A 115,343-nucleotide genomic window follows, 5' to 3' on the forward strand; every position below is an offset into this window, starting at 1 on the left:
TCATCTCAGCAGAAAGGATAATAGAGCCTGGGTTAACTTTATCTTGGCCTGCATATTTTGGTGCAGTACCGTGAGTTGCTTCGAATAATGCGCACTCAGAACCAATATTTGCACCAGGAGCGATACCAATACCACCGACCTGCGCTGCTAATGCATCAGAAATGTAGTCACCATTTAGGTTCATACAAGCGATAACATCGTATTCTGCTGGGCGTAGCAGGATTTGTTGTAAGAAAGCATCTGCGATAACATCTTTAACGATAATATCTTTACCTGTTTTAGGGTTTTTAATTTTAACCCATGGGCCGCCATCTAATAATTCGCCGCCAAATTCCTCTTGTGCTAATTGGTATCCCCAATCTTTAAATGCACCTTCAGTGAATTTCATAATGTTACCTTTATGAACTAAAGTCACTGAATCACGGCCGTTATCAATAGCATATTCAATAGCAGCACGAACTAAACGTTTTGTGCCCTCTTCTGAACAAGGCTTAATACCAATACCACAGTCTTGTGGGAAACGGATTTTAGTCACACCCATTTCATCTTTCAGGAATTTAATAACTTTATCTGCTTCTGCACTACCCGCTTTCCACTCGATACCCGCATAGATATCTTCAGAGTTTTCACGGAAAATAACCATATCAGTCAGTTCAGGTTGTTTAACTGGGCTTGGAGTGCCTTTGTAGTAGCGAACAGGACGTAAACAGATATACAGGTCAAGTTGTTGACGCAATGCAACGTTCAGAGAACGAATACCACCACCAACAGGAGTTGTTAAAGGGCCTTTAATTGAAACACGGTAATCACGGATTAAATCGAGAGTTTCTTCTGGTAACCAAACATCTTTACCATAAATTTGTGTAGATTTTTCACCGGTGTAAACTTCCATCCAAGAAATTTTGCGCTCACCGTTGTAGGCTTTTTTCACTGCCGCATCAACCACTTTCAACATTGCTGGTGTGACATCGATACCAATGCCGTCACCTTCGATAAAAGGGATAATTGGGTTGTTCGGAACGTTTAGTTTGCCTTTTGCATCAATGGTAATTTTAGCGCCTTCTGCCGGAACTACTACTTTGCTTTCCATTAACCTCTCCTTTCACTTGCGTATTTTGCTTGTTAATTTTTTGTAAGAGACGTGTCAATACTACTTCAATCTGCGTCGAACGCCAATGATTACTCATCTAAGCTTCAATGCCGATCGCATTTAACGTACTGTTTTACCTTGTAAGTTAATCGAATATCTATTTATAAACACTGTTAAATCAATAAATTAATTTAAGCATTCCATTATTAGAAATAAATCAAACCGCGATGAAAAGTTGTCAATAACCCATTTGAGGGAACGACACAACTTTTGTTAAAATACTTCCCTCACAAAAAATAATATTAGCAAGTTAACTCAAATTAAAAATACGTTTTGCTCACACTATCACCATCCAAACAAATCCATATGTACTTATTTTTAAATGGAAAATTGTTTTTATTGATTTAAATGTTTTTAAAGTTGTTAATTAAATATTACATCGCCATGAAAAATACGTTCTAGGATCAAACCGTTAAATCTCCTACACTAGATGAAATAAGTCGCCGCAAATTAAAACCAATAAATTCTCATTGAATGACCATGAACAGACCGAACAAAAAATCAGTTCCGAAGAAAAATCGTTACTCGCCACCCTCGACTGCTTTAAAGCATAACGCTAAGCGTGTTTCGGTAAGACAGCAAATATCAACTAAAATCATTTTATTTAACAAACCCTTTGATGTTCTTCCTCAATTTACTGATGAACAAGGTCGCGAAACACTAAAAAAATATATTCCAATCAACGATGTATACGCCGCAGGACGTCTTGATAGGGACAGTGAAGGGCTATTAATTTTAACCAATGATGGAAAACTACAGGCACGTTTAACTCAACCACAGAAAAAAACAGGGAAAATATACTATGCTCAGGTAGAAGGTATTCCCGATGAAGATGCACTACTAAAATTTCGGCAAGGGGTAATATTAAATGATGGTCCAACACTCCCTGCGGGAATCGAGTTAGTTGGCGAACCTGAATGGCTATGGCAAAGAACTCCGCCAATACGGGAACGCAAAAATATCCCGACTAGCTGGTTAAAAATTACATTATATGAAGGACGTAATCGGCAAGTCCGTCGTATGACGGCAAATATAGGTTTTCCAACGCTTAGGCTAATTCGTTATCAAATTGGTGAATTTAATTTGGGAAATCTTTCAGTTGGCGAATGGAAGGAGGTAACTGTTGTTTAAACCTAATGTGACTGTAGCAACTGTTGTGCATGCTCAAGGCAAATTTTTAGTCGTGGAAGAGTGGATAAATGATAAACCCACTTGGAATCAACCAGCTGGGCATTTAGAAGCTGATGAAACTATTTTGCAAGCCGCCGAACGTGAATTACTAGAAGAAACTGGAATCAAAGCCACACCAACACAATTAATTAAAATTCATCAATGGATTGCCCCAGATAAAACTCAGTTTATCCGTTTTTTATTTGCCGTAGAACTTGAATCCATTTGTGAGACACAGCCACAAGACAGTGATATTAGCAAATGCCATTGGCTGACTGCCCAAGAAATTCTAAATAGCAACTGCCTGCGTTCACCATTAGTGGCGGAAAGTTTGCGCTGTTTTCTCACAGGAAAGCATTATCCTCTCGATATTTTAACCGCTTACGGCGACTATTATCTTTAAGTACTTAACTTCTGCTTGGTGAAGATTTCACCAAGCAATAATATTCCCTGCTAACTCTGGTGTAATGCGGGAACAACATGCTAAAGTATGGGGCTTGATTTTTCCGCAGTGAGATATTTCCATGTCAAATAATAGTACCATGTCAGATAACAGCCAAAAAAAAGTCATCGTCGGGATGTCCGGTGGTGTTGACTCCTCTGTATCCGCTTACTTGCTACAGCAACAAGGGTATCAGGTTGCTGGTCTGTTTATGAAGAACTGGGAAGAAGATGACGACACAGAATATTGTTCAGCTGCTACTGACCTTGCCGATGCACAAGCTGTGTGTGACAAACTGGGTATTGAACTTCATACCATTAATTTCGCTGCTGAATATTGGGACAATGTTTTCGAACATTTCTTAACTGAATACAAAGCAGGCCGCACACCGAACCCAGATATTCTCTGCAACAAAGAAATCAAGTTTAAAGCTTTCTTAGAATTTGCGGCTGAAGATTTAGGCGCAGATTACATTGCTACTGGTCACTATGTGCGCCGCCGTGATGTCAATGGTAAAAGCCAATTATTACGTGGTTTAGATAACAACAAAGACCAAAGCTATTTTTTATATACTCTGAGCCACGAACAAGTAGCTAAAAGCCTTTTCCCAGTTGGTGAACTCGAAAAGCCGGAAGTACGCCGTATTGCAGAAGAAATTGGCTTAGTTACTGCAAAGAAAAAAGACTCCACGGGGATCTGTTTCATTGGTGAGCGTAAGTTTCGCGACTTTTTAGGCCGCTACTTACCCGCTCAGCCTGGCCCTATCGTCACTGTTGATGGCGAAACAATTGGTCAACATGAAGGTTTGATGTACCACACTTTAGGGCAACGAAAAGGTCTCGGTATCGGTGGTACAAAAGAAGGCTCCGAAGAACCTTGGTATGTTGTCGATAAAGACGTCGAAAACAACATTCTTATCGTAGCTCAAGGCCATGAACACCCTCGTTTGATGTCTGTTGGGTTAATTGCTCAGCAATTACATTGGGTTGACCGGAAAACCATGACTGAGCCGCTACGTTGCGTAGTAAAAACACGTTATCGTCAAGCGGATATCCCTTGTACGATCACCCCATTAAGTGATGATCGCATTGAAGTGGCTTTTGACTACCCTGTCGCGGCTGTCACTCCAGGTCAATCCGCTGTATTTTATATCGATGAAGTTTGTCTCGGTGGCGGTATTATTGAAACCCGTATTCAGGAGTAAATGTGGCAAAAAACTATTATGACATTACGCTTGCTTTAGCGGGTATCTGCCAAGCAAGCGCGATGGTTCAAAAACTCGCACATGAAGGTGTTTGTCTTGAGAAAGACACTGAAACCATGGTCAATAGCCTCACCAATATGAATCCAAAATCCACTTTGGATGTATTTGGTAATGATGCCGAAAATTTAAAGACGGGCCTCAGTGCCATGTTAGGTATGCTGACTGGCGGTAACAGTGGTTTATCGGCTGAAATGACGCGATATATGTTAAGCATTATGACGCTTGAACGTCGCCTCAATAAAAACCAAGAAGCGATGAACCAGCTGGGCCAACGTATTGAGCAATTTGAACGCCAAGCGGGTTATTTTGAACCACTTTCTGAAGGCGTGTTTAACGCACTTGCGGGTATTTATGTAGATGTAGTCAGCCCAGCTGGACCGCGAATTCAGGTCACTGGTTCCCCTGATATCCTAAAAAACACACTCGTTCAAGCAAAAGTTAGAGCCACCTTGCTCGCTGGCATTCGTTGCGCAGTGCTTTGGCAACAAGTTGGTGGAAGTCGCATTCAACTCATGTTCTCTCGCAATCGTCTGGCTAATCAGGCGAAAGATATTTTGTCTCACCTTTAAATCTGGAGTTGCTACCAATGGAATTATCCTCACTGACCGCTGTATCCCCGATTGACGGCCGTTACGGTGATAAAGTCAGCACGTTACGCACTATTTTTAGTGAGTTTGGTTTACTGAAATTTCGCGTACAAGTTGAAGTTCGCTGGCTACAAAAACTGGCTGCAACCGCTCAAATCAAAGAAGTTCCTGCATTTGACGCTGACGCAATCGCTTACTTGGATGAAATTGTCGCGAACTTCTGTGAAAAAGACGCAATGCGTATCAAAGAAATTGAACGCACAACTAACCATGATGTGAAAGCTGTAGAATACTTTCTAAAAGAAAAGGTAGCGGACATCCCTGCTCTTCATGCAGTTTCTGAATTTATTCACTTTGCTTGTACTTCAGAAGATATCAATAACCTCTCTCACGCATTAATGCTGAAAACCGCTCGTGAAGAAGTCTTGCTGCCACAATGGCGTCAAATCATTGATAAAATCAAAACAATGGCTCATGAGTACCGCAATTTACCGTTACTTTCACGTACTCACGGTCAACCTGCAACCCCGTCCACCATTGGTAAAGAGTTTGCGAACGTTGCTTATCGTTTAGAGCGCCAATTCCGCCAGCTACAACAAGTTGAAATTCTAGGTAAAATCAATGGCGCAGTCGGTAACTATAATGCACATATGGTCGCTTATCCTGAAGTTAACTGGCACGAATTCAGCGAAACCTTTGTTACCTCTTTAGGCATTCAATGGAACCCATTCACTACGCAAATTGAACCTCATGACTATATTGCTGAGTTATTTGATTGCGTCGCTCGCTTTAACACTATCGTGTTAGACTTCGACCGTGATATTTGGGGCTACATCGCATTAAATCACTTCAAACAAAAAACAATCGCAGGTGAAATTGGTTCCTCTACCATGCCACACAAAGTCAACCCGATTGATTTCGAAAACTCTGAAGGTAATTTAGGCTTAGCCAATGCCGTCTTAGGTCATTTAGCTAGCAAACTCCCTGTTTCTCGCTGGCAGCGCGACTTAACTGACTCGACAGTATTACGTAATCTCGGTGTCGGCTTAGGTTATGCATTGATTGCTTATCAATCAACCATGAAAGGTTTGAACAAATTAGAAGTGAATGAGCAACATTTACTGGATGAATTAGACCAAAACTGGGAAGTATTGGCCGAGCCAATTCAAACAGTAATGCGCCGTTATGGTATTGAAAAGCCATATGAAAAGCTCAAAGAATTGACCCGTGGTAAACGTGTTACCGCTGAAGGTATGAAACAATTTATTGATAGTTTAGACCTGCCAGAGCACGAAAAAGCACGTTTGAAAGAAATGACGCCAGCTAACTACATTGGTTACGCTGTCACTTTTATCGACGAACTAAAATAGCTTTTATGTTTTCAAATTAGGCGGCTTATAAGTCGCCTTTTTTAATTATCATTTTGAATTCCCTGCTCTATCTATCATACTAAGCTATTCAAAGCTAAATATAGATAAATTATATTTCCGCTTCGTTTGATTTATATTTACTTAATCCCTTGTCGTTATTCAGAACTCTTTTTACCATAGCGTATCTAGTGCTACTATCTGATAAGTTGTAGCTATCTCTTTTCAATATGAGGGTTTCCGATGCGTATTCTTATTGTCGAAGACAATGCGTTACTTCGTCACCATTTAACCGTCCAGCTTAAAGAGCTTGGCCATCAGGTTGATTCAGCTGAAGACGCAAAAGAAGCTGATTACTTTTTGCACGAAAGCTGTCCAGATATCGCAGTTGTCGATTTGGGCTTACCTGATGAAGACGGGCTTTCTATGATCAAACGCTGGCGTAGCGAGCACGTCAATATTCCACTATTAGTATTAACTGCTCGGGAAAGTTGGCAAGAAAAAGTACAAGCGCTAAACAGTGGTGCTGATGACTACGTGACTAAACCTTTCCAGTTAGAAGAACTGGTCGCCCGTATGCAAGCTTTGATGCGCAGAAATAGTGGTCTTGCTTCACAAGTACTCGAATTAGGCAATTTCGTGATTGACCTATCACGCAAAGAATTTACCGTTAATGGCGAAACCGTCAAATTAACCGCTTTTGAATACACTATCATTGAAACGCTACTACGCAACAATGGGAAAGTGGTTAGCAAAGACTCGTTAATGCGCCAGCTTTACCCAGATGCTGAGCTCAGAGAAAGTCATACCATTGATGTTTTAATGGGCCGTTTACGAAAAAAAATCCAACAATTTCATAGTGATGATGTAATTGTCACAGTGCGTGGTCAAGGCTACCGTTTTGATGTGAATGGCTAACATGAAGCTACGTAAATTTAAGTTCAAACCCCTTTCGCTACGAGCACGTTTTCTCTGTGCAACATCCGCGGTGATCTTGGCACTCACCTTATCCTACGGCATCGTCGCGATTTTGGGGTATTTGATTAGTTTCGATAAAACCACTTACACCCTATTACGTAGCCAAAGTAATTTAATTTATAGCCTAGCCCAATGGCAAAACCATAAAATTGACATTCGCGTCCCCCCAAATTTCACGTTAAACAACCCGACTTTGGTCATTATTTATGATGAACAAGGGCTCGTGTTATGGCGCCAACGTGATGTACCTAGCGTTGAACGGCTGATCCGTAATGACTGGCTTAAAAAAGAAGGCTTATATGAAATTGATACAGACATTCGCGAAACTCGCCAACTTCTAGATGACAACCCCGAATTCAATACAAAATTAGATGACATGGATAACGACGATGAACCGCTTACTCACTCCGTGTCCGTCAACCAATATGCAGCTAGTGAAAACCTGCCTCCGCTCACCATTGTCGTTGTTGATACACTACCACAAGACTTACAAAATACGGGTTTAGTTTGGGAATGGTTCGGTTATGTGTTACTAGCTAACTTAATCTTAGTTATCCCACTATTATGGTTAGCGGCCTATTGGAGCCTACGGCCAATTAAATCATTAGTATCACAACTAAGTAGCTTAGAAAAAGGTGAACGAGATACACTGGATGAGAACCCTCCGTATGAGCTTCGTGGGCTAGTACGTAATCTTAATATTTTATTAACGAATGAACGTAAGCGTTACAGCAAATACCGCACGACACTTTCTGATTTAACACACAGTTTAAAGACGCCTTTAGCCGTTTTACAGTCAACACTGCGGCTTCTTCGTTCAGGTAAGCAAATGAATATTGAGCAGGCTGAACCCATCATGCTCGAACAAATTGGCCGTATATCTCAACAGGTGGGTTATTATTTGCACCGCGCATCAACGCAAGGTGATGAAAATATGATGCTGCGCGAAATTTCATCTGTTCCATCAATATTAGACAGCCTTGCGAGTGCCCTCCATAAAGTTTACCAACACAAAGGTGTTTCTATTACGGTTAATGTTTCTCCTGAAACAACTTGGCTGGGTCAACCAAATGACTTTATGGAAGTGATGGGTAATATCATGGAAAACGCGTGTAAATATTGCCTTGAATTCGTCGAAGTTAGTGCTATTGCCGGAACTGATAGCTTAACATTGGTTGTTGATGATGATGGCCCAGGCGTGCCCGAAAGCAAACGTAGTTTGATTTTCCTTCGTGGGCAACGTGCAGACACCCTTCGTCCAGGTCAAGGTTTAGGTTTGTCCATTGCAGTGGATATTATCGACCAATACGAGGGAGATATCACAATTAGTGACAGCCCGCTTGGTGGTGCTCGTTTATCCGTCACATTTAGGCAGCAATCTATGATTGAAGATAGTTAATCTGTGATATGCGTCCACTTGTCCCCTATTTTACAAACCATTTCCGGTATACTATTTATGAAGTGTTTTATAAATAGTAATTTAGGGTAATGTACTTGGTTCACTCTCAAGATAAACCTTTAATACCCGTTTCTCAGAAAGTTTATTTAACAGCATACCATTACACACATATAGGTCATTTTGCAGTATTGGAACCGGGTATATTGTAATAAACTGATTAGCAATACTTAGCAGCTCCAAGGGACAATAAGATGGATTACAAACTAAATCTCGACTGGCAGAGTTTCCTCGACAGTCACTGGCAGAAGCGCCCACTGCTTATCAAAAAAGGGTTTGCAAATTTTATTGATCCTATCTCGCCTGATGAACTTGCAGGTTTGGCGATGGAAGATGAGGTTGATAGCCGTTTGGTTAGCCATAAAGAAGGAATTTGGCAGGTTGGTCACGGACCATTTGAAAGCTATGACCACCTTGGCGAAGAGAATTGGTCTATTTTAGTTCAAGCAGTTGACCACTGGCATCATCCAAGCTCTGCATTAATGAAACCATTTCGCGTCCTTTCGGACTGGCGGATGGACGACTTAATGATTTCCTACTCAGTCCCCGGCGGTGGTGTAGGTCCTCACCTAGACCAATACGATGTGTTTATTATTCAAGGTGAAGGCCGTCGTCATTGGCGAGTGGGTGAAAAAATCCCAATGAAACAACATTGCCCGCACCCTGACTTACTACAAGTTCAACCTTTTGACGCCATCATCGACGAAGAAATGGAACCCGGCGATATTTTATATATTCCACCAGGGTTTCCACATGAAGGTTACGCCATTGAGCCTTCATTAAATTACTCAGTTGGTTTCCGTGCCCCAAATACTCGTGAGCTGCTCAGTAGTTTTGCCGATCACCTAATTTCTAATGACTTAGGCAGTTATCGTTATAGCGATCCTGATTTATCATTCCGTGATAACCCTGCTGAGATCTTGCAAGGTGAACAAATTAAACTGCGCGAAATGATGGAATCACTGATTAATGACCCTGAGCTATTTCGTAAATGGCTAGGTGAGTTTATCTCACAATCACGTCATGAATTAGACATTGCTCCACCTGAACCACCTTATGAGCAAGAAGAAATTTATGATTTACTGAAAACTCAGCAAGAAACCTTATACAAATTAAATGGTCTCAGAGCATTGCGCGTTGGCGACCAATTTTTTGTTAATGGAGAATGCTTAGAAACCGAGTGTTATGAGGCTGCTGATAGCTTATGTCGTTATGATGCCGTTAATAGCCAAATTTTAGCTGATGCCATTGATGACGTTAATTTTATCGCACTGCTTACCGCACTCGTCAATAATGGTTATTGGTATTTTGATGATTAATCAATACCTTTAATATTAAATTTGTATTTTGTGTAAGGGCTCATTAATTATGGGCCTTTTATTAAAAATAATATTCTCAGTATAATATGACAAGGCTCTCCTCCCTATTGATGAAAACCGCTAATTGCCAATTACCCCCCCTTATTAATAACTAACTTATTTATTTTTTTATATATTTTATTTCCCAATTACATACTCATATTATGATCCTTACGTGCCCGTAAGCACGCAAAGATAAAGCGCATTCTTTAATTCAACCCTAAACTGTTTTTACTTCACTATTATCATTCTCACGCAGCATTAATTATCCATTTTAAAGATGATAACAATATGAACTTAGAAACACTTTTAGCTTTATCATTGTTTTCCTTTGTAACATCCATAACGCCAGGTCCAAATAATATTATGTTACTTGCTTCAGGCATTAATTTTGGATTTAGCAAGACATTACCGCATTCATTTGGGGTATCAATTGGTTTTCTTATTATGCTGTTTGCTGTCGGGCTAGGAGTCGGGGCATTGATCCAATCATCCCCTATAACTTATTCAGTATTAAAATATTTTGGAATTATTTATTTGTTCTGGCTTGCATGGAAAACGACTATTAGCTATTCAGTTGCACAATCAAATAACCAGGAAATTAAGCCGCTAACTTTCTTAGAAGCAGCATTATTTCAATGGATAAACCCTAAAGCATGGATGATGGCTATTTCAGGAATGGCGATGTATACCAATATAAACGCCCCCTATTTATCAATGGTACAGGTTGCCGTTATATTTGCGGCCATCAACTGGCCATGTGTTGCTATTTGGGCGATGTTTGGCAGTAAATTAAGAGAAAAGCTAAAACAACCTAAGACATTAAAACGCTTTAATTTAGTCATGGGTGTTTTACTGGCGCTTAGTGGCGTTTCTGTATTATTTCAATAGCAAATTTACGCGTGCTTATTGTTATAAGCACGCTTGTTTATCATGAAATATCATGATTGCCTTGCGTGAATAGCCGTTAATTCCGCAATACGCATGATCACACTAACTGCCTGCTCCATACCCTCTTGTGTTATAAATTCATGTTTACTATGGAAGTTATAGCCACCTGTGAAAATATTTGGGCACGGTAAACCACGATGTGAAAGCTGCGCACCGTCAGTACCACCCCGGACGGGTTGGATAATTGGCTCAATACCACAATCAAGCATTGCTTGCTTTGCTAATTCAATAACATGTGGGTACTTCATGACCTCTTTATGCATATTATAATAGGTATCATCAAGTGTCAGTTCGATATAGCAGCTTGGATGTAACCCTTCACCAACTTTTTCAGCAATTCGAATGATATTTTTCTTCCTAGCTTCAAAGCCCGCTAAGTCAAAATCACGAATAATATAATTCAATTCTGCCTTTTCTACTGTCCCTTTTAACGATGTTAAATGATAAAAGCCTTCATAACCTTCGGTGTTTTCAGGTGTTTCATCAGGTGGTAACATCGAATGAATACGGTTCGCTAGCCCTAATGCATTCACCATTACGCCTTTAGCTGTACCGGGATGCGTGTTATTGCCAACAATTTTAATAGAAACGTTAGCTGCATTAAAATTTTCATACTCTAACTCACCAACACCACCACCATCGACGGTATAGGCCCACAATGCATCAAATTGTTTAAAATCGATATGACGAGCCCCACGCCCTATCTCTTCATCAGGGGTAAATGCAAGACAGATTTTACCATGAGGAATGTTCTTACCCTTTAAACGTACTAGAGCTGTAATTATTTCTGCGATACCCGCTTTATCATCGGCACCGAGTAAGGTTTTGCCATCGGTCATGATGAGGGTTTTGCCAATCATTTCATGCAGCACTGGAAACATCACTGGGGATAACACTTCATCACCTATACCTAACGCGATATCTCCCCCTCGATAATTTTCGAGTACTTGTGGACTCACATTTTTACCTGAAAAATCAGGTGCTGTGTCTAAATGTGAAATAAACCCAATAGTAGGAACATCCCAATCAACGTTTGACGGTAAATAAGCCATCACACAACCTTGATCGCTAAGCGTTATTTTTTCAAAACCTAATTCATTCAGCTCGTTAACTAATGCACGAGCAAACTTTAGCTGTCCTGCGCTGCTAGGCACTGTTTTGGCATTTAGTTTTGATTGTGTATCGAAAGCGGTATATTCAAAAAACCGCTCTAAGAGTTTGTCCATACCCTTCCCCCTAAAATATCAATGTCCATATTATGGGAAAGATCACAGATTCAATTATTGTTTCAAATCAGCTTTCCTGTTAATGCTCTCTATTTTTTGCAGGAAATCGTTAGTGAAATTTATTTTTTAGCGTAATTTTTGTAAGCTACCTATTACACTGGCAATCAATACCTATAATAAATAAGGGTAATAATCAAATTGTATTAATTAGTAGGTTATTATTTATTTGTTACCTAATTGCCTCTTATTTGGTTAAATATCACTCACCCACTACACGAATCATCAATCATTAAATTGAAATAGTATGCTATATATGAAGTCTTATTATTTTATTTATTAGCTAATTAATAAACAAAACGAAATTTTACTCGTTAACAGGAAAATTCATGTCAAAAACATGTTTAATTTATGGTGTTAGTAAAGGCTTAGGTAAAGCATTGGTCGAAGGATTTCCTGAAAAAGCAGACCATATTTATGGAGTGTCTCGCTCAAAGCCTCCTTTTGAACACATTAACTTTACGTGGATCCCTGCTGATTTAAATGATATTCATAGCGCGAATGCCATTAAGCAGATTATTCAGGATCAACCTATTCATACCTTAATTTATAATGTGGGTATTTGGGAGAAACTGGCTTTTAGTGAAGAATACCAATTTGAATCGACTGATGACATTGAGCTGCTCAATATGATTCAAACCAATATCAGTGCTTGTTTATTAAATTTAAAAGCACTATTACCCAATTTACGTTTAGCGAAAAATAGCAAGATTATATTGATCGGTTCCACATGGGGCCTAGATAACCATAATGGCAAAGAAGTCGCCTTTTCCGCCACGAAATATGCCCTCAGAGGCATAGCACAGTCATTAAGAGAAACACTGCGTGAAGATAAAATAGCAATATCAGTCATAAACTTAGGTTATCTAGCAACTGAATACCCATTAACGGTTCCTGCCGACGAAGTCATTGAAAAAAGTAATGGACAGCTAATCCCATTACAAGATGTTGTCAATGCCGTACGCTTTATCACCAGTACGAGCAATGCAACCTGCGTCAAAGAGATTACGATGCCGGCCATGATGGATACAAATGTCTAACCTATAAGAGAAAACAATACGTTTCCCCTTATATTATTATGTATTGAAAGCTTATTGCGCTGTATTTTTAACCTGTAACCCTGTAATAAGCTTATTGATATATTCAACAACGACTTTGCTGGCTAAACCATAGTGTTTCTCATCAAACTCACTTTCCACTTGGCTAGGCTCTAAATTAAGTTCGACCGTATGTGCCCCATGTAATTTAGCCTCATGAACAAAACCTGCCGCAGGGTATACATGACCAGATGTCCCAATTGAAATAAAAATAGTCGCAGATTCAAGGGATTGATAAATATAATCCATTCCAATTGGCATTTCACCAAACCAAACAATGTGGGGTCTGAGCGGCTGAGGAAACTGGCAACAATGACAGCGGTCATCGGCAGATAAATCCCCTTTCCATTCCAATACTTGATTTGACCAGTTGCAGCGAACTTTTAATAGTTCACCATGCATATGGATAACTCGCTGACTTCCCGCTCTTTCATGCAAGTTGTCTATATTTTGCGTAATTAACAAAAAGCGGTCACCAAAAAGCTCTTCAAGCTGAGCAAGTGCATAGTGAGCGGCGTTAGGCTTAATATTTTCTTGCTGTAACTGCCGACGCCGTTCATTATAAAAACGTTGTACTAATTCAGGGTTACGTTCGAAACCTTCAGGTGTTGCCACATCTTCAACGCGATGCTCTTCCCATAATCCATCCGCAGAACGGAATGTTTGGATCCCAGATTCGGCTGAAATACCCGCTCCTGTTAAAACGACAATATTGACCTTTTTCATGTTATCCAATCTATTATCTATATAAAAAGACCGATTGCGAAGTCGCTGGCGGCGTATACATTTATTCTTGCGAGCTTTTTTTAACCTATAACGAAATCGCAACATCAAAGCTTCCTTTCATCCATATAACCAATAAATTTATATCATATTAAATATTAACTGCTTTTTACCATGTCATTATGACATGAATTTAGAAATGCTGATTGTGTGAAATTATTAAAATAATCAAGCTCCAAGTACTTATTTTATTGGCAGACTAACTATTTCCTTACCATAACTGATGACATTATCTAAATGTTAACATACTAAAACGCATCATCTTGCTGAATGCAAATAAAAATATCGAAGGTATCGATTTTGTCACTTTTTATTCATAAAAATGACATCTTTATTTCATAAATACGCCATAAAACTTCCACAATGATAAAACAATAAAAAAACCTTTCTTCTTCACTCGCGCTACCGCTAAAATATGCCTCGCAGATTTTACTGTGTTATTAACTCACCACTACAAGGGATTTCATGGAAAAGTTTTTTGAAAGAGCAATGTATGCTTCACGTTGGATTTTAGCGCCTATCTATTTTGGGCTTTCACTGACACTATTGGCTTTAACCATTAAGTTCTTTCAAGAGCTATACCATATTTTGCCAAATATCCTTTCAATTCCTGAAGCAGACTTAATTTTGACGCTATTATCATTGATTGATATGGCATTAGTCGGTGGTTTATTGGTGATGGTAATGTTTTCAGGTTATGAGAACTTTGTCTCCCAAATGGATATCCCTGACAGCAGTGAAAAACTAGGCTGGCTAGGTAAAATGGACGCATCATCATTAAAAAATAAAGTCGCGGCCTCCATTGTGGCAATTTCCTCTATTCACCTATTAAAAATCTTCATGGACTTAAAAAGCGTCTCAAATGACAAACTGATGTGGTATGTCATCATCCATTTAACCTTTGTATTATCTGCATTTGTGATGGGCTATCTAGATAAAATGACCAAGAAATAAACGGTAAAATTTACACTCAAAGTGCCTAATTTAAACATCTAGGCACTTATCTATTCACTAATTTCATCTTTATCTCCCTCGTCGATTTCTGCTTTGTGTTACCATCAATAGTCTAAAAGACTAGTACCAAGGAACTCTACATGAGCCAACATTTTGTCGGTAAATATGAAGCTGAAATTAAATTTCAATTATCGGATCCCGACACCTTCTTACGCAAAATAAGAGCCGATTTAGCTGAGCCATTTACGGAAAATAATACAGAGACAGATTATTTCTATGAAAACCTACATTCACCACTGGCTGACAAGAACGTCAGTATGTGCGTACGTGAAATGGTGCCATCAGGCATAAAGTTGTGGATAGTCAAAGGCCCTGGAGCTTCTGAATGCAAAGCCATTAATATTGATGACTGCAACCATGTGCAAAACATGTTAACGACATTGGGATATCATTGCTACTTAACCACAACTAAAATAAGAAGCATTTATTTTCTGAATGATATCCACATCACAATTGATCACTTGAGTGGGATCGGCTGGTTTGCTGAGTTTGCCATTATGACTGATGAGCAGGACTTACTGGATAGTTTATATCAAACGTTGATGGCGACCGCCAAACAGTATGGTTTTACAGAAGCGATGCTAGAAACTCGTAGTTATAAACAAATGTTTTTAACAGCACAGTGATTATATAAAGAGCCAATAAATTTTTGGATTTATACCCTAAAAATCATTGGCTCTCTAACCCTAATAACTATTGCCCACTGAGAATACGTGCAGGGTCTAACTTACTCGCTCGGCGAGCAGGATACCAACTGGCTAGTAAGCTTAATACAATGGTTGTAATTAAAACATAAACCACATCCATGACATGCAATTCAGAAGGTAAAAAGTCAATAAAATAGACATCACCCGATAAAATTGGATGACCAACAATAGCCTCTATAACCTTAATCATTGGTGTTAAATTTAAAGATATGACGACCCCAAGTACAGCACCAATCAGAGAACCAACCAGCCCACCCAACAAACCATACCATAAGAAAATAGCACGAATCTGCCTATCTTTTGCCCCTAAGGTGCGCAATACCGCGATATCACTACTTTTATCTTTAACCGCCATAACAAGAGTAGAAACAATATTAAAACACGCAACGCCAATCACCAATATCATAGCTAAGTACATGATACTTCTAACCATTTGGATATCATTGTACATATAACCATAATCACCTATCCAACTTTTTACAATAACATGATGCATAGTTTTCAAGCCTGCATCATAAACGACTTGATCGGCAATAAATGGGTCTGTGGCTTTGATTTCAAATCCCGTCACACCATCACCATAGTCGAGATATTCTTGTGCATCAGCGAGAGGAACGAGTGCTAGCTGGTGATCAAGCAAGCCACTAAGCTTAAAAATACCCGTCACTTGTACACGAATACGCTTAGGCTGCTGAATCTTTAAGCTGGCATCGGTATTTGGGATCATGATTGTCACCCAATCCCCAACTTTCACATTTAATGCATCAGCCACACCTTGGCCTAAAATAATCGATTGTTTGCCCGCTTCAAAATGCTGCCAAGCATCATTAAGAATGAATTGTGGTAATGCACTGACTTGTGGCTGAGTTTCTCGTGAAACCCCCATCACTTGGATTGCTTTTAAATTTGCACCACGCTCAAGTAACCCTGTAAAGTTAATGTAAGGGCTAACGCCTTCAACCCCTGGCGTTTTCCGGATAACTTGTTCAGCAAACTCCAAATCCTTATAGGGTGGTTTAACAGCATAAATTTGCCCATGGGGAACAACAGATAACACACGGTTATTTAATTCGCGTTCAAAGCCATTCATCGCGCTCAAACCAATAATTAACACCGCAACCCCAAGAACAATACCCAACGTTGAAACTATCGAAACTAACGAAACCATCCCTGTTCGGCGGCGACCACGGCTGAAACGCAGCGCTGTGAGTAGTGAAAGAGGCAACTTAGACATTACCGCGCCCCCAAGGTAATATCCTGCTGCAAATGCCCATCACGCATTTCCAATTGGCGAGATAACCGGCGAGCCAGTGTCATATCATGGGTGACCACTAAAAATGCAGTCCGCTGTGTTCGGTTTAATTCCCCCAACAATTCAAAAATGGCATCTGCATTACGTAAATCAAGGTTACCTGTAGGCTCATCCGCTAAAACCAGTGCAGGCTCATTCACTAACGCCCTTGCAATAGCAACACGCTGGCGCTCCCCTCCTGATAATTCAGAAGGACGATGCCCCGCCCGATGCGCTAGTCCAACTGCTTCTAGCATTTCAGTGGCTTTCGAAAATGCAGTTTCTTTCGCAATACCACCAATTAATAAAGGCATCGCCACATTTTCAAGGGCGGTAAAATCCGGTAAAAGGTGATGAAATTGATAAATAAAACCTAAATCTTTATTACGAATAGCAGCTCGCTCATCTGAAGATAATTGATTAATATGCTGGCCACGAAAGATAACATTCCCTTCTGAAGGAGTATCTAACCCACCCAGTAAATGTAATAAGGTACTTTTACCCGAACCAGAACTTCCCACGATGGCCATCATTTCCCCCAGCCCCATGGAAAAACTGACATTTTTCAACACTTGCGTCGACAATGTCCCTTCCTGATATGTTTTACTTAAATTTTCACAGACCAGAAGTGGTTGTTTATTCATAACGTAACGCCTCAGCAGGTTGAACCGCTGCTGCACGCCAAGAAGGATAAAGCGTTGCCAGCAGAGAAATCAGCATTGCACTAAGTGCAATAATTAAAATACCAGAGTAATCAAGCACAATCGGTAAAGAGACACCTTTTGGTAATAAACCAATCAGCGGCATAATGACATTCAGTTGGCTAGAAAGTATCGTACCTAATATTGTGCCAATGAGTGAACCAATCACCCCCGCTCCAGCGCCTTGGATCATAAAAATCATTAAAATTCGCCAACGTTTGAGGCCAAGGGTTTTTAAAATAGCGACTTCACCTTGTTTTTCCATCACTAACAATGATAGTGAAGTAATAATGTTGAATGCCGCCACCGCAATAATTAAACTGAGCAATAAGCCCATCATATTTTTTTCCATGCGAACGGCTTGGAAAAACTCCCCTTTACGCTCTCGCCAATCTTTCCATACTAAGCCATTCGGCAACGCTTGCTGACTTAGAACATCAACCTTTAGGGGCTCATCCAAATATAAACGCCACCCAGTAATATGCCCTGTAGGATAACGTAACATGCGTGCGGCATCTTGTTGTGCTACGACAAGTTCACTTGTATCCGCTTCCCCATTTGTTTGGAAAATACCCGCCACAGTAAATAGGCGCTGGCTAGGAATGCGCCCCATTGGTGTTAGTTGACTCACCCCAGGTATAATTAAGCGAACTTCATCACCACGTTTTACCCCGAGCGTTTCTGCAAGTTTATTCCCCAGAAAAACATTATAACTGCCTTCTTTAAGGTCACTGCGTTGCCCAACAACCAGTTTATCCAATAACAGAGAAGGTTCTTCAGGTTCAATCCCCCCCATGACGCCAACGCCAACATTGGTTCGGCTTTGTAATACCACGTCAGATTGCACAATAGGTGCGATATGGCTGACACCGTTTAAATGTTGTAGACCAGTTATTGGATACTTTGCTGGGTCTATATTTCCAGAGGCAGATGTTAAAATTGCCTGCGGCATATAAGCAAGTATGCTATCTTGTAAAGATCGCTCGAACCCATTCATCACTGAAGTGACGGTTATCAATGCCGCCACCCCCAGTGTGATACCAATAGCAGATAAACTGGAAACGAAACGCCCAAATTTATCCGCAGCACGCCCACGTAAATAACGTAGGCCTATAAATAATGAGACAGATTGGTGCATGAAATCTATGATGCCCCTGTTGCCAAAGCGAAGTGTTCAGCGATAATAAAGGGTACGATTGATGAATGGAACCACTCGATGGTTTTTTTTCTGTTTTGAATGCCTTTTTGTCTGACTTTCAGACGAATTACGAGTTAAAACTGATTGTTTTGTTACGAATTTTGTAGTTTAACTATCCATTAATTAACTTAACTATTTTTCGTACAAAAATTGGCTATATTTGTGCTAACTCTTGTTTAACTGCTTACTAACCGCTGTGAGATACCGAAGATTTCTATGTTGTCAAAATTTCGTTATGAACTCCCTAGTCGTAGTGGCGATGTTCGCCATTTAGGTTGCCTTATCGGGGCGGCTGGTGCACTTGAATGTGGAGAAATAATACAACGTCATCAAGGGCCTGTTATCATCGTGACACGTGATATGCAAAATGCATTACGTTTAAGAGATGAAATTCAACAGTTTACAAAACACCCTATAGAGACACTTTCTGACTGGGAAACATTGCCATATGACAATTTCTCTCCCCATCAGGAAATTATTTCTCATCGTTTATCGACACTGTACCGCTTATCCAGTTTACAAAAAGGCGCGTTAATTCTTCCCGTCAATACACTGATGCAAAAAGTCTGTCCTGCTGACTTTTTAACCAGCCATGCCTTAGTGATGGCAAAAGGTGACAAACTTTCCCGAGATAACTTACGTAATGAACTCGATAACGCTGGTTATCGCCATGTAGAACAAGTTTTAGAACATGGTGAATATGCCACACGTGGCGCTTTACTCGATTTATTTCCTATGGGAAGTTCATTGCCATTTCGTATTGATTTCTTCGATGATGAAATTGATAGCTTGCGAACTTTTGACGTTGACTCGCAAAGAACACTCGAAGAAGTAGAACAAATTAATTTACTGCCAGCTCATGAATTTCCGACCGATAAAGACGCTATTGAACGTTTTCGCAGCCAATGGCGCGAGCGCTTTGAAGTTCGCCGTGATCCAGAACATATTTACCAGCAGGTCAGTAAGAATACCTTACCAACAGGTATAGAGTATTGGCAGCCTTTATTCTTCGCGCAGCCACTGCCATCGTTATTTGAGTATTTACCACCATCAAGTTTAATTGTTTCGCAGAGCTTACAAGAAGCGGCTGAACGCTTTCAGGTTGATACTCAGCAGCGGTATGAAAGCCGTGGTGTCGACCCAATGCGCCCATTGCTCGCACCTTCAGAGCTATGGCTAACTGTTGAACAACTGAATCAATCGTTAAAAAAATGGCCTCGTATTCAATTATCACCCGAGTCTCTGCCCAAAAAAGCGGCAAATACCAATTTAGATTACCTGCCATTACCGGATATCAGCACACAGGGGCAAAGTAAAACACCGCTCGAAAAATTGCGGCAGTTTACTGAACAGTTTGATGGAACTATCGTCTTTTCTGTGGAAAGTGAAGGCCGGCGTGAAACTGTTACCGAGCTCTTAGCACGTTTAAAAATTCGGCCTGATATTATTCAAAGCTATACTCACCCTACTGACAGCCGATTTGCCATCACGATTGGGGCCGCTGAGCATGGCTTTATTCAATCCGATATCCATAGGGCATTAATTTGCGAAAGTGATTTACTTGGGGAGCGAATTGTTCGCCGCCGAACAGATAATCGCCGCACCATTAATACAGATACCCTCATTCGCAATTTAGCTGAATTGCGCCCTGGGCAACCCGTTGTTCATATTGAACACGGTGTAGGTCGTTACCAAGGTTTGATTACCTTAGAAGCGGGTGGTATTAAAGCTGAATATTTAATTTTAACCTATGCAGGCAATGATAAACTGTATGTTCCAGTTTCTTCACTCCATTTAATTAGCCGTTATGCGGGTGGCGCTGATGAAAACGCCCCATTGCATAAATTAGGTAGTGATAGCTGGGGGCGAGCCCGTCAAAAAGCCGCAGAAAAAGTGCGCGATGTTGCGGCTGAACTTCTTGATATCTATGCACAACGTGCAGCTAAAGCGGGCTTTGCTTTCAAGCATGATAAACAACAATACCAAGAATTTTGCCAAGGCTTTCCTTTCGAAACGACACCTGACCAAGAAGTCGCTATCAATGCCGTTCTCAGCGATATGTGCCAACCCTTAGCTATGGACCGATTGGTTTGTGGCGATGTAGGCTTTGGTAAAACCGAAGTGGCAATGCGAGCCGCATTCTTGGCTATTAATAATAACAAGCAAGTTGCCGTTTTAGTGCCCACGACACTACTTGCCCAACAGCATTACGATAATTTTAAAGATAGGTTTGCTAACTGGCCTGTCCGCATCGAAATGTTATCACGCTTTAAAACAGCGAAAGAGCAACAACAAATTATTGCACAAACTGCTGAAGGTAAAGTTGATATTCTAATTGGTACCCATAAGTTACTGCAAAGTGACTTAGTATGGAAAGATCTAGGCTTACTCGTCGTCGATGAAGAGCACCGCTTTGGTGTCCGCCATAAAGAACGTATCAAAGCTATGCGTGCAGACGTTGATATCCTAACACTGACAGCCACACCGATCCCTCGTACTCTTAACATGGCCATGAGTGGCATGCGTGATTTATCGATTATCGCCACACCACCAGCTCGCCGTTTGGCTGTGAAAACCTTTGTTCGCCAATATGATGACTTAGTTGTCCGTGAAGCAATTTTACGAGAAACTTTACGTGGCGGCCAAGTTTATTACCTTTACAATGATGTTGAAAACATTGAAAAGGCAAAGGCACGCCTTGAAGAGTTAGTTCCTGAGGCACGCTTTGTTGTTGGCCATGGTCAAATGCGTGAACGTGAATTAGAGCGCGTTATGACGGATTTCCACCATCAACGTTTTAATGTATTGATATGCACTACAATTATTGAAACGGGTATTGATATACCAACAGCGAATACTATTATTATTGAGCGTGCTGACCATTTCGGGTTAGCTCAACTCCATCAACTGCGTGGCCGAGTAGGACGTTCTCACCACCAAGCTTATGCATACTTGCTCACACCACATCCAAAAGCGATGACCACTGATGCTCATAAACGCCTTGAAGCCCTTTCTTCACTGGAGGATTTAGGTGCGGGGTTTGCTCTAGCAACTCACGATTTAGAAATTCGCGGTGCAGGTGAATTACTTGGTGAAGATCAAAGTGGCCAAATGACCACGATTGGTTTTACCCTCTATATGGAACTGCTAGAAAGTGCTGTTGATGCGCTAAAAGAGGGGCGCGAGCCTTCATTAGAAGATTTAACTAGCCAACAAACCGAAGTTGAATTACGCATGCCTGTTCTGCTGCCAGACGACTATATTCACGATGTGAACATTCGCTTATCTTTCTATAAACGAATAGCCAGTGCTAAAAATAGTCAGGAGCTCGACGAATTGCGTACAGAGCTAATCGACCGCTTTGGCAGCTTACCTGACGCAGGTAAATTCCTGTTAGCTAACGCAGCTATTCGATTACAAGCGCAATCCCTTGGTATTAAACGTATTGAAGCCCATGAAAAAGGTGGTTTTATTGAATTTGGTGATAAAAATAAAGTCGATCCAAGTTTCTTAATCAGCTTATTACAAAACCAGCCACAAACTTATCGGTTAGATGGCCCTGTTCGACTAAAATTTTTCCACGATTTAACAGAACGAGCCTCTCGACTAGAATTTATTAAGCAGTTACTTATCGGATTTGAAGAACACCAAATTATCTAGGTTTAAAGCTATAAAATGATAAAAGGCTACTTTCGTGTAGCCTTTTATCTCTATAATTTTTATATAATTATTATTCCATAAAGCCAAATGTATTTTTGTTCGGTTGCAGTTCTAAGATTGTTGATGAGTTTCTGGTGATTGACAATTCATTTTGTTGCAAACAATAAAATGGTAATAATTCTTTTATATCACTGCGCATGGTTTCACACACTGAATTAGATGATGTTAGCACTAAGCGCCCTTTGTCATCCAAAGGAATAAACATTGATGGTTCATAGGATGTTCTAACTTTCCCAATGCTTTTATCAATTTGGTAAACGACGTCATATCCAACAATAACTAATTCCATTTTTTGTGTGTTAACACAGGTTTGATTTTGCATATCAAACAGAGATGGAAAGCCTTTCCCTTGTAATGCTTCAATCATGAAAATCATTTTGCATTCGCTTTGTGCAGGATGAAACCGAGAAAGGGATTGTTGGTTAAACGTGCCTAAGACTCCTGTTACTGTACAATTTTGGTACTCAACAAGGCGATTAGCTTTGATCGGCTCGACAGATAACACTGTCGCCAATTTCGTTTCAGGTTCTTGGTTGAATAAAGTCACGAGCAATACAATAACGAATACCACTACAGTTGCTAATAACAACTTAAATTTTAGCTTCATTGTATTAACCCTTATTAAAATATGCCGCATCTATTGTAACCACAATCTAAAATAATTCGATAATTACGTACTATTTGTATTGTTTTTTGGAATTATCTTAATTTATCATCAAAACAAATATTTATTATAACTGTATTAGAAACCATAAGTTTCACCATTAGTGCAACTTCACATATCACCTCAATTGAATGCGTTATTTTATAATTAATAATCAATAAGATAGATGGAGTGATTTCCATGATAACTTTTCGTTATATAAATACATTTATACTTAAATTATTTTAAACTTAAGGTAAGCTAAATTATATTGACTCAATATATATTAATTTGTAGGTTTTAATTTCATTTAAATAGAATATATAAGTAATAGTGGCAATATAATCGATATTCAATCTCTTAAATTTGATCTAAATAGTTTTTCCAAGTAATATTTAACATAAATAAACCTTGACAGATTCAGTTAATATACTTTATTAGCATACCTATTTATCATTATAAAATACAAAAAAACATGCACCTGTTATATAAATACACAGGTGCATGGCGATCATCAAACCAAATTAAACCAGTAACTACTCGTAGATTAATGCAGTTTTAACTTTGGTCGAATAATTCTGTTAATACTGCCAACAAGCATCATTAGCCCTGTCTTAATGTAACCATGTAATGCAATTTGGTGCATACGATATAAAGAAATGTATACAAAACGCGCAATTCGCCCTTCTACCATCATATCCCCACGCATTAAATTCCCCATTAAGCTACCAACTGTACTAAATCGAGATAGTGAAACTAATGAGCCATGGTCTTTATATACATACTCTTTTAAAGGTTTGCCTTTCATTAAAGCAACAATATTGTCATAACAAAGGCTGGCCATTTGGTGGGCTGACTGTGCTCTTGGAGGAACAAAGCCCCCTTCTGGCTTAGCACAAGATGCGCAATCGCCAATAGCAAAAATCATATCATCACGAGACGTTTGCAATGTCGGCTTTACTACCAATTGGTTAATACGGTTTGTTTCTAATCCAGCGATATCTTTCATGAAATCAGGTGCTTTAATCCCCGCTGCCCAAACCATTAGGTCTGCATGAATTTTACCATCTTCTTTCGTATTCAAACCATCTGCATCAGCACTGGTTACCATAGTTTTCGTCAATACATTTACACCTAGCTTATTAAGTTCTTGGTGCGCAGCACTTGAAATTCGCGGAGGTAAAGCGGGTAGGATACGCTCGCCTGCTTCAACTAATGTGACATTCAGTGCATCTGTGTCTAACCCTTTAAAACCATAACTGGTTAATTGCTCAACCGCATTATAGAGTTCAGCAGATAACTCAACCCCCGTAGCTCCCCCCCCAACAATGGCAATATTAACGCTCTCTTCTGCGTTATCGCGTACTGAATAACGTAAAAATAGATTTAACATTTCATCGTGAAAACGATGCGCTTGGTGTGGGTTATCTAGGAAAATACAATGTTCTTTAACACCCGGTGTACCAAAATCATTCGAAGTACTGCCTAATGCCATGACTAAAATATCGTACTCAAGCTCACGCAAAGGAACTAATAATTCACCATGCTTATCATAAAGTTCACCGAGAACGACTGTTTTATTTTCACGGTCAATATTCGTTAGTGAACCCAGTTGGAAATTGAACGCATTATGGCGAGCATGAGCCAGATAGCTTATCGCATCGACGCCATCATCTAAAGAACCTGTCGCAACTTCATGCAATAGCGGTTTCCATAAATGACTCGGGTTGCGGTCAACCAACGTAATTTGTGCACGTTTCTTACGGCCCAACTTACGGCCTAAACGTGTTGCCAGTTCTAATCCACCAGCACCGCCGCCTACAACGATGATTTTGGGTTGAGATAAGGTCATAAATCCCTCGAAACAAAATATATTAATGTTATTTAAGGCTTCACATCTAGAAAAGCCTTATATAACAATAATTAGCCACAGCTCCTTCCATACCAACTAGAATATCATGAGTGGTCTATTGGTAATACCAAATATTGATTCACATCAATTTAGTTGATTATTATGACTACGATCACATTCGTCAAATCATTTTTTCCACCAAATGAATCGAGTCAGCTTTTTGGTATTTATATCAATCAATTGTTTAATTCCACAGATAGAATGGTGATAATGAGAATCATTATTCTATCATTTTTTATTTGTTGCGCATAATCAATTACCCTCTTCTCATTTTCAACATACCTCTAAATAAAGCACAAAAAAAACTCCAAGGATGATAAACACCCTCAGAGTTTTTCATGAAATATTAAATTTTATTATTTAATTTTCTTGATACGCACATCAGTTGGAACTGAAACTGGCGAGTTATCTTTAAAGTATTGCATTAATGCTTCGTTGTCTGGAAGGCTATAAACACGGTCTTTACCTTGATTAAAGGCAGAGAAACGGCTACCACCAGTTGCTAAGAATTCATTTGCAGCAACACGATAGCTTTTATTCATGTCTAACGGCTTACCGTTTAATTTCATTGATTTTTGAATAACTTTGTCACCCACTGGGCGGCTGTCATCCCACTCGTAGTAAAAACCTTTAGAAACAGGCATAACTTGCGGACGAGCACGATCCCATTGTTGCTCAAGTGCTTGCTTGATTTGAGCACCTGTCAGTGACTGTGTGACAACCACATTAGAGAACGGTTGCACCGTGAAAATGTCACCATAAGTCAATTCCCCTGCTTTCATGTCAGCGCGAATACCGCCACTGTTCATAAATGCAATTTGTGCACCGCCTGCTTCTTTACTGGAGGCTGCATATAATTGACCATCTGCAATAATCTTACCTAAGGTAGAATCCCCTGCTGGCAATAATTTTTTATCCACATTAGCCGTCAAAGACCCCATCACTTGCTGTGAAATAGGTAAGGCAATTTTTTCGTATTTTTGTACGAAGGTGGTTAACTCAGGGTTTTTCTCATAACGGCTGGTTTCAACGGGGATATTTTTTGCATTGATGCTAACAATATCTTTCGTATTTCTATCAATCTCAATATTTAATTGAGACAATAAAGTCCCATTAGATTGAGCAGAAATTACTGTCATTCCATTGATTTCACAATTATATGCTTGGTGCGTATGGCCACTAACAACAAAGTCTACATTAGTATCTAACTGTTTAACGATATCAACAATTGGGCCTTTGATATTATCACAACGGTTAATATCTTTAACTTTAGTGTCAACTTGTTGTGTTGCGCCTTCATGGATCAAAACACCGATACTATTAATACCCTGTGCTTTTAATAACTTAACTTGGTTATTGATAGTTTCAACTTCATTTTTGAATTCTAACCCTGCCGTTCCACTTGGCGTTACGATAGCAGGTGTACCTTCTAACGTTAAACCAATAAATGCCATTGGAATGCCATCAAACTCTTTAATAAAGTAAGATGGGAACAGAGTTTCACCTGTTTCTTTAACAATAACGTTAGCTGCTAAGTAGTTAAAATCAGCACCCGCAAAGGAATCTTTACCCACGCAACCTGCGGTTGGGTGACAGCCACCGTTTTGTTTTCTCAGCAGCTCTTCTTTACCTTTATCAAACTCATGGTTACCAACTGCGCTGGTTTCCATACCAATCGCGCTTAGCGCTTCAATTGTGGGTTCGTCATAGAACATTGATGACAGTAATGGGCTAGCCCCTACTAAGTCACCAGCGCCAACCACGATAGTTTTATCGTTTTGTGCTCTTAATTGATTAACCAGTGTTGCAATTGACTCAATTCCGCCTAATTTACCATCACCCGGAGCTTGTAAAGCACCATGGAAATCATTAATACCTATGACTTGTACTTTTACAGTATCTGCATTTTTGGGAGCACAACCCGCCAAGAGTGCACCAGAGATAAGCAGTGTGAGTAATCCAATTTTATGTTTCATTTATCCTACCTTTTTTAATCTTTTTCAATTATCGACTACATTTTAAAACGGTAAGTCGTTGTCATTGATCCAGATAACGAATGTGCACGACGTGAGTGCCCATCATATAATTTTGGCGTTGTGTAGTCGTTTTCTTGCTGGTGGTGCCAACCCAAACCACCACTTAATGACACAGATAGATTCTCAGTTGGTTTCCAATAGCTAAACAGACCAAATTGGCCTTGCTTTAATCTTTCACCTTCATATTTAAATTCTGAATAGTTGGTACGGGCACCAACAGACAGTTCTTTGCTGATACGATATTCAGCCGCCATTGCAATCATGGTTTCGCCATCACGTACGTAGTCGATATCTGCATAAGCTGGAGAGTTAAAACGGCCACGCGTGTTACCAATTGGGTTACGCGCAAATTGTCCGACACCGTTCGCTTTTTTCGCTTGGGTGTAAGTTAAGCCTGTGCTTAGCGTCCAAGGCGATTCAGGGATGCGCCATTCTGCCGTTCCTGCATAGTGCCAAGCACGCTTGTCAAAATTACGCTTACCTTTTTGTTTATCGGTCTCAGTACGCTTACCGTCACTACCATATTCATGGTTATAGATCTGCGTACCTAAAGTGACATCTGAAGTTAGTTTATATTTCGCTTCTAAACCTTGCTGACGGAATAAATCATCGGCTTGACCATAGAAATAGTAAACTTTCAATGGTTTAGTATTGTAGTTAATTCCACCCGTGATGACATGATTAACATTGTGTCGAACGCCGTTAGCATCAGTAAAATACATGGCATCAATATTTGGGCTATCACGACGCATAACTTTTTTATCGAGATATAATAAATCCAAACTCCAATCACTGATCGCAGTATTCGTGTAGTAACCGCTATAGCTGTTCAATGATAAACGTTGTGAATTCGTGAAAATACCCGTATTTTTCAGTGTAAACCAACCTGCTTTGGCATTAAATTTCACTGGCTCAAGGTCTAGTTTCACTTTTGCATAACGTTGACCAATTTTGTTGTACCCTTTCGCATGGCCATCATCATTATATAAAATTGCACGGGAGGCGAAGTCTTTACTTGCGCCTAACTTGATACCACCATAGTAGGAAGCGTCAAAACCAATGATGTCAGCGAAATAACCTGATTTGAAATCCGCTTGAAAGTTTTGACCCCAAGCATTCGCTACTTGTTTTCTATAACGGTTTTCGTCTTTATCAAAACGGTTTTCTGTTTTTAAGTATTTCCACATGTTACGGGTTGACAGCTCTAGCTCCGAATCCGCAATGAATGAATTTTCCTTGATAGAATCTTCCCAGTTACTGGCATTTGCCATTGCTACAGCTAAATAGCAAGGAGAAAGCATTAATAACGCAATATTTTTAACTTTCATTGGAATTAACCTAGTTAATGATTATTTGAATTAATTTTATGCTGTGCCATGTTTCCATGAACAACAAAACACCATTTTTATTTTTAGCTTAATAAAATAATTTCACTTAAAGACAAACAGATACATCCATTTCAAACACATAAGTCATTTTTTAAAAAATTTAATACAGTATTCGTCTGCATTTGTGTTTACTTATCTCTATGAATAGAGGTATCCCTTATAGGGATTACATAAATATATTATTTAATCGATAATGACACACTACTCACATTACGCGTTTATTTAACTTAAAATTCAAGCAATGACGCTACACTTACCCATTAAAAAATAATTACCACTCTATTCCTTATCTATTTTTTATGACAAAAGATGCCCCTGAGAAATAATCACCTCAAATCAATTTAAATATTTAACTTAAAATACAACTTCTAAATTGCTGTTTTTTTTAATTGATTACTTATCACTCTAAATTGTCATAAATCTTTCATAATACGAATGCTATCGTAATTTTATGTCAATTAAAACGATCGCTGTCACAACACGTTACATCGGTTGCATTAAACTACCCATTAATAGTGATATTGGTCACGTTTTATCTTAAGGGGTTCTTAATGTATAAATCTTTCATTTGGATAGGATTTAATAAATAATTCATTTATATCTGGTTAAAACACAGATTTAAATGGATATTTGTAATCAGCTTGATACATATAAAGACTTATGAATAAAATATAACCTAATAAAATTTCACATATAAATGCATATTGCTGATAGGTGTATAACCAATCTATGAATGTTTTATTTAATTCCTCATAGAAGAAAGCATTATTCCCTAGCGTTCAATTTCAATTAAGTAACATTTGAGTAAATGATAAGCATGACTTAGTGATTCCCTCCCCCCTTTAACTCATCTTATGTTTCATTTATTTAAAATTATCTTAACTTTTGAAGATAATCGATTTCATGATTAAAAGTATCATAATCATATTTAATAATTCCAACTAAATGAAAAAACAGACCATAATCCAAATTTCCAGTTATTTATTTTAAGTAAACTCAAAATACAATTAACAATAAATATAATTATTAATATTTTCATTTTTTTATTTCAATAAAAAATCATCTAATTATTTTTAATAGTGAAATAAGTATTGATTCATTTTATCTAAAGCAATTTCAAATAACATTGAGATTAACTGTGCAATTATTAATGAAGTTACGGGTAACTTTTACTGTGGGCAATAATTTTATTATTTTATTTATGCATAATCATGGGCTTTATGATGTGTATTGATACAAAAAAGGCCAGTAAATAAAATACTGGCCCTTTAGATATCATTGAAATTATTAGCGATATTCTTGCCAACGTGAATGCAAGTCAACCAGTTGACGATGACTTTCTTTCCAACGCCCAACGGCTTGTAATTCTGTTAAGCTATATTGTCGACCACTATGATATAGCTTAGAAGCTTGGCTATCATGTTGTTTTGGTAAATTATCTAAAACACTGACAGCACCTTCACGATTATTACAGACTAAAATCATGTCACACCCAGCATTCAATGAAGCCTGTGCTCTCTCGGGATAACTTCCCATAACCGCCGCACCTTCCATCGATAAATCATCAGAGAAGATAACCCCCTGAAACCCAAGTTGTTCTCTCAATACTGATTTTAACCAAAATGGCGATCCACTCGCCGGACGGTCATCAGCTTGAGTATAAATAACATGGGCAGGCATAACCGCATCGAGTAGCTCTCGTTGAATAAAATCTTTAAATATCAACATATCTTTACCACGGATCTTCTCTAAAGTGCGGTCATCGCGTGGTGTTTCTTTGTGTGAGTCAGCTTTCACAGCGCCATGACCAGGAAAGTGTTTTCCTGTTGTTTTCATTCCCGCACTGCGCATGCCTTTAATAAAACGCTCCGCCATAACCATGGCAATTTCAGGATCTTCGTGGAATGAGCGTTCGCCTATCGCAATACTTTGATGGCCAAGGTCCAGAACAGGTGCGAAACTAATATCAATATCCATGGCTATCATCTCTGATGCCATTAACCAGCCCGCCTCTTCAGCAAGCTTGGCGCCATCCATTTCACTATTGAGCGCGGCAAATGCCTGAGCAGAAGGCAATGCGGTGAAACCTTCACGAAAACGCTGTACTCGACCACCTTCTTGGTCAACGGCTATCAACAACCGGTGTCTTGATGCGTCACGAATTTGGCGAACAAGCTCTCGTAATTGCGCTGCATCATGAAAGTTACGGGTAAATAATATTAAGCCGCCCACGGATGGGTGTGCTAATATTTCGCGCTCTTCATTGTCCAATTCATAACCCTGAACATCTAGCATTATAGGACCCATAACATGCCTCACTTATTAAACAAATTATCTCAATTCGATACTGTTTTCTGATAGCTTTCAGCCATCAACCTAATAAACCAAAATATTGTCTTAATGACTGTGAGTGTAACAAAAAGTCAGATGACTGGCTTTCATTCCACTGCACTTCATACCACATTAATGTCATATATTTTACCCAAGGTGCCCATGATTGACAGCTTTTCGCCAATTGCTGTTTGTCACGATAAGCACCGTGAATATCACAATATTGCGTTAAGAAAAAATCTCGCTGAATGTCAGTCAGACCATTAAATTGAAAATAGGTTTCTAAAGAAAAAGCGATATCTGTATTGGCTGCATATTCCCAATCCAATAGCATTAACTGCCCTGTTGATGTACGAACAATATTTTTTGCATGAATATCCATATGGGCAGGAGCCAGTTTCAGCGTTTTGGGAAATGCATCAGAGGTAAAATGACGATGTAATTTTTTCCAGCGAGGCGAAAACCTTTTTTTATCAATTAAATAGCCATAATGTGATATTTCATCGCGTAGTTGTAAATGATACCCCAGCAGTGGAGCGCGATGTAATTGTGTGACTATATTTGCAAGCTCGCACTGAAAACTAGGTAACAGAAAAGTATTATTATCAGGGTGTTGTCCTTCACACCACCCTAATAATAACCATTGCACATTTCGGCCAATCACTTTAGGTGTAAATGAATAAGCGCGTAATTGCTGCAATATCCGCGCTTCTTTCTTTCGGTCAACATACAAAGCAGTTTGTGCATTTCCATCAGCGCGCGCGATAAGCTTTATTTCACTACCAGATAAGGAACATTGCAACAAAAAGCTTCCACCTGATAGCCCTGTTAGCGAAGATATTTTCCAATCATGGACAGAGATTGTTGGAAAACACAACGCTAACAGCCGAAAAAGCGACTGCGGGTTACTCAATATTGTGCTTTCCAGTCCAAATAATTTCACCTGTTTGCACTTCCATCAATTGCATTTCAAGGCTTCTTTCTTTGTTGGAGCCTGACATCACGCTGTAGATCACATACTCTGCTTGAACATAGCGGCCTAACCCTATCGCTTTGCTACGGGTTACTAAGCTGTCTTCTTGTGATAAACCGAGTGTTTTACGTGCAGAACTCACCACACTGGCAGGAACAACTTTAAAGCGATTCGTATTTTCAACCGCGGTTGTCATAACTGATGTCACAGCCTGCACAGGCAGTGAGCCATTCGTATTATTTTTCACTGAGTCAACTAACAATACTTTGCCACTTTCTACCCCATCCGCACTCACCATTTGATTAACTAAAGGCGTAATGGAAGCTGACCAATCTATAGTTTGTTGTTTTGGTGGAGTTGGCACAACATCAACGGGTGGCGGAGTCACTTCCGGTTGTTTTTCAGGCTCGACGGGCACTATCGGGGGTTGTGTACCTGGTTGTTGAGGTGGATATGAAGGGCAGCCAGCCAAAATTAATGTCGCGGCAGCAACCATTAAAATGCGTTTCATTATTATTCTCCGGCCTTTGGCGATAAAAATACATGAACACGTACATTTGTTGCACGTGGAGAGGAAGTCACGGCACGAACTTTCGCAACAGAATTCGCCGCAATTTGCTGATGCATAATATTTGAAGTGTCTACTTTTAACCCTTGCTTATCATACCAATATAAACGATAAGCAATATTGACCACTTCAGATTGCGAATTACTCATATTGATCGTGGCGATAGTTTGGTGATTTTCATTACCTATCACTGGGTTTTCGACAATGACCCCTTGTGCAAGTACTGCTGGCTCCATAATGATGCGCTGTTGCTCATTAAAAACCAGTCCTTGTGTCTTTTTAAATACGCAACCACTTAGCAACACGGTTACCAAAGCAAGTAATGCAATACGGTTCATCGTCGACCCCTATACCTTATTATTTCGCCAATAGAGGGCCTAATGGGCGACCACCCACTAGATGCATGTGGATATGAAACACTTCTTGGCCTGAATGTTCATTACAGTTCATGATTAAACGGTAACCATTCTCTGCAATACCTTCTTCTTTGGCAATTTTAGCCGCTACAGTAAACAAACGGCCTAACGCTAGTTCGTCATCCGCAGTAACATCATTTACAGTCGGAATTAATTTATTAGGGATGATAAGAATATGTGATGGTGCTTGTGGTGAAATGTCACGAAATGCCGTGACAAGTTCGTCTTGGTAAACCACATCTGCCGGGATCTCGCGACGGATAATTTTACTGAAAATCGTTTCTTCTGCCATTTCAATTTCCTTAGTCATTTAATCGTTCTTGTGAACTAATTTATACGTTATTTGTACCAACATTTAAATGAAACAAACGATTGAAGTTTTGCGTCGTAATTTCAGCAAGCTGCTCAACACTAACGCCCTTCAGCACGGCCATGTACTCAATAACATCCCGAACGTACGCAGGTTGGTTTTCCCTACCACGATGAGGAACAGGAGCCAAGTATGGAGAGTCGGTTTCGACTAAAATGCGATCTAAAGGAACAACTCGGGCGGCTTCTCTAATTTGTTCCGCATTGCGAAATGTGACGATCCCTGAAAATGAGATATACATGCCCAAATCGAGTAGTTCCACTGCCGTATCTTTATCTTCAGTAAAGCAGTGTAATACCCCACCACAATCCATCACGTTTTCTTCGCGTAAAATAGATAACGTATCTTCTCGTGCCGCACGAGTATGTACAATAACCGGTTTATTCACTTCACGACCGATACGAATGTGCTGACGAAAAGACTCTTGTTGTAGTGCAGCATTTTCTTGCTGGTAATAGTAATCCAGCCCAGTTTCTCCTAGCGCAACGACTTCGTTTCCTGCCGCTAATTGCGCTAGTCGTGCAAAATCATATCCCTCGTCTAAATTAAGGGGATGAATACCACATGAAAAAGCGATATTGTCACGCAGACCAATCATTTTCTTCATGCTTTCAAAACCGTGCAACGTCGTTGCAACCGCTAACATGAAGCGAACATCACGAGCCGAGGCCTTTGCGATAACATCATCGACATTCGTGTGTAACTTTTCATAATCTAAACAGTCGAGATGACAGTGTGAATCAACAACAAACATATTTAACTCTTTTTAAAATGTAGGGACAGCCAATGAAGCTTCCCATTGTAATAATTGATTTGTCAGAATCAGTTCCTGATTCAATGCAGGAACTGTCAGTAATTGATGACGGCAATATAACCACTTATCATACATATTTATTAACTGAGTACGATTCATAGCACCGGCTAATTGTAGGACTTGAGACTGCTGATCTTGGTTGATGCAAAAAGCCCCCGCACCTTGTTGAATTTTAATGGCATCCGTAAATAAGCTGAGTAGCCAATTTAAGGCATCAGGCACCTCATCGATATTCAAACTAGGCAGCAAACTCAACATATCACCCGTTTGCAATGCATGGCTTAAACTATGACATAGTGCATTACGTTTTTGCCAACGTTGTTCGTCCAATAAAGCTAGCGCAGAAACCGGTGCACCTTGGCATATTTTTAATGCCGTTATCGCATTTTCAGTAGCAATACCTGGTTTTTGCTTTTGCAGCCAATAGAGTGCTATTTGTAAATCGGGTGCAGGTAAGAAATGACTTAGACAACGGCTGCGAATAGTTGCAAGCAAATCCTCTTGTTTATCACTTCCTAATAAAAAATAAGTGTCTTTTGCTGGCTCTTCCAATGTTTTCAATAACGCATTAGCTGCCGCATCTGTCAATGCCTCAACTTGTGGAATATACACCACTTTATTACCACTTTGTTGGGCATGGCGACTCAAGGTTTCAATTAATTTCCTAACCGCATCGACACTAACAGTCGACTTTCCTTTCTCTACCTCAAGAATATGATAATCAGGATGATTGCCTGCAAGCATCAAACGGCAACTGTGGCATTGTCCACAGCTTTTTAGCCCGTCTCTTTCTTGGCAAATAAGCCAACGACTAATTCCATAGCATAGCGCTTGCGCACCATTTCCCGGCATTGAATGAAGCAGTAACGCGTGGTGGCCTCGACCGCTTTGGTACGCAGTAATGATTTGTCGGTAAGGTTCATTTAACCAAGGATACCAATTCATGGGATTAATACCTTATGTGGTTTATCAAGCACGCGCTAACCATTCGGTCAGCATTTGGCGAATATCATGCTGTACTTGCTCAATGTTTTGGCTTGCATCAATAGTGAGTATCGTTTCATCACCCACGGCCAACTCAAGATAACGGCGGCGTGTTCTTTCGAAAAATGCTAACGACTCTTTTTCAATTCTATCTAATTCACCTCTAGACCTTGCTCGCTGCAAACCTAATTCAGGTGGTAAATCAAGGTATAACGTTAATGAAGGTTTGAAATCCCCCAACACTAAGTCACGTAATGATTGCATCAAATGACGGTCAATTTCACGTCCACCACCCTGATACGCTTGGGAAGATAAATCATGACGGTCACCGACCACCCATTTGCCCGCCGCTAATGCAGGACGAATCACTGTTTCAACCAGTTGTACACGGGCAGCATAAAGCATGAGCAACTCAGCCTTATCAGTGACCTTATCACCCGCAATGCCTTGCTTTACTAGCTCGCGTAATTTTTCTGCCAGTGGGGTACCCCCAGGCTCACGAGTGAATACAATATCTGTGATCCCGGCTTGGTTCAACGTATCGACAACCGTGTTGATTGCTGTCGTTTTACCAGCGCCTTCAAGACCTTCAATAACAATAAATTGGTTTTTCATTTTTATCAGTTTTGCTGTTCAAATTGGCGGTAAACTTTAACGGCACGATTGTGGTCGTTTAAATTACGACTAAAAGTATGCCCACCTTTACCATCTGCGACAAAGAATATGTAATCCGTTTTAGCTGGATGTGCTGCAGCTTTTAACGATGCAAGGCTTGGCATTGCAATCGGTGTGGGTGGCAAACCATCAATCTTATAAGTATTGTACGGAGTATAATTATCTAAATCACTACGATAAATTTTACCGCGATACTTGTCGCCTAACCCATAGATGACGGTTGGGTCGGTTTGCAAACGCATATTTTTCTTTAGGCGGTTAACAAACACGGAAGCAACTTGGGCCCTTTCACTATCAACACCGGTTTCTTTTTCAATAATCGAAGCCATAATAAGCATTTCATAGGCATTTTTATAGGGTAAATCCCTATCTCGCCCTTTCCACTCTTCATCAAGGCTGTTTTGCATACGTTTATAAGCACGTTTCAGGATTTCAGCATCTGTTGTTCCCGCTGTGTATAAATAGGTATCAGGATACAACCATCCTTCTAAAGTACCTTCCTCGTTAAACCCAATAAGCGCATGCAGTTCTGTCGGGGTTAAGTTGGTGGTTTTATGCTCTAAATAAGGCGCATCTCGTAAAATATTACCCCAATCACTCAAGCGATTACCTTCAATAAAACGGATTGAAAACTGTGCTTCTTTACCACTCACAATTAATTGTAGGAGCTGTTCAATGTTCATTCCCGGTTGCAGGCGGTAAGTTCCCGCTTTTAGCTGAGCCAGTTCAGGACGTAGTTTGAGCAACCATTGGAATTCATTCCCTTTTTCAAGAATTTTATCTTCAATAAGTAACCCTTCAAATGCAACACGCCCAGTTCCTGCAGGAACTGTGAAGATTTTTTCTTGTGTGATACTGATAGGCGTTTTGGCATAGTTCAATACCTGACGGTATTGCCAATAGACAGCGACTGCAACAATAGCAGCCAAGGTAACGGCGATGAGAAGGATTTTTTTGGCTAATTTCATTTATTGACCATTTCAATGCGTGTGTTGGTAATAATTAATTCATTTATAAAAACTAAATTTTGCAACGCAAAAATAAATACTCAAACAACTCACGAGACGCAAATTGCAATGGCGGACACTGTTGACTCATTTGAATGCTTTGTACTGGTAAAACTGGCATCAACGTATTACAAATAATTACTTCATCACAATGAGTTAACACGTTAGCAAAGCGTTCGACCTGCTGAAGATGGTACTGGCTATCCTCTAGTAGTGATATGATCTTTTGTCTCATTAATCCATTTACCCCACTATGAGATAAAACTGGGGTGTATACTGCTTGCCCAACTCGCCAGAAAACATTCGCACTACAACATTCAACAATAATACCGTCGGTGTCTAGCACAATCGCTTCATCTGCATCAAGTTCATCAACCTCTTGTTTGATAAGAACTTGCTCCAGACGGTTGAGGTGTTTCATTCCTGCTAGTAATGGGTTACGAGCTAACGGAATTTGGCTGAGAACGAGGCGTGCCCCTTTACACTGTAGCTGAACATAATTATTTGGGAAGGGAGAAACACTGACTATCACCGTCGGCGAGGTAAAACCTTTCGCGCTATATCCTCTACCACCTACACCACGGCTTAGGATGACTTTAATCACAAACTCGTCTTGAGTTTGTTCTGCACAAATCTGCTTTAGATGCTCTACCAAGCTTTCCCAATCTGGCTGTGCAATTTTTAATCTTTGGCTATCATGCTGTAACCGGGCGATGTGCTCATTTAACATTTTAGCTTGCTGATTAACGCCATGTATGGTCGTAAAGCAGCCGTCCCCAAAAGAGACTGCGCGATCGGTAACACTTATTTGCTGGCAAAGTTGCCCATTAACCCAATATGACATTGATAATACTTATAATAAAAGCTGATAAATCAGACATTAATCAAGTGGGATTATCATAAACTAAAGCGAAGAACTGTGCAAAGAACTGGACAAAATAAAGCCCCAGCCACATTAAGTGACTAGGGCTAATTAATAACGGTAATAGATTAATTATTCGCCGTGATAACGACGGAAAATTAATGAACCGTTGGTGCCACCAAAACCAAATGAGTTACATAGAGCGAACTCCATATTCTCAACTTTACGTGCTTCACCTGGAACAAAGTCCAGTTTGCACGCTTCATCTGGGTTATCCAGATTAATGGTTGGCGGAACAATTTGATCGCACAATGACAAAACGGTAAAAATTGACTCAATAGCGCCCGCAGCACCAAGTAAGTGCCCAGTCATTGATTTGGTTGAGCTGACTAATACCTCTGTGCCTTCACCAAATACATTAACAACCGCTTGTGCTTCTGCCAAATCACCGGCAGGAGTTGAAGTACCGTGAGCATTGATGTACCCCACGTCACTGGCTTTAATACCTGCATCTTTCAGTGCATTTTCCATCGCAAGTGCAGCACCCGCACCATTTTCAGGTGGTGATGTCATATGATAAGCATCACTGCTCATCCCAAACCCTGCGATTTCAGCATAAATTTTTGCACCGCGCGCTTTCGCATGTTCATATTCTTCAAGAATAATGATACCTGCGCCATCTCCCAGAACAAAACCATCACGGTCTTTATCCCATGGGCGACTTGCCGCTTGCGGGTCATCGTTGCGAGTCGATAATGCACGCGCTGCACCAAAACCGGCCACACCGAGTGGTGTTGTCGCTTTTTCAGCACCGCCTGCAACCATTACATCGGCGTCACCGTAAGCAATCATACGTGCTGCATGGCCAATATTATGCACACCTGATGTACAGGCTGTTGCAATTGAAATACTTGGGCCACGGAAACCATACATAATGCTTAAATGACCAGCCACCATATTAATGATGGTCGATGGTACGAAGAATGGGCTTACCTTGCGAGGTCCACCGTGCAGTAATGACTCACAGTTGTCCTGAATTAAGCCTAACCCACCAATACCAGAACCAATCGCTGCACCAATTCGAGTAGCATTGGCTTCTGTTACTTCCAATCCAGCATCTTTAAAGGCTTGAAAGCCCGCGGCGATACCATATTGGATAAATGGGTCCATTTTCTTAGCATCTTTGCGGGAGATGCCAAATTCTTCGTAATTGAAATCTTTTACTAAGCCAGCAAATTTAGTTGCGTGGTTAGTAGTATCAAAATGATCGATTAGGCTGATACCACTCTGTCCGTCACAAACAGCTTTCCATGATGACTCAACTGTGTTGCCGACAGGAGATAACATGCCCAGTCCGGTTACGACTACACGACGCTTAGACACGTATTTCCTCCAAGGAGGGAAAAGTTACAAAAGGAACATAGGCGATCGAGTGATCGCCTAGATAAGTTTTTCGTACAATTATTTAGATGCGTTCTCGACGTAGTCAATCGCAGCCTGTACTGTTGTGATCTTTTCAGCTTCTTCGTCAGGGATTTCGCAATCGAACTCTTCTTCCAGAGCCATAACCAGCTCAACTGTGTCAAGAGAATCAGCGCCCAAGTCATCAACAAATGAAGCTGTATTTACAACTTCTTCCTCTTTAACACCCAGTTGTTCAACGATGATTTTCTTAACGCGTTCTTCGATAGTGCTCATACTATTAAAATTCCTATCAAAACTCGCTTTCGCGATGGTTTTCGTAGTTTATGAAATACAGGAAAAGATACAACCCAATCCCGGCTGTTGGAACTATTATTTTGCATTATTTAGCGTTAGATAACACTAATAATGCAAATAGTTCCATCATTTCTTTAGATCATGTACATGCCACCATTGACATGCAATGTTTCACCTGTGATGTAAGCAGCTTCATCAGAAGCTAAAAACGCTACAGCACTGGCAATTTCTTGTGCATCACCCAGTCTATCCGCAGGAACCTGAGATAAAATGCCTGCACGCTGTTCATCTGTCAATGCTTTAGTCATATCAGTTTCGATAAAACCAGGTGCAACGACGTTGACAGTGATACCACGAGAAGCGACTTCACGAGCCAATGATTTACTAAAACCAATTAACCCTGCTTTCGCTGCTGCATAGTTAGTTTGCCCCGCATTTCCCATCACACCGACAACGGATGCAATTGAAATAATACGTCCACAACGTTTTTTCATCATGGCACGCAAAACGGATTTAGACAAACGGTAAACGGATGAAAGATTGGTGTCAATAATATCTTGCCATTCATCTTCTTTCATACGCATCAATAGGTTATCACGAGTGATACCTGCATTATTAATCAAAATATCAATTTCACCAAATTCTTCACGGATTTTGGTCAAAGTTTCTTCGATTGATGCTGCATCAGTCACGTTTAACGCTAAACCTTTACCTTTACCATCAAGATAAGCGGTAATGGCTTCTGCGCCTTTTTCGCTGGTTGCTGTTCCGATAACGGTAGCACCACGAGCAATTAATGTTAAAGCAATAGCTTTACCAATTCCACGACTCGCGCCTGTTACCAGTGCAATTTTTCCTTCAAAGCTCATGTCGTCCTCAGCTATTTTCTAAAGCAGTGCTTAATGATACAGGATCATTGACTGCGACGGCAGTTAAATTAGAGACAATTCGCTTGGTAAGACCAGTCAATACTTTTCCTGGACCTACTTCAATAAGATGTTCAACACCTTGATCTGCCATTAATTCTACTGTTTCCGTCCAGCGTACTGGATTATACAGTTGACGGACTAAAGCATCACGAATATTTTGTGCCAATTTCTCAATTTTAACATCAACATTGTTAATAACTGGATAGTCTGGCTCACAAAAATCAATTTTTTCTAACGCTTCGGCTAATTTATCAGCAGCTGGCTTCATTAATGCACAATGAGACGGGACGCTAACAGATAATGGCAACGCACGTTTAGCCCCCGCTTCTTTACATGCGATACCCGCACGTTCAACTGCTGCTTTTTCACCCGCAATCACGACTTGGCCCGGTGAGTTAAAATTAACCGGTGAAACAACTTGGCCTTGAGAAGCTTCTTGGCAAGCTTTTTCAATTGATTCGTTATCCAAACCAATAATGGCATACATCGCACCAGTGCCTTCAGGAACGGCTTCTTGCATGAGTTTTCCGCGCAATTCAACCAGTTTAATCGCTTGTTTAAAGTCGATAACACCCGCGCAAACTAAAGCAGAATATTCACCAAGGCTGTGACCCGCCATGATCGCAGGCATCGCGCCATTTTTGACTTTCCAAACACGGAAAATAGCCACAGAAGCTGCCAATAAAGCAGGCTGTGTTTGCCATGTTTTGTTTAATTCTTCTTCTGGCCCATTTTGTACTAACGCCCAGAGATCGTAACCCAATGCTTCCGATGCTTCAGCGAATGTTTGCTCAACAAGCTGATTTTCTTCAGCCAATGCTGCTAACATCCCTAAAGACTGAGAACCCTGTCCGGGAAATACCATAGCAAATTGTGTCATGTCTATTTTCTCAGTTAATTAAAAACGAACCAATGCAGAGCCCCAAGTGAAACCGCCACCGAAGGCTTCTAAAAGCACAAGTTGACCACGCTGAATACGACCATCACGCACCGCTTCATCCAACGCTGTAGGAACTGATGCTGCTGAAGTATTACCGTGACGGTCTAATGTGACAACGACTTTATCCATTGTCATATCTAATTTTTTCGCCGTCGCAGAGATAATTCTTAAATTTGCTTGATGTGGGACCAACCAATCAAGTTCTTCTTTGGCTATACCGCTTTGTGCCAGTGTCTCATCAACAATATGTGCTAATTCGCGCACTGCAACTTTAAAGACTTCATTACCTGTCATGGTCAAATAGGCAGGGTCTTCAGAGCAACGGCTACGATTAGGTAATGTGAGTAAATCCCCATAACGGCCATCGGCATGTAAATGCGTCGAAATAATACCCGGCTCTTCAGATTCGCCGATAACAACAGCCCCTGCCGCATCACCAAATAAAATAATCGTGCCACGATCTGCTGGGTCTAATGTTTTAGATAAAGCATCAGCACCAATAACTAATGCTTTTTTGGTCATACCTGTTTTGACGAATTGATCAGCAATACTAATCGCATAGGTAAAACCTGCACATGCTGCTGCGACATCAAATGCCGCACAATCTTGAATACCTAGCATCTGTTGAATTTGGCAAGCAGCGCTAGGAAAAGCGTGAGTTGCTGATGTGGTTGCAACGATAATCAAACCAATGTCAGTTGCATCGACTTGCGCCATGTCTAACGCATTTTTGGCAGCTTGAAAACCCATCACTGAGACACTTTCATCTTCGTTGGCAATTCTTCTTTCATGTATGCCAGTGCGTGTCACAATCCACTCATCAGAAGTATCAACCATTTTTTCCAGATCAGCATTGGTACGTACTTGTGCTGGTAAGTAGCTGCCTGTTCCTAAGATTTTACTGTACATAGCCATAGGTTATTGATCACTCCTGGGTAAAACAATATTTAGTCGCGCTGTTATTCTTTCTGGGACTTGTTTTTCAACAGCTTGTACTGCGCGGTCAATAGCCGCTTTGAAAGCGCCTTCATTCGCTGCACCATGACTCTTGATGACAATACCTTTTAATCCTAACAGAGTCGCACCGTTATACTGGTCGGGGTTCATGTCCCCAAAACGTTTCATTAAACGTTTTTTTAACCATTTTTTCGCCAGTTGCATAAACCAACTGCTTTTTTTATGTTGATCACCGGTCGATTTTATCAATGAAAGGATGACGCGTATTACGCCTTCCATCGTCTTCAATGAGACATTACCTGCGAAGCCGTCACACACTAACACATCGGTTTTACCTGTCAGTAATTCGTTACCTTCTACATAACCAATGTAATTAATTGATGATGTTTCTTTTAATACTGAGGCGGCTTCGCGGATATTATCCAGACCTTTACTCTCTTCTTCGCCAATATTCAGTAACGCGACTCTCGGTTTAGAAATGTTAACCACTTCTTCTGCCATCACGGAACCCATTACGGCAAATTGGACTAGCATATCACTACTACAGTTAACATTAGCGCCTAAATCTAGCACAACTGTTTGGCTTTTTTGCTGATTAGGTAAGATGGTCATTAGCGCTGGGCGCTCAATCCCCTCTATAGACTTTAGCATTAATTTTGCTAGCCCCATCAGCGCACCCGTATTCCCCGCACTCACGCACGCTTGTGCCTGCCCTGTCTTCACTAACTCTAAGGCCACTCGCATCGAGGTTCCTTTGCTTTGTCTTATCGCATTTGATGGTTTTGCATCGTTTGCGATAATACCGTCCGCAGGAATAATTTCGACACGCGAGATTTGCTCAGCACTTTGGTGTGCAAGCAAAGGTTGAATGGCTTCGGGTTGACCGACAAGCAGTAATTTGAGTGCTGGATTAGATGCCAGTGCCTGCAATGCAGCAGGCACCGTGACGCGGGGACCAACATCCCCGCCCATAGCATCTAACGCAATGGTTAGATTAGCCAAGGTAACAACAAATTACTTGTTGATAACCTTACGGCCACGGTAGTAACCATCTGCAGTCACATGGTGACGCAGGTGAGTTTCACCGGAAGTTTTATCTACAGAAACTAGGGTAGCAGTCAGTGCATCATGTGAACGACGCATACCGCGTTTTGAACGAGTTGGTTTATTCTGTTGTACGGCCATTGACCTTACTCCTTAAGTACTTTTCTTTAAACTGGCTAATACGGCAAATGGGTTTGGTTTTTCTGCCTCGGGAGGCAGTTCACCATACACCATGTCCGCTTCGGACACTTCACAGTGTTCAGAATCATGAACCGGAACAACTGGTAAGGATAGAATTATTTCATCTTCTATCATTCCCAGCAAATCTATTTCACCAAATTCATCAATTTGAATCGGTTCGTAGAGCTCCGGTAATGCTTCGGCCTTTTCGTCATTGACGACAGGACTAAAACAATACGATACGTAGGCATGATGCTTGAAATTTTTTCCGCAACGTTGGCATTGGAGGGTGAGATCCACATCGGATTTCCCTTCGATAACCGTGAGACGTTGTTTATCAATATTAAATGATAATTCGGTTTCTACATCACTGTCTACACTGACTACTGATTCTGCAAGACGTGCAACTTGCTCAGGTGTATAACTCCCGACATAGTCGAGGTTTTTCTGAGCTGCACGCTGCGCATCGATAGTCAGGGGTAATTTTACCTTTTGCATAAGGCGCGCATATTAACTTTGTAATGAGCTATAGTCAAAGAAAAAGGCGGGGTAAACTCGCCTTTTCACCAAAAAACCGTAGGTTTTACGTTTTATAGTTTAAAATGAGTTAACCCTTTTGGCTACGAGTTTCGAGAAAAATCATGAAATCGATTATTTTGGCGTCAACTTCAACCTACCGACAAGCCCTACTAAAAAAACTGGGATTACCTTTTTTAGCAGTGGCCCCCAATATTGATGAGTCCCCCATTTTGAATGAGTCGGCTCAGGCTTTAGTTATGCGTTTATCTCATGCAAAGGCTAACGCACTCTCAGCTCAATACTCTCAGCACTTGATTATTGGCTCTGATCAAGTTTGTGTTATTGATAATAAAATTATGGGGAAACCGCATAATTTTGAAAACGCTTTTCAGCAGCTTAAATCCGCGTCAGGTAATAAGGTCACTTTTTATACTGGACTATGCCTGCTTGATACTGAAACAGATAAATTTAATGTGCAGTGTGAATTGTTTCACGTTCATTTCAGGCAACTATCTGATGCAGAAATAACGAATTACCTACTTAAAGATGAACCTTATCAATGCGCAGGGAGCTTTAAATCAGAAGGACTAGGAATTAGTTTATTTGAGCGTTTAGAAGGGCGTGACCCCAATACGTTAGTTGGGCTTCCGCTTATTTTATTACTCGAAATGTTACGTCCACACCAAGTTAGCCCATTATTTGATAATTAATCCTTTATACTGGCAGGGAAAACCTGCCAGTTAATCAAATGACTTACTTTTCTGCTTTACGGCTACGTAATATTTTTAGGCAGTGATTCAATTGGTTATCTAAAGGGGCTTGCAAACGCATCTCTTCACCCGTTTTAGGGTGCGTAAATTTCAATGCACTCGCATGCAAAAATAAGCGATTTAAACCTGTCCCTGCCAGTTGGCTATCAAATTGCTTGTCACCGTACCGGTCATCAAATGCAATAGGATGCCCTGCATAAAGTGTATGAACACGTATTTGATGTGTCCGCCCCGTGACAGGGCTCGCTTTTACCAAAGTTGCATTATCAAACCGTTCTTCCACTTTAAAACGCGTCTCTGACGGTTTTCCTTCACTGCTCACTTTAACGACTCGCTCGCCACTTTGTAGAATGTTTTTAAGTAAAGGGGCTTGAATAACTTTCATGTGCGACTGCCAGTTGCCTCTTACGAGTGCTAAATAATCCTTTTGCATTTGTTTTAAACGCAATTGTTCGTGTAACGCTCGAAGTGCTGAACGCTTTTTAGCCACCAATAAAATACCTGAGGTGTCTCTATCAAGACGATGAACTAACTCAAGGAAACGCGCTTCTGGACGTAACGCTCTTAAACCTTCAATAACACCAAAGCTTAAACCACTCCCACCATGAACAGCAGTTCCCGATGGTTTATTCAGCACTAAGAGAACGTCATCTTCAAATAAAATGCAATTCGCTAATGCAGCGACTTTATCCAGTTTGGCCGAAACCGGTGCGGTTTCACGCTCAGCAACCCTAACGGGAGGAACGCGCACTTGGTCCCCTTCGACTAATTTATATTCAGGCTTTATCCGCCCCTTGTTAACACGCACTTCCCCTTTGCGGATAATGCGATAAATCATACTCTTTGGCACACCTTTAAGTTTAGTGAGCAAAAAGTTATCGATACGTTGCCCAGCTTCGTCATCGCTGATGTCAATAAATTGAACTTGATTTTGTGTATTCATTCGGGAATGCGTTAACTCTAATTGATGAAAATATGCGCTTATTTGCTTTCCCTATCATACCGACTCCACAAAATTTTTTATGTTTTTTTTTAATTTGGTTATTTTCTGCATGATTTATCCTATTTCTAAATAAAATTTCCATATAACTTCCGTATCGACTTGCTATAATGGCTATGGCAATGGAATAATATGAAGTTGCTGAGATGTTTAAAAAACGAAAGTTAACGTTTTATAGGATTTCTTATTTGATGGCGTAACAATGCAGCAATGGCGTAAGACATTTAGCAACATCAAATAAATTAGCGAGCAACGAATTTTGGCTTATTGGGTTAGGAACTTCCGTTTTCTTTAATAACTTACGGCATCCTGATTAAGAACGCTGAATTTTTAATCTAAAAATCAGGTTCACCGAATACTGCGCGTCTCTATACGAACGACTGCCGCGAGGCAGACGGTTTTGTAAAAATCACGAGGCCATCGGTTTACAGTAGCTCTTTCTTTCGCTGCTCTTTATTTAAAAGAAAATAATGAGTAAGTAATAACATGAAAAGAATGCTAATAAACGCAACTCAACAGGAAGAGTTGCGTGTTGCCCTTGTTGACGGGCAACGTCTCTATGATTTGGATATTGAAAGTCCCGGTCATGAGCAAAAAAAGGCCAATATCTATAAAGGTAAAATCACTCGTATCGAACCTAGTCTTGAAGCTGCTTTTGTTGACTACGGCGCTGAAAGACACGGTTTCCTTCCTATCAAAGAAATCGCTCGTGAATATTTCCCAAGCAACTATCACTCTCAAGGTCGTCCTAACATCAAAGATGTGTTAAAAGAAGGCCAAGAAGTTATCGTTCAAGTGGATAAAGAAGAGCGTGGCAATAAAGGTGCGGCACTAACTACCTTCATTAGCTTGGCAGGAAGTTACCTCGTTTTAATGCCAAATAACCCACGTGCGGGGGGCATTTCACGTCGCATCGAAGGTGAAGATCGAACTGAACTAAAAGAAGCACTGTCTTCTTTACAAATTCCAGACGGCATGGGCTTAATCGTTCGTACCGCAGGTGTAGGTAAATCGGCAGAATCGCTGCAACAAGATTTACTCTACCGTTTACGTCACTGGGAAGCGATTCAAAAAGCCGCTGAAAATCGCCCTGCACCGTTCTTGATTCACCAAGAAAGTAACGTTATTGTCCGCGCATTCCGTGATTATCTGCGCCCAGATATCGGCGAAATTCTGATCGACAACCCAAAAGTTGTTGAAATGGCACGCAACCATATCGAAGCTATCGGTCGTGGTGATTTTGCAAGCAAAATCAAACACTACAGTGGTGATGTTCCTCTGTTTAGCCATTACCAAATTGAATCACAAATCGAATCTGCGTTCCAGCGTGAAGTTCGCTTGCCATCAGGCGGTGCATTAGTTATTGATACCACTGAAGCATTGACCGCTATCGATATCAACTCTTCACGTTCAACACGTGGTGGAGATATCGAAGAAACTGCATTCAACACTAACTTAGAAGCGGCTGATGAAATTGCACGTCAATTGCGTCTACGCGACTTGGGTGGTTTGATTGTTATCGACTTTATCGATATGACCCCCGTTAGGCATCAACGAGAAGTTGAAAACCGCCTACGTGAAGCGGTACGTCAAGACCGTGCACGCATTCAAATTGCACGCATCTCGCGCTTTGGGTTATTGGAGATGTCACGTCAACGTTTGAGCCCTTCTTTAGGTGAGTCAAGCCACCATGTGTGCCCTCGCTGTACAGGGACGGGAACCATTCGTGACAACGAATCACTTTCTCTGTCTGTTCTTCGTCTTATTGAAGAAGAAGCACTGAAAGAAAATACCCATGAAGTGCATGCCATTGTCCCCGTACAAATCGCCTCTTACCTGCTGAACGAAAAACGCAAAGCGGTCAGTGATATCGAACAACGCCAAAGCCATGTCCGTGTTGTTGTTGTTCCTAATGACCAAATGCAAACTCCGCATTTCCACGTGATCCGTATTCGTAAGGGTGAAGAAGTTAACACTCTGAGCTACAACTTAGCGCAATATCACGAAACAGAAACTTTAACGCAAAGTGATGAAACTACCGCTGAGCGTAAAGTCCCTGAACAACCTGCAATTTCAGCTTTTGCACTGCAAGAACCTGTTGATGTATCTACGGCCGTTAAACCGAAAGAAACAGCAACAAAAGCACCTGTTAAATCAGCGGTGGCTGAACCTGCATCCCCTAGTCTGTTCAGCAAAATTGCGGCATTCTTTAAAGGCCTGTTTGGCGAAGAAGAAAAAGTGGTTGAGAAACCAGCGCCGAAAAGCCGCAATAATAATGAGCGCCGTCGTAATAATGATCGTCGCAACAATAACCGTCGTAATAATAATCGTCGTGACCGCGATGAAAATGAAACACGCGATAACCGTGATAATCGCAATAACCGTAATGCGCCATCGGATGATGCGAACACTCGCAATAAAGGCCGTAATAACAAAAATACGAGCCAACAAGATGAGCAAACTACTGACAATGCGAATCGTGATAATCAGCAACAACGTCGTGAACAACGCGCTGAACGTCGCCGTCGTCAAGATGAAAAACGTCAACAGCAAGTTGCTAAATCACAACAAGATGTTCAGCAAGACAATGTAGAGAATGCGGCTGAAAAGGAAGAAGAACAACGTCCTGTTACGCCACGTCGCCAACGTCGTCAATTGACACAAAAAATCCGTGTAACAGACAACGAACAAGTGGCTGAAGTGACTGAAGTCGCGGAGGCAATGCCTGTTGCTGCATTACCAGCACTCGTTGCCCCTACTACCCCAGTTGAAAGTGACGCACAAACTGACGACCTGCAAGAGTTAAACACTCAAGCAGAAGGCGAAGAAAAGCAAGACACCATCATTCCACGACGCTCACGTCGTTCACCACGTCACTTACGTGTCAGTGGGCAACGTCGCCGTCGTTATCGTGATGAACGCCATCTAACTAAATCACCAATGCCATTAATCGCTGCCGTTGCCTCACCTGAGCTGGCGTCTGGCAAAGTATTTATTCATTACCCAATTGCCCAGCCTCAACAAGAAAGCATGGCAATCATCACTAATGAAGAAATGCTTGAACAACAAAGTATTAATGATGCTCCTGTAGCAGAAACGACAAATGTTACCCCGTCACAAAGTAGCGTGATAGTCACTCCTGTCGTGGCTGAGGAAGTTAAACAAGAGTCGCATGACACTCCAGTGGAAACTGTTAATACTGAAGAAACGTCTTTAGTTAACGAAGCAACTACTGTCGAACACATTATTGAATCAACACCGATTGCCACCGATGAAACTAACGTTACGCAGGAAGTTGAAACCGTCGAAGTAGTAAAAGAGGCTGTAGAAATAGTGGCTGAGGTTATTGAGCCACAAGTTGAAATTGTTCAAACAGAAACGGTTGAAAACGTTACTATCGTGGACGAACAAACGGCACCTGTTATTGCCAATGACGTGGTTAATGAAGTCGTTGAAGAAGCGCAGCTTTCTCAAGTTACTGTCACGGCTTCAACCGAGGCAGTCATCGACCCTGTTGCTTCTGTAGCTGAACCCGCGACGGTAGCAAGCAGCCCAGCAGTCAGCTTACATAAACGTCATGCTTATTCTCCAATGACAAAAGCACCAGCCCCTACAGTTGCTGCTGCGCCATTTGAGATAACAGAATTCCAGCGTGAAGCCTCTACCTTTGAAGGTAAAGGTGGCGCAGGTGGCCACGTTGCTTCAAACGTCGCAACCTCTGAAATGGCAAAACCCGCCAGCTTCTAACACGCGACAACATTAAATATCTAAGCCTTGCTGGGAAACTAGCAAGGCTTTTTTTATTTTCAATGATGGGATAAATAATTAATTTACTCATTAAAAAATTTCATCGTTCAACGAACATTTGATATTGCATTCTCAATTTACATAAGGTTATATGACTGTTGTTATATACAGTGCACTTACAAGCCAACTGGAGCTGTTTATGTTGAAAGTCATTGCGGAAGATTTTATTCAAAACGAAGCGATTGAGATTGTTATGCCGTTATACCATGAATTGGTCGCTGCGACTAAACAAGAACCATTGTGTATCAGTTATGACCTTTACGTTGACCAAAAAGATCCTGGGCATTTTATTTTTATTGAGGAATGGCCGAATCAAGAAGCGCTCGATATTCACTGTGCCAGCGAACATTTCAAACGCCTGGTTCCGCTCATTAACCAGTATCAAAAAGCCGCACCAACATTTAAGTTTATGAATAGTGCTTTTGAATAAACACATTAGATAAATAAAACTCTAGAAACATACATAAGTATATCGCTAAGGCGAGTGTGCGACACCAACACTGCTTATAGCCCTAAATAAAATACAATGATATTAATCCTCTAAATAGTTCGGCCTGTCGCTAGGCGGCGAGCTAAACAAGACCCTAGGAGCATACACAAGTATGTGACTAGGGCGAGTGTGCGACGCCAACAACGCGACAGGCCGAAATATGACGAGGATTTTTAGAACCAAGGTGCTTGGGTCATCACCGAACCATAAAACAAGGCTCTGCCAGCTAACTCTCCGCTAAACATCGCCAACATTATCAATACAAGTAAGACTACGGATGGTCGCTCCTTGTATACTTTTATCGCCATAATGCAAGGCAATATCATACTCATCACTACCTGCCACCACAGCAAGTAGCTCCCGCCTTGGCTTGCAGGTAATTGTAAGCGAATAATCTGTGCAATTAATACCAATGCAACACCTATCAGTACGCCGACTTTAATTGTCGATAGTAATGGCTTGCCTTGCCCAATAACAAATAAGGCCACTAGACTAAAACCAAGGACAATTGCACTGCCTATAAACGCGAGTTGTGTTGCCGGTGTATGCCATAATGGATGAGCAACCATTTGATAATAGACTTGCGCCGTGACAAGTATAGCGGCTAATCCACCAATCCCACTGATCCAGCCTAATATCGTGTTACGCGTGTTTACTGTGGGTTGCAACCAGCAAGATAGAGCCCACAAAGTGATAACACCATTTAATAATACAAATGTCACTGCCTCGCGACTTAGCCATGAATGACTTAACCCCAGAACGGAACGGTATGCTTCGAGAGGTACACCTAAATGCCCCATTGACATCGATGAACCAATAACTTCAATCAGCCATATCAATAGCACTGCGCGACGTAATACAGAACCTGATAATAGAGATTCTTGACTGGCTTTCATTTGATAAATGGTTAATGCGAGAACAGCACCAATCCCCCACTGGCTCATCACTGTAAAAAATACTAGAGGGAGTTCCATATGTTTAATATCCATGATTAGTCCTCCATCCCAATGATCACAATATTTGGACGACTAATTGTGTGATCGGGCATGTTGTAACGCTGTTCCAGAACCGTCCAGTTTGTCGTGTGTTTTTTACGTAGTTCAGTGATATCACCAAACTCAATGGCACCTGTAGGGCAAGACTCCACACACCTTGGCAATAGGCCTTCATCTAACCGTTCCGCACACATATTACACTTGCTGGTTTTCCCTTCTGCAGGGTCAAAAACCGGGGCATGATATGGACAAGCCATAATACACATCTGGCAACCAATACATTTCTCATGATCTTGCACGACAATACCGTCTGCCCGTTTGGTATAGGTGTCTGCTGGGCAAACTTTTAAACATTGTGGGTCATCACAATGGTTACAAGACATCGTAATAAATGCTTGAGTATTCGGTGAGTCATCATTGAATTCGCGAACTCGACGCCACAAGACGCCCGGCGGAGTCACATTCTCAGATTTACAAGCCATTGAACAAGTGCGGCAACCATAGCAATCTTTTGTATTTATTAAGAAACCATATTGCTTGACCATGATTAAGCCTCCCTTCTTACATCAACTAACGTACTATTACAGCAGTGTCCCGTTCCCAAATGTTCAACTTGGTCATTCGTGACATGACTGCTGCTCCCCCCCTGTTGTTCCCACCAGCCGTTATCCAGTGAAATTACGCCTTTTTTAATATGCGTTGTCACGACAGCAATGGCTCGGTGTTCTCCTCGGTCATTAAAGGTGATCGCCCATTCTCCATCTTTAATGCCTCGTGATTTAGCATCTTCTGGGTGAATCAAGACATTCGGCTGGTTTCGTTGTACTTCAAGGATCCATTCATTCATTCCATGACTTGAATGCACACTACGCGCTAACTTGCGCTGAACCGCCATCAAAGGATACTTTTTGGCTAATTCAGGTGAACCTTTAACAGACTCGGTCACTTGGTAGTAAGCGACGACAGGTGAAAAATTTTTCTTTTGCCAATCTTCAACAAACAAGTGTGCTTTTTTGGTTGATGTTCTAAAAATACCGTCTTTGAATGGGATCCAATCCCCTTCTACCGGGCGCACAGGGCCTTTTTCTAACATTTGGCGAGTAATACCAGAACCGACTAAACAGGCATCAATATAGTGCTCTATTGGCTTATTAAATACGTCGCCAAAACCGAAACGTTCTGCTAATCGGGCAAAAATCCAATAGTCGGGTTTTGCTTCACCAACGGGTTCAACGGCTTGTTCCATTAATTGAACATATTGGCTACGTACTCCCGCCATCAAACTGGTATCTTCAAAAATAGTGGTCACTGGTAAAACTAAATCAGCATATAAGGCTGTTGAGCTCATGAGATTATCTGCTACTACAACAAATGGAACTTTTTTTAGTGCTTCGCGAACCTTGTTGGTATTCGGCAATTGGGTCATAACCCCCATCGTCATAATCCACCAGAAATTAATCGGATGAGGCTTGTCATTGACGATAAAATCGCCAACTTTCGCAACAGGAATGGGAGGAATATTTTTCACATTCGGTGCCGGTGGCACTATTGGGCTGAAGTTAGCCATTTGCCGAGCTCCACCAGCATCACAAACACCCGCCCCTCGTTTACCTATATTCCCAGTCAATAAAGCGAGATAGAACTGGCTTCCTGCGACATAAGCGCCATGTTCGGTTCGTTGTGCTCCTGACATATTTTGCACAATCATTGAAGGAGTTATTGATGAGTAATCCCGAGCAAGACGTACAATAGTTTCCGCTGGAACATCCGTTTCTTCACTGACCCGAGCAATATCCCAATCTTTTGCTTGTTGGTAAATTTGTTCAAAAACAGTGGTATAACTCAAATTTTCAGGAAGTTCATGTTGAAAAAGTGCCGGTTTAATACCCGGTGAATCATGGCGAACTAATTGTTTGCTTAATGTATCGAAAACTAAATAGCTGTCCTTATCATCTTTGTTTTGCCTAACTTGTTTTTGGTCCGCATCAACCAAATAAACCGCGCCAGTATGAGCCCTCAAGAAATGTTCATCTATCCGGTTTTCTTCAATAATGATTTTAATCATACCTAAAGCAAGCGCGGTATCTGTCCCTGGAATAATCGGTATCCACTCGTCTGCTTTTGCAGCTGTTTCACTAAAACGCGGGTCAATCACTACTAATCGAGCGCCATTTCTTCTCGCTTGGTTATAATTTTTAAAATAGGCTTGCATCGTAACAGCTGGGTTATTGCCCCAACACAGGATATAACGGCTATCCGCTATCGTATCGCGGGTATCTGCATACCTCAGGCCGAGCATCGGGATCATCGCAGCTGTTACAGCAGAGCAACAAAGTGAACCCGCTTGTTTCGTTGAGCCGCCTAAATAATCAAAGAAAGCCTTCCCCATATCATTTTTAATCGAGTCCATATTTCCGGCATGAGTGGAAATAAACAACCCTTCATTACCATATTTATCAATGGTCTCTCTGATATTTTTTTCAATAAGATCCAGCGCCTCATCCCAACTTATCGGTTTGAATTCAGCTTTACCTTTTTCGCCTACTCGTAGTAATGGTGTTTTGATGCGTTGATCATGATAGACCCATTTAGTTCGACTCATACCTCGCAAGCAACATTTGACATTAAACCCTTCCGTCGCCTGAATTTTCATCAGCTTACCTTGGTAGGTATATGCGGTTAGGTTGCAATGCAAACACTCCATTGCACAAGTTGACCGAAATGTTTTGTAGTCCGACAGTTTGAGCCGCACTTTAGGTAAGGGTTGATTGCTGTTTCCTTGTGCATAAGAACAGGGTGCGATACTCGCCAACCCTACAACGCCAAGCCCTTTGAGTAGAGTTCGGCGTTTCAAACGTAGTGAATTTATCGTTTTCATTATAGTAAACCTCGACATTGCCTTCATAAGTACACTATATATATACTCCATTCACTAAAGATGAACTTGAGTGGCGTCAATAATTCTATCTATTTATAGGTAATATCGTACTACCGCTTTCGGATTACTTTTTTGCTTTGTCGGGTCGTTAGCAGCACAAGGCAACTCATGGTAAAATTTCAGAACTTGTTAAACTGAGGTTTATGTATGTCTACTCTGCAAGGTGTTAATTCTGTTGATATAGCCGTAAGCATTTTAAATTATATTGCTCAAAATGGGGGCATTGCACGCGCAGCGGATATTTCAAAAGGTTGTGAGATATCAAAAAGCCGTTTACATAAATATCTGGTTTCACTGTGCCGTACACAAATGCTGTACCAAGATTCTCAAACTAGCCGTTATGGTTTAGGCCGCAATTTAACCTTCTTAGCTAATTTTGTTAAACCTGAAGACTCTTACATCGAAACCATTAACAATAGTTTGATTCAATTTCGCGATGAACAGAACGTCTCAACAGGTATAGCCACGCGTTTAGGGAAAGCGCTTTCTTTAGTGAAATATAATCGTAGCTTCAAAAACATTGAAATTGACTTTTTACCTAACACGCCATTGCCTGTCGTAAAAAGTGCTGCTGGGCTGATTTATTCTGCATTTGATAACCAATTTGGTTCGAATTCCTATTCGCAGGACGAAATTAATAAAGTTATCCAACAAGGCTATGCCATCCGTTACCAACCAACTGAAGGAATTCCCGGAGCGCAATCTATTGCTTGTCCTGTATTTAATGGCGAAGGCCAGCTTGTCGCAGCAGCAGTGACGATGGGATTTATTGCAGAAAATGAAATGGAAAGGTTAGCAACCGCATTAATCAAACAAGTTAATAGGTTAAATTTATAATCACTACGTGCGGTCAATGCTATCTATCAACTCAAGTCAAAAACAATAAAGCCGAGATGACCTCGGCTTTACGTGGTAATTATTTCACATCAATACGCGGTAATTCACCCATCTCTTTGAGCTTTTTCGATATTTCACGACGTTCTTTGGAGAGCTCAGCGTTCTTGATAATATAATCATCAACACGATCATCATAATCACTACGCATATTCGCAATAATTGCCTGAATATCTTCAATCGACATACCTGGTTTTATATATTCACTCAAGTTATCCAGCAGCAAAACACGCTTCTGGTTATCACGAATTTTTTTCTCATTGTCGGTGATTTCACGACGAATTTTATTTTTGCGACGAAACATACGCACAAATTCCAGAACATTTTGGAAAGACGGCTTGTTAGCGTTGTCCATGTTTAAAACCCTCTAGTCAATATTCAAAACGCATTATCTATTAACACAATACAATCTAATCCTATTGAGTTACAAGCCCGTTTCGCATATTTATCAAATTATTCCGCTGAAAATTGATTTCACTTTATACTTTAACGACCAAATTTTCGGAGTGATCTTGATTACATTTATTTGTTTGATCTTTTTCTCTGATTTCTTGATGGCCTGCCCCATCACCTCTGAGACAAAATGCAGATAATATCGTCGTAATAATAACAAATATCCCCATGACCAGATAGGTATCAGCAAAACCAATTTTATCATACCCCCAACCCGCTAATGGCGATAAAATACTTGCAACGACAGAGCTCATGCAACTAAAGCCAACCAAATAAAGTGTCGATGACAAACGTTTATCGAAATGAAGGCTGTTATATTTAAAAATCGCGACTAACAGAATCGGGAGCTCAACGGCATGCAGTAATTTCATTATCGATATCATAATCGCGCCATCAACTAGGCCTGAACCAATAATGCGTAGAGCCATGACAGAACTCGCAAACAGCAATCCATTTTTAGCACCAATTCGGTTGACGATAAATGGCGCTAAAAACATTCCTCCTGCCTCCAAGAAAACCTGCAATGAATTTAGATAACCGTACATCTCATTACCTAATTGCTCACTTTGAAACTGATGGGCAAAATACACCATAAATTGCTGGTCATACACACTGTATATACAGGTACCTAATACAAACAATATCAAAGCCCAAAAATGGGGCTGTACAAACAATTGCAAAGCATCTTTCACAGTGATGGCTGAAGGTTTACCATGTTCAAGGCTATTATAGGCATCTGCGTTTGCCGTTTTTAAATTCAATAAAATAACTAAAAATAATAAGCCTGAAACGGTTGCCATGATAAAATTGTAATCAGGGTTCAGGTTAATATTACGCCCAGCAAAAAACGTTGCAGTCGCCCAACCCAATGAGCCCCACATCCTCGCTTTTCCATATTCAAAATTACGTAATCGGCTAACTCGCTCTGTATAAGATTCAAGTACACCAATGCCCGCATGAAAAGTCATGCCAATAAACAAACCACCAATAACACTACCCAAAAACACATTCCATCTTAGCAACGTACCGAAAACCATAAAAAATGGCCCAGATGAAATCAGTAGAACTGCAATAAATAACAGTAAATTTTTTCGTAATCCTAATTTATCTTGCATAAACCCATAGAGTGGCTGTGCGCAAAGTGCCACAATCGAAATACAAGAGAAAATAAATCCTGTATCCGCCCCATCCAAGCCAACATATTTACGCAGCCAGATTGCGACGACAGAAAACGTTGATGACCACGTGAAAAAGAAAAAAAACAATAATGCACTCAAAGAGGCATAATACTTTCTTGAGCCACGATTCATATTTCATCACCTATCAAAAATTATCTTGATGAAATGTTAAGGTTAACATTAATTTCAAACCACAAAATAGCCTGTTAATTGTGATGTTAATCACTAATGTTAACGTTAACAATTGATATATGTGATATCAATCACGATATACTCTCGCAAATTAATGACGAATGTCTGCTGGGTAAAAGATTTCATCAAATCATCCAAGTTATGCGGCTCTCAATCTCACCCACTCAATATCAGATAGCCTTAGTTTAGCTTTTACGGTAGATAAGGTATCATTAATCAACAAGGTATAGTGAATAGCAATAAATTAACCACTATCAATCTACTATATAATCATCAAAATGGTGAAAACGTTGCAAGATAATAAAAAACAACCGACCTTTTTTATTCATGACTATGAAACCTTTGGTAAGCGCCCTGCTCTCGATAGGCCTGCGCAGTTTGCAGGCGTTCGCACTGACCTTGATTTTAATATCATTGAAGAACCCGAAGTTTTTTATTGTGCTCCGGCTGATGACTATTTACCGCAACCTGAAGCCGTCATGATCACTGGGATCACCCCGCAAGTCGCATTATCTCAAGGCATAAATGAAGCCGAGTTTGCTAAACGAATTCATGCGGCTTTTAGTGTCCCTAATACCTGTATTATGGGCTACAACAATATTCGTTTCGATGATGAAGTTACGCGTAATATTTTTTACCGAAATTTTTACGACCCATATGCATATAGTTGGCAACAAGGAAATTCGCGTTGGGATTTACTCGACACTTTGCGTGCCTGTTTTGCGCTTCGCCCTGAAGGTATTCAATGGCCAGAAAATGAAGATGGTTTACCGAGTATGCGTTTAGAACATTTGACCAAAGCAAATGGGGTTGCTCATGAAAATGCACATGATGCAATGTCTGACGTTTTAGCGACTATAAATATGGCAAAACTGTTGAAAGCCGCTCAACCGCGAATGTTCGATTACTTTTATCAGTTAAGAAATAAAAATAAAATAAGTCAACTTATTGATATTGTAGAAATAACACCATTAGTTCATGTCTCTGGTATGTTTGGCGCATTGCGCTCTTATGTCAGTTTAGTCGCTCCACTTGCTTGGCATCCCGATAACAAAAATGCCGTTATTATGTGCGATTTATCTGCCGATATCTCACCATTAATTGAGTTAGACGTTCAACAATTACGTACCCGATTATATACGCCTAAAGCTGAATTGGCGGGCGCTTCTCCCGTTCCTGTAAAATTAGTTCATATTAATAAATGCCCAATTTTAGCGCCAGAAAAGACACTGCGCCCAGAAGATGCACAGCGAACAGGTGTTGACCGTGACTTATGTATGCGCAATCTGGAAACCTTACGCAAGCACCCTGAAATTCGTAATAAACTAATTGAGTTATTTAGCGAGCCTCAAATATTTGCAGAGTCAGATGATGTCGATACACAAATTTATAATGGTTTTTTCAGTCCTTCTGACCGCTCAACGATGGATATTATTCGTGAAACTTCCCCACAGAACTTACCTGCATTGGAATTAAGTTTTGAAGATAAGCGCATGAAAGAACTTTTCTTTCGCTATAAAGCACGTAATTACCCTGCAACCTTATCTTATGATGAGCAGCAGCGCTGGTTACAGCACCGTAGAGACTACTTTAATGAAGAGCGTTTAACAGAATATATGCAACAAATACAGCTATTACTTGTAGAGCATCAACATGATGAAAAGCGTTGCCAGCAATTAAAAGCATTGATTAATTATGCGAGAGACCTCGCCAGCTAATTTAGTCATAAAAAAGCAGATATTGAAATGCTTACCAATACCTGCTTTTTTTCATTTATATGACACGTGCCTTAATGGTCATGAGAATGACCGCAACCACAATCCCCTTCCCAATTTTTGCGTTTAGTTGTTTTACCTAAACCGGGGTTCATTGTATTTGTTGGGTCAGATTGCTTATAGAACGATTTCAACTGTTCAGGGGCTTTATATAAATGACCTACGTTATGCTCTGCAGGATATTGAGCGCCTCGTTCATCTAACAAAGCTAACATTTTTTCTTTTAGCTCTTTCGGGTCTACGCCTTTTTTCAATACATAATCCTGATGCATAACATGGCACATAAAGTGGCCACAGTATAATTTATGCACCAATAACTTTTCAATTTCTGGTGGTAACGTTTCAAACCAATTTCTATCATTGCGGCGTAATGCGATATCAAGAGGTAAAACATCTTCCACATCTTTGTTGTGGACAGCATGATAACGAACCGCAGAACCCGCAGCAGCAAAACGATGTAAAAATGCTTTTGCTCCCTCCTCGGGTGTACATTCAAAATAGCCGCCATCTGCGCTTGAAAAATAAGATTTTAGCCAAACTTTAGCTTCATCAATGCCGTCTCCAGCCATTTTTAACATTAAGTGGTGTTCGTAACGATCACGGAACTCTTTCATACGAGGCGGCAAATGGGAGGGCCATAATTTACTGAGAGCCTGCATAGTACGGTCAATCAGATTTGATGGCAGGAATGGGACTTTATTTAATACCGCATCAATTCGCCCTTTAATGGTGAAAAACATTGGCATTTTGTCAGTGCCGAATTTATCAATCATTAAAAAGGTATCTTTGCCATAAACTTCTGCAATATCGAAGCAACCGCGATGCATATATTCACCTGCTACTGGCAGGTTTTTAAATTCACTCAAAATATAACGACGGATATCTTCCAAAACATTTGGATTATTAGAACCGATATAAAATACCTGTGTTTTTTTATCTGCAGGGAAAGTATCTAAGCGAACAGCAAATACGGCTAATTTTCCAGCGCACCCTGATGCTTCAAATAGACGGCGTTCATCAGCATTAAAGCGTGATGGTGTATCGGCATCAACATCACGAACGCGTTCTGCATATTCGTGATCAGAGGCTAATTTATCGCTAACTTGTACGTCTTCACTGCTATAACCGCGATTTTGCAGATTTGTCAGAATTTCTTCTGGGGTGTCCCCTAAATCGATACCAAGATGATTTACCAATTCTACTTTGCCATCATCATTGACTCGACCATAGAGAGCCAGCTCCGTATAAGCAGGACCTCGGCGTACTAGCGACCCACCAGAACTATTACAAATCCCCCCAACTACAGAAGCACCAATACACGAAGACCCAATCAAAGAGTGCGGTTCGCGCCCTAATGGTTTTAAGATTTTTTCCAGATCGTACAAAGTGCTTCCCGGCATCGCAACCACTTGGTTAAATTCTGGTAAAACTTGAATTTGGTTTAATTTCAATGTACTAATGATGACGATATCGCGATCATAATCATAACCGCTCGGTGTTGACCCTTCGGTTAACCCTGTATTCGCTGCTTGCATCAGGACAATTTTGTCCGCTTCAACACACGCCTTGAAAACATACCATTGTTCGAGCAATGTTGTTGGAAATACAACCGCGATTGCATCCCCCATACCAGAGCGAAAGCCTTTGCGATAACGTTCTGTTTTATGCGGCTCTGTTAAAATATTTTTTTTGCCAACAATATTCCTAAGCGTCAGTAATAACCGTTGATTCTCAGGTTTCTTTGCATCATTCATTTGTGTGCCTTATTAATCGAATTCGTAATTATCATAGTTATGCATTATGTGTTGTAACAACAATATCACATAATATTATGATGTTAATAGGCTACACGCTTTATCTTAAATAATTCTTAACGGGTAAAAAAATAGCGCCTCAAGGACGCTATTTGAACAATTCTAATTCTGAGTATATTCAAAATAGTTCGTGTTGTAGCAAGGCGCCGAGCAAAACGAGCATGGGGAGCATACATAAGTATGTGACCCATGTCGTTTTGAGAACGCAACGCAGCTACAGCGCGAAATATGAAGAATATATTAGATGTCGCTCATTTGCGGCATAGGACGCTTAAACATACGCGTTAAAACAGCCATATAAACTAAACCAACCGCAGTCCAGACTAAACCATATACCATTGAATCTTCTTCAATATTTAGCCATAACACACAGACTGTTAATGTCCCTATGACAGGCAAAATCAAATAGTTAATGATATTTTTAGCCCCAGTCATACGGCGTTCACGAATAAAGAATTGGCTGATAACCGAGATATTAACGAAGGTAAACGCGATTAGTGCACCAAAGTTAATTAATGCAGTCGCAAAATCCATTTCAAACCAGATAGCGCCTAGTGCTAAGAAACCAACCATTAATACGTTGTATGCAGGAGTGCGCCACGTTGGGCTAACATAACCAAATACTTTTTCTGGGAATACCCCATCACGCCCCATTACATACATCAAACGCGCACTACCCGCATGAGCCGCCATACCTGACGCTAATACCGTAACACATGAGAACACCAGAATGATTGACTGGAAGAATGTTCCAGCAACAAAACGCATAATATCTGGTTGTGTTTCATTGATATTCTTAAAGCGTGATACATCAGGGAAGTATTGCTGTAAGAAGAAAGAAACGGTAATAAAGATAACCCCACCAATTAACGCAGTTAAGAAAATAGCACGCGGGATAACTTTACCCGCATTTGGCGTTTCTTCTGACAATGAGCTTAATCCATCAAAACCTAAGAATGAGAAACAAAGAATTGTCGCCCCAGCTATCAGCGGGATCACTTCGGTTTTTTCATTAGCAAATGGGTTAAAGGTCCAAATTTCTCCTGTACCTTCACCGTTAGTGACACCGTGGATAACAAGCCCAGTAAACACAGCCATGACACCAACTTGGATAATCGCAATCACGGTACTTAAGTTCGCTATTACGTTGATACCGCGTAAGTTTGCTGCCGTCATTAATATGACTAGACCCACAACAAAAATCGCTGGTTCAACATTAGGGAAAATATCTTGTAAATAAATTTTAGCCAATAAGATGTTGATCATTGGCATAAAAATATAGGACAGCAAGGATGTCCAACCCACCAAGAAGCCAATATGAGGGCTCATTGATTTTTGGGCATAAGTGTACGCTGAACCGGCTGATGGGAAACGTTTCACCAATTTACCGTAGCTCAGAGCAGTAAACAGTATCGCAGCAAGTGCAATAATGTATGAAGTTGGAACATGTCCACCGGTTTTATCTGACACCATTCCGAAGGTATCAAATATCGTCATTGGCTGGATATACGCAATACCGATCATCACTACTTGCACCAATGTTAAGGTTTTTGCAAGTTGTACGCGGTTATTCGCACCCGTTTGATTGTGACCGATGTCTAATGGAATTGGAGTATTATTTTGCACGTCTAAGCCCTCCCATAACTTTCGATTGCATACTACTTCGGCTTAATCGACAGTTACTGGGAAGACTTTGCATCTGCCTATAGGCAGAGAAAAACGAAGAAAGGGAGAAAGGCGTGTGAGCGAAGCCACCGAGAGCCCCGTAGTCATCGATACGGCAGCCACCAGCGCCTGGCCCTGCTGCGAATGCGAAAAAGTAAGCCATAAAAGCATTCCTCAAATCGGTAGCGAAAAATGTTTGCTACACGTAAATATTAAAATTATCTCTCCGGCTCTATGTCCGGCCCCGCTAGAATGAACGTTCCTAAAAACAAAAAAACCGATGCTTCATTTGATTAAGCATCAGTTATTTTTTAGTTCGCGCATTTTGCACGCCATAACTCGAAATAGCAAGTTAAATTGTTAACAAATCACCCTATTTTCCATGAGAAATTTTGATTATTTCTGACTTTTTGCCATATCTGCTTATAACCTCTTTTTCTTATGATTTTTATCAGGTTTTAATCAACAAAAAACCCTTTGGTAGAAGCCAAAGGGTTTGGATTAATCGAAATTATTTTTTCGATTAGAAGTTGTAGTTGATACCGATATTGTAGCGACGGCCTTCTAATTCAGCACCATAAGTCGCATTATCGATTCGGCGATCTAAGACGTTATATACGCCACCAACAATGTTCGCATTCTTGTTAAGCTGATAACTTGCACCTAAATCAAACAAAGCATAAGATGCTGTACCACTTGACATTTTTTGTCCACGACCTTGGTATTCAGAGGTTTTTCCACGGAAATTCATACGCGTCCATGTTTCTAAATCTTCAGTTGTTTGCCATGTCAGTGTGGAGTTAGCCATATGTTTAGGCTGCTTATTTAATGGCTTACCTTTATTTACACCACTTTTTTGTTCAGTATCAGTATAGGTGTAGTTAGCTGCAAAACTTAAGTCATCCACAATACGCCAGTTGAAAGTTAGTTCAACACCGCGCATTCTTGCTTTATCAACGTTCGCTTTATCGCTAATGAAACGATACGGTTGGTTAGGTTTGTCACCTTCACCATCTTGAGCTACTGTACATGCTCTTACTGTGCTACTATTTTCTTCACAACGCCTAACTTCAGTAATTTTATCTTTAAAGTCAGTGTTATAGATAGTTATCCCCGCAGTAATATTATCTTGATTGTTCCAGATAACACCAATTTCTTCGGTCACACTTTTCTCTGGTTTTAAGTCAGGATTACCATAAATAACGGCATTACCTGCATTACCACCTGTTGCTTGTCCCCAGTTTGCAGACGATTCACGCAAGCTTGGTGCTTTGTAACCTGTAGTTACCCCACCTTTAATTGTCCATTGTTCATCAGCATGCCATACACCATACAAACGTGGAGTCCAGTGTGAACCGTAGTTTTCGTCTTTATCCATACGAATACCACCCGTTACCGCAAAGTCATTGGTCATTAACCATTCATCTTCTGCGAATAACGCCCAGCTATATCGTTCAAGCTGATTATACTGTTTAAATTTATTACCTTCGTCTTTCAATTTCTCTTTACGATATTGACCACCAATACTTAAACTATGATCCCCCAGTAAAAAGACACTTTGATTACGGAAAACAAGGTCTTCTGCCGTCATTTTACGACCTGGGTTTTTTGTCTCATCGTATTGAACATAGGTATCTGTTGATGCAATATCATAGATACCCGTATGGGTTAATGCCATATGAGTCAACTCATATTTGCTAAAACCGCTACCGTCGCCTCTTTTGCTGGTATAACCCTCACGGTCATCACGGTGTTGGTTATCACGTTTAAATTCTGCATCGAAGGTATTTTTGTCATCTGGGGTCAACGATACCGTTGCTCCACCACTCGCCATGATTTGGCGGTTAAAACCATTAATGATTTTATCTTCACCACGATGTGAATATTGGCCTTGCAGTTTTACACCTAATAACCCATCAATTAATGGGCCTGAGGTGTAAAAGCTGCCTTGCCCTGTATTCCCTGAATTTTTACGTTCAGTGAGTGTAGTGTCTGCACGTAAACTGGTCGTCCACTCTTGTTGTACGCGACGAGTGATAATATTAATTACCCCTCCCATCGCATCTGAACCGTACAGCGATGACATTGGGCCACGTACCACTTCAATACGTTCAATAGCTGGTAATGGTGGTAACCAACCTTGTTCAATACCAGAGCCATCACTATTTGGGCGAGTTGTACGTGTGTCAACACGTTTACCATCGATTAAAATCATGGTGTATTTAGCATCCATACCACGGATGCTGATGTCTGAGCTACTGCCGCCACCGGTCACTAAAACACCCGGTACATCTTTTAATGCGTCAGTCACATCACGGTAAGCTTTAGTTTCGAGTTGTTCGCGCGTCACAACAGAAATAGACGCAGGTGCATCTTCAATTTTCTGTTGGTAGCCTGATGCTGTTGTTACATAGATTTTATCATTACTATCATCAGCAAATGCAGGCGCCGCAGCAATAGCCGCAATAATGCTAATTGCCACTTTTCTTTTATTAAAAACAACCATTCCCAACTCTCCAAGAGATATTTTGTTTTATATATGAATTGATTTGCTCACATTGATTTCATTGAATCAAAAAATATTTTTATTATTTAGGCATTTAAATACCCATAGGAAATTCATGGTAAAAAACCATTTTATAATTTAATTAAATTTCCTGTGGGTAATTACTATTAATTAAGATTTGATTTTTTAATATTGCGCCCTCTATATTTTATTTAATGTGCTTGCCAAGTGCTGCAAGCACACTATTCTATTACTATATTAACTTGCTAATTTATCAACCAGCCCATCTATTAGGACTTGTGGCACACCTTGCGAACAACGTTCAATACGACCCCGCACGCCATAAACCTCAGCAAGGCTTTCAGGGGTAATAACCTCAGCGGGTTCGCCTTGAGCAATTAAATTGCCTTGTTTCAACATTAATACATGTTCCGCATGTTTGAGCGCAATATTAATATCATGAACCACCACTACCGTTATTATATTTCGACGTTTCGTCTCTTTCGCAACTAAATCCATCACATGATATTGGTAATTTAAATCCAGCGCACTTAACGGTTCATCTAATAACAATAAGTTGGGTTGACGAATTAAAGATTGTGCCAAACCCACTAATTGTTTTTGACCACCTGAGAGTTGGTCTAAATAACTTAACGCCAAATGCTCAATACCCAATTGACGTAATAACCCCATCACTTCGTCTTTACTATTCTCATTGCTCAAACCGCCTGAAGCACGTTGAGCAACAATCACTGACTCTAAAACATACAGGTGCACACCAGCAGGTAATGTTTGCGGTAAATACACCACATTTTGTGCTCGCTGGGCAAAACTCTGTTGGGTTAAGTCTTGACCATCCAGTAATAACTGCCCTGTTGCCTTATTTAACCCCGCCAACGAACGCAATAATGTGGATTTGCCACTACCATTTGGCCCAAGTAATACCGTGATCTTGCCGCGAGGCAAGATATCCGTCGATAGGTTCTCAATTACGGGACGTTTAGGGTAACCTGCATTAAATTGGTTAATAATCAGGCCACTCATGATACGTTCCCTCTATGACGCAAAATAATACTTAGGAAGAACGGTACACCAACCAACGAGGTCACGATCCCAACAGGGATAATCACACCCGGAATAATATTCTTCGACGCTATTGAGGCCATGGATAAAATTAACGCCCCAATTAATGCACTTGCAGGCAGATAAAAACGGTGATCTTCACCAAAAATCAACCTTGCTATATGTGGCGCAACTAAACCAATAAAGGCAATAGGACCGACAAATGCCACTGCTAGCGCCGATAAAATACTAATGCGTAATAACGTTGTTAACCTTAAACGGCGCACATCAATACCGAAACTGATCGCCCTATCCTCACCCAATCTTAAAGCCGTTAGCTTCCATGAACTCATCATGGCAATTGGGAAAATAAGTGCGAAAACTAATGCCATCACCCCAAGTTTCACCCAAGTCGCTTTTGATAAACTGCCCATCGTCCAAAAGACTAAACCCTGCAAGGTATCTTCTGTTGCGATGAATTGCATCATGGAAACCAATGCATTAAAGGTGAACACAAGCGCAATACCAAACAGTACGACACCTGAAGTTGCTACACGCGTCCAACGAGTGACTGCGTCTAACATCAGTGCGGCTAACAGGGCAAAAATAAAGGCATTGGCTGATATCACCCATTGGTCAGGCACGCCTGGAATTGCAATACCAGAAACAATCGCTAATGCGGCACCGAATGCTGCTGCATTAGATACCCCTAATGTAAATGGGCTCGCTAACGGGTTATTGAGGATTGTCTGCATCTCAGCACCCGCAAGCCCTAATGACATGCCAATCACCACGGCCATCAATGCGTAAGGCAAGCGAATGTCCCAGACAATGACACGCGTTCCTGCATCAACCGACTCTGGGGTCATCAACGTTTGCCATAAGCGCTCAAGAGATAACCCTGAAGGCCCCAAGGTAAAATCTATAACCAGTGATAATAAAATTGCCGCGATGATAACAACTATCCATGTCAATCGACGGCGTAACATAGTTTGATAATGCTGTTTTACATTATCGTCAGCCTGAATAGCCGCTTTTTCAGCCGTAATCATTGGCTCGCTCGTAATACTCATCAACTCTTACCCGTTTTCATTACTTTTCGCTGACCCAATATACACCGGTTGGTTCGATGGCGAGAAACTCTCGATGCAATTCTTCTAGTGTTTTTTGCGGTTCTAGATCGGCAAATTGTTCTGGGTAGAACCATTTGGCGAAAACTTGCGTCGCAATCACATTGTATGGAGAGTTATAGTAATTGTGCCAGATAGCATAATCTTGCTTATCTTTTACGGCTGATAACGAGCTAATCCCTTTACGTTCAGTAATTTTTTTCAGGCTTTTTTGTACATCTGTTAATGTGCTTTGTGCGCCTAATTGAACGCCGGCATCTTTACTACCCGGTGCTTTTGCACCAGATGCAATGTAAACATTTGGGTCTGCTGCAATAATTTTCTCTAAGTTCATCGTACCAAGCGCGCCCGGCAAAACACCTTTAGCAATATTTTTACCACCAGCTAAATCAATAAAATTCCCCATATTTCCATCGCCAGCGGTACCACAGCAATCTTCAAAAGCACCAGCGCGTAATTCAATAAAAACACTTGGTTTTTTATCTTCTGGTATTTTCGAAGTAATATCAGTGACTAATTTTTGGTTTCTTTCGTAAAAATCGACATATTTATTTGCCGCCTGTTCGCGGTTCAATGCTTTACCAAGTAAACGCATGCTTGGTAAAGTGTTTTCCAGTGGTTTATCACGGAAATCCACAAATACGACAGGTACACCAGCTTTTTCGAGCTGGTTAACTAATTCACTATTTTTACCCGGCCCATGGCCTGACAAACCAAAAATCGCAATATCTGGATTTAGAGTTAATACTTTTTCTGAACTGACGCTATCTGCACTGGTATTACCAATTAATGGAATGTTATCAATTTCAGGAAATTTCGCTTTATAAACAGCATAGGTTTGCGGGTCTAGTTTTCGAAGGTCACCTTGCCAACCTACAATTCGCTCAATGGGTTTATCACCTTCTAGCAGAGCTATTGCACTAAATAGGCGCCCTTCGCCTAATAAAATGCGATTAACATTATCAGGAACCTCAACGGTACGACCTGCAATATCAGTCACTGTTACAGCCCAAGCGCTCATACTGGCACTTGCTAATAACGCTAAACTTATTCCTTTTACTACCGACCTAGCTACAGACTTCTTGGCTACCGACGACATAGTATTAAGCTCCACTCTTAACCTCATTGACTTACTTTTTTTATGCGGTAACAATAAAGCAAATAAGAATACTTATCAATACGATTATTAGTTTAATCATGGCTTTCATCAATAGAATTCTGTGACCATCATCGTAAACCTAAACATTCAGCCTATTTTACCGCCAAAATGCAGGTTTATTGCGCTATATATAAAAAAACAGCACCCTATTAAGAGTGCTGTTATTGATGATAGATATTTAAAAAAACTATTTATCTAAATTTTCGCGGTAACTTGGAAAGCTCATGTCTTTATAACGGATAAACGTCGTTTTCTTCGCTATCTTATAACCAAACCAAATTGCTAAAAATAACGGAATTCCAATATAAGTTGCGGTAACCCCTACCCAATCAATTTTATCTTCTAAAAAAGCTTGGTAGTTTTGACCCAACGTGATTGTTAAGCACAAAATAAAGGCAAAAATAGGACCGATTGGGAAAAAGCCTGAACGATAAGGTAAGTCATTAAGATCTCTCCCTTGTGCAATATAGCCCCTACGGAAACGATAATGGCTAATGGCAATACCTAACCAAGCAATAAACCCTGTCATCCCCGATGTATTTAACAACCACAAGTACACCGTTTGGTTGCCAAACATGGAACTTAGGAAACATAACCCTGCAACAACCGTCGTTGCTAACAATGCATAACGAGGTACGCCACCTTTAGATAAACGGGCGAAAATACGCGGAGCCTTACCTTCTCGGGCTAAGGTATACAACATACGCGTTGATGCGTACATACCGGAGTTACCTGCAGATAATACCGCTGTTAAAATAACCGCATTCATTACTGCTGCCGCAGATAATAAGCCTGCATTTTCAAATACTAAAGTGAATGGGCTTACACTAATATCTTTGACATCATTACGCAGTAAGTTTGGATCAGTGTAAGGAATGATCAAACTAATAATTAAGATTGCAAAGATATAGAATAACAAGATACGCCAAAATACTTTGCGCACGGCTTTTGGAATATTTTTAGCGGGGTCTTTCGATTCACCCGCAGCAATACCGATTAATTCAGTTCCTTGGAATGAGAACCCAACTATCATTGCCACACCAATCATGGCTGAAAAACCACCAGCAAAAGGCGCATCACCAATTTCCCAATTATGCCACCCGGCATTTTCCGCACCGCTCATGATGCCAAAAATCATTAATACGCCGACAACAATAAAAATGACGACCGTGGTGACTTTTATTAATGAGAACCAGTATTCAGCCTCACCAAACCCTTTAACCGAGATGAAATTCAGTAAGAAAATAATGGCAAGGAAAATGGCGCTCCAAATCCAACCGGGGGTATCTGGGAACCAGTAAGTCATCACTAATTGAGCGGCAACTAAGTCAACTGCAATGGTCACAGCCCAGTTGTACCAATAGTTCCACCCAAGCGCAAAGCCAAAGCCTTCATCGACATATTTTGCACCATAGGTTGCAAATGAGCCTGAAACGGGCATATATGCGGCTAACTCACCTAGACTGGTCATCAAAAAGTAGACCATTAAACCAATGATAGCATAAGAAAGGAGTGCTCCACCGGGGCCTGCTTGTGCAACCGTTGCCCCAGAGGCAACAAATAAACCTGTACCGATGGACCCACCGATAGCAATCATCGCAAGATGGCGTGCCTTTAACTCACGGCGTAGTCTTTGTGGGCCGCCCTGCGAGATAGTATTGGTATGTTGTTCTGACATTTGTTCCCTGCATTTTATTATTCAGCTAATATCGCAGGGATTCTAGCAAAATAGACTGTGAGAACTAAGCAACTCTTCACTGTTATAAGATACCTTCATAATTCACACAAAATTATAAGTAAAATGCGTTATCTCAAAAAATTCAGTATACCCTCTTAATAAGAGGACGACGTCTTATTTTCTTTATCGTGTCAGTAGCGGCAAATGTGACTGTTCAAGGCACATAAAAAGTGCAGCCAACAACGCGATAGCCTATCACAAGTGCAACACATTCACTGCAATCCTCTATAGCTTTTAGCGTGTCGCTAGGCGGCAATTGAGACTATCCAAGGAGCATACATTAGTATGTGACTTGGGTCGTCGATTGCAGCCAACAACGCGACAGGTTAAAAGATGACGAGGATTTTTAATTACAGTAAGACAGAAGGTTAGTAATCGCATTCGAAAGATGCTTTTGCCGATGATAAATCAAATATAGCGTTCTTTCTAAATGAAGTTCATCTATTTTTAGTTCAACTAGAGAGCCATTTTCTAATTGCTCTTCGATCACCCGACGAGATAAACAACTTATACCTATTCCATAACGAACTGCATGTTTGATAGCTTCTGAATTCCCTAGCTCCATTAAAATATGAAAGCCAGGAAGATGTGCAAATAATAATTGGTCGAGCACGTCCCGCGTACCTGAACCTCTTTCACGCAAAATCCAAGGCGCATCACGCAAATCTTTTAAAGAAACTTTTTTATTCGCCAGTGGGTTTTGGGGTGAAACAAAAATAACGAGTTCATCTTTTAGCCATGCTTTTGAAATTAACTCAGGGCTATGACAAACGCCTTCGATTAACCCAACATCGGCTCTAAATTCCATGACTGCTTTAATAATTTCTTCTGTGTTACTGATAAAAAGCTCTAAAGGAATATCCGGATGGTCATGACGGTAACCCGCTAAGACTTCTGGTAAAATATAATTACCAATCGTTGTACTTGCTGCAAGACGCACTGCGCCCATCTCTTTTTTAAATAGTTGCTCGACTTCTAACCCTTGCTCTAATAATGCTAAAGCTTTGGGATATAGCAGCCTTCCGTGCTCATTCGTAACAAGTCGTTTACCCACACGGTCAAATAATTGAACGCCTAATTGACCTTCTAAATCCGTTAGCGACGCGCTGACAGCCGATTGTGAAAGCGCTAATAACTGAGATGCCTGCGTCGTGGAGCCACTTTTTAATACTTCCGTAAAAACCTCAAGTTGCCTAAGTGTAATTCGCATAAAGGTAAGCCCCAACGTGATTTTTAGTATTTGTAATAATAATGTTAATATTAACGATTTATTCGCAATATTCCAGAAGAAACTTATAATCTATTTTGGTGGTAGATTATATAAAGATAATCAATTTAAATTATTATTGATTTTGTTATATCCTTATTACTAAATCTTATAAGCGGTAATAAAGAGTATTATCATGAATAAAAGTGACACCAACACCCTTGAGCAGAATAGCCTAAACCCTATATTTAAACTCATACCAGGTGTTATTCTAGCGGGTATTCTAACTGCTATTGCAATTTACCTCGGTGACCAACCCTGGTTTATGGATATTGGTTTAGGTGCATTAACTCTCGCAATATTATTAGGAATTATTGTCGGGAATACTTTTTACCCCGTAGCCAGTCAATCTTGTGATGCTGGCATTAAATTTGCCAAACACTATTTTTTACGTGCCGGGATTATTTTGTATGGCTTTCGCCTTACTTTTCAACAGATCACTGACGTAGGCGCTACTGGTGTAATTATTGATGCTTTAACATTAACATCGACATTTTTATTAGCGTATTGGCTAGGCAAAAAAGTGTTCGGTCTTGATGAAGAAACAACATTATTAATTGGTGCTGGCAGTAGTATCTGTGGCGCAGCCGCGGTCATGGCAACTGAGCCTGTCGTTAAAGCTTCTGCGAGTAAAGTCGCTGTTGCCGTTTCAACTGTTGTTATCTTTGGTACAATTTGTATCTTTGTTTACCCTTGGATTTACCAATTAAACGCGCACTTTGGTTGGTTTCCGGCAACAGAAGAAACCTTTGGAATTTACATTGGTTCAACAGTACATGAAGTTGCACAGGTTGTTGCAGCAGGCCATACAATTGGTACAGACGCAGAAAATGCCTCTGTTATTGCCAAAATGATCCGTGTCATGATGCTTGCGCCATTTTTAATTATTTTATCTGCGTTTTTAAGCCGTAAAACGGCTGCAAACCAAACAACAAAGACCCAAAAAAGTAAAATTACTATTCCTTGGTTTGCTGTATTTTTTATTGTTGTCGCAGGTTTTAACTCACTCAATTTACTGCCTCAGGCATTAGTACAGCAAGTTATTGCTTTGGATACCATTTTACTTGCTATGGCAATGGTTGCTTTAGGGTTGACTACCCATGTTAGCGCTATTCGCCAAGCGGGCATTAAACCATTGCTAATGGCGTTGATACTGTTTGTTTGGTTGATAGTTGGCGGACTCTTAATTAACTTACTGATTCAAAACATTTTTTGATCTACATTCTCCTCGTTTTTAGCCACCTTAACCGGTGGCTTTTTTGTTGATTTCATTTATTCGCTTATTAATGGCATACTCCAATAAAAAGGAGTCAAAAATGAAATATATTGGAGCACATGTCAGCGCCTCTGGTGGTGTTGACCAAGCCGTTATTCGCGCACATGAAATCAACGCAACCGCTTTTGCATTGTTCACAAAAAATCAGCGTCAGTGGAAAGCTGCACCACTTAACGAAGAAGTGATTAAAAAATTTAAAGATAACTGCAAAAAATATGGATACGGTAAACACCAGATCCTGCCCCATGACAGCTATTTAATCAATTTAGGTCATCCTGAATTTGAAGCTCTAGAAAAATCTCGGGTCGCTTTTATCGATGAAATGCAGCGCTGTGAGCAATTAGGTATTGATTTACTTAATTTCCACCCAGGTAGTCATTTAAACAAAATTGAAATTGACGACTGTTTAGCGCGGATTGCTGAATCTATTAATATCGCGCTTGCTGAAACCGAGGGAGTGACTGCTGTCATTGAAAATACGGCAGGGCAAGGTACTAACTTAGGTTTTGACTTTACACATCTCGCAAAAATTATTGATGGGGTAAAAGATAAAAGCCGTGTAGGTGTGTGTATCGATACTTGTCATGCTTTTGCCGCAGGTTATGACCTACGCACTGCCGAAGATTGTGACAAAACATTTGGCCAATTTGCTGAGATTGTCGGGTTTGAATTTCTAAAAGGAATGCACCTTAATGATGCGAAAAGTGAATTTTCCAGCCGTGTCGACCGCCACCATAGTTTAGGTGAAGGAAATATTGGTTTTGCACCATTTACTTACATTATGCAAGATAACCGCTTCGATGGTATCCCTTTGATTTTAGAAACCGTAAACCCCGATATTTGGCCACAAGAAATTGCGTGGTTAAAAGCACAACAAAATAATTAGCGATTTAGCCTACTTTCTAATAACAAAAACCCCCGCATTTATCATATGGGGGTTTTATTTGAACTGAATGACCTATAACGATTTCATTTCAATTTTTGCCATCATATCCGCTAATTTATTTCTATTTTTTAAGCCGACATCTGGCTGGGAAACTGAGAGTGCAGAAATTGCAGTCGCCATACGTAAGGTATGCTCACTGGACTCACCATTGAGTAGCCCGTAAGCTAGCCCTGCCACCATCGAGTCACCAGCCCCAACCGTGCTTATCACTTCACAATATGGTGGTTTAGCTAGCCAAGAACCCGAAGCATTAACCCACAGAGCCCCTTCTTCCCCTAGCGATATGACAACATGGGAAATGCCTTTATCTCTTAATTCATGGGCTGCAGCTACGACATCTTGTAAGTCTGGTAGTTTTCGACCAACCCAACTTTCTAGCTCATGACGATTAGGTTTTACTAGCCATGGTGACGCTTTTAAACCCGCCTTTAAGGCTTCTCGACTGCTATCAAAAATAATACATGGGCATAATTGGCGAAGGCGAGTCATCCACCGAGTAAATTCTTCTGGATCAATACCACTTGGCAAACTTCCGCTAACCACAACCATATCAAAATGGCCAAGCCAATTGAGTGATTCTGTCGAGAAACGGTTCCAGTCTTCTTTGCTGACCTCAAAACCTGAAAAGTTGAAATCAGTCGATTCCCCATTGTTTTCCGTGAGTTTTACGTTAATTCGTGTTCGTCCTGGCACCATACTAAAGCGGTTAGCCATGCCATTTTCACTGAAAAAATGTTGGAATTCTTCTTGGTTATCCTTTCCCATAAAACCACTAACAGTGATATCAATACCTAAGTCACGGAGTACTTTTGCGACATTGACTCCTTTACCACCCGCATTGAGGCTAGCGGTTTTGACTAAATTGACTTCACCAACTTCGATTGTAGAGCATAAGCCCACAAGGTCGTAAGCAGGATTTAATGTAATTGTAGCAACCCGGCGAGTCATAACCACTAATCTCCCTTATCATGATTATCGTGTCTTTAAATTTAAGTATAGTTATAACATTAAAGCATATTGTTTTCAGTGATATTTGTACTTTTTCCTGCTTGTTTTTCTACAAGATTATGTCAGGATCAGCGCGCTGAAAAATAAAATAATAAGGAGAATATATGTCTGAGCCTGCTTACGTCGTCGTTGGTGTCGGTGTGCTAATCACTAACAAGTATGGGCAAATTTTGATAGGTAAACGCAGTAGTAAACATGCGCCCTATTGGTCCATTTTCGGCGGACATGTCGACCTCGGTGAATCTTTTGAAACCTGTGCAATTCGCGAAATAAAAGAAGAGATAGGTATTGATATCCAAGCCCCCACTGTTTTTGGCATCAGCAATAATTTACAAACTCACCAACAAGAAGGTAAACACACCGTTTCTGTTTGCATGCATGTTGAATATGACGGTGATGTTGAGCCTCAAATTATGGAACCAGATAAATGTGAAAGCTTAATGTGGGTTTCACCAGACAAACTCCCAGAACCGCATTTTGAGGCTAGTCGCAACGCGGTTGACCTCTGGCTAACACAACGTTTCTATCGCCAAAACGCCTAATTAATTGTAAGCGTACAAACATTCTCGCGTTGTACGTTTATTATCCATCCCTTTCTAATTACTCATTTTTCCCTGTTTTATTCTATTTACTATATTTACAATACTTCATGCTTGCCGTATCATTTAGCTAGTACAGTGAAACAATATATTTAGGAGCCACCATGGCTATTGATGGAACAACACAACAAAAAAATCCTTCTATATTAGGAGGTGCTATGATCATTGCCGGTACCGCAGTGGGTGCTGGTATGTTTTCTATTCCTATGGTGACTTCTGGCGTATGGTTCACAGGCTCCGTCATACTGTTGATTTATACCTTTATTTGCATGTTACTTTCTGGGTTAATGATTTTAGAAGCCAATATGAATTACCCTGCGGGCGCTAGTTTCCATACGATGGTTAAAGATTTGTTGGGTTCGACATGGAATTCAATTAATAGTTTATCCGTCACCTTTGTGCTTTACATACTTACTTATGCCTATATTTCTGCGGGTAGCTCTATCATCGCAGCGAATTTGTCAGAAAAAATACAGATACCTCAAGCAGGTGCTGGCTTTATTTTTGCCTTCATAGTGGCTTTTTTTGTATGGCTTTCTACGCGTGCTGTCGATAGGTTAAGCACTATTTTAATTGGTGGAATGGTAATCACCTTTATTATGTCAATCGGTGGAATGGTTTCAACTGCATCTCCAGCTATCTTATTTAACCAAACTGAACAAGGTGAAAGCCAGTATCTTCCATATGCCTTAGCCGCATTACCTTATTTATTAACTTCATTTGGTTATCACGGTAATGTGCCAGGATTAGTAAAATATTATAATAAAGATAGCCGCAGTGTTGTTAAGAGCCTCGTCTATGGCGCAACCATTACCGTGGTTATCTATATTTTGTGGCAGTATGCGATTCAAGGAAATATTCCAAGAACTTCATTTATTGAAATCAGAGAAAATGGTAATAATATTGATGCATTACTGACCCAAATGAATATTTCCACCCAAAGCAGTTTTATTTCTCAGTTTTTGAACCTGTTCTCCTATATGGCTTTAGCGAGTTCTTTCTTAGGTGTGTCTTTAGGGTTATTTGATTTTATCGCTGATTTTTTCAAATTTGAAGATAACAAATTTGGCCGCCTTAAATCCATTTTAGTCACCTTTTTACCACCAACGATACTCGCTTTAATTTTTCCTAATGGGTTTATTTATGCGATTGGTTTTGCAGGGTTAGCAGCGACTATTTGGGCTGTCATTGTCCCTGCCCTGATGGCGAAAGCAAGCCGTAAACGCTACCCTAACAACAGTTATAAAGCACCAGGAGGGACCTTTATCATTGGCTTCGTGATCCTCTTTGGGTTAATTAATGCGGTTGCTCATTTATTGTCGCTATCTGGTTTACTTCCTATCTATTAACCATTCGAGTATGAATATAACCTACAGGTTATATTCATACTGATATTTATCTAAAAATTTTTCACTGAAAATTGACTTCAGCATCTTGCCTAATTCCTTATCTGCGAGTAATTTTGTCGCACTCTTTTTGACAACCCTAAAGAAGGTTATTTATGGCCAAGGCCAACGAAATTAAACGTGGTTTAGCAATTAACTACAATGGCAAACTATTACTTGTAAAAGACATTGATATTCAAGCACCTAGCGCTCGTGGTGCAAGTACGCTATATAAAATGCGCTTTACTGATATCAAAACTGGCCAGAAAGTTGAAGAGCGTTTCAAAGGCGATGATATTTTAGAAACCATTTCGCTAACACGCCGTGGAGTGAGTTTTTCTTATATTGATGGTGATGAATATGTCTTCATGGACAATGAAGATTACACTCCTTACATTTTCAAAAAAGCGGATATTGAAGAAGAATTACTTTTTATTCCTGAAGAAGGGTTACCAGGAATGCAAGTATTAACAATGGATGGACAAGTTCTTGCATTAGAGCTACCACAAACGGTTGATATGGTGATTGTTGAAACAACACCTGCAATTAAAGGCGCATCAGCAAGCGCACGGACTAAACCCGCAACCATGGCTACAGGACTAACAGTCCAAGTCCCTGAATATTTAACCAGCGGAGAAAAAATTCGTATTCATATCGCCGAGCGTCGTTATATGGGCCGTTGTGACTAATTTTTGTTTTTAATTTGATAGAAACAATTTTTTATATGCCTATGAAGTTACTGTTCATAGGCATATGTCATTAAAATTAAACATTGCATACCCTTCTCATATTAGTTTGCTACATTCAATTCTTATTCAACTCAAGATTAATCGTATTTTATTGTATAAATACCTAAGGTTTTATCTTTATTAATCCAATTAAATTGTTGAGTACCTTTTTGATTCGGAAGCAACATTTCTTTATTTTTTAATTTACGAATATCTGCAGATGCAGTTTCCAATTTACCATTATCATTCCAGCATTTAGTTTCAACTTTATTAGCATTCGCTTCGACAACACAAGGTGATGCAACTATGGCACCAGTAAATCGAATAACGCCTGTACTACTGCGTTTCGTCTCACTATTTTCTGACGCAACGATTGAAAAACTTGTGCTTAATGCTGTTACTGCCAGAAAAGTCATGACCATTTTTTTTACTGAGCTATTCATAATGAAATCCCCTTTTAAAATTATGTTATCGTCACTTTCTGTAATTTATTTACAGTTAAAGTATTTAATTTGGCTGAATTGCCTGAGGACGACATACTAATTCCAAAGGGATATTAATAATTTCATTTATGGTCGTAGTTTTTTATTTTTTGTTTTAATTATTTATCAAAACAAAATAAAGGACTTACATCACACTTAATTAACCACACAAAATGCAACACTTTATAAATAATATCTATTAGCATTAGCCCTATAATTTATGAAAATCGTCGCAACGCCACTTAAGGCTCATCTATACATCAAAAACTTTAGAATCGTTAAAGATAGTGTTAATCATCATGCATAAGAATTTAAATAAAAAAATCGCATTACCCTCTATCAATTTGATCGCATCAGGCCGACAGCGTGCTTGTTATCAGCATCCTGAATATGATGACCTATGTGTAAAAGTTCATTTAAGTGGAAGAGATGATAAAGAAACATTAAGAGAGGTTCGCTATTATAAGCGTCTATATAAAAAAAACTTCACAATAAAAACAATTTCTCATTACTATGGAACCCAGCAAACTGATCGCGGATTAGGATATGTATTCCAATTAATCAAAGATAAAACTGGAAATGTTTCACATACTTTAGATTACTACCTAAAAAACAAACAACTTTTTTTAAAACATAAAAAAAATATGAAAATTGCTTATGAGCAATTTAAAAAGAATATTTATAAAGAGGCTATCGCCACGATGGCACTTAAGACTTACAACATTGTTTACCAATTAGGTTATAAACCTCACGGCCAATTTCTGATTATTGATAACCTTGGGTCATCTAACTTCATTCCCATGGATTATTTTTCAGCTAGAATTGCTCGTGCTACCCTCAATCGCCGGTTTAATGATTTCGAGCAACGGCTTTATCGTGACTACAATATCAAGATATAGCACATACACTGATGGTTTACCTACATTATTACCGTTTGGTGGTCGACATAAATTACCTCTCACTCGCCAGTATCTATTTCATAAAGAAAATCCGAACAACAAAACCCCCTGATAAACATACAGTGAATTGACTTTCTTCATTATTCTTTGTTTGTCTTTTATTCTAACCATCCTTTTTAAAGTCTACTAAGCTATTCGTTTTACTCACAAATAAGCCGTCATTAGATATAAATTTAAACTTCTTTACATTTCAAACTTAAAAAGCACATATTTATGTAATTACACTGAGATAATAACCAAGAAAATGTGATTTAGATCATATTTCATTGACTGCAATTACCTGTGTTATAAGTAAAGATCCTTCATTGTAGACAGTTATCACATAAACCAATGGCAAATAGGCACTTTTATCTAATGTTTTGTAAATTTCACCTCTATTAACTCGCCATTTTGCTTTTGTTTATGTATGCTCTTAAAGGTTTGATTTGGGATTATTGCGATACCAAATCTTTTATGTAAAAAATGTAAAGAATGTCTTAGTAAATTTAGTCGATATTGATATATATCCTATACTCAATAAGTCATTAAATATGACTAGTACATTCGAAATTTAGTAGTGCTGCGATAAACACTTTCTGCGAAAAACACAGTTTTGGCATCTATAATGCGTTTTTCACAGGGATAAGTTTAGTTTTTTGTGTCTTTTTACACAATAAAGTACTAAAAAAATGGTAAGGGATATATATAAGAATGCTAACTCCTGAAAAACTTAAGCGCTATGCTTGGCGCATTGTTCCGGCAATTGCAATCGCCGTAACTCTCACAGCATGTACCAACCCAAAGTCTGCTAAAAACACACAATATACTGCCAAATCAGATGCACGTATGCTAAATGGTTCTGCTGGTGACTCGCTGACGATGGCATCTCAAGATGAATTCGAAGAATTAGTACAAAGTGTTGATACTAAATCTAAAATAATGGATCAATACGCAAGCTGGAAAGGCGTGGCTTATCGTCTTGGCGGTACAACAAAGAAAGGTGTTGATTGTTCAAGTTTCGTACAACGCACATTCTTTGAACAATTTGGTGTTGAACTCCCTCGTACCACTTCTGAACAAGAATCCTCAGGCAAAAGCGTAAAACGTAATAACCTAAAAGTCGGTGATATTGTTTTATTTAAAACAGGCCGAACTATGAAGCATGTTGGTATCTATATTGGCGACCAAAAATTTGTTCATGCGTCAACCAGTAGTGGTGTTATCGTTTCTGAAATGACTAACTCCTACTGGAGCAAAAGATACTATGCCGGTAGACGTATTATTAATGGCTCATAAGTTTTTTTAACATTCTATATCCCCCTTCCAATAAAAAAGCTTCCATACAATGGAAGCTTTTTTATTGGAAATCTTTATTAACTAAATTTAGTATAGCTATTTGATTCTTTTTGATAAAAATAGCTTAAATACCAAACCCACCTCACGATAACGCTCATTCAAAAACAAGTTATAAAACATAGCTGAACTAAACTTGTAACTAAAATAATAATGAATCATCGAGCCAATATAACCAAGCAAATATACTCAAAACTAAGCACTATAAAAGCCAGAAGACAGTTCTGCAATCGCGACGCCAGAAGCTTTTAAGCGACACATAGCAGCTAGCTCATCATTAGCATGAATGAATAGGCAAATTTCTTTTTGCCACTCTAAGATTGCGTTAGCGATCTGCATATCTGACAATGATTCAGACAATTGCTGCATTGCAATACAATCTGTCGCACAGTCATGGCTAAGTAGCTTCAGCCCCACAAGCTTATCGCTATCGGCATCATTCATAGGCACGACTTCAACATCCGTACCTATTTTGCCTGATAACCAGCGGTAGCTTTGCGGTAGCCTGTGCACCACCGAAAGACCTAATTTTTCCACAAAGATATCCTATTGAAACATTTTAGTATTTTGCCAAGTACTGATACTTACATTATTACTTGACCTAACACGGGCTTAAGCCAATCATTCATCGTTCAAACCGAGCTTTTAGTCATCCAAAAAGTAACATGAATGTTAAATGTCGAACTTTAAATATAACATTAAAAAAACAAAATGTCGTTAAATTTTTGTGACACAAATCATTGCACATTCATTTTAGTAGTAAATATATTAAAATTTAAACTAATTTTGATCTTTAAGCTCAACATCTCACTCAAAACACTTAACTTTTTTTTACATTTATGAAATGAAAATAGTAAAAAACAGTTTGTTTTTGAAGTTAAACCAAATTTTTATTAATGAATAATGTTGCAATAAGCATTAATTCATAAAACATAAATTTAACAAATTTAGCTCGAATGATAATTGATTTAGATCATTTTTCATTAAGGATTTTAATACCCCTATATTACTACTCGCTTTTATCGAGCAATGTTACTTTATCTCTAATAGATAAAATGAATGATCTAGGGAAGTAACTAGAAAATATTCTATTTTAAAGAAAGGGGAATTGTGTGTTCTCAGTTTCATCCATGAAACTTGAAAACATATGGTTTACTTTACTTTTTTCGCTAATAGAACAAATAACATTGATAATGCTACACAAGCAACCATAGAACCAACCATTGGCCATGCGCTCTGAGCGGGTATGAGTGATAATAAAGTCCCAACGAGTGCGCCAATTGAAAACCTTATTGTTCCTGCCAATGAAGAGACGGTTCCGGCAATATGTGGATAATTATCCAAGATCACTGCCATTGCATTAGAAGTAATCATCGCTATGCCACTAACATAGATTGCAACACCGATAACCAATGTCCAAAAATCTAATGCAAATGCCGTTGTAACAAGCAACCACACGCCCATCACAAATTGGATAATGATGCCAAAGTAAAGCATTTTTTCTGCGCCAAAATGCCTTACATAGCGGCTATTTATTGTCGTCATAATAAACAGGAAGATAATGTTGATACCAAAATAGTAGCCAAAATTCTGTGGAGACACCCCATTCAAATCGATATAGACAAAAGCACCTGCATTTAAGAACGAAAACATCCCGGCAAAAGAGAATGAACTCGCTAATATGTAGAACAGAACCTGTCTTGCTCTAAATAAAGTCGCAAATTGCCTTAATGTTGTACCAATATGAAACTTTTGCCTTTTAGCAACGGGCAATGTTTCCCGCACAAAACAGCTCACTAAAATAACGGCAACAACCGCTGCAATGGCGATACTCCAGAAAATGGCATGCCATGAAAACCAACGCATTAGCTCTCCCCCTAAAATAGGGGCTAATAACGGTGCCACCGTCATCACTAATACAACAAAAGACATACTTCTTGAGAATTCATCACGAGTAAACATATCTCGCATAAGTGCGTTAATCACAACACTTGCAGCTGCTGCGGCAAAACCATGTAAAAAACGTAACCAAATCAGTGAATCAATCGATTCAGTGATAGCGCAAGCCGCTGAAGCGATGGCAAAAACGACGACGCCACCCAAAATAACAGGTTTACGCCCAATGCTATCAGCCATAGGACCATAAAATAATTGCCCTATAGCAAAACCAAAAATGTAGCTATTGAGCGTCATTTGAATGCGCCCTTCATCTACATTAAAATAATGCATCATCGTCGGAAAGCTTGGTAGGTACATGTCGATAGCCAATGGCATTAGCATCGATAATAAACCTAGAATTAATATCAGCCCCAAATAGGATGAACGCTGCTGTTGCACTCTTTAAACTCCTGCTGTTTTTTTACGTGGTACATTAATGCTGTTGATCTCTTCTTCCGTCAGTGGGCGGTATTCTCCTGGCTCAAGAGCATCATCGAGCCAAATTTCCCCAACACGTTCACGGTGTAACCCACAAACGTGGTTTCCTACCGCTGCAAACATACGTTTTACTTGATGATAACGCCCTTCGCTAATCGTCAGCCTAACATCTCTAGGGCTAATAATTTCCAGTTTCGCTGGTTTAGTTGGATGTTTTTCCCCATTGAGCATAACGCCCTGAGCAAACTTCTCAGCAACATCTTGAGCAATATCATCACTCAATTGAACTCGGTACGTTTTTTCACAATGATGCTTGGGTGAAGTAATGCGATGTGACCATTGGCCATCGTCCGTCAATAATACAAGGCCGGTTGTATCGATATCTAAACGCCCTGCTGAATGCAGTTTTTGTGCAAGAGGCTCATCAATAAAAAAAAGAATTGTTGGATGTGTTGGGTCATCTGTTGAGCAAATATAGCCTTGTGGTTTATGTAACATAAAATAACGCGGCCCAGTAACTTGTACGAGGACATTGCCATCATAAGCGACTTCATGGTCAATCGTAACTTGAAAAGCCCCTGATTTAACGATTTCTTCATCAACCGTTACAAGCCCTGCGCGCAGTTCTCGCGCTACCAAACTTCGGCTTATCCCTAATTGCTGGGACAAAAATTTATCCAGTCGCATAGATTCTCTTAACTTGATGGAATGCCAGTGCAGCGTACAATAACGCTCAACTGTCAGAATATAGAGTGAAAGGTTGTTGTGATTGTTATCACATAATTCATTATAACAATAACCCTTGTGAAGTGATAGTTTCACCGAAACAACTCACATCTTTAGACAGAGTCATCGTTTTAAATTAAATTTAACGTCATTCACCTGATTTAATTACATAATGCTGAATAATATGCCTTTTGTTTTACGCCCATACCAACAAGAAGCTGTCGATGCGACGGTTGATTATTTTCGTAAACAGACTCACCCTGCCGTAATTGTCTTGCCAACTGGCGCAGGTAAAAGCTTAGTGATCGCTGAATTGGCGCGGCTTGCTCGTGGCCGAGTGCTGGTATTAGCACATGTAAAAGAATTAGTTGAGCAGAATCATGCTAAGTACCTCGCATATGGCCTACAAGCCGATATATTTGCCGCAGGTCTAAATCGAAAAGAATCTCAAAGCAAAGTCGTGTTTGGTAGCGTGCAATCTGTTGCTCGAAACCTTAAAGCCTTTGATGCACATTTTTCGTTAGTGATTATTGATGAGTGTCACCGTATAAGTTTGAATGATAAAAGCCAATACCAACAAATCATCCAGGCTTTACAGTCCAATAACCCTTCATTACGTATTTTAGGATTAACCGCCACGCCCTACCGTCTCAACAGTGGCTGGATTTACCAATACCATTACCATGGTATGGTACGTGGCGATGAAAATTGTTTTTTCCGTGAGTGTATTTATGAACTTCCTCTACACTATATGATTAAAAACAAATTCTTAGTACCACCTGAACGCTTAGATATGCCTGTTCTCCAATATGATTTTAGCCAAGTTTCACTGACATCATCAGGTATTTTTAATGAACAAGAGCTTAATTTGTCATTAAAAAAGCAGCAACGCATTACCCCTAAAATTATTGAGCAAGTTATTGAATATGCAGCACCATTACAAGGCTGTATGATTTTTGCAGCAACGGTTGAGCATGCAAAAGAAATTTTGGGCTATTTACCCCAAAACAGTGCGGCATTAGTGACAGCTGAAACCCCTGCTGCTGATAGGCAAGCAATTATTAACCAATTTAAAAACAAAGAATTACACTATCTCGTTAACGTTTCAGTATTAACAACTGGGTTTGATGCGCCTCATGTTGATGTGATTGCGATTTTACGACCCACAGAGTCAGTCAGCTTATACCAACAAATTGTTGGCCGAGGATTACGCCTCTCCGAAGGAAAAACCCGCTGTTTAATCTTAGATTATGCCGGTAATCCACATGATTTGTTTCGGCCTGAAGTGGGTTCTAGTAGACCCAATTCAACCAGTGTTCCCGTGCAAGTTTTCTGTCCATTGTGCCAATTTGCGAATATTTTTTGGGGTAAATGTACCTCTGATGGGCAAATTATTGAACATTACGGCCGGCGCTGCCAAGGCTGGGAAGAGGATGAAAATAGGCAGAAAAAACAATGTGCATTTCGTTTTCGCTTCAAGCAATGTCCACATTGCGGTGCAGAAAATGATATTGCTGCTCGTCGCTGCCAAAAATGCCAAGAGGTGCTTACCGACCCTGACGATATGCTAAAAGCCGCATTAAAACTTAAAGATGCATTAATCATTCGTTGCGGTGGTATGCAATTCATTACTGGAAGTGATTCCAAAGGTGAATGGATTAAAATAAATTATTTTGATGAAGACGGAACTAGCGTTTCTGAACGTTTTCGCTTAGCGACGCCCGCACAAAAACGCGTATTCGAATATCGTTTTTTACGAGAGCATCAGCGTGCTCCGGGTGTTCCATTTAAATGGAATAGTGCAAATGATATATTATTGCAGCAATCTTTATTACGTTATCCTCAATTTATTGTTGCACGCAAAAAAGAGCGTTTTTGGGAAATTAGAGAGAAAATCTTCGATTATCAAGGGCGTTTTCGCGTTGCAGATTCTCTATCATAAAGCGAAAACGATCATAATGATTGCTGGATGACGGATTTTTCGTTAAAATGCCGCCCGCCTTCCGATATCTTGTTCGCTGAATGAAGTATCCATAGGCCAAATCTCGAACCTGCTGCTGGGTCGCCTGTAGCAGGAATTTATATTTTCTTTTTATAGAGAAATAGTAATGTTAACTATCAATGCAATTGAACGTAAAGAGCAGGGTAAGGGTGCGAGCCGCCGCCTGCGCAGAGATAACCAGCTTCCAGCTATCGTTTACGGTGGCAACCAAGAAGCTATCTCTGTAACTCTTAACCACGATGAAATCATCAACCAAGAAAGCAAAGCAGAATTTTACGAAGTTCTGAACCTGGTTATCGATGGTAAAGAAACAAAAGTAAAAGTTCAGGCTGTTCAACGTCACCCATTTAAGCCAAAAGTGACGCACATTGACTTCCTGCGCGCTTAATTAAAGCCCACAGCCGAGCTTTAGAATTTTCGGGACGCCGAGTAAATAACGCCGCAATTGCGGCGTTATTTATTTCTACCGATTCAACGCCACAGCCTATTTAGCCCCCCGCCGTTGTAACTGGTCACGCAAATTAGGTGGTGTACCGCGAATGGTCAACGTATCAGTGACAGGGTCCCAAAAGATACGCTCTCCCATAAGCATCGCATCAAAGCTAATCGTGATCCCTCCGCCACTCCCTGAGAACTTCGTTAATTGCTTCAACGTTCCTCTATCGGCAGGGAAACTTTCTTCGAGTTGATAATCATTTTGGCGAGCGAAATCATCGAAGCTTTGTTCTTCAACCATTGGCAGCTCTTTTGCCAGCGCCTGTAACTCAATTTCCTCTCCAGACTGTAATTGTTCTGTACAATAACTATGCACTTGCTGGCGATAAGCTTGACGTGTGTTTTTGTCCATTTGTGCATTATCACAAAAATCGTCAAGTGCCTGTACCAAGCCTTTATTCTGAACTTTTGCATTTAGTCCCTCTGATGCAGCCAAAAAGTCCATAAAGAAATCAGATACTTTTCGCCCTACTCTACCTTTTAAGAAAGTTAAATAGCGTTTTGATTCAGGATTGGTCTCCCATTCCGTTAAATCAATACGAGCGACAATATCTGCATGAGGAATATCTAAATAATGTGTGGTGCCTAAATCCAATGATTCCGTGACAAACATGCTGTCACAACTATTGAGCACCGCAATTAATAAATATTCGACCGCGAGGTAACGGTATTGACAAAAGAGAACCACGCCCCCTTCAGCAAAAGGATATTTGGCTAATTCATCTTTCAAGCGAACGGTCATCGCACGGCTGAACCCTAAAAACTCTTCCTCGCCTTTACGCAATAACTTTAACGCATCGGCAAGTTCACTTTCTTCGTTAAATTCGCCAAATGCTTTACTTTTTGCACTATAGACGCGGTGTAACTCTGCCATCATGTCTTGTACGACACCATCTGCTGTCAATAAAGAATCCCGCAACATCACCTCTAGGGTTTGCTCATCTCTTTTAATTAACTGGTGTAAAGCTATCTGGTTAATTTCCAGACTCATTGTTGGCTCCTTCGTTATAGCGAAAATAATGTTGCGCGTATTCAAACATTGATATTATTCCTCTGCAACAGAAACCATCATTTGTTCTATTTTCAGCCTAATTACGCTGAACTAATACGCACTTTACGAATCTGAATTAGCATTATTATCACTTAAACAAAAATTTGTTGCGAAGAAAGAAGAAAAACCAGCTGTGATACGCTATGATATGTAGCTTTCATTAATTTAGGATGTCTCAATTTATGCCACAATCATCTCGCTATAGTGATGAAAAAGTTGAAGGTTTACTTTCTGACCTCGTGAGCGTGTTAGAAAAAAACCACACCCCTGTTGACCTTTCCCTCATGGTGTTAGGTAATATGGTAACGAATCTGCTGAATACGTCGGTTGCGCCTGCGCAACGTAAAATGATTGCAGAATCATTCGCAAATGCATTACTTTCTTCTGTTAAAGAAGATCAATCACACTAATTGATTAATGAAATAAACAGTATGGTCACCCACCTGCGCTACCGTGACAAAGTCTCTAACATGATTGGTTGGGGGCACTGGTTTGCACTATTCAATATACTGCTTAGCCTCGTGTTAAGTAGTAGCTATCTGTTTATTTTTGATTGGCCAGATACCCTAACTGGCCGAATTTATGCTTTCGTCAGTTGGATTGGTCACTTTAGTTTTGTGGTCTTTGCGACTTACTTACTAATTGTTTTTCCACTGACCTTTATTGTTATGTCTCAGCGGCTGCTGAGGGTACTTTGTGTTGCCCTTGCAACGGCTGGTACAACGCTATTAATTTTTGATATCCGTGTTTTTAGCCAATTTGGTTTGCATTTAACACCACAAGTTTGGGACTTGGTCATCAACCCAACTAAGGGTGAGATGGCTCGTGAATGGCAACTGATGTTTATCAGCATTCCGATTATCTTTCTTGTTGAAATGTTATTTGCGACTTGGAGTTGGCAAAAATTACGTAGTTTAAATCGCCAAACATTTGGCAAACCGCTTGCGGGTATTTTTATTGTGACCTTTATTATGTCACACCTGATGTATGCATGGGCCGATGCTAATTTTTATCGCCCTATCACCATGCAACGCTACAATTATCCATTGTCACAACCCATGACAGCCCGCAAGCTGCTTGATAGGTATGGTCTGTTAGACTTAACTGAACATCAAAACCGTGTATTCCAGCAAGGTAGCCCAACAGCACTTAAATTAAACTACCCATTGAAACCTTTAAGTTATTATGACCAAGGCGCCGATTACAACTTATTATTGTTGGTCATTGATGATCTTGGAGACAAATCTCAACAAGATTCTATGGGTGCGTTAAACGAATTTAAAGAAATCAGTACACAGTTTACGAATCACTACACTGCCGGTCTACGTAACGATACCGCGCTATTTGGCTTATTCTATGGTATTTCATCAACTTATTTCGATAATATTCTCAATGGTCGCCATCCATCAGCGCTAATCGAAGCCTTACAGCATCAAGGATATCAGTTTGGTTTATTCTCAACAGATGGCTTTAATTCTCCATTATTCAGGCAAGCTATTTTAGCGGATTACTCATTACCTGCAAAAACTGCAGATAATGACAACTTAACAGTGACACAATGGAGTAACTGGCTAGATAGCCTTAAGAATGACTCTCCTTGGTTCTCTTTCCTCAATATTAAAGGAACACCTGGAAGCGCGAAAACCAATGAACAAATCAATCGCGTGATGTCTGTATTACAGCGTGATAATCGCTTGCAAAACACCATTGTTGTTGTGACCGCAAATTACAATAACCAAGGAAAAGCAGAAAACGAGTGGTTAGATGGCAAACGCTTCAATCGTAATAATATGCAAGTGCCACTATTCATTTATTGGCCAAACACACCAGCTCAGCAAATAGATAAGCTAACTAGTCATCAAGATGTCATGACAACATTGATGCAGCGTTTACTACATGTCAGTAATCCACCCGATGATTACAGCCAAGGTGAGGATTTATTTAGTGTTAAACGTACTTACCCATGGGTGATCACCGGTGATAACGACGATGTTGTCATTACCACAGATAATGCCACCCTCTACATGGATCAAAATGGTCAGTTTAATATCTATGATAAACAAGGTGCTATAGAACGAAATGAAAAACCTGACTTGGCTGAGTTGTTGAAGATCTTTACTGAGTTAAAACGCTTTAATGAAAATTAGTGTTTAAATATCAACCAGTCGCATCTTCAGTCTATTGCTTTTAGAAGCAAAATGAGTAGTATTAATCAAAGTTCGGCATGTAGCGCAGCTTGGTAGCGCACCGTCATGGGGTGTCGGGGGTCGTAGGTTCAAATCCTATCATGCCGACCAAAATTCCCTAAGAAAACCAACCTATTACGGTTGGTTTTTTTGTGTGTGTGATTTTAAAAAGGTAAAATGGCGGTAAAACTGGTGTAAAACCCCGACATGGTTATACTAGCTTTAACCAACTGCTTATACAGTCCAAAATACTCTCAATTCAATTGATAGATAGGTATACATGCCTATTTAAGCGCTACTTATTCATATTAATCTTTTACCTAAACCAATCCTATGCTGTAATATTTTCAAATTAATACATTTAGCATTGATAAACAACTGATTGATAATGAAAACTAACTTTAGAGTCGCAACACTAATTGATATAAATGCTATATTTTCCATAGATACCATTGCGACGACAGAACGCTATGAAGACATTACCCAATGGCTCGAACAAGAAATATGTTATGTACTGGAAGCCAACAACGAAATATTGGCGTATGGTGTTCTACATTATTATTTCTATTCCCATGCTTTTATAGAGTTATTAATGGTAAATAAAAACCATCGTCGGCAAGGCCTTGGACTCACCTTAATTAATAAACTAAAAATGCAGAGTAAAACCCCAAAAATTTTTACATCTACAAACCAATCGAATACAGCCACTCAACAACTCTTAATAAAAGCTGGCTTTATTCCTAGTGGCTACATTGAAAATTTAGATGATAATGATCCCGAACTTATCTATTGCTATATATCTGATTAAAACCACCTACATGGTGAACTATAATAGCGCTTTATTCATCACAACCGTTTGCAAGGTGTGATTAAATTGCTGATACACCTCTTGAGCTATCACTTCTGGATAGCTTAATACCCTAAGCTCATGCGGCTTATTTTCTGGGTAATAACTTGGATGTGCGTGAGCGTATTCAGTTTGTTGAAAACCACAATGTTGATAAAAAGACCAACGTTTTTGGCTAACTTCATCAATAATGGGGTCTATTTCTAGAATCACTTTACCAACATCATGACAAAACAGTTTTAATACCTTTTGCCCATAACCTTGCCCTCTTAATATGGGGGAAATAGCAAGATGCTCAATGTAATAATAATCTTCGATTTTCCAACAACCAATGAAACCAATAAAAGTGCCATTCTCTTTGAAATTGAGCAAATAATAATCGCTATGATTTAATATTGCCTCTCTTCCTTGGTAGCTTCTTTGTTCATATAATGGAAAAGCTGTGTCATACAACTGGTTAATCATTGCTATCGCTTCGCTATCTTCACTTGAAACTCTTAAAGCATGTAACATTTAATCAAAACTCACCTTATAAAAAATATTTTCTAGCATACCTATTTTAAATTTTCTGACAATTAGTTATCGAGCACTCATAATATTAACTTGTTGTTTTATCTTGCTATTATTTTTTTCACTCCATTCGCTGATAAAAATATTTGTAGCTCTATATTGACTTTTTTACCTAATAGTTCTAAAAATACTGTATATTAACACAGTCTTTACTAGAGGCTATCATGTTACGTATCGAAGTATTATTTGATAAGAACGCTCCACAAAAACCGAGTTCAATTGTTTTGCAAGCACTTGAAACTGAGATTTTACGCAAACTTCAAAACCAATATCCAGATATGATAACGCGGGTTGGGTTTAGCTCACAACAATGCGTTAACATCTCTGGAACTAAAATAACGGAAGATAAAATTCGTATTGAAGAGATACTGGAAGAAATATGGATGGATGATGGTTGGATCCCAGAAGAAACAACGGTGGATTAACCTAATACTTAAAGGAATGTTTACCCATTGTGTAACATTCCTTTTTCTTTTACTAAAAGTCGTAATTAAACCCAGCCTCATCAACAAAAACACTTCTACTTGCAGGAGAATAAAAGCAAGACAATACGTTGATTATTAAAGAAACTACTTATTTAATAATTTCTCATATCTAAATTTTACTCGTTGTTAATTAATAGATTTTATGCCTAAGAAATGCTTTAATTTCTTTCACTGGATTTAATTTTTTATTTCCTTCACGAGTTATTCTAACTTGTGAAATACAGCTATCAACATTCACGCAAGTAGAAACTTCATTTAGCGTTAGAGTTGATAAGCTTACTGAGGGTGAATTATTGAAATCTTTCCCCATAAAGATTAAAGCAAATACGATTGCTACTATAAATAATGGCACCTCATAAAATACTTGTTTCATTATCAATGCTCTTATTGTTTGAGTGATGAAATGATAATAAACAATCTATTTCTTTGTACCTTAAAAATGAGTTAAACCAACCTTAAGATATGCTTAAATCTGATTCAAACTTGAACTATGCATATTGTCTGACACTCACTGCCTGCTTATACTTGTTCGTAGAGGTGATAATATGAATATCCTATTAGTCGAAGATGATCTTCAGTTGGGAAAGGCACTATGTCGAGGGCTGGAATTGGCAGGCTTTAGTCCTTGTTGGGTAAGGCTACTTGCAGACGCAAAATTACAACTTGCATCCCGTAATTTTGACTTAATGCTCTTAGATTTAGGCTTGCCTGATGGCGATGGCCATGAAGAACTCATTACTTGGCGTAATATGGGGGAAACTATCCCAATAATTATTCTTACAGCAAGAAACCAAATGGATAACCTAGTCTCTAGTTTAGACTCAGGTGCAGATGACTTTTTAACAAAGCCATTCGCTATGCCTGAGCTTATTTCTCGAGTAAAAGCGGTTAGCCGCCGTATGGCTGGTTTTTCATCTGAAATATGGCAACTAGGTAACCTGCAATTAAATCCTCTTAATCACCAAGTGACCCTTAATGAACAATTGCTATTGCTCTCCGGGAAAGAATATTTATTACTCTATGAATTAATAAGAAATGCGGATAATGTTGTCAGAAAAACAGATTTAGAGCAGCGTCTATTCGGGTTAGACGATGTGGAAAGTAACTCTTTAGAGGTTCATATTCATAATTTACGCCGAAAAATAGGTAAAGAGCGTATAATTACTATCCGTGGTATTGGTTATTTATTAAAAAAAGAAGCACCACTAAGTGAAAGTTAAATCATTTTTTATTTATACATTCGGACTACAAATTAGTTCAGTTATTTTTCTTTGGCTGTTATTAGTTGGTTGGCTACAATTTTTTTATTGGCCTTCAATTCATGATGAATTAAATGAACAACAGAACGTCATCACTCAAGGGTTTGCTAAAACACTTGATGTGGTTGCTGATAAGCCAGAATATTTCAATAAAATTGCTGATAATCTACAAGAACTTTATTCTACGGCGATGGAAAGTGGCGACGATATTAGTTATCGACCGTTTATGATTGTTAGAGATAAAGAAGGAAATGTCTATTATCGAAACAGTGACAAGCTACACGTTCCATCGCTGAAATCCGTTTCTGAGCTCGCTGTATTACATAAAGACTGGCACTTTACGTCTGCATGGAATGACAAAAATACCTTTGAAGTTGTGATTGCCGAATCTTATAGTGACCGTAAATCTTTATTAGGTAGCCCAGCCGAAGGCACCGCCATCCCCCTCGCTTTTATTTTGGCTATTATGCTGTTAGCGATTTTAATTACTGCTTACTTTAGCCTACGGCCTTTAAGGCAATCTGCAAAACTAATTTCTAGCCGCCAGCCGGGTAATTTAACGCCAATAGAAACGAAAGAACAATATAAAGAAATTAGGCCTATCATTGCGGCAATCAATAACCTTATGTCTCGTGTTGATGCTGCAAATCAACGCGAAAAGCGTTTCATGGCAGATGCCGCACATGAATTACGAACACCGATTGCAGCTGTCATAGCTCAATTACATTTATTAATGCAAATTGATAATCCCAAAGAAAAAGAAGAAATTATTAATGATATGCAAGAGACTTTAAATCGAGCTGCTTCTCTATCACATCAATTAATTGACTTAGCACGCTTAGAAACTGAAGATTTTTTATTAAATAAAGAGCAAATTGACCTTCCTGTATTAATCAGTCACTTAATATCCTCACATATACCTTACGCCATTAACAAAGACATTGATGTCGAACTACAAAGCCCAAAATCTTTTTATATCCTCACTGATAAACTTGCACTGAGTAATATTTTTACCAATTTGATAGAAAACGCGATTAAATACTGCCCAGAAAAAGGGAAAATAAAAGTTATTTTAAAAGACCTGACTCCATTTGGTGGAACTATTTCTGTTCAAGATAATGGCCGAGGAATTCCAGAAGAAAGCCGTCAACTTATATTTTCTCGTTTTTATCGAGTTCCTGGAACAATGGAAACCGGAAGCGGTTTAGGTTTATCTATCGCTCATAATTTAGCCCATAAAATCGGTGCTGTAATTAGAGTTACTGATGGATTAGACAATCGAGGCATTGGTTTTATTATTGACTTACCCTAAATCTAATTATGTTATTGAGTTAACAGCATTCACTATTTTTTCTAGCTAGAATACACCTTTTATAAGTTAATATACGTACACTTAAAAGAGGCAATAATGTCCAAGGCATTAGTTATTATTGATCTCATTGAAGAGATAATTGGTAAAAATGGCTTATCTAATTCAAGCTATCAACAGACTTGCTCTCGCAAAATCGTTGAAAAAGCCAATCAAGCAGCACAATATGCAAGAAGTCATCATATCCCAGTTATTTGGGTTAAAGTTGGGTTTTCAGACAATTACCACGATGTTCCTGCTGGCTCCCCAATGTTTCAGCAAGCCAAAAGCCTTGGTGCCTTAAAATTAAGTGGTAATGGGTGTAATTGGGCTCATGACCTTGAAGTGGCATTTCGTGACCCTGTTATGATTAAAAAAGGGGTTTCTGCATTTGCAGGAAACCATTTCCATAAATGGCTTACCGAAAATGGCATTACAGAATTGTTTATTGGCGGAGTTAGTACCGTAAAAGCCATTGAAAGTACGGCTCGGCAGGCTCATGACTTAGGGTATTATGTCACTGTACTTGAAGATTTATGTGCCGCTCCAACGCCAGAACTCCACCAGCAAAGTATTCAGGCATTGGATGGAATGGTAACGGTTTCTTCCGTTAAAGAATTTATGCAATTAAAATAACACTTAGGTATCTCATGAGATTATTTTAATTTTTGCAAGTATATCTCCCGCAGCCGGGTAGCAAGTTTCCCCGGCTTACCTTCCCCAATTAATTGGTTATTCACCATAATAACTGACCAAACTAATGTCGTTGCAGAAGTAATAAAGACTTCTTTTGCTTCTAACATTTCATCAATGCTAAATGACTTTTCAACAATGTCTATTTCTTGCTCCCGAGCAAGCTGTAAAATTGCTTGGCGAGTAATACCTGGCAATATCTTATTACTTAGCCCTCGTGTTTGTATTTGGTTCTGAGGGTTAATAATAAAACAATTACTGGAACTTCCTTCCGTAACATAGCCATTTTTAACAAAAATAGCGTCATCTGCACCTTGTTGCTTAGCGTATTCTTTCGCCATAGAAGCCGCTAATAAGGCGACTGTTTTAATATCACAACGTTGCCAACGAATATCATCGACAGTGATGACTTTTATTCCATATTTAGACTTTTCATTTTCAACAATCTTCGTCTTTTGTGTAAATAAGACCAATGTTGGCTTCGTTTTATTATCAGGATATAAAAAATTGCGTTGTTTTGCATTACCACGAGTCAATTGTAAATATACAAGCCCTTCCTCTATATTATTTTGTAGAACTAATTGAAGATGAATTTGCTTTAATTCTGCTAAATCGTAAGGTAATGATAGCTGTAATTCAGTACAAGAACGCTGCAAGCGGGCCATATGATGTTCAAAGTCAACTAGCTTACCGTTAATTATTGCTGTCACTTCATATACTGCATCAGCAAATAAAAACCCACGGTCAAAAACAGATACTGATGCTTCTTCTTCAGGTAAAAACTGGCCGTTCACATAAGCGATCATGCGCTGTATTCCTTTATCAATCAAATAATTACCTAACCTCTATTTAACCATACACCATATTGTAAAAATTACCTTTCAATTCTTCACATTTTTGTAATCATTTATAGATTTTCATCCGTCTTATCGGAGTATCTTTCAACCAAAACGAATGTCAGCAAAGAGATTAAAATATAGTTTAATATTTAAAATTATTTTTAATATTAACTTGACATTAACATGCTAATGGCTAAAATGCTCTCACGTGATCTGAATCACATTTTAATTTGGAGTTACCGATGAACAGCATCAAAGAATTTATCAGCAGTGTGCAAGAAGTTATTGAATTACTCTCTAAACGTTTTATGTAAGCAAGTTAATCATTTTGTAGTCAATCAAACCTTTTAGTTACCTAATCATTAGCGTTAATTGCATTTATTTTGCACAACGACCTTGCAATCAAGGTCGTTTTTTTTATTCAAAAACATTTTCAATAATTTCAGCGACAACCATTGTCCCTATCGCAACTAAAATAAGATCCTGACCACTTACTTTCCATTCATAGCCGACATAAACAGGTAATTGTGCCAAAAATGGTGAAGGTAACGTTTTTTTTGCAATACCTGGAGGAAGCGGTTTTCCCCTACTCACTTGCTTTGCAATACCTGGCGGCAAGCCTCGATATCCCGTCAAACCATATTCAATAGCCAAAGGCCTTACATGACCAAAACTCACATTAAAACTCACATTCGAACCCCGTTGTTTATCGTAATACTTGTTCGATTTGGCATGTTTTAGCTGTTGATTGCCATTCTCTTTATTTGGTTTATCTTTGTTCTGATTCCCTTTATTTCCATGAATTTTTTGATTCCCCTTACCATTTTCTTGACCTTGATTGCCATTAGAAGATGAATTTGCAAATAATGGCGTACAAGCAATAACAGGCAATAAGATATACTGCAAAAGAACTGAACAAATCGGTTTTTTAAATATGTTCATAATAAATTCCTGCAAAGTTAATATAATATTAGGAGTATTTTTAAGAACATTATGCTTAGTTATAGAGACTCACAATCAGAAAATACTTATCACACGTAATGTTATGTAAATGTTACTTAACCCATCAAATTAACGAATGTCCTCCTTTATAATAACCTTTATTATCATTAGTATTGCTTTCATATACTAAGCAATACTTAGAACTAACAATAAGAATTAGGACGGAGTTTAATATTGTTCGCCATGAATTTTCATTACTAATATGATAAGGTCGTTTGACTATCTAATATTTTTATAAGTAATCGTTCCTAACCCCTAAAGAAGGAGAAACCATGCAGCAGCAACTGCTAGACTGGGTACGTCAGTTCAACCAAGATTACGCTAACCTTGCCTCTTTACTGATAGTGCTCGGTTTAATTCTGATCGTCGCCTGCGTATTACATTTAATTCTACATAAAATATTACTTCCACAACTCGAAAAGCGCGGGCAAAAAAGTGCAGGAACTTGGGTTCATTTAATCACTCAACATAATCTTTTTAATCGCTTTGCTTTTGTTATTCAAGGTGTTGTTGTCAATATCCAAGCAACGCTATGGTTGCATTCAGGTTCGACAGCACAAGCCGTTCTAAAGGTCGGTTCACAAGCATGGTGCCTATTATTTGGCTTACTCACCCTCTATTCTGTTCTTGATATTATACTCGGTGTGCTCCAGCGTGCCGCCAAAACTGCGCATTTACCGCTTAGAGGAATATTCCAAAGCCTTAAGCTGATTGCCACAATTTTAATTGGCATCATGATAATTGCGCTATTAATTGGTAAATCCCCACTAATTATTCTCAGCGGTCTTGGCGCAATGACCGCCGTCATGATGTTAGTTTTTAAAGACCCCATTATGGGCTTAGTTGCAGGAATTCAACTTTCAGCCAATAACATGGTTAATATTGGTGATTGGTTAGAAATGCCTAAATACGGCGCTGATGGCGCTGTTGTAGATATTGGTTTAACCACAGTAAAAGTGCGTAACTGGGATAACACAGTTACAACCATTCCTACTTATGCCCTTATTTCTGATTCCTTCAAAAATTGGAAAGGAATGACTGAATCAGGTGGCCGCAGAATTAAGCGTAGTGTCCGCTTAGATGCCAGCAGTGTACATTTTTTAACACCTGAAGAAATAGAGCAATGCATTAAAGCAAATTTACTTGAACCCTATATCGAACAAAAAATATCGGAGATTCAAGTCTTTAATTCTAGTCTACCTGATGATAAAGCGGTTCCTTTAAATCAACGCCGTTTGACGAATATAGGGACTTTCCGAGCTTATATTGAAGCTTATTTAAAATCACACCCTAATATTCACAAAAATATGACGATCATGGTCAGGCAGCTAGAATCTGACACAAATGGTATCCCAATCGAAATATATGCATTTACCAATACAACTGTATGGGTGGAATATGAAAGAATACAGTCAGACATTTTTGACCATATTTTTTCCATCCTTCCGCAATTTAATCTGATGGTACATCAATCACCTACCGGAAATGATGTTAGAATGATAGGCAATTCCCCAGAAAAATAATTAATACTAAGTGATTAGTTAAATTTTCTTATTCATCTACATCTAAAGTGGTATTTAAAAGAGGGATATATCCCTCTTTTTCCTTAGTTCTTGCCCCATCGCTATATAAAAATTAATATTTCGATAGTTAATAAAAATAAAACTAATTTATGTTCCGATGAATAAAAAACCCTTATAAATTAAATAAATACATTCACCTTATCAGGGATAACATTGATGTAAGTCATGTAACTCAACAGAAACTTTTTTTAACATATAAAACAAGAAAGTAATGTTGTTATTTACATATAGGCAATGTCAATGCATAAAAATAAAATAAATACTCAATTTGGAGAACTGAGCAGGAGGGAGTTTATACAAACCTCTGCAACCGTTGCGGGTGTCGCTGCTGTTGCTGGCTCAATCACTCTTCCTTTTGCTGTTCAAGCAAAAACACCAGCAATCATGCCTGACGAAGTCAGTGAAAAAATTAGCTATAGCGCATGCTTAGTAAACTGTGGTAGCCGTTGTCCGTTAAAAGTTCATGTGAAAGATGGTGTTATCAGCCGTATTTCCAATGAAACGATGTATGACGACTCAACATTAGGTGAACACCAAATCCGTCCATGTTTACGTGGTCGTTCAGTGCGTTGGAAAACCTACAACCCAGATCGTTTAAAATACCCAATGGTTCGCGTTGGTAAACGTGGTGAAGGTAAATTTAAAAAGATTTCATGGGATGAGGCGACAACCATTATCGCCGAAAAACTGAAGTATACTATTGATAAATATGGAAGTGATGCCATTTATTACCAATATGGCTCGGGTTCAACAGGCGCAAACTTACACGGCCGTGCCGCTTGTAAACGTTTATTAAGCTTAACCGGTGGTTTCTTGGGTGATTATGGCACATATTCATATGCTCAATTAATGGAAATCACGCCTTACGTATATGGTAGCGTAGAAGAATCCTATTTATCTGAAATCCAAAATTCTGACTTAGTTGTCATGTTTGGCCACAACCTTGCTGAAACACGTATGTCTGGTGGCGGTCAATTTTACGAAACTCTCAATGCGTTAGATAAAAGCAAAGCAAAAGTTATTATCATTGACCCGCGCCGCACCGATAGCGTCACAACCCTTGGTGCAGAATGGATCCCAATTTATCCAGGCACTGATGCAGCATTAGTTGCGGCTCTCGGCTATGTCATGATCGAAGAACAGCTGACTGATGAAGAATTTCTGAAAAATTATTGTGTCGGCTGGGATGAATCGACCTTACCTGCTTCTGCACCGCGCAATGCATCATATAAAGATTATATTTTAGGAAATGGCCCTGATGGTATCGCTAAAACACCGGAGTGGGCAAGCAAATTAACGGGTATCTCAGTCGCACGTATTAAGCAACTTGCACGTGAAATCGGCAATGCAAATAGAGCATGGATCTCACAAGGCTGGGGCTTACAACGCACAGAAAATGGCGAGCAAGCTTGTCGCTCCATTATGATGTTACCTCTGATGTCCGGCAACATTGGTCGTGCTGGAACAAATACTGGGCTGTGGGGGAATAGCTATGCTTACCCTGTTGCAGGTTTTGCTTTACCTAACCCAGTAAAAGCCTTGATTCCGACTTATATGTGGTCAGAAGCGATTGTTCGCGGAAAAGAATTAACTGCAGAAAATGGTGGCATTAAAGGTGTTGATAAACTAAACAACGACATCAAGTTTATGTGGTGTTACTCCAGTAATGTCATTGGTAACCAACATGGCGATTTAAATAAAACGCATGAAATACTGGCGGATGAATCAAAATGTGAATTTATTTTAGTATGGGATAACCATGATACCCCATCCGCAAAATATGCAGATTTATTATTACCGGATGTCACAACGGTTGAAACCAACGATTTAATCAATAACTCCTATGCAAGTGGTGCGTATCACTATTTAGTTCGCCTACAAAATGCGATTGAGCCACTGTGGGAAAACCGCCCTAACTATGATGTTTTAGCCGAAATTGCTGAAAAAATGGGTGTAAAAGAGCAATTTACCGAAGGCCGTACCTACGCTGAATGGATTGAGTTCTGTTATAACAAAACACGTGAAAAAATGCCTCATTTACCTGAGTTCAGCGAAACCGACGGAGCGGGTATTATCGATCGTAAGTTCCTGAACAGCTCAGAAAATATTGCATTGAAGAAATTCCGTGATGACCCAATCAATAACCCATTAAAGACGCCGTCAGGTAAAGTGGAAATCTATTCAGAACAACTGGCTGAGCGTGTCAAAAATTGGGAGTTACCCGAAGGCCAGCGTATTCCTGCAATTCCTGAGTATTGCGTCAATAAAGAAGGCGTTGAAGCCCAAGCAAGCCAGCAAAAACATCCGCTATTAATGACGGGCTTTCATGATAAAGGCCATGTGCATTCATCATATTATAATGTTGCGATGCTCCGTGAAGCCATTCCACATCAGTTTTGGCTCAACCCAATCGATGCTCAGCAACGCGGCTTGAACAATGGTGATATGGCGGAAATATTTAATGACCGTGGGCGTATTCAAATTAAAGTGAAAGTAACAGAGCGTGTATTACCTGGTGTTATCGCCGTTCCACAAGGTGCATGGCGTACTCTCAATGATGATGGGCTAGATGTCGGTGGTTGTATCAATACACTAACCTCACATGTCCCTTCGCCATTGGCTAAAGGTACCCCACAACATACTAACCTTGTTGAAGTTAAACGCGCTTAAGGAGTTGAATGATGAAACAATATGGCTTTTACTTTGACTCCACAAAATGCACTGGCTGTAAAACGTGTCAAGTCAGTTGTAAGGATGAAAAAGATTTAGATTTAGGTCCAAAATTCCGTCGCGTCTACGAATTTGGCGGCGGTAGTTGGCAAAAGCAAGATGGTATCTGGCAACAAAACGTCTTTAATTACTATCTTTCTATTTCATGTAACCATTGCTCAAACCCGACTTGTGTCGCGGGTTGCCCAACTGGTGCAATGCATAAACGTGAAGAAGATGGGTTAGTCGTGGTTGACCAATCCATTTGTGTTGGTTGTCGTTATTGTGAGTTGCGCTGCCCGTATGGCGCACCACAATTTGATGAGAAGAAAAAACTAATGAGTAAATGCGACGGCTGTTATGAGCGTGTCGCAAAAGGGATGAAACCTGTTTGCGTTGAATCTTGCCCGCAGCGTGCTTTAGATTTTGATGATATTAATGTTCTTCGTGAATTACACGGCACGGAGTGTGGTATTGCGCCAATGCCAGACCCAAGCCTGACGAACCCGAATATTGTTATCAAACCACATAAAGATGCGAAGCCATTTGGCGATAAAAGTGGCGAATTAAAGAACCCTGCGGAGGTATAAGATGCATGAATTACCACTCGTTTTTTTCACCGTCTTAGGACAGTCAGCTGCTGGGCTTTTCTTACTCGCTTATATCAGCCGTAGAATGGGTTCTATTGACGATAAACAGTTAAAAACTGCCAATATCGTGGCCTTTATTATTATGATAATAGGCTTAGGTATCGGTGGGTTACACGTTGGCCAACCACTACGCTTCTTTAATATGCTGCTGGGTGTAGGCCGTTCACCAATGAGTAATGAAGCGTTCTTGAGTGGCGTATTTGTTGGATGCGCTGCTGCAACGTTGTTTTTTACTTTGTTTTTCAAACATACGTTATTACGTGAACTGGCTAATATTGCTGCGGTAGTGTCAGGACTTGCATTTGTTTGGTCAATACCTCAGGTATACAACATCGCCACTATTGCTAACTGGAATACCGGTTACACCACACTACAAATGTGGATGACGATGTTAGTCGGAGGCGGTGCACTCGCCATTGCAATCGGTGCTCGTGGCCTAGGTATTGCTTCATTCTTAATAGGTACTTTCGCTATTTTTGCTAGCCGTGCTGGTTACCAAGCTTTCTTAACCGAAACTGGTCCAGCTCTTAGCAACGAACAAACTGGCTTCTGGGGTTTCCAAGTCGTTGTCTTAGCCATTGCTTTAGCCGCATTCGTTGGTATGGCGTTAAAGCACCGCGCACCAAAAGCGACATTAGCGACTTGTGCTACTGCAGTATTATTAGCTGAACTTGCTGGCCGCATCGCATTCTATAACTTGTGGCAAATAACTATGTAAGACGTTGTTATTACTATGTTATAGTGTTTCATAAAAGAACCCCACTTGGGGTTCTTTGTTTAGAAATCCAACACCATCCTGCATCAATATAACTGCAGGAAATCAGATAATGATGTCAGCCTTTAGCACGAAATAAGACGGATAAAATAATATGATTGACACGACAATGATCCGCATCCTTGGTGCGTTTTTCTACTACCCTCCGCAATCGGACACTTTACGCAATGTCTACCCTGTCTTGGGTGAAATACCACAATTACATTCTTGGGAAAACCCTGAGCAAATTCAGGCTATTTGTACTTTGTTGTCACAAATACAACCTGATGATATTGCGTATGATTATTCAATTTTATTCGAAGGACAAGGTAGTATGCCCGCTCCGCCTTGGGGCTCAGTGTATTTAGAACATGATAATACGGTTATGGGAGAGTCAACAACGGCTTATCGCGACTTCTTGCAAACGAAAGGTCTAGTCACTGATACAGGGCTACGAGAACCAGAAGACCAATTTGGCTTAATGATGATGGCCGTTTCTGCTTTAGCGGAACAAGAGGACGACAGCGCCATTATTACTTTATTTGAGCAATATTTATTGCCTTGGGCATATCGCTATTTAAAGTTAGTGCAGCAAAGCAAAACAGAGACTGCTTTTTACCCTACCCTTGCACAACTCACTGAAATTTACCTTAAATCACTACAATTGGAATTAGGGTTATCTCCAGTCAATACTGAATTATTCCGCTAAATAAAATACTAAACCAAATGAGCTTATTAAACAAAACATGGGCTCATTTGGTTGCAACCTAAAAAGAAGAGTTTGGCTCTTGTAAAAATGCAATTTCTTCTTGTGTTGATGCACGGCCTAAAATTTCATTACGGTGCGGATAACGGCCAAATTTATCAATAATCGCTTTATGTCGCATTTCAAAATCTAATGTGCCGTCGTCACCCAGCATGCGAAATAGCTCAACTGCCTGTAAATGAATAAAACTCGATTCAGAATGCATAAATGGCATTAGAACAAACTTGCGCTGTGATAATGTCAGGAGATTATAATCATGTTGCTTAATCGCCTCTTGCGCTAATGCTAAAGCCATTGCGTCTTGAGCAAAAGACCTTGGCGTATCACGCCATAAATTACGAGAAAACTGGTCTAGAACAATAATTTCCGCTAAGCGCCCACGAATAGATGCCCGCCAATAAGCTAATTCTCCCTTAGCTGCACGTTCGCAAATATGCGCAAACCGTTGTGCTATCGTCAAATCAAATTTAGCGCTTTTTTCAAACCATTGTTTTGGTGTCGATTCCTCAAACCAAAATGAAAGCACTTCTTCCATGGCATTCATGATTTATTCCTATCTATTTTCTTATTAGTGGTTGTCATAATCCTAGTTAAAAAGAGCCTTAATTGACAGGCTTGAGCTCTAATATCGGTTAATTGCAGATAATTATTTTGTTTTTTGCGATCTAACACAAAAAAACACTCATTATCAACAAGGTAATTTTAACAATATTCCGCGTTATTTATTATTAAATCATTTATTTTCTATTTATAATAATTCGCAACTTTTTAATTTATAAAGATTTGCTTTTTAGTGTGCATAAGAGAATTCATCATGCCTAAATACATACATTTGGTTAACTCAATGTTAGAATTTAACCTATAATGCGTATGTGAATTAGATAGTTACTTACAGTCATTACTTTCAGCGGTTCATATTGGTTCTTATTAAGGAAGGCAATGTAAATGGCAGGACATATGGTACTCATTGGTTGGGCGTTATGGGTTAGCCCTTGTGGCACAGATTCATGTGATGCGTTACCGGTGACTGAAACTATTTTTACACAAGAACAATGTATTAGCCGAAAAAATTACCTAGAATCTAAGCGACCGAACCTCTATTTTCTCTGTGGTGAGGTCTATCGTGATAGCAATGAAATGACCGCTGAAGAGAAACATACCATACCCGCACCGCATCTCCCTCTCAGAACATTGCCAGAACGGCTTTCCCGTTAGTTTGAGCTAACTCCTTTAGCTCAAACTAAACAGGCACCAAATTAAATAATTTCAGCTATTGGGCTCTCTGCTTCAACAAAATCCCCTTTAATAGCCCCGTGTTTCAATGTTCCGGCTCGGTGTGCAACAATTTGCACTTCCATTTTCATTGCTTCCATTACACCGATTACATCCCCTTTTGAAACATTATTTCCCTGAGGGATCAGCCAATTAAACAATATCCCAGAGATGGGGGCATTGACCGCATCAGGATTGTGGACCTTCTGAGGCGCAGAATGGGCTGCTACGGAGTTATTACCTGAAAAACGAGAAAACAATTGAGTGGGTAAACCTAACTCGCAACGCTTTCCATCGATTTCAATGAAAGTACGTGTTATCTCAGGGTCCGATAATGGAATTTGCCGTTTTGCCGGTGGAATTTCCACATTAAATTCGGTCTCTATCCAACGCGTATGTACACTAAAATTATCACAAAAATCAGTTTGTTCCATTACTGCACGGTGGAATGGTAAAACTGATGCAACACCTTCAATAGTAAATTCAGCCAATGCACGGCGTGCACGCGAAATAGCTTGCTCTCGAGTACGACCCACTACAATTAATTTCGCCATTAACGAATCAAAGGTGCCCGGTATTGTAGTTCCAGCCATTACGCCACTGTCAACACGCACTCCAGGCCCCGATGGTGCATCAAAAACGGTAATGGTGCCAGGGGTCGGTAAAAACCCGTTTCCAGCATCTTCAGCATTAATACGAAATTCAAAAGCATGCCCTCGTGGGATCGGCATCTCCTTAATACTTAAAGGTAAGCCTTCTGCAATTCGTAACTGCTCAATCACTAAGTCAATACCTGCGGTTTCCTCTGTGACTGGGTGCTCAACTTGTAATCGCGTATTCACTTCTAGAAATGACAGCGTTCCATCTTGGCTTAACAAAAATTCAACGGTTCCTGCTCCAACATAACCTGCTTTACGGCAAATATCGGTAGAGGCTTGAATAATTTGTTGTTGTTGACTTTCGGATAAAAAAGGTGCTGGCGACTCTTCAACCAGTTTCTGATTACGACGCTGCAGTGAACAGTCACGGGTTCCCACCACCAGCACGTTGCCATGCGTATCCGCAATAACTTGTGCTTCAATGTGCCGAGGGTTATGCAAAAACTGTTCAATAAAGCATTCACCACGACCAAATGCCGCAGTCGCTTCACGTACAGCCGAATGATAAAGTTCTTCAACTTCATGGAGTTGCCAAGCGACTTTGAGCCCTCTACCTCCACCACCAAACGCAGCCTTAATGGCAATAGGCAAACCATGTTGATGGGCAAATTCGAGGACTTCTTGTGCGCTATTCACCGGGTCTTTTGTGCCAACCACTAGCGGTGCGCCGACCTGCATTGCAATATGACGAGCCTGAACCTTATCGCCTAATATATCAATACTGTTTGCGCTAGGCCCAATCCAGATTAACCCTGCGGCTTCAACTGCACGCGCAAACTCAGCCCGTTCAGATAAAAAACCATATCCTGGATGCACCATCGTCGCACCTGATTGCTGAGCGAGACTAATCAGCTTTTCAATATTCAAATAACTCTCTGTGGGGGAATTTCCTCCAAGCCCGTAGGCTTCATCCGCCATTTTGACGTGGAGTGCATCAATATCGCTATCCGCATAAACGGCAACAGACTGAAAACCATAATCACGACATGCACGGATAATACGAACTGCGATTTCGCCTCGATTAGCAATCAATACTTTATGGTTTTTGTTATTATTCATGTTCATAAGCACAATGGCTCCCTTACAATGCTTTAAATTCACCGAGTGGATTAAAACGTATTTTGGCATTCACCGGGATTTGTCCTGCTAAATCCAAATGGTATTCACATACCGCGCCAATAACGGGATAACCGCCAGTTAAAGGGTGGTCGTTGAGAAACAAAACGGGCTGGCCATTTGCTGGCACTTGAATAGCCCCAATGCAAGTCCCTTCACTCGGTAGCTCCTGTAATTGTTCGCGTTCTAACGGTTTTTCACTCAATAAGCGCAGGCCTATACGGTTTGATGACGCAGTGACTTGCCATAATTGATTCGTTAGTTGCTCAACGGCTTGTTTTGTAAACCAATCCGTTCGAGGTCCCAATACCACATCCAAAACCACTATGTCGCTTTCAGCGGGATAATCAAAAATAGGTGTTTCATACAATGAAACGGCTAATGAAGACGAATTGGTGTTAACCGTTAATGTTTGGCCTGCTGTAATTGGGGCTGGACCAACTTGCGCTAACGTATCAAACGAACAACTCGATAAAATAGGTTCTATGTTAAAACCACCCCGCACAGCAAAATAGCTACGTACACCTTTGTTCGGCCGGCTTAGTTTAATGGTGTCGCCTTTTGCTAAATGAATTGGTTGATAAGTATTAACTTGATATTGTTCGTGTTCTGCCGTGATAACGTCAATAATACAAGGCGCTCCAGTCACTGCAACAATAAGGTCTTTGTGTACCTGAGCCTTAAACCCACCTTGTGTTATCTCTAAAGCGGGTGAGTCTGATTCATTCCCCACAATACGGTTTGCACTACGCAATGCCGATTTATCCATACTGCCTGATTCTGAAATACCTAATGCCGATTGGCCAATACGCCCTAAATCTTGAAATAAAACCTGTAACCCCGTCGTTAAAACGGTTAAATCAGCAGTGGTACTCTCAGGTTTAGTTTCACTTTCTACTTTAGTTGGCAAGCTATAGCTAATCTGACTTTTCGTTGCATCAACAAAGTTGACCCGCGTTCCTGCCTGAACTAACGCAGGTTCAGGTCGATTGATATCCCACATTAATAGCTCAGTCACACCAATCAACTGCCATCCGCCAGGGCTAGCTTGTGGATAGACACTGCTAAACTCTCCCGCTAATGCAACAGAACCCGCAGGAATGCGCACCCTTGGTGATTGACGCCTTGGAACATTCAAATTAGCGCCTTTCGAAACCATGTAACCAAAACCTGGGGCAAAACCGCTAAATGCAACCTGAAATTCATTTTCTGTATGACGACGTATAACTTCAGCGGTGGATATACCTAAATGCAATGCAACATCGGATAAATCCTCCCCATTATAATGAACAGGGATAGTGACCAATTTGCTGGCCTTGCCGACGACACTTGACACATCCCTAAGCGAAATCTTTTCAACCAAATCATTTACATCAATCTTGATCGGGTTATAGCGAATTAAAATCGTCCTTGCTGCTGGCGTAATTTCGTCAATCCCATAAATTGGCATTTCTGTTAATGAATCAGTCAATGCCATTGTTTGTTCAAGACTTTCTAACTCCACCATAAAGGCACTTAAATTGACGGGTAAAAATCTCAATTGGCACCTCTATATATGATATGCGGCATCGGGTACATCCGTAATAAACATGTAACCAGGTGCATGGCTTAATGCGAAAGGAACCCCTGATTTCATCACTGCCGCTTGAGGCGTTACGCCGCAAGCCCAAAAAACGGGGATTTCCCCCTCTTCGATACGAACCGCATCACCGAAGTCAGGTTGCATAATGTCAACAATACCTAATTGTTCTGGCGCACCAATATGAACAGGTGTGCCATGTACTGCGGGAAACCTGCCAGTAATACTCACAGCATCCGCTACTCGATTTGCAGGTATTGGTCGCATTGAAACCACTAGCTCCCCTTGTAAACGCCCAGCTGGGCGACAAAGGTGATTAGTTTTATACATCGGAACATTGGATTTATCGGTGATATGCCGTACATCAATACCGGCTTCAATCATTGGTGTTTCGAAAGTAAAACTGCAACCAATTAAAAAAGTCACTAAATCAGGATATTGTTGGTAAATCGATGTCGCATCCGTAATTTCAGCGGTTAACTGACCATTTTCCCACACACGGTAACGTGGAATATCAGTACGTAAATCAGCACCTTCAGCTAAAACAGTTTGCCAACTCCCTGCTTCGCATACGTCCAAAACAGGGCAGCTCTTTGGATTACGCTGAGCATATAATAAAAAATCAAATGCCCAATCGCGTGGCAATGCAATCATGTTGGCTTGAGTCATGCCCGGAGCAAGGCCAGCTGTTGGTTTGTCATATCCTTCGCGGATAGCAAGGCGTGCAAGACGAGCGGCTTCAATGGCCTGCTGTGATGCCTTCATTAGCGGTGTCATTCGCGGTCTCCTTTATGAGCAAAACCATAAATTTCAATACCTTGTTTCTCTAGAATAGCGCGTACCTGTTTTGCCATTTCAAGAGCGCCAGGACTATCGCCATGAACACAAATTGACCCCGCGTCAACCGGTGTAAATTTTCCATCAATTGACATCACACCGTCCTCCATGACCAATTGCAACATGCGGTCTGCGACTATCTGTGGGTCATGTAATACAGAGCCGGCTAATTTTCGAGATACTAATGTACCATCGCTGTTATAAGCTCTATCAGCAAAAGCTTCTGCGACGACATTTAAGCCACATTCTCTCGCCCACTCAATTAATGGCGATCCTGCTAATGCGACTAATATCAGCTGCTTATCAATGGCTAATATCGCATCAATCACCGCCATAGCTTGACGTTTATCATGAGCAATCGTGTTATACAATGCTCCATGGGGTTTAACATATAAAACTTGTGTTCCTGCTGCGGTTGCTAACCCTTGTAATGCACCAATTTGATAAATCACGTCCGCAGTTAATTCATTTGATGCAATATCCATATTACGTCGACCAAATCCCACTAAGTCGGGATAACCAACATGAGCACCAACAGCAACACCATTTTCCTTCGCTGCTTTAAGGGTTTTTAATATCCCTTCTGGCGAACCCGCATGAAAACCGCAGGCAATATTGGCACTACTAACAACAGGAAGAATGGCGGTATCGTTCCCCATTTCCCATTGCCCAAAACTCTCCCCAAGGTCGCTATTTAAATCAATTTGCTTTCTCATGGCTTCTCCTTGAGTTATTTCAGATAATTAAAGATTGCACCGACAGACATTGCGCCCATATACCAAGTGAGTGCACACGTCACAACACCAGACCATAATAGCCAACGTGGATAATGGTAACCTGACATTAAATCTGAGCGTTTCCAGCCGATATAAACAAATAAAGTTAAACCAATAGGTAAAATTAGCCCATTGAAACCACCGGCAAAAACCAATAATGCCGCAGGGGCTGTTCCCATAAATAAATAGACAATCAGAGAAACTGCAATAAATATGATAGTTGCGACATTACGTTGCCTTTCTGTGATAGAAGACTTAAATGCCGTTAAGAAGCTCATTGAGGTATACGCTGCACCAATCACACTGGTAAGTGCTGCAGCCCATAGAATTAAACCGAAGATACGTAAACCAAAATTACCCGCAGCTGCCTGAAATGCTTGCGATGCTGGGTTAGCCGCATGTCCAGAAATATCAATAGTCACACCACTTGCAACTACACCTAAGATAGCCAAAAATAAAATGTAACGCATCAACCCAACAACTAAGATACCTTTTGTCGCAGCGCTAGAAACAACTTTAATGTTTTCAATACCTACTGCGCCTTTATCCAATAAGCGATGAGCGCCTGCATAACAGATATACCCCCCAACAGTGCCCCCAACAATGGTGGTTATCATGGCAAAATCAACCGTGTCCGGTAGTACGCTTTGGCGTAATGCCTCACCAACAGGCGGATTTGATGCAATAGCGACAAATAATGTTAAGCCAATCATCACTACACCTAATCCAATAATTAACCTATCAATAAATGTGCTGGCCTTACGGGAGGAAAAAATATAAATGGCTAATAGTGCGCTAATCAAACCACCCCATTTCGGGTCTAAGCCAACTAAGGCATTAAGCCCTAACCCTGCACCTGCAATATTGCCAATATTAAAAATTAGCCCGCCAAAAATAACTAATATAGCAAGTAAATAACCACTCCCAGGAATTGTGGCATTCGCAATTTCGGATGAGTGCATTTTAGTCAGGGTAACAACTCGCCATATGTTCTGCTGAACAATGAAGTCAATCACAATAGACGCTAATATCCCGAAGGCAAAAGCGGCTCCTAATGTCACGGTAAAAGTAGCCGTTTGTGTGATAAACCCAGGCCCAATGGCAGACGTTGCCATTAAAAAAATTGCGCTTATCAGTGATGAACGGCGGCTTTTCACATATTCAGCCGTAGTTGGTGCACTTTCTTGAGCGGCCATGTGCATACTCCTCTAATAGTTATTGTTTTAATTATTGATGTAGTTGTTGATGTCACAATCACTAAGGCAATTATCGTGCCATTGTTCTACTTGTTACCTATATTGTTAATTCATTTTTAATGAATTGTTGAACAATTAGTATTAAATGATGAATAAACAATCAATAAAAATCGTAATTGCTCGTTTAAAAATCAAGACGAGATCACTTTTTTAACAATTTTCACTGCACATGCATATTGCTTATCGACTAGTTCGCACCAAGTTGGTGCGATAAATTTATAATTTCACTATTTTTGTGCAAATACATGAAATGGGATGATGAGTAAAAAAGAAAGGAAACTTGCTGCCATAACTTGAATATGTGAATATAACGAATTATTACCCCTGAGACTAAAATTAGCCTTTATTATGAAAAAACAATCTGTTGCACAAACTTTATCTGTCACTATTGCAGAAGTTATACGTTATAAGATAACAGTTGGGGAGATCACGCCGGGTCAGCGCTTATCTGAAGCAACATTAAGTGAAGAACTCGATATCTCTCGCAACACATTGCGAGAAGTATTTCGCGTACTTACGCAGGAAGGTTTGTTAACTTATGCTCCAAATAAGGGTGTATTTGTCTCAGTCCCTGATATGGCCGCCATTATCGATATCTACCAAGTTCGCCGGCTTATTGAGTGTGATGCGTTAACTCATGCATATGCCTTGCATCCATCAGTTCATAAAATGAAAGAGGCTGTTCAAAAAGCTCGTGAACATGAAAAGACCGAGAACTGGGTCGGTGTAGGTACTGCAAATATGAAATTTCATACTGCCATTGTCGAGTTATCCGACAGCGAACGTTTAATTAAATTATACCGTAATGTGTCAGCTGAATTACGACTGGCCTTTGGTCACCTCAATGACCCTAAAATTTTGTATGCTCCCTATATTGATAAAAACCACTCTATTCTTAACTTATTAGATTCTGGCCAAAATTTAGATGCGGCTAATATGTTACGTAATTACTTAGACCTTTCTGAACGCACATTACTCGCTGCACTTAAACGGAAACAATCTGCTCTTTGAATTATTTAAAGTTTAATTTGTCTATTATTAAATTTCTTTATTCTTCACTAATTTCATTACATAAATTTTAGTGATAAATCATTTATCGCAATAACTTTTATATTTTAATAATGCTTCATTATCTAGCCATAATTTTATTAGATTAAATTCTATTTTTTGTTAACTAATTAAATAGAATGATTTAAACATAAAATCACATTCAGAAACCTTTCCAATGAAAATAATACTTTTAGTGGCTATTTTTCACTCTATTTAGTTTTATCGGCGAAAAACAAGCACTACAACAAACCATTTCATTAACAAATTTAAAACATTTACTCCATTTACTTTGAATATTAATTTACCTTCAAAACTCACCTAAAATTCACATTCATATATAATATTTAACATAAAACATTATTATTATAATATAATTTAACAAAACAAACAAATTGATATAAATTACACATTGGAATTACTCAAATTTATCGAGTTAATAGTTGTAGTTTTCTCGAATATTCGATATAAAATTTATGATAATAAAAAGACATACATAAGAATTATTAATATAAAATGAGATTTCATTATGACATTAAACCAAGTGACTAAAAAAAAACCGTTTAAATTTGGCCTAGGATGGCAAATATTGGTTGCTCTTATTTTGGGCGTTATTGCTGGTGCGCTTTTACATGATAATACAGAGTACAAAGATTGGTTGATTTTAAATATTCTATCCCCGGCTGGTAAAATATTTATTCAGTTAATCAAGATGATTGTTGTTCCTATTGTAATATCAACCCTAATTGTTGGAATAGCAGGCGTTGGTAATACCAAGCAACTAGGCTCTCTCGGTTTTAAAACTATTCTTTATTTTGAAATTATTACTACAATTGCCATTATCGTCGGTATCTCTTTTGCCAATATATTCCAACCAGGTGTTGGTATTGACATGTCGCAATTAACTCAAGTCGATATTTCACAATATGAAAAAACTACCCAAGAAGTTGAAAGCCACCCTTCCGGGATCATTAATACGATCCTCACTTTAGTTCCAAGTAATATTTTTGCAGCGATGGCGAGTGGTGATATGCTCCCCGTCATCTTTTTTGCTGTATTATTTGGCTTAGGGCTTTCTTCTTTACCATTAGAGAAAAAACAACCATTACTCAATGTATTACAGACTTTCTCTGAAACAATGTTCCGCGTAACAAATATGATTATGATGTATGCTCCAATCGGGGTTTTCGCATTAATATCCGTTACCGTTGCTAACTTTGGTTTCTCATCATTAGTTCCTTTATTGAAACTGGTTATACTCGTCCACTGTGCAATTATATTTTTTGCGGTTGTTGTATTAGGATTAGTTGCCCGTTATTGTCGAATTAATATTTTCACTTTGATGAAAATATTAAAAGATGAATTGTTACTCGCTTATTCGACGGCCAGCTCTGAAACCGTACTTCCTCGTATTATGGATAAAATGGAAAAATACGGAGCGCCTAAGTCTGTAACAAGCTTTGTTATTCCAATTGGTTATTCATTTAACTTAGATGGCTCGACACTATACCAAAGTATTGCCGCTATTTTTATAGCCCAACTTTATGGTATAGAACTCTCCATTGGGCAAGAACTTATCTTAGTATTTACTCTTATGATCACTTCTAAAGGTATTGCTGGTGTCCCAGGTGTTTCATTTGTTGTTCTTCTTGCCACGCTAGGAAGTGTAGGGATTCCATTAGAAGGGTTAGCATTCATCGCAGGTGTTGACAGAATTCTAGATATGGCACGTACGGCACTTAATGTGGTAGGTAATGCCCTAGCCGCTCTGGTTATTGCCAAATGGGAACATAATTATGACGATAAAAAAGCTCGAGAATATGAAAATAGTTTTTAGTTTATTCTAAAGTAACTCTATAATAGAATTGCCTTCGATTAATATCGTTATTGAAGGTAGTTCTATTTTTACGCAATAAATGATCAGTTATTTGTTAAATATTTTTAAATTAGATATTTTTACTTATTAAGCGCAATATATTTCACATTTTTGTAATATTTTATATACAAACTGGTATTTTATAATTAGCGTTACTACACAGAATAAAACTTTTTAATTAACTACTCTTTTTGTTAGCCAAAGCAGGAAACAATGAATCAAATAAGAAGATTTCTTTTGTTTTTAAAGGTACTCCAACACCTAATGGTAATTTTTATATTTTCATTATCATACTTTATGCTACACAGCTGGTTCTAACAAAAAAATCCGTACTAAACAAGACTATAACTTATGATTAAAACGAGATAAAAGGTTTATTTATCTCGTTTTATATTATGAGTCTAAAAAAACTATAATACAAAAAGGGTTATCAGTAAAAAGCCAACTAATTCCTTTTAATCACGATTGCCTTTACTGCTATAGATAAATATAAAGCTAACTATAAAGTGACACTTCCCCTTCCGGCCTAGTTTTAAACCGTCGATGAGCCCAAAGATATTGTTCTGGCGCTTTCATAATTTCCATCTCTAAAACCGAGTTAATTGCTGTTGCATCCTGTAATGCATTACAACTTGGGTACTTAGGTATTTCTTTTCCCAGTATCAAATCATAATTAGCACCACTCTTATTTCTCAATAATGTTACTGTGAGTGTTGGTGATTTAGATAATTGAGCAAGTATTGATGTTCCCTTTGAGGTGGAACTATTTTTAACAGAAAAAAATGGCGCAAATATCGTCCCTTTTCGTCCAAAATCTTGGTCGGGTGCAAACCATATGGACTTACCATTTTTTAACTCTTGAACCATAAATTTCAAATTTTTACGGTCAATCATTCCTTTACCTGAACGGCACCGTCCCTTTGTTTGAATATATTCCATCGCTTTATTATTATGCGGCCGATACATTGCATTAACAGGGAAACAAAGGCCCATAATCCGACCACCTAACTCAAGTGACATAAAATGAACCCCAACAATTATTACACCTTTGTTTTTCGCAATCGCATCTAAATAATTAGACATTCCTTTTACTTGAAAGAGTTTTTTAACTCTTTTATCGCTCCAAAACCAGGCAATTCCAGTTTCAAATAATGCGATCCCCAAAGATTTTAGGTTATCATTTACCAGAATATCTATTTCATTTTTATTTTTGTCCGGAAAACACAACTCTAAGTTTCGTTTAATTATTGATACTCTTCTTTTAATAAAATACCGCGAATTGATACCTAAAAAAGCACCTAACGATATCTGCCATTTATAAGGTAATTGAACCAATAAAAATAAGATAAAAACCCCCATCCATGTTACTAAGTACTTCGGATGGACCAATTTCAGTGAAAATGGGTTTTTGGCGTACATTATATCTCCCAATACTTCGCCTTTGCAGAATGCACGCTATTTTAGACAATATTTAGTCTTTTAAATTCAACATGATTACTACAACAAAATGGGTTTTCACCCACAACTAGCTGAATATCCTTAAAATTCATCTTCTACTTAAGTAGATAACGGTCGGATAACCTTTTCAAAACTATTAAGCAATATTTGATTTTTAGTATGCCAATTAATCAGCAGCTCTGCCGGATTCCTTTTTCCTCTTCAGAACGATACGCCGATTAAACTAAAAACGTAATCACTTAAACAGTAGTGAACTGACAAAATTATCACATATATGGGTTAATTAATCTCATTATTAATATGCATTTTTGTCATTTTACGGATTATTTTGCTTATATTTGTCAATTTAGTCGCTATTTTTAGCAACTTGATGCCATCAACCATAGACTACTATGAGAAAAAATAAGATCAGTAAATTCGCCTAAGATTGTAGCCACTTATAGAGTGGATAGCTCCTCCTATTATAGGAATACCCTAACCACCCTTCACTATTCTCATCACCAGTTCTGTCGTTAACCCGAATATCCATCTGAGATTTTAATTTCATCTCAGCCATATCTACTCTCTCATTGTTTTAAAATCATTTGAGTGGTGATGTTCTTGATGTACTTATCAGCAACTAGAAGGGGTAAAATGACATGAATTACAAACAAGAAAAAACCCGTTATCTGGTTGAGAGATAACGGGTTCTTATTTGGTGCCGGCTACCGGAGTCGAACTGGTGACCTACTGATTACAAGTCAGTTGCTCTACCAACTGAGCTAAGCCGGCGAATATGGCGGAGAGATAGAGATTCGAACTCTAGGATGGTTTCCCATCGGCGGTTTTCAAGACCGCTGCCTTCGACCGCTCGGCCATCTCTCCATGGGGCGCGATTATGGAGGAATCCCTGCAACTTGTCTACCCCTGAAAGTAAAAAAATTGATTTTTTTACTCCGTTTGGCTAATCTTCACTCAATCACTCTCTCTTTCCCAAGAAAAATGGTAGTATCTGTGCAAAATCGGTGTCTATCCTTTCTCTAGGCGTATGATTTTTAATCTAATAATATTTTAGCCGACGGGACGACTTGCTACAGTATGTACAAACAATCATTATTAAAGCCAAACACTCTTTTTCGTATTTTCGCAGCATTTATTCTGTTGCTAATAGTAATGCTTTTTTTATCGCTATTTAACTACTATCAAGCATTAGTTCAAAGCCGTCAGACTAGTTTGAACAGTATGGCGAGTCGGTTAGCCTATCAAATCGAAGATTATCGTTATCAAGCGAGCCATATCTACAAAATTGCCAATGAAAAGACATCAGTACCTCCCGCCGATAATCTCACTGTGACAGGAATGCGCCATGATATTTTTTGGTTAAGTAGCGCCAACCAATCAATCGATGCCATTGTATTTGGTAATAATAAGCAAAGTAGTAATGTTTTAGCCTCTAAGCTTGCAAATTATATGGAGATTGTCTGGGGTGCCCGTAATGAATATAACTCGATGTATTATCTCAATGGTTTAGACAATACACTAGTCTTAGTAACCACCCATTCAATTCTTAAACCTGAGCTACGATTTAAAGAAAGTTATCTCACCTTAACGGCAGAAGAAAAGCGCGCTGATATGTTGACACAATCAACATTGTTAGATCGACGGGAAATAATTTCAAATATTCAAAAATACTCCCCTGATGACCTTTATTACTATACTTATCGGCTGATGTTTAATTCTCCAGGGCAGTTAACGAGTGTCATATCTTTTGATATTTCGATCAATTCACTGATCCCCCCAAATTTAAATGGGGAT

At 39.7% G+C, this 115,343-nt stretch carries 103 protein-coding genes and 3 tRNA genes (1 of these 106 running past the window's edge); 44 read left to right on the forward strand and 62 right to left on the reverse strand.

Annotated features, from left to right (window positions below):
- Positions 1 to 1,090 (reverse strand): NADP-dependent isocitrate dehydrogenase (gene icd, locus PR767_RS08845; protein ID WP_196724084.1); only part of this gene is annotated, 1,090 nt, incomplete at its 3' end.
- A gap of 540 nt (positions 1,091 to 1,630) precedes the next feature.
- On the opposite strand from icd, the gene rluE reads away from it, so the two are divergent.
- The 9 genes from rluE (at position 1,631) to PR767_RS08890 (ending at position 10,663) form a co-directional block, all read left to right on the forward strand.
- Complete coding sequence (gene rluE, locus PR767_RS08850; RefSeq protein ID WP_272520181.1) at positions 1,631 to 2,281, forward strand: 23S rRNA pseudouridine(2457) synthase RluE; 651 nt, start codon at positions 1,631 to 1,633, stop codon at positions 2,279 to 2,281.
- A complete protein-coding gene (locus PR767_RS08855) occupies positions 2,274 to 2,723 on the forward strand; it encodes an NUDIX hydrolase (protein ID WP_109911613.1) in 450 nt (149 codons plus the stop codon). The genes rluE and PR767_RS08855 overlap by 8 nt, the downstream gene beginning before the upstream one ends.
- Positions 2,724 to 2,862: 139 nt before the next feature.
- Positions 2,863 to 3,966 (forward strand): tRNA 2-thiouridine(34) synthase MnmA, encoded by a 1,104-nt coding sequence (gene mnmA, locus PR767_RS08860; RefSeq protein ID WP_004911747.1) that lies wholly within the window; start codon positions 2,863 to 2,865, stop codon positions 3,964 to 3,966.
- A gap of 2 nt (positions 3,967 to 3,968) precedes the next feature.
- Positions 3,969 to 4,595, forward strand: coding sequence for a high frequency lysogenization protein HflD (gene hflD / locus PR767_RS08865; RefSeq protein ID WP_004911750.1), 627 nt, complete (start codon positions 3,969 to 3,971; stop codon positions 4,593 to 4,595).
- A gap of 17 nt (positions 4,596 to 4,612) precedes the next feature.
- Positions 4,613 to 5,983 (forward strand): adenylosuccinate lyase, encoded by a 1,371-nt coding sequence (purB, locus tag PR767_RS08870; protein ID WP_004911751.1) that lies wholly within the window; start codon positions 4,613 to 4,615, stop codon positions 5,981 to 5,983.
- A gap of 240 nt (positions 5,984 to 6,223) precedes the next feature.
- Positions 6,224 to 6,898, forward strand: coding sequence for a two-component system response regulator PhoP (gene phoP, locus PR767_RS08875; protein ID WP_004911754.1), 675 nt, complete (start codon positions 6,224 to 6,226; stop codon positions 6,896 to 6,898).
- A 1-nt stretch (position 6,899) separates the two neighbouring features.
- Positions 6,900 to 8,357, forward strand: a complete 1,458-nt coding sequence (gene phoQ, locus PR767_RS08880) for a two-component system sensor histidine kinase PhoQ (protein ID WP_181937042.1) — start codon at positions 6,900 to 6,902, stop codon at positions 8,355 to 8,357.
- Between the two features lie 251 nt (positions 8,358 to 8,608).
- A complete protein-coding gene (locus PR767_RS08885; RefSeq protein WP_004911758.1) occupies positions 8,609 to 9,733 on the forward strand; it encodes a ribosomal protein uL16 3-hydroxylase in 1,125 nt (374 codons plus the stop codon).
- A 330-nt stretch (positions 9,734 to 10,063) separates the two neighbouring features.
- Positions 10,064 to 10,663: a LysE family translocator gene (locus tag PR767_RS08890; protein ID WP_272520182.1), complete on the forward strand. Its 600-nt coding sequence runs from the start codon at positions 10,064 to 10,066 to the stop codon at positions 10,661 to 10,663.
- 50 nt (positions 10,664 to 10,713) lie between these two features.
- On the opposite strand, the gene pepT is transcribed toward PR767_RS08890, so the two are convergent.
- Positions 10,714 to 11,949: a peptidase T gene (gene pepT, locus PR767_RS08895; RefSeq protein ID WP_004911762.1), complete on the reverse strand. Its 1,236-nt coding sequence runs from the start codon at positions 11,947 to 11,949 to the stop codon at positions 10,714 to 10,716.
- Between the two features lie 386 nt (positions 11,950 to 12,335).
- Between pepT and PR767_RS08900 the strand changes: the two genes are divergently transcribed.
- Complete coding sequence (locus tag PR767_RS08900) at positions 12,336 to 13,046, forward strand: SDR family oxidoreductase (RefSeq protein WP_110731988.1); 711 nt, start codon at positions 12,336 to 12,338, stop codon at positions 13,044 to 13,046.
- 51 nt (positions 13,047 to 13,097) lie between these two features.
- On the opposite strand, the gene cobB is transcribed toward PR767_RS08900, so the two are convergent.
- Positions 13,098 to 13,931 (reverse strand): Sir2 family NAD+-dependent deacetylase, encoded by an 834-nt coding sequence (gene cobB / locus PR767_RS08905; protein ID WP_272520240.1) that lies wholly within the window; start codon positions 13,929 to 13,931, stop codon positions 13,098 to 13,100.
- 420 nt (positions 13,932 to 14,351) lie between these two features.
- Between cobB and PR767_RS08910 the strand changes: the two genes are divergently transcribed.
- Positions 14,352 to 14,840 carry a TIGR00645 family protein gene (locus PR767_RS08910; protein ID WP_004911769.1) on the forward strand — a complete coding sequence of 163 codons (489 nt, stop codon included), beginning with the start codon at positions 14,352 to 14,354 and terminating at the stop codon, positions 14,838 to 14,840.
- A gap of 140 nt (positions 14,841 to 14,980) precedes the next feature.
- Positions 14,981 to 15,526, forward strand: a complete 546-nt coding sequence (locus PR767_RS08915) for a class IV adenylate cyclase (protein WP_272520183.1) — start codon at positions 14,981 to 14,983, stop codon at positions 15,524 to 15,526.
- A gap of 67 nt (positions 15,527 to 15,593) precedes the next feature.
- Here the strand turns inward: PR767_RS08915 and lolE are convergent, their stop codons facing one another.
- From lolE to lolC, 3 genes are read right to left on the reverse strand one after another with little or no spacing between them, the layout of a single operon-like run.
- Positions 15,594 to 16,841, reverse strand: coding sequence for a lipoprotein-releasing ABC transporter permease subunit LolE (gene lolE, locus PR767_RS08920; RefSeq protein ID WP_117162358.1), 1,248 nt, complete (start codon positions 16,839 to 16,841; stop codon positions 15,594 to 15,596).
- Entirely contained in the window at positions 16,841 to 17,542 is a 702-nt protein-coding gene (gene lolD, locus PR767_RS08925; protein ID WP_004911778.1) for a lipoprotein-releasing ABC transporter ATP-binding protein LolD, read from the reverse strand. Before lolD ends, lolE begins: the two co-directional genes overlap by 1 nt.
- Entirely contained in the window at positions 17,535 to 18,737 is a 1,203-nt protein-coding gene (lolC, locus tag PR767_RS08930) for a lipoprotein-releasing ABC transporter permease subunit LolC (RefSeq protein ID WP_004911780.1), read from the reverse strand. Before lolC ends, lolD begins: the two co-directional genes overlap by 8 nt.
- Positions 18,738 to 19,013: 276 nt before the next feature.
- On the opposite strand from lolC, the gene mfd reads away from it, so the two are divergent.
- Complete coding sequence (gene mfd, locus PR767_RS08935; protein ID WP_272520184.1) at positions 19,014 to 22,457, forward strand: transcription-repair coupling factor; 3,444 nt, start codon at positions 19,014 to 19,016, stop codon at positions 22,455 to 22,457.
- Positions 22,458 to 22,527: 70 nt separating this feature from the next.
- On the opposite strand, the gene umoD is transcribed toward mfd, so the two are convergent.
- From umoD to yceD, 22 genes are all read right to left on the reverse strand, one after another.
- Positions 22,528 to 23,124 carry a UmoD family flagellar biogenesis regulator gene (gene umoD / locus PR767_RS08940; RefSeq protein ID WP_272520185.1) on the reverse strand — a complete coding sequence of 199 codons (597 nt, stop codon included), beginning with the start codon at positions 23,122 to 23,124 and terminating at the stop codon, positions 22,528 to 22,530.
- Positions 23,125 to 23,707: 583 nt separating this feature from the next.
- Positions 23,708 to 25,012 (reverse strand): NAD(P)/FAD-dependent oxidoreductase, encoded by a 1,305-nt coding sequence (locus PR767_RS08945; protein ID WP_004911786.1) that lies wholly within the window; start codon positions 25,010 to 25,012, stop codon positions 23,708 to 23,710.
- Between the two features lie 416 nt (positions 25,013 to 25,428).
- On the reverse strand, positions 25,429 to 27,048 hold the full coding sequence (locus tag PR767_RS08950; protein WP_272520186.1) for a bifunctional metallophosphatase/5'-nucleotidase: 1,620 nt from the start codon (positions 27,046 to 27,048) through the stop codon (positions 25,429 to 25,431).
- A 35-nt stretch (positions 27,049 to 27,083) separates the two neighbouring features.
- Positions 27,084 to 28,436, reverse strand: a complete 1,353-nt coding sequence (locus tag PR767_RS08955) for an OprD family outer membrane porin (RefSeq protein ID WP_004911792.1) — start codon at positions 28,434 to 28,436, stop codon at positions 27,084 to 27,086.
- Between the two features lie 1,347 nt (positions 28,437 to 29,783).
- Positions 29,784 to 30,803: a beta-N-acetylhexosaminidase gene (nagZ, locus tag PR767_RS08960; RefSeq protein ID WP_109911603.1), complete on the reverse strand. Its 1,020-nt coding sequence runs from the start codon at positions 30,801 to 30,803 to the stop codon at positions 29,784 to 29,786.
- Positions 30,804 to 30,867: 64 nt separating this feature from the next.
- Positions 30,868 to 31,770, reverse strand: a complete 903-nt coding sequence (locus tag PR767_RS08965; RefSeq protein ID WP_227024156.1) for a phosphotransferase — start codon at positions 31,768 to 31,770, stop codon at positions 30,868 to 30,870.
- Complete coding sequence (lpoB, locus tag PR767_RS08970) at positions 31,733 to 32,311, reverse strand: penicillin-binding protein activator LpoB (RefSeq protein ID WP_004911798.1); 579 nt, start codon at positions 32,309 to 32,311, stop codon at positions 31,733 to 31,735. Before lpoB ends, PR767_RS08965 begins: the two co-directional genes overlap by 38 nt.
- A 2-nt stretch (positions 32,312 to 32,313) precedes the next feature.
- Positions 32,314 to 32,706, reverse strand: coding sequence for a YcfL family protein (locus tag PR767_RS08975; protein WP_004911800.1), 393 nt, complete (start codon positions 32,704 to 32,706; stop codon positions 32,314 to 32,316).
- A 19-nt stretch (positions 32,707 to 32,725) separates the two neighbouring features.
- Positions 32,726 to 33,076, reverse strand: a complete 351-nt coding sequence (gene hinT, locus PR767_RS08980; protein ID WP_004911802.1) for a purine nucleoside phosphoramidase — start codon at positions 33,074 to 33,076, stop codon at positions 32,726 to 32,728.
- Between the two features lie 40 nt (positions 33,077 to 33,116).
- Entirely contained in the window at positions 33,117 to 33,908 is a 792-nt protein-coding gene (locus PR767_RS08985) for a metal-dependent hydrolase (RefSeq protein WP_109911601.1), read from the reverse strand.
- Between the two features lie 12 nt (positions 33,909 to 33,920).
- Positions 33,921 to 34,913, reverse strand: a complete 993-nt coding sequence (gene holB / locus PR767_RS08990; RefSeq protein WP_117162362.1) for a DNA polymerase III subunit delta' — start codon at positions 34,911 to 34,913, stop codon at positions 33,921 to 33,923.
- A 24-nt stretch (positions 34,914 to 34,937) separates the two neighbouring features.
- Entirely contained in the window at positions 34,938 to 35,567 is a 630-nt protein-coding gene (gene tmk, locus PR767_RS08995; protein WP_272520187.1) for a dTMP kinase, read from the reverse strand.
- A gap of 5 nt (positions 35,568 to 35,572) precedes the next feature.
- Positions 35,573 to 36,595: an endolytic transglycosylase MltG gene (gene mltG, locus PR767_RS09000; protein ID WP_272520188.1), complete on the reverse strand. Its 1,023-nt coding sequence runs from the start codon at positions 36,593 to 36,595 to the stop codon at positions 35,573 to 35,575.
- A 52-nt stretch (positions 36,596 to 36,647) separates the two neighbouring features.
- Positions 36,648 to 37,478, reverse strand: a complete 831-nt coding sequence (gene pabC, locus PR767_RS09005) for an aminodeoxychorismate lyase (RefSeq protein ID WP_272520189.1) — start codon at positions 37,476 to 37,478, stop codon at positions 36,648 to 36,650.
- A gap of 150 nt (positions 37,479 to 37,628) precedes the next feature.
- The gene (gene fabF / locus PR767_RS09010) at positions 37,629 to 38,879 is read right to left on the reverse strand and encodes a beta-ketoacyl-ACP synthase II (RefSeq protein WP_272520190.1); all 1,251 of its coding nucleotides are present in this window, start codon (positions 38,877 to 38,879) and stop codon (positions 37,629 to 37,631) included.
- Between the two features lie 78 nt (positions 38,880 to 38,957).
- On the reverse strand, positions 38,958 to 39,194 hold the full coding sequence (gene acpP, locus PR767_RS09015; RefSeq protein WP_004253236.1) for an acyl carrier protein: 237 nt from the start codon (positions 39,192 to 39,194) through the stop codon (positions 38,958 to 38,960).
- A gap of 155 nt (positions 39,195 to 39,349) precedes the next feature.
- The gene (gene fabG / locus PR767_RS09020; protein WP_004253233.1) at positions 39,350 to 40,084 is read right to left on the reverse strand and encodes a 3-oxoacyl-ACP reductase FabG; all 735 of its coding nucleotides are present in this window, start codon (positions 40,082 to 40,084) and stop codon (positions 39,350 to 39,352) included.
- Between the two features lie 7 nt (positions 40,085 to 40,091).
- Complete coding sequence (gene fabD / locus PR767_RS09025) at positions 40,092 to 41,024, reverse strand: ACP S-malonyltransferase (RefSeq protein ID WP_272520191.1); 933 nt, start codon at positions 41,022 to 41,024, stop codon at positions 40,092 to 40,094.
- Between the two features lie 18 nt (positions 41,025 to 41,042).
- A complete protein-coding gene (locus PR767_RS09030) occupies positions 41,043 to 41,993 on the reverse strand; it encodes a beta-ketoacyl-ACP synthase III (protein WP_004911829.1) in 951 nt (316 codons plus the stop codon).
- A 9-nt stretch (positions 41,994 to 42,002) separates the two neighbouring features.
- Complete coding sequence (gene plsX, locus PR767_RS09035) at positions 42,003 to 43,043, reverse strand: phosphate acyltransferase PlsX (RefSeq protein ID WP_004911832.1); 1,041 nt, start codon at positions 43,041 to 43,043, stop codon at positions 42,003 to 42,005.
- 12 nt (positions 43,044 to 43,055) lie between these two features.
- Positions 43,056 to 43,226, reverse strand: a complete 171-nt coding sequence (rpmF, locus tag PR767_RS09040; protein WP_004253223.1) for a 50S ribosomal protein L32 — start codon at positions 43,224 to 43,226, stop codon at positions 43,056 to 43,058.
- A 12-nt stretch (positions 43,227 to 43,238) separates the two neighbouring features.
- Positions 43,239 to 43,763, reverse strand: coding sequence for a 23S rRNA accumulation protein YceD (gene yceD, locus PR767_RS09045; protein WP_004911841.1), 525 nt, complete (start codon positions 43,761 to 43,763; stop codon positions 43,239 to 43,241).
- Between the two features lie 143 nt (positions 43,764 to 43,906).
- Here yceD and PR767_RS09050 point away from each other — a divergent pair, with 143 nt between their 5' ends.
- Positions 43,907 to 44,494, forward strand: coding sequence for a Maf family protein (locus PR767_RS09050; protein WP_164528739.1), 588 nt, complete (start codon positions 43,907 to 43,909; stop codon positions 44,492 to 44,494).
- 43 nt (positions 44,495 to 44,537) lie between these two features.
- Here the strand turns inward: PR767_RS09050 and rluC are convergent, their stop codons facing one another.
- Positions 44,538 to 45,497 carry a 23S rRNA pseudouridine(955/2504/2580) synthase RluC gene (gene rluC, locus PR767_RS09055; RefSeq protein ID WP_109911596.1) on the reverse strand — a complete coding sequence of 320 codons (960 nt, stop codon included), beginning with the start codon at positions 45,495 to 45,497 and terminating at the stop codon, positions 44,538 to 44,540.
- 543 nt (positions 45,498 to 46,040) lie between these two features.
- Between rluC and rne the strand changes: the two genes are divergently transcribed.
- Together rne and PR767_RS09065 are read left to right on the forward strand one after the other, a co-directional pair.
- Positions 46,041 to 49,301, forward strand: coding sequence for a ribonuclease E (rne, locus tag PR767_RS09060; protein WP_272520192.1), 3,261 nt, complete (start codon positions 46,041 to 46,043; stop codon positions 49,299 to 49,301).
- Between the two features lie 199 nt (positions 49,302 to 49,500).
- Positions 49,501 to 49,791, forward strand: a complete 291-nt coding sequence (locus tag PR767_RS09065; protein ID WP_272520193.1) for a putative quinol monooxygenase — start codon at positions 49,501 to 49,503, stop codon at positions 49,789 to 49,791.
- A 233-nt stretch (positions 49,792 to 50,024) separates the two neighbouring features.
- On the opposite strand, the gene PR767_RS09070 is transcribed toward PR767_RS09065, so the two are convergent.
- From PR767_RS09070 to PR767_RS09080, 3 genes are read right to left on the reverse strand one after another with little or no spacing between them, the layout of a single operon-like run.
- The gene (locus PR767_RS09070) at positions 50,025 to 50,840 is read right to left on the reverse strand and encodes a dimethyl sulfoxide reductase anchor subunit family protein (protein ID WP_272520194.1); all 816 of its coding nucleotides are present in this window, start codon (positions 50,838 to 50,840) and stop codon (positions 50,025 to 50,027) included.
- 2 nt (positions 50,841 to 50,842) lie between these two features.
- Positions 50,843 to 51,391 carry a 4Fe-4S dicluster domain-containing protein gene (locus PR767_RS09075; protein WP_272520195.1) on the reverse strand — a complete coding sequence of 183 codons (549 nt, stop codon included), beginning with the start codon at positions 51,389 to 51,391 and terminating at the stop codon, positions 50,843 to 50,845.
- Positions 51,392 to 51,393: 2 nt separating this feature from the next.
- Positions 51,394 to 53,724 (reverse strand): molybdopterin-containing oxidoreductase family protein, encoded by a 2,331-nt coding sequence (locus PR767_RS09080; RefSeq protein ID WP_272520196.1) that lies wholly within the window; start codon positions 53,722 to 53,724, stop codon positions 51,394 to 51,396.
- 207 nt (positions 53,725 to 53,931) lie between these two features.
- Here PR767_RS09080 and PR767_RS09085 point away from each other — a divergent pair, with 207 nt between their 5' ends.
- Complete coding sequence (locus PR767_RS09085; RefSeq protein ID WP_272520197.1) at positions 53,932 to 54,621, forward strand: helix-turn-helix domain-containing protein; 690 nt, start codon at positions 53,932 to 53,934, stop codon at positions 54,619 to 54,621.
- A gap of 79 nt (positions 54,622 to 54,700) precedes the next feature.
- On the opposite strand, the gene tmaR is transcribed toward PR767_RS09085, so the two are convergent.
- Entirely contained in the window at positions 54,701 to 55,033 is a 333-nt protein-coding gene (tmaR, locus tag PR767_RS09090; protein ID WP_004253179.1) for a PTS system regulator TmaR, read from the reverse strand.
- A 124-nt stretch (positions 55,034 to 55,157) separates the two neighbouring features.
- Entirely contained in the window at positions 55,158 to 56,441 is a 1,284-nt protein-coding gene (locus PR767_RS09095) for an MFS transporter (protein WP_004911868.1), read from the reverse strand.
- 350 nt (positions 56,442 to 56,791) lie between these two features.
- On the opposite strand from PR767_RS09095, the gene sbcB reads away from it, so the two are divergent.
- Entirely contained in the window at positions 56,792 to 58,219 is a 1,428-nt protein-coding gene (gene sbcB, locus PR767_RS09100) for an exodeoxyribonuclease I (protein WP_109911592.1), read from the forward strand.
- A 71-nt stretch (positions 58,220 to 58,290) separates the two neighbouring features.
- On the opposite strand, the gene dld is transcribed toward sbcB, so the two are convergent.
- The 9 genes from dld to yieE all read right to left on the reverse strand — a co-directional run bounded on the left by dld (position 58,291) and on the right by yieE (position 70,560).
- Positions 58,291 to 60,030 (reverse strand): D-lactate dehydrogenase, encoded by a 1,740-nt coding sequence (dld, locus tag PR767_RS09105; protein ID WP_272520198.1) that lies wholly within the window; start codon positions 60,028 to 60,030, stop codon positions 58,291 to 58,293.
- Positions 60,031 to 60,330: 300 nt separating this feature from the next.
- Positions 60,331 to 61,716, reverse strand: coding sequence for an APC family permease (locus PR767_RS09110; protein WP_109911590.1), 1,386 nt, complete (start codon positions 61,714 to 61,716; stop codon positions 60,331 to 60,333).
- Positions 61,706 to 61,918, reverse strand: coding sequence for a hypothetical protein (locus PR767_RS09115; protein WP_004253162.1), 213 nt, complete (start codon positions 61,916 to 61,918; stop codon positions 61,706 to 61,708). The genes PR767_RS09110 and PR767_RS09115 overlap by 11 nt, the downstream gene beginning before the upstream one ends.
- A gap of 360 nt (positions 61,919 to 62,278) precedes the next feature.
- Positions 62,279 to 64,261, reverse strand: a complete 1,983-nt coding sequence (locus PR767_RS09120; protein ID WP_004911880.1) for a ligand-gated channel protein — start codon at positions 64,259 to 64,261, stop codon at positions 62,279 to 62,281.
- Positions 64,262 to 64,519: 258 nt separating this feature from the next.
- The gene (locus PR767_RS09125; protein WP_094960415.1) at positions 64,520 to 65,308 is read right to left on the reverse strand and encodes an ABC transporter ATP-binding protein; all 789 of its coding nucleotides are present in this window, start codon (positions 65,306 to 65,308) and stop codon (positions 64,520 to 64,522) included.
- Complete coding sequence (locus tag PR767_RS09130) at positions 65,302 to 66,396, reverse strand: FecCD family ABC transporter permease (RefSeq protein WP_004911884.1); 1,095 nt, start codon at positions 66,394 to 66,396, stop codon at positions 65,302 to 65,304. Before PR767_RS09130 ends, PR767_RS09125 begins: the two co-directional genes overlap by 7 nt.
- 19 nt (positions 66,397 to 66,415) lie before the next feature.
- Positions 66,416 to 67,552, reverse strand: coding sequence for an ABC transporter substrate-binding protein (locus PR767_RS09135; protein WP_272520199.1), 1,137 nt, complete (start codon positions 67,550 to 67,552; stop codon positions 66,416 to 66,418).
- 247 nt (positions 67,553 to 67,799) lie between these two features.
- Positions 67,800 to 69,290, reverse strand: a complete 1,491-nt coding sequence (locus PR767_RS09140) for an amino acid permease (RefSeq protein ID WP_004911886.1) — start codon at positions 69,288 to 69,290, stop codon at positions 67,800 to 67,802.
- A gap of 406 nt (positions 69,291 to 69,696) precedes the next feature.
- On the reverse strand, positions 69,697 to 70,560 hold the full coding sequence (gene yieE / locus PR767_RS09145; RefSeq protein WP_004911888.1) for a DNA-binding transcriptional regulator YeiE: 864 nt from the start codon (positions 70,558 to 70,560) through the stop codon (positions 69,697 to 69,699).
- A 193-nt stretch (positions 70,561 to 70,753) separates the two neighbouring features.
- Between yieE and PR767_RS09150 the strand changes: the two genes are divergently transcribed.
- Complete coding sequence (locus PR767_RS09150; RefSeq protein WP_272520200.1) at positions 70,754 to 71,833, forward strand: YeiH family protein; 1,080 nt, start codon at positions 70,754 to 70,756, stop codon at positions 71,831 to 71,833.
- Positions 71,834 to 71,933: 100 nt separating this feature from the next.
- On the forward strand, positions 71,934 to 72,779 hold the full coding sequence (gene nfo, locus PR767_RS09155; RefSeq protein WP_272520201.1) for a deoxyribonuclease IV: 846 nt from the start codon (positions 71,934 to 71,936) through the stop codon (positions 72,777 to 72,779).
- Positions 72,780 to 72,851: 72 nt separating this feature from the next.
- Here the strand turns inward: nfo and fruK are convergent, their stop codons facing one another.
- Positions 72,852 to 73,787 carry a 1-phosphofructokinase gene (fruK, locus tag PR767_RS09160; protein WP_272520202.1) on the reverse strand — a complete coding sequence of 312 codons (936 nt, stop codon included), beginning with the start codon at positions 73,785 to 73,787 and terminating at the stop codon, positions 72,852 to 72,854.
- 164 nt (positions 73,788 to 73,951) lie between these two features.
- On the opposite strand from fruK, the gene PR767_RS09165 reads away from it, so the two are divergent.
- The 3 genes from PR767_RS09165 to yeiP all read left to right on the forward strand — a co-directional run bounded on the left by PR767_RS09165 (position 73,952) and on the right by yeiP (position 76,520).
- Positions 73,952 to 74,389 (forward strand): nucleotide triphosphate diphosphatase NUDT15, encoded by a 438-nt coding sequence (locus tag PR767_RS09165; RefSeq protein WP_272520203.1) that lies wholly within the window; start codon positions 73,952 to 73,954, stop codon positions 74,387 to 74,389.
- A gap of 161 nt (positions 74,390 to 74,550) precedes the next feature.
- On the forward strand, positions 74,551 to 75,795 hold the full coding sequence (gene mtr, locus PR767_RS09170; RefSeq protein ID WP_004911904.1) for a tryptophan permease: 1,245 nt from the start codon (positions 74,551 to 74,553) through the stop codon (positions 75,793 to 75,795).
- Between the two features lie 152 nt (positions 75,796 to 75,947).
- The gene (gene yeiP, locus PR767_RS09175) at positions 75,948 to 76,520 is read left to right on the forward strand and encodes an elongation factor P-like protein YeiP (RefSeq protein WP_004911909.1); all 573 of its coding nucleotides are present in this window, start codon (positions 75,948 to 75,950) and stop codon (positions 76,518 to 76,520) included.
- A gap of 137 nt (positions 76,521 to 76,657) precedes the next feature.
- On the opposite strand, the gene PR767_RS09180 is transcribed toward yeiP, so the two are convergent.
- The gene (locus tag PR767_RS09180) at positions 76,658 to 77,002 is read right to left on the reverse strand and encodes a hypothetical protein (protein WP_004911913.1); all 345 of its coding nucleotides are present in this window, start codon (positions 77,000 to 77,002) and stop codon (positions 76,658 to 76,660) included.
- Between the two features lie 338 nt (positions 77,003 to 77,340).
- On the opposite strand from PR767_RS09180, the gene PR767_RS09185 reads away from it, so the two are divergent.
- Positions 77,341 to 77,940 (forward strand): YrbL family protein, encoded by a 600-nt coding sequence (locus PR767_RS09185; RefSeq protein WP_109911631.1) that lies wholly within the window; start codon positions 77,341 to 77,343, stop codon positions 77,938 to 77,940.
- Positions 77,941 to 78,690: 750 nt separating this feature from the next.
- The gene (gene mepS / locus PR767_RS09190; RefSeq protein ID WP_004911920.1) at positions 78,691 to 79,275 is read left to right on the forward strand and encodes a bifunctional murein DD-endopeptidase/murein LD-carboxypeptidase; all 585 of its coding nucleotides are present in this window, start codon (positions 78,691 to 78,693) and stop codon (positions 79,273 to 79,275) included.
- Between the two features lie 252 nt (positions 79,276 to 79,527).
- Here the strand turns inward: mepS and PR767_RS09195 are convergent, their stop codons facing one another.
- From PR767_RS09195 to rsuA, 3 genes are all read right to left on the reverse strand, one after another.
- Positions 79,528 to 79,869, reverse strand: a complete 342-nt coding sequence (locus PR767_RS09195; protein WP_004260080.1) for a hypothetical protein — start codon at positions 79,867 to 79,869, stop codon at positions 79,528 to 79,530.
- 615 nt (positions 79,870 to 80,484) lie between these two features.
- The gene (locus PR767_RS09200; protein WP_004911923.1) at positions 80,485 to 81,669 is read right to left on the reverse strand and encodes a Bcr/CflA family multidrug efflux MFS transporter; all 1,185 of its coding nucleotides are present in this window, start codon (positions 81,667 to 81,669) and stop codon (positions 80,485 to 80,487) included.
- A 3-nt stretch (positions 81,670 to 81,672) separates the two neighbouring features.
- Entirely contained in the window at positions 81,673 to 82,395 is a 723-nt protein-coding gene (gene rsuA / locus PR767_RS09205; RefSeq protein WP_272520204.1) for a 16S rRNA pseudouridine(516) synthase RsuA, read from the reverse strand.
- Between the two features lie 223 nt (positions 82,396 to 82,618).
- Here rsuA and PR767_RS09210 point away from each other — a divergent pair, with 223 nt between their 5' ends.
- Together PR767_RS09210 and rplY are read left to right on the forward strand one after the other, a co-directional pair.
- A complete protein-coding gene (locus PR767_RS09210) occupies positions 82,619 to 84,376 on the forward strand; it encodes a DEAD/DEAH box helicase (RefSeq protein ID WP_272520205.1) in 1,758 nt (585 codons plus the stop codon).
- Between the two features lie 166 nt (positions 84,377 to 84,542).
- On the forward strand, positions 84,543 to 84,824 hold the full coding sequence (rplY, locus tag PR767_RS09215; RefSeq protein ID WP_004260060.1) for a 50S ribosomal protein L25: 282 nt from the start codon (positions 84,543 to 84,545) through the stop codon (positions 84,822 to 84,824).
- 96 nt (positions 84,825 to 84,920) lie between these two features.
- Here the strand turns inward: rplY and yejK are convergent, their stop codons facing one another.
- Positions 84,921 to 85,922: a nucleoid-associated protein YejK gene (gene yejK, locus PR767_RS09220; protein ID WP_004911936.1), complete on the reverse strand. Its 1,002-nt coding sequence runs from the start codon at positions 85,920 to 85,922 to the stop codon at positions 84,921 to 84,923.
- A 242-nt stretch (positions 85,923 to 86,164) separates the two neighbouring features.
- Between yejK and PR767_RS09225 the strand changes: the two genes are divergently transcribed.
- From PR767_RS09225 to PR767_RS09240, 4 genes are all read left to right on the forward strand, one after another.
- Positions 86,165 to 86,392, forward strand: coding sequence for a YejL family protein (locus PR767_RS09225; protein WP_004911940.1), 228 nt, complete (start codon positions 86,165 to 86,167; stop codon positions 86,390 to 86,392).
- Positions 86,393 to 86,413: 21 nt separating this feature from the next.
- Positions 86,414 to 88,129: an LPS biosynthesis-modulating metalloenzyme YejM gene (gene yejM, locus PR767_RS09230; RefSeq protein ID WP_109911578.1), complete on the forward strand. Its 1,716-nt coding sequence runs from the start codon at positions 86,414 to 86,416 to the stop codon at positions 88,127 to 88,129.
- Positions 88,130 to 88,202: 73 nt separating this feature from the next.
- Positions 88,203 to 88,279 (forward strand) — tRNA-Pro (locus tag PR767_RS09235).
- Between the two features lie 277 nt (positions 88,280 to 88,556).
- On the forward strand, positions 88,557 to 88,976 hold the full coding sequence (locus PR767_RS09240; protein WP_004912109.1) for a GNAT family N-acetyltransferase: 420 nt from the start codon (positions 88,557 to 88,559) through the stop codon (positions 88,974 to 88,976).
- Between the two features lie 18 nt (positions 88,977 to 88,994).
- Here PR767_RS09240 and PR767_RS09245 read toward each other — a convergent pair whose 3' ends face one another.
- Positions 88,995 to 89,528: a GNAT family N-acetyltransferase gene (locus PR767_RS09245; RefSeq protein ID WP_272520206.1), complete on the reverse strand. Its 534-nt coding sequence runs from the start codon at positions 89,526 to 89,528 to the stop codon at positions 88,995 to 88,997.
- A gap of 221 nt (positions 89,529 to 89,749) precedes the next feature.
- Between PR767_RS09245 and PR767_RS09250 the strand changes: the two genes are divergently transcribed.
- Positions 89,750 to 90,010: a DinI-like family protein gene (locus PR767_RS09250; protein WP_272520207.1), complete on the forward strand. Its 261-nt coding sequence runs from the start codon at positions 89,750 to 89,752 to the stop codon at positions 90,008 to 90,010.
- 190 nt (positions 90,011 to 90,200) lie between these two features.
- On the opposite strand, the gene PR767_RS09255 is transcribed toward PR767_RS09250, so the two are convergent.
- A complete protein-coding gene (locus PR767_RS09255) occupies positions 90,201 to 90,443 on the reverse strand; it encodes a hypothetical protein (RefSeq protein ID WP_004912116.1) in 243 nt (80 codons plus the stop codon).
- 172 nt (positions 90,444 to 90,615) lie between these two features.
- On the opposite strand from PR767_RS09255, the gene PR767_RS09260 reads away from it, so the two are divergent.
- The 3 genes from PR767_RS09260 to PR767_RS09270 all read left to right on the forward strand — a co-directional run bounded on the left by PR767_RS09260 (position 90,616) and on the right by PR767_RS09270 (position 93,313).
- Positions 90,616 to 91,290, forward strand: a complete 675-nt coding sequence (locus PR767_RS09260; protein WP_004912118.1) for a response regulator — start codon at positions 90,616 to 90,618, stop codon at positions 91,288 to 91,290.
- Positions 91,280 to 92,641 carry a sensor histidine kinase gene (locus tag PR767_RS09265; RefSeq protein ID WP_004912120.1) on the forward strand — a complete coding sequence of 454 codons (1,362 nt, stop codon included), beginning with the start codon at positions 91,280 to 91,282 and terminating at the stop codon, positions 92,639 to 92,641. The genes PR767_RS09260 and PR767_RS09265 overlap by 11 nt, the downstream gene beginning before the upstream one ends.
- Before the next feature lie 96 nt (positions 92,642 to 92,737).
- Complete coding sequence (locus PR767_RS09270) at positions 92,738 to 93,313, forward strand: cysteine hydrolase family protein (protein ID WP_004912122.1); 576 nt, start codon at positions 92,738 to 92,740, stop codon at positions 93,311 to 93,313.
- A 20-nt stretch (positions 93,314 to 93,333) separates the two neighbouring features.
- On the opposite strand, the gene PR767_RS09275 is transcribed toward PR767_RS09270, so the two are convergent.
- Complete coding sequence (locus PR767_RS09275; protein ID WP_272520208.1) at positions 93,334 to 94,176, reverse strand: D-amino-acid transaminase; 843 nt, start codon at positions 94,174 to 94,176, stop codon at positions 93,334 to 93,336.
- Positions 94,177 to 94,626: 450 nt separating this feature from the next.
- Positions 94,627 to 95,151 carry an anti-virulence regulator CigR family protein gene (locus PR767_RS09280; RefSeq protein ID WP_117162375.1) on the reverse strand — a complete coding sequence of 175 codons (525 nt, stop codon included), beginning with the start codon at positions 95,149 to 95,151 and terminating at the stop codon, positions 94,627 to 94,629.
- A gap of 332 nt (positions 95,152 to 95,483) precedes the next feature.
- On the opposite strand from PR767_RS09280, the gene PR767_RS09285 reads away from it, so the two are divergent.
- The 5 genes from PR767_RS09285 (at position 95,484) to PR767_RS09305 (ending at position 101,616) form a co-directional block, all read left to right on the forward strand.
- Complete coding sequence (locus PR767_RS09285) at positions 95,484 to 96,734, forward strand: mechanosensitive ion channel family protein (RefSeq protein WP_004912130.1); 1,251 nt, start codon at positions 95,484 to 95,486, stop codon at positions 96,732 to 96,734.
- Between the two features lie 300 nt (positions 96,735 to 97,034).
- On the forward strand, positions 97,035 to 99,464 hold the full coding sequence (locus tag PR767_RS09290) for a DMSO/selenate family reductase complex A subunit (RefSeq protein WP_004912136.1): 2,430 nt from the start codon (positions 97,035 to 97,037) through the stop codon (positions 99,462 to 99,464).
- Positions 99,465 to 99,475: 11 nt separating this feature from the next.
- Positions 99,476 to 100,093: a DMSO/selenate family reductase complex B subunit gene (locus tag PR767_RS09295; RefSeq protein WP_110731999.1), complete on the forward strand. Its 618-nt coding sequence runs from the start codon at positions 99,476 to 99,478 to the stop codon at positions 100,091 to 100,093.
- 1 nt (position 100,094) lies between these two features.
- Positions 100,095 to 100,871: a dimethyl sulfoxide reductase anchor subunit family protein gene (locus tag PR767_RS09300; protein WP_272520209.1), complete on the forward strand. Its 777-nt coding sequence runs from the start codon at positions 100,095 to 100,097 to the stop codon at positions 100,869 to 100,871.
- 151 nt (positions 100,872 to 101,022) lie between these two features.
- Positions 101,023 to 101,616, forward strand: a complete 594-nt coding sequence (locus tag PR767_RS09305; RefSeq protein WP_272520210.1) for a TorD/DmsD family molecular chaperone — start codon at positions 101,023 to 101,025, stop codon at positions 101,614 to 101,616.
- A 58-nt stretch (positions 101,617 to 101,674) separates the two neighbouring features.
- Here the strand turns inward: PR767_RS09305 and PR767_RS09310 are convergent, their stop codons facing one another.
- Positions 101,675 to 102,217, reverse strand: coding sequence for a DUF924 family protein (locus tag PR767_RS09310; protein ID WP_004912147.1), 543 nt, complete (start codon positions 102,215 to 102,217; stop codon positions 101,675 to 101,677).
- Between the two features lie 401 nt (positions 102,218 to 102,618).
- Between PR767_RS09310 and PR767_RS09315 the strand changes: the two genes are divergently transcribed.
- A complete protein-coding gene (locus tag PR767_RS09315; protein WP_004912150.1) occupies positions 102,619 to 102,888 on the forward strand; it encodes a hypothetical protein in 270 nt (89 codons plus the stop codon).
- 41 nt (positions 102,889 to 102,929) lie between these two features.
- Here PR767_RS09315 and PR767_RS09320 read toward each other — a convergent pair whose 3' ends face one another.
- Genes PR767_RS09320 through PR767_RS09340 form a run of 5 tightly spaced genes read right to left on the reverse strand, consistent with a single transcriptional unit; the run spans position 102,930 to position 109,108 of the window.
- Positions 102,930 to 104,669 carry an acetyl/propionyl/methylcrotonyl-CoA carboxylase subunit alpha gene (locus PR767_RS09320; protein ID WP_196718742.1) on the reverse strand — a complete coding sequence of 580 codons (1,740 nt, stop codon included), beginning with the start codon at positions 104,667 to 104,669 and terminating at the stop codon, positions 102,930 to 102,932.
- 16 nt (positions 104,670 to 104,685) lie between these two features.
- Positions 104,686 to 106,260 carry a 5-oxoprolinase/urea amidolyase family protein gene (locus PR767_RS09325; protein WP_117162378.1) on the reverse strand — a complete coding sequence of 525 codons (1,575 nt, stop codon included), beginning with the start codon at positions 106,258 to 106,260 and terminating at the stop codon, positions 104,686 to 104,688.
- 9 nt (positions 106,261 to 106,269) lie between these two features.
- A complete protein-coding gene (locus tag PR767_RS09330) occupies positions 106,270 to 107,076 on the reverse strand; it encodes a putative hydro-lyase (protein WP_004912159.1) in 807 nt (268 codons plus the stop codon).
- Entirely contained in the window at positions 107,073 to 107,852 is a 780-nt protein-coding gene (locus tag PR767_RS09335; RefSeq protein ID WP_109911569.1) for a LamB/YcsF family protein, read from the reverse strand. The genes PR767_RS09330 and PR767_RS09335 overlap by 4 nt, the downstream gene beginning before the upstream one ends.
- Before the next feature lie 14 nt (positions 107,853 to 107,866).
- Positions 107,867 to 109,108 carry an NRAMP family divalent metal transporter gene (locus PR767_RS09340; protein WP_004912166.1) on the reverse strand — a complete coding sequence of 414 codons (1,242 nt, stop codon included), beginning with the start codon at positions 109,106 to 109,108 and terminating at the stop codon, positions 107,867 to 107,869.
- Positions 109,109 to 109,516: 408 nt separating this feature from the next.
- Between PR767_RS09340 and PR767_RS09345 the strand changes: the two genes are divergently transcribed.
- Both PR767_RS09345 and gltP read left to right on the forward strand, forming a co-directional pair.
- Positions 109,517 to 110,179, forward strand: a complete 663-nt coding sequence (locus PR767_RS09345; RefSeq protein WP_196718739.1) for a GntR family transcriptional regulator — start codon at positions 109,517 to 109,519, stop codon at positions 110,177 to 110,179.
- A gap of 565 nt (positions 110,180 to 110,744) precedes the next feature.
- Positions 110,745 to 112,052: a glutamate/aspartate:proton symporter GltP gene (gltP, locus tag PR767_RS09350; RefSeq protein ID WP_109911568.1), complete on the forward strand. Its 1,308-nt coding sequence runs from the start codon at positions 110,745 to 110,747 to the stop codon at positions 112,050 to 112,052.
- A gap of 534 nt (positions 112,053 to 112,586) precedes the next feature.
- Here gltP and lpxL read toward each other — a convergent pair.
- The 3 genes from lpxL to PR767_RS09365 all read right to left on the reverse strand — a co-directional run bounded on the left by lpxL (position 112,587) and on the right by PR767_RS09365 (position 114,413).
- On the reverse strand, positions 112,587 to 113,510 hold the full coding sequence (gene lpxL, locus PR767_RS09355) for an LpxL/LpxP family Kdo(2)-lipid IV(A) lauroyl/palmitoleoyl acyltransferase (RefSeq protein ID WP_109911567.1): 924 nt from the start codon (positions 113,508 to 113,510) through the stop codon (positions 112,587 to 112,589).
- Positions 113,511 to 114,244: 734 nt separating this feature from the next.
- Positions 114,245 to 114,320, reverse strand: a tRNA-Thr gene (locus tag PR767_RS09360).
- A gap of 5 nt (positions 114,321 to 114,325) precedes the next feature.
- A tRNA-Ser gene (locus PR767_RS09365) sits at positions 114,326 to 114,413 on the reverse strand.
- A gap of 213 nt (positions 114,414 to 114,626) precedes the next feature.
- Between PR767_RS09365 and rcsD the strand changes: the two genes are divergently transcribed.
- Positions 114,627 to 115,343, forward strand: the 5' end (the start) of a protein-coding gene (gene rcsD / locus PR767_RS09370; protein WP_272520211.1) for a phosphotransferase RcsD. The gene runs 1,983 nt beyond the window's last position; 717 of the gene's 2,700 nt are visible here — the first part of the coding sequence; it begins with the start codon at positions 114,627 to 114,629; its stop codon lies off the right edge, out of view.

Origin of the sequence: Providencia sp. PROV223, assembly GCF_028479245.1 — a bacterium.
In the GTDB taxonomy this organism is placed as follows: domain Bacteria; phylum Pseudomonadota; class Gammaproteobacteria; order Enterobacterales; family Enterobacteriaceae; genus Providencia; species Providencia rettgeri.

Excerpts from the sequence above, each read along its gene's own strand:
- PR767_RS09275 (WP_272520208.1), bottom strand. The coding sequence starts at position 94,176 with ATGATCGCTTATGTGAACGGCCAGTTTTTACCTGAAGAAGAAGCATCA.
- yieE (WP_004911888.1), bottom strand. The coding sequence starts at position 70,560 with ATGCGAATTACACTTAGGCAACTTGAGGTTTTTACGGAAGTATTAAAA.
- fabD (WP_272520191.1), bottom strand. The coding sequence starts at position 41,024 with ATGACACAATTTGCTATGGTATTTCCCGGACAGGGTTCTCAGTCTTTA.
- phoQ (WP_181937042.1), top strand. The coding sequence starts at position 6,900 with ATGAAGCTACGTAAATTTAAGTTCAAACCCCTTTCGCTACGAGCACGT.
- PR767_RS09285 (WP_004912130.1), top strand. The coding sequence starts at position 95,484 with ATGCAGCAGCAACTGCTAGACTGGGTACGTCAGTTCAACCAAGATTAC.
- PR767_RS09050 (WP_164528739.1), top strand. The coding sequence starts at position 43,907 with ATGAAATCGATTATTTTGGCGTCAACTTCAACCTACCGACAAGCCCTA.
- PR767_RS09295 (WP_110731999.1), top strand. The coding sequence starts at position 99,476 with ATGAAACAATATGGCTTTTACTTTGACTCCACAAAATGCACTGGCTGT.
- PR767_RS09085 (WP_272520197.1), top strand. The coding sequence starts at position 53,932 with ATGTCTACTCTGCAAGGTGTTAATTCTGTTGATATAGCCGTAAGCATT.
- PR767_RS09335 (WP_109911569.1), bottom strand. The coding sequence starts at position 107,852 with ATGAGAAAGCAAATTGATTTAAATAGCGACCTTGGGGAGAGTTTTGGG.
- PR767_RS08900 (WP_110731988.1), top strand. The coding sequence starts at position 12,336 with ATGTCAAAAACATGTTTAATTTATGGTGTTAGTAAAGGCTTAGGTAAA.
- PR767_RS09300 (WP_272520209.1), top strand. The coding sequence starts at position 100,095 with ATGCATGAATTACCACTCGTTTTTTTCACCGTCTTAGGACAGTCAGCT.
- PR767_RS09180 (WP_004911913.1), bottom strand. The coding sequence starts at position 77,002 with ATGAATAGCTCAGTAAAAAAAATGGTCATGACTTTTCTGGCAGTAACA.
- fruK (WP_272520202.1), bottom strand. The coding sequence starts at position 73,787 with ATGACTCGCCGGGTTGCTACAATTACATTAAATCCTGCTTACGACCTT.
- phoP (WP_004911754.1), top strand. The coding sequence starts at position 6,224 with ATGCGTATTCTTATTGTCGAAGACAATGCGTTACTTCGTCACCATTTA.
- PR767_RS08975 (WP_004911800.1), bottom strand. The coding sequence starts at position 32,706 with ATGAACCGTATTGCATTACTTGCTTTGGTAACCGTGTTGCTAAGTGGT.
- umoD (WP_272520185.1), bottom strand. The coding sequence starts at position 23,124 with ATGAAGCTAAAATTTAAGTTGTTATTAGCAACTGTAGTGGTATTCGTT.
- nfo (WP_272520201.1), top strand. The coding sequence starts at position 71,934 with ATGAAATATATTGGAGCACATGTCAGCGCCTCTGGTGGTGTTGACCAA.
- pabC (WP_272520189.1), bottom strand. The coding sequence starts at position 37,478 with ATGTCATATTGGGTTAATGGGCAACTTTGCCAGCAAATAAGTGTTACC.
- PR767_RS08955 (WP_004911792.1), bottom strand. The coding sequence starts at position 28,436 with ATGAAAGTTAAAAATATTGCGTTATTAATGCTTTCTCCTTGCTATTTA.
- mltG (WP_272520188.1), bottom strand. The coding sequence starts at position 36,595 with ATGAAATTAGCCAAAAAAATCCTTCTCATCGCCGTTACCTTGGCTGCT.
- PR767_RS09120 (WP_004911880.1), bottom strand. The coding sequence starts at position 64,261 with ATGGTTGTTTTTAATAAAAGAAAAGTGGCAATTAGCATTATTGCGGCT.
- holB (WP_117162362.1), bottom strand. The coding sequence starts at position 34,913 with ATGAATTGGTATCCTTGGTTAAATGAACCTTACCGACAAATCATTACT.
- lpxL (WP_109911567.1), bottom strand. The coding sequence starts at position 113,510 with ATGTACGCCAAAAACCCATTTTCACTGAAATTGGTCCATCCGAAGTAC.
- dld (WP_272520198.1), bottom strand. The coding sequence starts at position 60,030 with ATGAATGATGCAAAGAAACCTGAGAATCAACGGTTATTACTGACGCTT.
- hinT (WP_004911802.1), bottom strand. The coding sequence starts at position 33,076 with ATGGCAGAAGAAACGATTTTCAGTAAAATTATCCGTCGCGAGATCCCG.
- PR767_RS09250 (WP_272520207.1), top strand. The coding sequence starts at position 89,750 with ATGTTACGTATCGAAGTATTATTTGATAAGAACGCTCCACAAAAACCG.
- mtr (WP_004911904.1), top strand. The coding sequence starts at position 74,551 with ATGGCTATTGATGGAACAACACAACAAAAAAATCCTTCTATATTAGGA.
- mepS (WP_004911920.1), top strand. The coding sequence starts at position 78,691 with ATGCTAACTCCTGAAAAACTTAAGCGCTATGCTTGGCGCATTGTTCCG.
- mfd (WP_272520184.1), top strand. The coding sequence starts at position 19,014 with ATGTTGTCAAAATTTCGTTATGAACTCCCTAGTCGTAGTGGCGATGTT.
- PR767_RS08885 (WP_004911758.1), top strand. The coding sequence starts at position 8,609 with ATGGATTACAAACTAAATCTCGACTGGCAGAGTTTCCTCGACAGTCAC.
- PR767_RS09150 (WP_272520200.1), top strand. The coding sequence starts at position 70,754 with ATGAATAAAAGTGACACCAACACCCTTGAGCAGAATAGCCTAAACCCT.
- PR767_RS09305 (WP_272520210.1), top strand. The coding sequence starts at position 101,023 with ATGATTGACACGACAATGATCCGCATCCTTGGTGCGTTTTTCTACTAC.
- PR767_RS09075 (WP_272520195.1), bottom strand. The coding sequence starts at position 51,391 with ATGGTCAAGCAATATGGTTTCTTAATAAATACAAAAGATTGCTATGGT.
- lolD (WP_004911778.1), bottom strand. The coding sequence starts at position 17,542 with ATGAATAAACAACCACTTCTGGTCTGTGAAAATTTAAGTAAAACATAT.
- rsuA (WP_272520204.1), bottom strand. The coding sequence starts at position 82,395 with ATGCGACTGGATAAATTTTTGTCCCAGCAATTAGGGATAAGCCGAAGT.
- PR767_RS09240 (WP_004912109.1), top strand. The coding sequence starts at position 88,557 with ATGAAAACTAACTTTAGAGTCGCAACACTAATTGATATAAATGCTATA.
- nagZ (WP_109911603.1), bottom strand. The coding sequence starts at position 30,803 with ATGGGTCCTATAATGCTAGATGTTCAGGGTTATGAATTGGACAATGAA.
- PR767_RS09095 (WP_004911868.1), bottom strand. The coding sequence starts at position 56,441 with ATGAATCGTGGCTCAAGAAAGTATTATGCCTCTTTGAGTGCATTATTG.
- PR767_RS08910 (WP_004911769.1), top strand. The coding sequence starts at position 14,352 with ATGGAAAAGTTTTTTGAAAGAGCAATGTATGCTTCACGTTGGATTTTA.
- PR767_RS09255 (WP_004912116.1), bottom strand. The coding sequence starts at position 90,443 with ATGAAACAAGTATTTTATGAGGTGCCATTATTTATAGTAGCAATCGTA.
- PR767_RS09070 (WP_272520194.1), bottom strand. The coding sequence starts at position 50,840 with ATGGATATTAAACATATGGAACTCCCTCTAGTATTTTTTACAGTGATG.
- fabG (WP_004253233.1), bottom strand. The coding sequence starts at position 40,084 with ATGAGCTTTGAAGGAAAAATTGCACTGGTAACAGGCGCGAGTCGTGGA.
- PR767_RS09225 (WP_004911940.1), top strand. The coding sequence starts at position 86,165 with ATGCCACAATCATCTCGCTATAGTGATGAAAAAGTTGAAGGTTTACTT.
- lolE (WP_117162358.1), bottom strand. The coding sequence starts at position 16,841 with ATGTCTAAGTTGCCTCTTTCACTACTCACAGCGCTGCGTTTCAGCCGT.
- PR767_RS08985 (WP_109911601.1), bottom strand. The coding sequence starts at position 33,908 with ATGTTTGTTGTTGATTCACACTGTCATCTCGACTGTTTAGATTATGAA.
- PR767_RS09065 (WP_272520193.1), top strand. The coding sequence starts at position 49,501 with ATGTTGAAAGTCATTGCGGAAGATTTTATTCAAAACGAAGCGATTGAG.
- PR767_RS09330 (WP_004912159.1), bottom strand. The coding sequence starts at position 107,076 with ATGACACCGCTAATGAAGGCATCACAGCAGGCCATTGAAGCCGCTCGT.
- PR767_RS09210 (WP_272520205.1), top strand. The coding sequence starts at position 82,619 with ATGCCTTTTGTTTTACGCCCATACCAACAAGAAGCTGTCGATGCGACG.
- rpmF (WP_004253223.1), bottom strand. The coding sequence starts at position 43,226 with ATGGCCGTACAACAGAATAAACCAACTCGTTCAAAACGCGGTATGCGT.
- yceD (WP_004911841.1), bottom strand. The coding sequence starts at position 43,763 with ATGCAAAAGGTAAAATTACCCCTGACTATCGATGCGCAGCGTGCAGCT.
- PR767_RS09165 (WP_272520203.1), top strand. The coding sequence starts at position 73,952 with ATGTCTGAGCCTGCTTACGTCGTCGTTGGTGTCGGTGTGCTAATCACT.
- PR767_RS09140 (WP_004911886.1), bottom strand. The coding sequence starts at position 69,290 with ATGTCAGAACAACATACCAATACTATCTCGCAGGGCGGCCCACAAAGA.
- rluE (WP_272520181.1), top strand. The coding sequence starts at position 1,631 with ATGAACAGACCGAACAAAAAATCAGTTCCGAAGAAAAATCGTTACTCG.
- lolC (WP_004911780.1), bottom strand. The coding sequence starts at position 18,737 with ATGCACCAATCTGTCTCATTATTTATAGGCCTACGTTATTTACGTGGG.
- PR767_RS09310 (WP_004912147.1), bottom strand. The coding sequence starts at position 102,217 with ATGAATGCCATGGAAGAAGTGCTTTCATTTTGGTTTGAGGAATCGACA.
- rplY (WP_004260060.1), top strand. The coding sequence starts at position 84,543 with ATGTTAACTATCAATGCAATTGAACGTAAAGAGCAGGGTAAGGGTGCG.
- PR767_RS09340 (WP_004912166.1), bottom strand. The coding sequence starts at position 109,108 with ATGGCCGCTCAAGAAAGTGCACCAACTACGGCTGAATATGTGAAAAGC.
- PR767_RS09115 (WP_004253162.1), bottom strand. The coding sequence starts at position 61,918 with ATGGCTTACTTTTTCGCATTCGCAGCAGGGCCAGGCGCTGGTGGCTGC.
- PR767_RS09185 (WP_109911631.1), top strand. The coding sequence starts at position 77,341 with ATGCATAAGAATTTAAATAAAAAAATCGCATTACCCTCTATCAATTTG.
- PR767_RS08950 (WP_272520186.1), bottom strand. The coding sequence starts at position 27,048 with ATGAAACATAAAATTGGATTACTCACACTGCTTATCTCTGGTGCACTC.
- mnmA (WP_004911747.1), top strand. The coding sequence starts at position 2,863 with ATGTCAGATAACAGCCAAAAAAAAGTCATCGTCGGGATGTCCGGTGGT.
- PR767_RS09080 (WP_272520196.1), bottom strand. The coding sequence starts at position 53,724 with ATGAAAACGATAAATTCACTACGTTTGAAACGCCGAACTCTACTCAAA.
- lpoB (WP_004911798.1), bottom strand. The coding sequence starts at position 32,311 with ATGAAACGCATTTTAATGGTTGCTGCCGCGACATTAATTTTGGCTGGC.
- tmk (WP_272520187.1), bottom strand. The coding sequence starts at position 35,567 with ATGAAAAACCAATTTATTGTTATTGAAGGTCTTGAAGGCGCTGGTAAA.
- PR767_RS09135 (WP_272520199.1), bottom strand. The coding sequence starts at position 67,552 with ATGTCGTCGGTAGCCAAGAAGTCTGTAGCTAGGTCGGTAGTAAAAGGA.
- PR767_RS09280 (WP_117162375.1), bottom strand. The coding sequence starts at position 95,151 with ATGAACATATTTAAAAAACCGATTTGTTCAGTTCTTTTGCAGTATATC.
- purB (WP_004911751.1), top strand. The coding sequence starts at position 4,613 with ATGGAATTATCCTCACTGACCGCTGTATCCCCGATTGACGGCCGTTAC.
- PR767_RS09260 (WP_004912118.1), top strand. The coding sequence starts at position 90,616 with ATGAATATCCTATTAGTCGAAGATGATCTTCAGTTGGGAAAGGCACTA.
- PR767_RS09345 (WP_196718739.1), top strand. The coding sequence starts at position 109,517 with ATGAAAAAACAATCTGTTGCACAAACTTTATCTGTCACTATTGCAGAA.
- tmaR (WP_004253179.1), bottom strand. The coding sequence starts at position 55,033 with ATGGACAACGCTAACAAGCCGTCTTTCCAAAATGTTCTGGAATTTGTG.
- PR767_RS09290 (WP_004912136.1), top strand. The coding sequence starts at position 97,035 with ATGCATAAAAATAAAATAAATACTCAATTTGGAGAACTGAGCAGGAGG.
- PR767_RS09245 (WP_272520206.1), bottom strand. The coding sequence starts at position 89,528 with ATGTTACATGCTTTAAGAGTTTCAAGTGAAGATAGCGAAGCGATAGCA.
- PR767_RS09315 (WP_004912150.1), top strand. The coding sequence starts at position 102,619 with ATGGCAGGACATATGGTACTCATTGGTTGGGCGTTATGGGTTAGCCCT.
- PR767_RS09320 (WP_196718742.1), bottom strand. The coding sequence starts at position 104,669 with ATGAACATGAATAATAACAAAAACCATAAAGTATTGATTGCTAATCGA.
- PR767_RS09030 (WP_004911829.1), bottom strand. The coding sequence starts at position 41,993 with ATGTACAGTAAAATCTTAGGAACAGGCAGCTACTTACCAGCACAAGTA.
- pepT (WP_004911762.1), bottom strand. The coding sequence starts at position 11,949 with ATGGACAAACTCTTAGAGCGGTTTTTTGAATATACCGCTTTCGATACA.
- yejM (WP_109911578.1), top strand. The coding sequence starts at position 86,414 with ATGGTCACCCACCTGCGCTACCGTGACAAAGTCTCTAACATGATTGGT.
- rne (WP_272520192.1), top strand. The coding sequence starts at position 46,041 with ATGAAAAGAATGCTAATAAACGCAACTCAACAGGAAGAGTTGCGTGTT.
- yeiP (WP_004911909.1), top strand. The coding sequence starts at position 75,948 with ATGGCCAAGGCCAACGAAATTAAACGTGGTTTAGCAATTAACTACAAT.
- yejK (WP_004911936.1), bottom strand. The coding sequence starts at position 85,922 with ATGAGTCTGGAAATTAACCAGATAGCTTTACACCAGTTAATTAAAAGA.
- PR767_RS08945 (WP_004911786.1), bottom strand. The coding sequence starts at position 25,012 with ATGACCTTATCTCAACCCAAAATCATCGTTGTAGGCGGCGGTGCTGGT.
- PR767_RS08890 (WP_272520182.1), top strand. The coding sequence starts at position 10,064 with ATGAACTTAGAAACACTTTTAGCTTTATCATTGTTTTCCTTTGTAACA.
- rluC (WP_109911596.1), bottom strand. The coding sequence starts at position 45,497 with ATGAATACACAAAATCAAGTTCAATTTATTGACATCAGCGATGACGAA.
- PR767_RS09130 (WP_004911884.1), bottom strand. The coding sequence starts at position 66,396 with ATGAGTATTACGAGCGAGCCAATGATTACGGCTGAAAAAGCGGCTATT.
- PR767_RS09270 (WP_004912122.1), top strand. The coding sequence starts at position 92,738 with ATGTCCAAGGCATTAGTTATTATTGATCTCATTGAAGAGATAATTGGT.
- PR767_RS08915 (WP_272520183.1), top strand. The coding sequence starts at position 14,981 with ATGAGCCAACATTTTGTCGGTAAATATGAAGCTGAAATTAAATTTCAA.
- acpP (WP_004253236.1), bottom strand. The coding sequence starts at position 39,194 with ATGAGCACTATCGAAGAACGCGTTAAGAAAATCATCGTTGAACAACTG.
- gltP (WP_109911568.1), top strand. The coding sequence starts at position 110,745 with ATGACATTAAACCAAGTGACTAAAAAAAAACCGTTTAAATTTGGCCTA.